Origin of the sequence: Oculatella sp. FACHB-28, assembly GCF_014696015.1 — a bacterium.
In the GTDB taxonomy this organism is placed as follows: domain Bacteria; phylum Cyanobacteriota; class Cyanobacteriia; order Elainellales; family Elainellaceae; genus JAAUTN01.
On record NZ_JACJPJ010000101.1, the window covers coordinates 57,672 to 152,117 of the forward strand.

A 94,446-nucleotide genomic window follows, 5' to 3' on the forward strand; every position below is an offset into this window, starting at 1 on the left:
TCATGGGCTGGAGTGACTACAGATGCAGGTTGGTCATCCAGGCGATCGCCAGTTCCAGATCCTGAATAAATTACCGGATCGGGAGCTAAAGTTTCTTCCTCTACTACCGCAGGTTCATTAATAACCGCAGGCTCATTTACAAGCGGAGATTCCTCTAAGTCCGCAAGGTCTTCTACAACTACAGGCTCAACTGTTGCACGGGGTTCTACAGGGGCTGCTCCGTTGCCAATGCGGTCAGCCGCAACGGGAGGTGGAGATACAGGTTCCGCTGGTGGCACGCGGCGGGGTGGGGGTGGAGGTGGGGGTGCCGCAGGTCGCCTGGAGACAGGAGGCTGAATTGAAGTCGTAGGGACAGAAGCAGACTCCAGGTCTGGTGGAACGGGTGTAGTGGGTGGCTTCAGAAAAATTTCTTCAGTCCAGACGGGGGAAGGGTTCCCAACTTGCCGACTGGCAATTTCAATCGATTGAATAGATTGGAGTCCCAGACTGGTGATCCCGTTTCGGACAAACGCAATCATGGCTTGTCGATTCGGAATTTGAGCAGACTCCAGCAAAACCTTTAAGCGATCGCCCTGCAAACCCACCGAAGCAGTCATCCCTTTCGGCTGAAGTGAGCGATTCATCAGGGTGGCGATCGCCTGGGGATCACCCTGCTTTGCCAGTTCTAGAAGATTCGACTGTGTCATAACTGATCCAATCTATCAATCGTTTTGTTTATCTTTTGCTCTACAATCTTGGCAACGGCTCAACCCGTCCAGCTTGCCTAGTTCCGTCTCCAGCTTGTCATTTTCCCGTATCTTTCAGCCATATGAGTATTGGATATCTTGCCCTCGTCCTCCACGCCCATTTGCCTTTTGTTCGCCATCCTGAAAGTGACTATGTTTTAGAAGAAGAATGGCTGTTTGAAGCCATTACCGAAACCTATATTCCCTTACTCCTGGCATTTGAAGGGCTGAAACGAGACGGGGTCGATTTCAAAATGACCATGAGCATGACTCCGCCACTGATTTCCATGCTCCGCGATCCCCTGCTGCAAGAACGTTATGACGCGCATCTGACTCAACTGGAAGAGCTGGCAGAGATGGAAGTTGAGCGTAATGTTCATAACGGGCATCTCCGCTATCTGGCAGAACATTATGCCAGTGAGTTTAACAAGGTGCGAGAGGTATGGGAGCGTTACGACCATGACCTAGTTACTGCCTTTAAACAGTTTCTAGATAGTAATAACCTGGAGATTATCACCTGTGGGGCAACTCATGGCTATTTGCCCCTGATGAAAATGTATCCGCAGGCGGTCTGGGCGCAGATTGAGGTTGCCTGTGAACACTACGAACAGAACTTTGGTCGCCCGCCTAAAGGCATTTGGTTGCCCGAATGTGCTTACTTTGAAGGGTTAGAGCGAATGCTGGCAGACGCGGGTCTGCGCTACTTCCTCACTGACGGACATGGAATTCTCTATGCCCGTCCTCGCCCTCGATTTGGCACCTATGCACCTATCTTTACTGAAGCGGGTGTTGCGGCCTTTGGACGGGACCACGAATCTTCTCAGCAAGTATGGTCTTCTGAAGTTGGCTACCCAGGGGCAGCCGAATATCGAGAATTTTACCGAGATTTGGGCTGGGACGCCGAATACGAATACATTAAGCCCTACATCATGCCCAATGGTCAACGTAAAAATACGGGCATCAAATACCACAAGATTACGGGCAAAGGCTTAGGGCTGGGTGATAAGACCTGGTATGACCCTTACTGGGCGCGAGAAAAAGCTGCGGAACATGCCAGCAACTTCGTCTTCAATCGGGAGCGTCAGGTTGAGCATCTTTATGGGATCATGCAGCGTCCGCCAATTATTGTTTCACCCTACGATGCAGAACTGTTTGGGCACTGGTGGTACGAAGGTCCCTGGTTTATCGACTACCTGTTCCGCAAAGCCTGGTTTGACCAGGGCACGTTTGAGATGACGCACCTGGCAGACTATCTGCGAATGCACCCAACACAGCAGGTGTGTCGCCCTTCTCAGTCAAGTTGGGGGTTCCGTGGTTTCCATGAATATTGGCTGAACGAAACCAACGCCTGGATTTATCCACACCTGCACAAAGCAGCAGAGCGAATGATTGACTTATCAAAGCGTGAACCTGTTGATGAGCTAGAGTGGCGGGCGCTCAATCAGGCAGCCAGGGAATTGCTGCTGGCACAGTCATCAGACTGGGCATTTATCATGCGTACTGGAACGATGGTTCCCTATGCGGTACGTCGGACGCGATCGCACCTGATGCGCTTCAACAAACTGCGCGACGACATTCTTCAGGAAAAGATTGACTCTGGCTGGCTAGAAAAAGTCGAAAAAATCGACAATATCTTCCCCCAAATCAACTATCGAGTTTATCGACCGCTCTAGAGAGAATTGGTGTAAGGCTAGAACTTTAGAAGAACTTTGAAGACTATAAAAGTCCCGTGAACTCGCGAAGAAAAGTTGGCATCCTCCTAAAGGAGTATGTGATATTTTATGTATTCCTACGGAATCGTTTCTCATACTTCATCAGGCGAACATCTCTAACTCCTTACCGTAGATTTTCTCAAGCTGCTGACCCAGACAATCAGTTGAACTTAGAGAGATCTACGGTTTTTCAATGGAGTTATGTTTGAGGACTAGTAAAATAGCCTGCGGCAACATCATCTTTAAACTGTTGCAGTCTTTCTTCCAATTGGACAGTTCGTTGTTCAATCAGGTTGTCAGTACTAAGGATGGGGCGCGATCGCAGCGCTAGCTGCTTCAGCCGTGATGCCGCAGATTTCACCCTTAGCCAGTGTCGAACAGTGGATACAGGTGTTAGCAAGTCTGTCTTCTTGCGAGGATCAAAGACACGCTGGGTTTGCACGGGCTGATATTCAACGCCGACTGACGCACACCAGTCTTGCCACTTGAAAGACAAAATAGTTGGGCTGGTGACAACTGGCACCCAGGGAACCCGCAAAGCATCCGCTACGATCGCCCCATGCATTGCCTCTGCTAGCACAACTTCGGTTTGCCCAATTGCAGTAATCACGGCTTCGGTTGTCCAACGTGGGTCAATATGGCCAAACCCGATTGCCTCACAGACCGATTTCCAGCCTTCTCCTGCCAGTTCATAGTGAGGCATGAAGGCAAATTTATAGCGTTTGCGATCGCCAGGTTTAACCAATCGTCTGAGCAGCACTGCTCCGTCTGTCACAGCCAACTCGTCTGCCAGACCTAAAGCTTTGGTTGAAAGCGGCCCACGTAGACAATAAATTTTGTAGGAATCGTCAACCGCCGGAACGCCTTTGGCATAGCCTACCCCTGTTCCAAATACAGCTCTTTTGCGGGCGTGACGAGTTCGGTCAGGCAAAGTGTTATTAAACAAAGTGCCAATTCCTACAAACGCAGTGGTTGGGTCGTCATCCAACACCCCAGGAAGCAACTTTTCCCAGAGCCAGGGGTTTAAGTTGTCACCAAAATTTTGCGCTCCGTTAGGTAACTTGTAGTAGCAAAGCTTCATCGGTTAGGTTTACCAGTAATAAAATTTGAAATTTTCCAGCGTCGTTAACCTGAGACGCAGTAGGCGATAAACCTTCTCCAAGTTTCTGCGCACAAATAGCACACGTTTTTCTGATTTTGAGAGTTTAGGATGTTCGAGTGCTTTTTGCCGATCAAAATAGGCAAGCTTTTCGGTTGGATCAGCTTGCCCTTTAGAGATTCTGATTTTTTCAATCCGATCTTTAAAGAAGGGAAACCGATCCTCCGAATCAAACTGAACGGAGAGTTCAGCTTTTGCAGCAGCAAGCCCTATTGCGTTTCCTTCCCCTAAATAAACGCCGTTTAATTCAAAAAAAGCGGCGATCGCATCCCAATGTTTGAGGAATTCAATTTCGCGTCCAGCAGAGCTTTTAACCGTGAATAAGAACTCGTGGACGAACTTGACGTTTTCTAGATTTAACTCTAGCTTTTCTGCAACTTTTGCAATAACCTCAAAGTCTCGCTTTTTCTCTTGGTTATGCTTAATAATGCCAGAACCTGATCTGGCTGTGATGCCGCTACACCAGTTAATTTCATCTGGTACTTGTCCTAAGATTCGCATATCTGCATCGATAAAAATGCAGGTCTCAAATCGGGCGATCGCCTCTGCAATTACAAACCTCTTATCGTGATAAGGGTAAACTCCCTGTTGCTGATGTTTTATTGCCAAAACGTGAGAACAATGTGCAAAGTCGCTGGGTTTGTCCGTCAGCACAACAAAAGTAGTGCCGGGAGAATATTGCTGAATATCGGCTGCTAAATCTAATGCAAGAGAGCGATATTTCTGTCCTAAAGCTAACGTACCAAAGCAGATATCCTTTACCTCTGACTTCACCATTCAGTCACCTGCTTTTGCACTAAACTTAGTTTTACTTAACTATCCAGAATAATGATTATTACGCCAACTCAGAAGTTCCCCATTAATATATCAACTTTGATTGGTTTGAGACAAATTCAACCTGAACATAAAATAATGAAAGATGATCGAAAAAAGCTATGTTTTATCGTTATTTCAAGCAGCTAAAAATTCCTCCAAAAAGAAAAAATAGAGGGTATCTCGGTTGGAGATGCCCTCTACAAATTAAGAGTTAACGTCAGAAGAAACTAGAAGTTCATTTCGGCTGCCTGAACTTTTTCAACCTGCTTCTTCTTCAGAACTAGCAGAATTTGTGACAGCGTTACAGCTCCCATAAAGGCTAGCAATCCTTTAATCCGGTTAGGGCTTTGCAGCACGATTTCAACATCTTTTTGTCCGAAACCACCCACATTAGGATTAGAAGTTAAGGCACTGCCCGCTGCTACGGTTTCACCCTCAGAGACAACTAGCTCTGGACCAGCAGGAATCGTATCCACCACTGCTTCGCCCTGATCTGGTTGAATCTTGACCTGGTATCCACCATCTTCAGCTTTGGTGACCTGAGCGATTGTGCCAGCAACAGAAGCGTTGTAGACCGCATTGTTGCTCTTTTCACCCGTTGGGTAAACTTGTCCTCGACCACGATTGCCGCCTACATGGATTTGATATTTACCAAAGTAAACGGACTTGTCAGAACCAGGATCAGGGGCAAGGACAGGGAAAACAATTTCCTGATATTGCTCACCCGGAAGTGGCCCTACCAAAACAATATTCTCTTGAGTCTCACTGTAAGGCTGGAACAGATAGCTCTCTCCAACCTCTTCCTTCATCTCTTCAGGAATTCTTTCAGGTGGAGCAATCTTGAAGCCTTCTGGCAGCATTAGAACTGCGCCGACGTTTAACGGACCTTTCTCACCATTGCCCTGAACTTGCTGGACGCTGGTGTCGTAGGGGATCTTTACGACGGCTTTGAAAACCGAATCGGGTAGAACGGATTGCGGTACCTCAACCTCGGTAGGTTTCGCTCCCAGGTGACAGTTGGCACAGACAATTCGCCCTGTTGCTTCGCGAGGGTTGTCGTAGTTTTGCTGTGCCCAGAAGGGATAAGCAGCAGCAGTTTGAGGGAAAGCAAAGTCACTCGTGACTAGAAGAGCTAGCGTGGCGATCGCCACCAGCATACTTTTAGCAATTGCTCTGCCGCTCTGCGGCAAGATCGACCAGAAAATGGATTTCATGGGTTAAAGGGCATCAGTAAATGTCAAAGGATCGGGAAGGGGATTGGCTTAAGCCCACCAGGGGTCTTCTCCGGTACGGAAGTCAGTCTCCGTCCAGGGAGTCAGAGCAATTTTGCCATCTTCACTCACGTCAGCATGAACGAGCGCCAGCGACAGGGGCGCAGGTCCACGCACAACTTTGCCTTCGTTGTTGTATTGAGAGCCGTGGCAGGGGCACATGAACTTGTTTTCAGCCGCGTTCCAGGGAACGACGCAACCCAAGTGGGTGCAAACTGCGTTTAGCCCAAAACTTGCAATCTCGCTATCACTTTCAACAACCACATAGGTCGGATCGCCCTTCAAACCCTGGGTTAAGACGCGATCGCCCACCGCATGACTATTCAAGAAATCGCTGACAATCACATCGTTGCCGAGTGCGTCTTTGGCAGTTACTCCACCGCCACCTGCGCTGCTAGAAGGAGGAAGAAAATACTTCACGACTGGGTAGAGAGCGCCTAAGGCGGTGCCTGTGATCGTCCCAAACGTGAGCAAATTCATGAATTGACGACGACCCATATCGGGTACGTCCGGGTTTCCAGAGAGTTGAGCCATGAGTTGATCTGAAGTTATGCGTCAGGAATGAGCTTAAGTGAACGGTTCTATACGTGATCTAGGCGTGAAATTGTAACTTTTTAAGCCTGCTTTTTAAGCTAAAGCATTGCAGAGGATAGCATGATTGCGAATCAAATCGCCGCCCGTCAATGCAACACGTCCAGCAAGTCGATGACGAATTGCTATGAGTGGCGCAACAACGGCAGTTCACGTTTTTCTAAAAGTATTATTACATCTCTAGAATCAGTATCATAGCTTTAAGCAAAGGAGCCGTTTCTTTGTAAAGAAAGGTAAATAGATAGTCCTAAAAGCGTCGCTTTTGCAACGAATTGTGAAGCATTTAACCTGAAGGGAGCTATGACCGGACAAGACCTACACCAGCTATTGCTGAGCAAATGGGGACGCTCTTACGACATTCAACTGCGGCGGACGCAAGGCAAAATTTTTGTCCAGGTCATGTGGAAGTACCTGGAGCAAGCTTCTTTCCCAATGACGGAGCCCGACTACTTGGCGCACCTGAACACGGTGGCAGATTATCTAAATGCCTGGGGTAGCACTGAACAAGTGCAGGATTTTATTAAGCAAACCCGCGATCGCCCTCGCCTGGGAAAAGCGGTGAATATCCCAGTTGACTTGGGCGATCGCGCCTCCGAGTGGATTCTGGAAGAATTTTAAACGGGTTAATATCCTGTCGGTCAACGTCCAGTCAGCATCACCATTCCAGCACCGCCAAAATATAGCCCCAGCACCGCGCCAGCCAGCAAGCTCTGCGTAACTGGGTCGGTTGATGGAGTCAGCACTGCGCCAAGAACAACCGCTCCCAACAGCACATAGCGCCAGCCCGATAGCATCTGCTTGGACGAAACCACTCCAACCAAACCCAGCAGTAGCTGAATCACCGGAATTTGAAAGGCTAACCCCGTACTGAATAGCAACAGCAACACAAACTCAAAGTAGCGATCGATTGACCAAAGCTGTTCGACCACCCCTTCCCCATAATTGATGAAGAAATTCAGCGCGGCTGGAATCAGGGCTAGATAGGCAAATGCCAAACCTGCCACAAACAAAATTGTGGAGCCGAAGACGATCGGTCCAATAAACCGTCGCTCTCGTCGAGTTAACCCTGGTAGCACAAACTGGACAATCTGGTAAAGCACAAACGGACTGGCGACCAGCAAGCCGCTGTATCCGGCTACCTTGATCGAGACAAAGAAATATTCGCCTGGGGAAAGCTGCAAGAATTTAGCGCCTTGCGCAGGAACCTCCAGCAGTTGAACAATTTTGTTCACCACTGTAAAGCAGCCGATTACACCCAACACCACTGCAACCAGAGCATAAAAAATCCGCTGCCGCAGTTCTTCCAGATGGTCAAATAGCGACATCTCAACGTCGTCTGGAACTTCGTCGGAGAAATCGTCATCGTCCGAAGCAGCCATAGCTTTACGAGCTTGAGCCGTTTTAGCGGTAGAACCGTTCGTGTTCAACTCTTCTGAGGATGAAGTCTCTAGTTCTGAAGGGGCAGTCATAGATTAACGTAAGTCAGACCTTTGCTAATCATTGTATCTGCCTTACCGAGGAATCCATTCTTCTAGAAGACATCCTATTGACCAATCTGTCTGAATCTTCTGCGGCAAGAAGAGCTATAGAGGCGCAAAATTCCTTCGCCCTTTTACCCCAAGCGTGGGAAAGCTACATTTTTGCCGAACCAGGAAGTGTTCACCGCTTTATAAGGATTGCAACGAAGGAAATATAAAGCTGAGTATTTACATCGTATTTACATCGCTCTTAACGCAGTTCTAAGTAGCCAGCACTATATATTCAAAATTCTCGCTGCACAGATCAGGAACTAGGGCGACTAGAGTTTTACTTTTCTCTGAAGGTAAGCAATGTAAAAAGTAGGTGAAGCCACGTAGGTGCTTCTAAAAAGAAAGCTTTAAGATCCAAGCTTCTAGAGCGTTTAGCGGTTGTCCTTTTACTCTGTTTGAGGATAGCATTTCAGGTGGCATTCACGGCTCCTTCTCTCTTGCTCTATCTAAATGCAGTCTTGGATTCTGCAACAGAATGCTCAAATTTTCGTCAGAGTTATGTGAATTCGTTGAAGGTTTTTAGAATCACAAAGGCTAGCTATTAGACAGGATATGAGCATTAGAACCGTAGGCATGATTACTGGATACCAAAGCGTCACTCAGAGTGATTGGCTGTGGCAGCAGACTCCAAACCCCTTTGGAATTTGGGGCAATATCCAAATGCTCGCGAAAGAGCCGCAGCCTGATTTTTTGCTGATGTATCAGTTTGACTTTAAACGTAGAGTTTCTGCTAAACAATCCTGGTTATCTAGATTTCAAAATAAGCAGGTTGAAACGGTAAATGTTGAACCGGATCTTAGAGGTGTCCCAAAAGGAAGAGTCATTTATTTGATGCGAGAACCACCCTTAGAAGAGGTGGTCAAGAGCAACCAGAAAAATTACAAAGCAGCTCAAAACTATTGTGGGTATATTTCAGGACCAGATGATTTTGCTCCTGTGCCCGATTATATGCCAGCTATCTGGTACCACTCCAACTCCTTTCGTGACCTGAATGAAATGCCTCCTCCGGTCAAGGTCAGCTCTTGTAGTTGGATTACTTCAGGAATCAACCGCACTGCTAATCACCGAAAGCGCTTAGATTTCTTACAGAATTTGCGCTCCAATGAGATTGACTTTGATCTCTATGGGCGTAATTTGCCAGCGACAAGTAATAGCTCGGGGGAGCTAAAGAACAAATGGTACGGAATGGCACCCTACTATTACAACCTGGCGATCGAAAACTATGCTGATAACGATTGGTACGTCAGTGAAAAACTGTGGGACTCTCTTCTAGCCTGGTGTCTGCCAATTTACTATGGTGGGCCTGCGGCTGATCGGCTTTTACCAGAAGGAAGTTTTCTACGATTGCCGAGTTTGGACGAAAAAGGAATAGCTTATATCCAAGAAGTTACCTCTACTCCAGATGCTTGGTATGCCGCCAAACCAGCGATCGCAGAAGCTCGGCAGATCATTCTACACAAGCTGAATCTGCTGAACTGGCTATCTGAATTTGTCGAAAAATTTGACTAACTGCAATGAGTTGTTCTTGTTAATTCTCGTTCAAATTATTCTCGTTCAAAAGAAATTGAGAGCCTAACATCATGGACGGAATTTGTACTCTCGCTAATGATTATGTGTATGACCAGTTAGTCGCTTTGCTAAATAGCATTGAGGCAATTGCAGGTTCAGAGATGCCCGTCTGTGTTTACCCTTATGACGATAAAACTGAACGAATAGCGGCAGAGATTGCTCGTCGTCCTAATGTGCAGCTTTATGATGATCAAGATTCAATCCAGCATTGGGATCAGTACGTCTGCAAGATTTGGGATGCTCACCCTACGGCTCGCGATCGCTGGCAAAAAGCGGGTTATGAACCCTACCATCGTGTCGGTACTCATCGTCGCTTTTGTGCTTTTGACGGACCGTTTGACCGATTCTTGTACATGGATGCAGACACGTTGCTAATGAGTCCGGTCAAGCCAATTTTCGAGCAACTAAACAATGCTGATTGGGTTGTTTACGACTTCCAACACAAAGATCCAAGCCATGTCTACGATCTGTCCTCAAAGAAACTGAAGCAGATATTTCCACAAGAGCGTATCAAGTCTGAAATTTTTTGTTCTGGATTTTATGCTTCCAAAAGAAACGTTTTTAGTCCAGAAATGCAGAGCTGGCTACTCACAAAATTACGCGATGGAGAAGCAGAAGTTCTCTATGATATGGCTCCTGACCAAACCATTCTTAACTATATGGTGATGCGTTCAGGCATTTCAAGCTACAACTTTTCACTCCGTTTACCTGCTGAAGCTAGAACAGGTTGCTGTGTAACCTCACAAAATTTTAGTGAGCAAGATCATCTCCTTTATGATCGGGAAAATCGATTAACCTATATTCACTACATTGGGCTTAAATCCAAACATTTTGCTCGATTGTGTCAGGGTGAAAATGTTAATTTTCCTTATCAAGATCTTTTTCTTCACTATCGTTTTCTGCACGAGCCAGAGAAAAAACCAGTGTTGGTTGATGTCCCCAGACCTCAAAAGTCTTCTCCCAACTTAAAGCAACGAGTTTTACGCAAGCTTGGACTATCTTACTGAGGATTGCCTAATGAGTCGCGGCATATATATCACGGCTAATGACCGAGTGACCGAACAGGCGATCGCCCTGCTCAACAGCATTCGATTTTACGATCCTGAAACGCCCGTTGTACTGATTCCTTATGACGATCAGTATCATGCTGTTGCTAATACTTTAAATCAGTTTTATGGGGTACAAGTCTATGAAGATCTAGAGTTCATAGATCGGCTGTCCAAGAAACTTCATCAGTGTTTTGGCGAGAAGTTTTTTGCTCGTCCCAATCAGTTTCGTAAACAGGCTTGCTGGTTTGGACCCTTTGATGAATTTGTCTATATCGATACTGATGTCGTTGTCTTTGAAAAGATTATTGACAACACCAACTATCTAGCTGAGTACGACTTCATTTGCTCTGATTATCAGCACGCTGGTGGCATTACTAATGTCTTTACGTCTAGGGTAATCGAGGATCAGATTTTCACTGAAGATGAGCTGACAGGCATTTTTAATGGTGGATTTTGGGGATCAAAGAAAAATCTAATTTCTGAGGAAGATTTGTATAAAACTTTCGCAGAGTGTGCGGCTCATCCCGAATACTTTGATTTTTCTCAAAAAACGTCAGATCAGCCAATCATCAACTACATGATTCTGAAGCGCTTGCCTCGGCGCTTTAATATCGTTCGCAAACCTGGTAAAGGTCCAGGCAATTGGGCAGGAAGCCATCACTTTGTCCGTCAGGGAGATATTTTAGTTGATCCAAATTTGAACCAGCCGTTGCAATATTTGCATTGGGCGGGCATTCGAATGGAGCCAGGCTGCCCCTACTGGGATATTTGGGAACATTACCGCCACTTGGATGGGCCTGAACCAGCCCAACCGTTTGTCAGGAAGCCTGAGGACCCGCTCTGGCGGAAGGTTGTCAATCAAGTTAAGCGTGCTCTTTAGTGCATCTACCCGATTGTTTCAAGGTTTGTGCTTTTGTCGTACTTGTAAATCGCAAAAATTATGACAACTAGTATTGTGACAGGTGTTGCAGGATTTATCGGTTCTCACCTTACAGAAGCCCTGCTAAATCGGGGGGAGAAGGTGATAGGAATTGACCAATTTAACGATTATTACGACCCAGCCTTGAAGCGGAAGAATGTCCACTCTTTCGCAGCTAATCCTAACTTCCAGTTGATTGAGGACGACATTCAGTTAATCGATTGGTCAACACTGCTGACAGATGTTGAGTTTGTCTATCACCAAGCGGCTCAGGCTGGCGTGAGAGCGAGTTGGGGAGGTGGATTTCGCGCTTACACCGAACGCAACATTAACGCAACGCAAATTCTTCTGGAAGCCGCCAAAGAAGCCAAGCATTTGAAGCGATTAGTATTTGCTTCTACCTCTTCGGTCTATGGTAATGCTGAAACCCTCCCTACCGCAGAAACGATTTGTCCCCAGCCTGTCTCGCCCTATGGAATTACTAAGCTAGCGGCTGAGCGGTTGTGCTGGCTCTATCATCAAAATTTTGATTTGCCTGTAACGGCTCTGCGCTACTTTACGGTTTATGGTCCTCGGCAGCGTCCAGATATGGCATTTCACAAATTTTTTAAAGCCGTGCTGGAAGATCAGTCGATTCCAATTTACGGTGACGGGCAGCAAACGCGAGATTTTACCTTTGTCAGCGATGCTGTCGCTGCCAACCTTGCTGCAGCGACAGTTCCAGAGGCGATCGGAGAGGTGTTTAATATCGGAGGTGGTAGCCGAGTTGTGCTGACCGAGGTGATTGATACGATGGAGGCGATCGCCGGTCAACCGATTCGCCGTAACCACATCGGTTTAGCGATGGGAGATGCCCGCCATACAGCCGCTGACGTTTCCAAAGCAAAGAGAATCCTGGGCTACCAGCCCCAGATTTCCTTGAAGGAAGGTCTGACTCAAGAATGGCAGTGGATTAAATCGCTGTACGCCTAGAATCAAGCTTGCTGTTTTCGAAGCAACCATGTTAGGTAGCGTGACCGAGAACCTTTCAACAAAAAAGCGCACCTCTGAATAGAGGCGCGCTTTTTCATTCCAGAAGAATTAGCCCAGCAAAGACTTAGCTTGAGCCACTACGTTTTCAACAGTGTAGCCAAACTTCTCAAGACAAACTTCTCCAGGAGCCGATGCACCAAAGCGATCGATGCTAATCGAGCTACCCTCACTACCCAGATAGCGGCACCAGCCAAAGCTGGAACCTGCTTCTACTGCCAATCGCTTCGTTACAGCCTTGGGCAGGACAGACTCGCGATAAGCTTCATCTTGAGCATCAAACAGTTCCCAACAAGGCATGGAAACAACTCGCACTTTCTTACCTTCGCCACGAAGCTGCTCTGCTGCATCAACACACAGGTGCAGTTCGCCGCCCGTACCGATCAAGATCAGGTCAGGCGTACCGTCACTGTCTGAGAGGATGTAAGCCCCTTTAGCAGTGTTTTCTATTGAACTACCCGCCAAGTTAGGTAGATTTTGACGAGATAAAGCAATGAGGGTAGGCGTTTCACGGCTTTCTACCGCAACTTTGTAAGCACCAGAGGTTTCGTTGCCGTCCGCAGGACGCATCACGTTTAGGTTAGGAATCACCCGCAGAGCCGCAACGTGTTCGACGGGTTGATGAGTTGGCCCATCCTCGCCCAGCGCAACGGAGTCGTGGGTCATGACGTAAATCACGCCAGCACGCGACAGAGCCGAAAGTCGGATTGCTGCGCGCATATAGTCGGTGAAGACCAGGAAGGTTGCACAGTAAGGAATTAAGCCTGAATTGTGCAGCGCGATGCCGTTGCAGATTGCGCCCATGCCATGCTCACGGACCCCAAAGCGCAAGTTGCGATTTGCATATTGTCCTGCCTGGAAGTCGCCGGATGACTTCAACAATGTTTTGTTAGAAGGAGCCAGGTCAGCAGAACCGCCAATTAGCTCAGGTAAAGCGCCTGCGATCGCATTTAAGGTTTTACCCGACTGGTTACGGGTCGCATCCGCTTTGTCATCGGGAGTGTAGGTGGGTAAGCTCTTTGCCCAATCTTCGGGTAGCTTGCCACTAAGCATCCGCTCTAGTTCAGCCGCTTCTTCTGGATACTCGGACTTGTAGTGGGTGAAGAGTTGATTCCACTCGGCTTCCAGATCTGCACCTCGCTGTACCGCTTTGCGGAAATGATTCAAGGCATCTTCTGGAATCACGAAAGGTTCGTATTCCCAGCCCAAATTTTCACGGGTGGCCTGCACTTCTGCGCTGCCTAATGCAGAACCGTGAACATCGTGGCTGTTGGCTTTGTTGGGTGAACCGTAGCCAATGGTGGTCGTAACTTTGATGAAGGAAGGCTTATCTGTAACCGCTTTTGCCGCTTCGATCGCCGTTTTCACTGCATCTAAATCGGTGTTTCCACCCTCGACGTGCTGCACATGCCAACCGTATGCTTCAAACCGCTTGGCTACATCTTCTGTAAACGAGAGGTTTGTGGAACCGTCAATAGAGATATGGTTGTCGTCGTAGAGCGCAATCAGTTTACCTAAGCCAAGGTGCCCTGCCAGGGAGCAAGCTTCGCCGGAAACTCCTTCCATGTTGCAGCCATCACCTAAGATCGCGTAGGTGTAGTGGTCAACGATGGTGGCATCGGGCTTGTTGAAACGGGCAGCTAAGTGAGCTTCTGCCATTGCCAAACCGACTGCGTTAGAGATTCCCTGACCAAGTGGACCAGTGGTCACTTCTACCCCAGGAGTCATGAAGTTTTCGGGGTGCCCTGGCGTGCGAGATTCCCACTGGCGGAATTGCTGAATGTCGTCAATGGTGACACTGTCATAACCCGTCAAATAGAGCAAGGCATACTGCAACATGCAGCCATGACCAGCAGACAAGACAAAGCGATCGCGGTTAAACCAATATGGATTTTTAGGATTGAACCGCAGGAATTGATCCCACAGCACAAAGGCCATTGGCGCTGCGCCCATAGGTAGCCCTGGATGACCAGATTTAGCTTTTTCTACAGCGTCAATTGCCAAAAAGCGAATTGAATTAATGCAAAGTTCTTGGAGGGATTGAGTTGCGACAGCCATGATCTCTTTTACTCAACGACGGGTTATCACTTGGATCAGAATGAGCTAAAACTGGGTACTCTGGATCGCCTTAAAGCTGTATGTCCATCATCCCACTAGCCGGATCGACGGGCAAGAATCTCTCAAAATAGAAGCAATGTACAGGGGAAGGCAAATACGAAGCAATATAAACAGTTATGAGCAATAAGCAATTCTACTTACTGCTCATAATCTCAAGTCTATAGCTTACTGGGCAATTGATCTAGGGATTTTTCGAAGCCCTAACTCCAAAGCTTGCAGCTTTTTGCTACTGTCTGAATTTCTTAAATGCTAGCGTTACATTGTGTCCACCGAACCCAAAAGAGTTAGAAAGAGCAACTTCTACTGCCTGTGCCCGACTGTGGTTTGGCACATAGTCCAAATCGCACTTAGGATCAGGGTTTTCCAGGTTGATAGTGGGAGGAAGTTGGTCATTGGCAACTGCCAGAACGGCCGCAACAGACTCAATTCCACCGGAGCCACCCAGTAGGTGTCCGGTCATGGATTTGGTTGAGCTAACAGCAATTTTGTATGCGTGTTCGCCCAGCACAGTTTTAATCGCAGACGTTTCATTCGGATCGTTGACAGGTGTACTGGTGCCGTGAGCATTGATGTAGCTCACCTGGTCAGGAGTCAAGCCTGCATCTTTCAAACAGAGGGAAATTGCTCTGGCGGCTCCTTCTCCTTCTGGGGCAATGTTGGTCATGTGGTAAGCATCGCAAGTCATACCATAGCCAACAATCTCGGCGTAGATGCGGGCATTGCGGCTAAGCGCGTGTTCGAGTTCTTCAATCAGAAGGATGCCTGAACCTTCACCCATGACAAAGCCATCGCGATCGCGATCAAAGGGACGGCAAGCGTGAGCCGGATCATCATTTCGGGTCGAGAGGGCCCTAGCTGCAGCAAACCCTGCTAACGACAGGGGCGTAACCGCCGCCTCAGTGCCGCCGCAGATCATAGCCTGAGCATAGCCTCGCTGCACTAAACGAAAGGCATCACCGACAGCATTAGAGCCAGAAGCACAGGCTGTCACTGGGCAGGAGTTTGGCCCTTTTGCACCTACATGAATAGCAGTCAGCCCAGCTGCCATGTTCGCGATCATCATCGGGATCATGAACGGGCTACAGCGGTCAGGTCCGCGAGTCAGGTAGACCTCCTGCTGGTCTTCCAAGACTTTTAGACCGCCAATTCCAGTGCCGATAATGACGCCAACCTGCTCGGCATTGAGATCGTTGATTGCAAATTTGGCATCGGCGATCGCCTGCTTGCTGGCAGCCAGACCAAACTGGGAAAACCGATCCATCCGCTTTGCATCTTTACGATCCATGTAGTCATGCGGATCGAAGCCCCTAACTTCTCCTGCAATTCGGCAATCATGCCGCGAGGGGTCAAACAGGGTAATCGGACCGATGCCGTTGCGTCCGCTTAGCAACCCCTCCCAGTACTCGGCTAGGGTGTTGCCAATTGGCGTAACTGCACCTAAACCCGTTACGACAACACGCTTAAACTCAGAATCAGAACTACTCATGACACCAGCTTCAAGGGTTCAAGTACCCAGGCACAAAATGACGAATAAAGATTGGAAGTAGGGGGCTTGGAGCGTTCACCCTGCTACTTAATAAACACAGATCTATGCCGCAGCCTTGCTGTTGATGTAGTCTACCGCAGCCTGAACCGTCGCAATTCCTTCTGCGGCTTCATCAGGAATTTCAATATCAAACTCTTCTTCCAGCGCCATTACCAACTCAACGGTGTCTAAAGAATCGGCACCCAGGTCATTTGCAAAGCTAGCTTCTGGCTTGACTTCGGTTTCTTCAACACCAAGCTGCTCAGACACGATCTTCTTAACTTTCTGAAAGATTTCTTCTTGACTCATAACAATTTCCTACTTGTTCCTAGTTAAGTATGGCGAACACACACAGATTGTTGACCCAAATCCTCTGGTGCTGCAAGCAAACTTTTACTCACTCCAAGCCAGCCTACAGGGTCATTACTTAGCAGCAAACAGTTTCTAGTAGAAGCGGGTACGAAACTATCGTGACCTGATCTACAGATTCACCAGATTTTTGAGCATCTCTTCATCTTATCTGAAAGCGTCACCGGGTTAGCGGCATGCAACAGATGATTGTTGGCGATCGCTCTCTACCCCCTTACTTCTATCTCAAGGCAAGCAGTTTATGTCGCTTCTATGGACAGGTCTGAAACCTGCCTAAACCTGCCCATCGCTTTTAAGAAAAGCTTTGATACAAAGTCAGCCCCCCAGTGCCAGGTAAATAAGCGATGATAAATTTAGGGCGACACTCAAATCCATCGAGTGTGTCAATTTAACCCCTGTCCGTTATCCATGACGCTTAAATACGCTTACTTTCCGGGTTGCGTGGCTCAAGGTGCCTGCCGCGAACTATACCTTTCAACTGCGGCGCTGACTCAAGCTTTAGGAATTGAGTTGGTGGAGCTGAAAAAGGCCGCCTGCTGCGGTTCTGGCACCTTCAAAGAAGATTCTCAGCTTTTAGAAGATACGGTCAATGCCCGCAACATTGCTTTGGCAGAAGAATTAGACCTACCGCTCTTGACTCATTGCAGCACCTGTCAGGGCGTAATTGGGCGGGTCGATGAACGGCTCAAAGCGGCCCAGCAGCATGATCCTGGTTACATCCATCAAGTCAATGGACTGCTTGAGCATGAGGGATGTTCTCCTTACAAAGGCAGCACAGAAGTCAGACATTTACTCTGGGCATTGGTCGGTGACTATGGACTAGAGGCGCTTCAGCAGCGAGTCACCCGTAAACTATCGGGTCTGAAGTGTGCTGCCTTTTACGGCTGCTATTTATTGAGAACGCAGAAGCACTTACCCTACGACGATCCCTATAGCCCGGAGTCAATGGAGAATGTATTTCGGGCTGTTGGGGCAACGCCAATCTACTATCGAGGGCGGACTCAATGCTGTGGTTGGCCGCTCTCTAGCTACGCTACTACTCAAGCTTTTGAAATGGCGGGAGGGCATATTCAAGAGGCGATCGCTGCGGGTGCTGACTGTATCGTGACACCCTGTCCCCTCTGCCATCTCAATCTAGACTCTCGCCAACCCGAAGTTGAGCAAGTCATTGGCAAGAAGTTAGGTTTACCCATTTTGCATCTACCGCAGCTCGTTGCGCTTGCTTTGGGAATCAGCCCTAAGCAGCTTGGGTTAGATCGTCATATCGTCTCGACTCAACCCGTTCTACAAAAGATCGAGAAGGCAGGAGTTACTTAGGTAAAGCGTGGCTAGCTGTGTATTAATTCAATCGTACTAGCTACTCCTCTAGTGCCCATTTCAAAATTTGTCTGTCTGTAACTTGTAAAGAGCGGTAGGGAGTTAGTTTCAATTCAATATTTCTTGATCTAGCCTAACCAACAAGTTTTAATGCCGATTTAAGCAAAATTTGCGACAAATCGAACTTTACAACGAGGGCAGCATTGCTAGGTCAGCATGGGAACCTGCTGCAACTTCAATTTTACTTGGTTTGAAGTTCCTGATTTGAGAAGCATTAAGTCCCCTTTTTCTGCAGAGCTCTACAAAAAAGGGGGACTCAATCTCTTTTTAGGGAAATTTTGTCCTAGTGCAAGCTCAGATCAAATTGGTATAAGCTAGTAAAAATTATTACTAGTCAGCTATGGTTCCTCAGTCAACCAACCCAGAGATTAGCCAAAAATCTTTGAGGCAGTGGCAGCATGTAATGGCTCCTTATGGTTTAGGCTACCGCATCAAGCTGCTCTCCCAACTGATGGCACGAAAATTTCAAGAGCGCCTAGATCCATTCGGGCTGACTCCATTCCACTGGGTAGTATTGTGTTGCTTATGGGAGGAGAATGGTCTAGCGACCTCTAGCATTGGTGAAAAATTGCAGCAGGTTGGTGGAACTCTGACAGGCGTTCTAGACCGCATGGAAGAACGAGGTCTGGTACGACGAGAGCGCGATCGCCAAGACCGTCGAATCTGGCGAATCTGGCTAACTGAAGCCGGAGATCAACTCAAGCAAGAGCTACTGCCGATCGCCCAAGACATTCGAGAAGAAACTCTAGAAGGAATGTCTGAAACAGAGCGCCAAGTGCTATCAGGGCTAGTTGATCAGGCGATCGCGAATTTATCAAAGACTCACTAGAGTACCGTTGATGATTGCGCGGTTGACAGCTTCGGTGTCATTAAAATCAACCCAAAAATCAGCCTTTTCCAGCTAGGTGAGCAAGCTGCTTCATGTTGACTAGATGAAGCGCATCGCGATGCGGATCAGTCGCAATCCACCCCTTACTTTCCAGCTTTTCCATGATTTTGGTTGCTTCTTCAACGCTGACATCTGTTACCTCCGCCAAATCTTTAAGCGGAACGTTGAAGATCTCGGTGCCCTGCTCAGAAGGATGACCATAGTCTTCGCCGAATGCAACCAACGTATTGGCCAGCTTGATAGCGGGTGGCTGATGCCGTAGCTGAAACCGAAGATTGTTTTGCCGCAGCCGCTTCACCATCAGTTGCAGCATTCGATGATGGAGCTGCGAATCTTTGAAAAGAGTTTGAATAAACCGTTGAGCGGAAATACTCAGCAACTTGACTTGAGAAAGCGCCACAACATCGGTTGAGCGAGGCGACTCGTCTAAAATTGCCATTTCGCCAAAAAAATCGCCCTGACCCAAGATTGCCAGCGTTACGACCTCTTCACCTGCATGACGACGAACCTTAACCCAGCCCGACTCAACAAAATAAACTGCATTTCCCCAGGCATCTTCCATGAGAACGGCTCTGTCTGCTGGGTAGTCGTGCTCAACAGCAATAGACAGCAGCCATTCTAAAGTTTCTGGGCTAGCGGCGTTAAAGAGCGGGAAAAGCTCACTAAAAGCTTCGGTCTGCATGAAAGGCGCTTAGGTAAAACTGACCGGACATTGATTATCTGACTATGCTACCCAAAAACATCTAAAAACTTCTAGCTCTTGAGGATCATAGATACCCGTAAGCTGTCAACTAGATGTTACAGATTGCCTGCACCACTAGAATATCACGGGGTTGATGTGTCGCCACCTTTACGGTTGGCTCAGCAAGACGGCTTTTTGTAGCCGCGATCGCAGCGCTTCTACATAAGAAGCCCAACCCACGACGATTGATTGTCCATGCGTCAGTGTTTCTGGCTCGATTGCATCAGGAGTGAAATGCAGTGGATTACCTGCCAAGTCGCAGCAAACTAAGCCTGCAGCTCTTGCTAGAGCAATCGGTCCAACCGTATCCCAAAGCTTGACTCGCCCACTTAGATAGACATAAAGTCCTGCTCTGCCACAAACAACTTCCATCACTTTCAGTCCAAAGCTGCCAATGGAGGTAAACTGGGCTTCTGGAATCAGGTGAGTCATCGCTTCCCCATAGCGTCGGCGATCGGTGCTGCCAATCAGTACCGGACAAAACGTTTGAGAAGGAGGAGTTGGCTCCTTAAGAATTAAAGGGTTTTGAGTGATTTGATCAATTGAAGTAACTGCATCTGAAGTAACTGCATCAGTCGGAGTACGCCCCGTACTCTGAAACAGCCCCAAACCCAATCCACCCCAATACATTTGGTCTAAAGCGGGAGCGTAAATCCAACCGGCTGTAGGTTGGTTTGCTTCTAAAAGTCCTACCATAACGGCATAGTGAGGCTTGCCGTGAATGAAGTCGCTGGTTCCGTCAATTGGATCAATAAACCAAAACCGAGAATATTCTGACCGAAAGGATTGTCTCGAGTGAGCGTTTTCCTCTGTGATGATGCCATCTTGGGGAAATAAGTTGGCAATTCCTTTAGAAAGCTGCTGGTCTAGCAGGCGATCGACGTTGGTTACGTAGTCGTGGCGGCTTTTCTCAAATACCTGCAGGGGTTGAGTCGCCATTTGTTTTGCTTGCTGTCCACAACCTTGCACCAAGTGGTGAATTTTGAGAAGTCGCTCAGCATCCATCGTTATAGTCACGGTTGATCCAGTCTGGTGAACAGGTAAACATCATCTTGCTGGTAGCTAAGCTGAAACAATTCTAAACTTTTGAGCTGGCTTAGCAGGTTAGCAGAAAATTCTCGATTTTCTCGCTTGCGCCTACCTCCAGGGTGGCGCAAGTTTAGCAAGATGGACTTGAACTCTGTCAGATCCGCTGTAATGGTAGGGGTGTTAATTCGTTCAATTAAGACACGGTGGGTAAGGTGAGGGGCGATCGCCGCTGTCCTCCAGTTGGCTGCACCTGCGCGATCGCTGTCCGCATAGATCCAGTAGGACAACGCCAACGGGTACAAAACCCAGGCTGCATGATCGCCCAGGATATGAAACCCGATTAGTGTACAAATCAGCGGCTCACCCTGGCTGATCAGGTAAATCCCCTGGTCAAGATGCCCAGGTCAAAGGCGTTGGACTAAAACAGGGTAGGTTGAATGCTGCTACCGATAAAAAAGACTAAGCTGCTGAGTGCGATCGCCCAACCGCTGGCACTAACGCTCACTCCAAACTTGTCATCAGAAACATCCCGATAATCCGAGCGATCTACCTTTGACCGACGATGAAACATCTAGGCTCTAGTCCAATGACTGCATTAAAGTGTTGTCTGACTTCGGTTTGAGCAAACTCTTTGACTGATTAAAGAGACACTGTCGCTGTGCCAAGTCGTCATCAGGAGGAATGATAAAGAGCTTAAACACATCAGAAACGTAAGTAGGCTGATAGTCGCTTAAATCAAGATTTGCCCGTTGCATCTCCTCATCCGTTGTCACCAGCAGCAACCGTTGGTCACGCTTAAGCTGTATCTGTGTCTCACAGGGTTTCTTAAACCGTTCAATTCGATCAATTTGGCTATAAAAATTGAGGCTGGGCCAGGTGACACCAAGGGCCGCAGGCAAATCGCGATCGCACTCCTCACAGATTTCTTGCTGCAAGGCCTGAGCAACTGGAATCAGCCGTCCCCCTAAAACCTGCCCGTCTAGCGTTGGTAGCAGCGGATCAACTACCGTTAGTGCAAACAGGCTAAAAGTTCCAACGCCAACCAACCACGCCCAAAGGGGCTGCACTCGGATTAGGCTAATAGCGGTCGCCACTGTCGCTAATGAGTAAAGCAAAAACCATTGCCAAATGATTTGAGTAATCTCAGCAGTTTGTAGGAAGGGCTGATCGACCAGATGCGGAACGAGCGTGAACCCGACAGCTAGCAGAGCATAGACCAGACTGATAAATCCTAAACAGAATTTAAGCGATCGCTTCGGTTCCGAGATCTGCTGTTCCCAGGCTTGAGCGCACAGATAAGCCAGCGCTGGAATGCCGGGATAGACGTACCACAGCAGTTTCGTTGCAGCGGCACTCATAAACACCAGCACCATCACAAACCAGATCCCCATAAATAAACCAACCTGCTGGTTAGAGTCCTGTTGTCGCCAGTAGTCTAACCGCAGCCACTGTCGCAAAGATTGCCAATTAATTGCACTAGGAATAAGAACTAGCCAGGGGAAAAAGCCAATTGCTACACAGAGTAAGTAGTAGTACCACGGCCCTGCCTGATTTTGATTGACGCTGACAAACCGAGTCACATTGCTGAACACAAAGAAGCTGTTGATGAAATACCAGCCGTTTGCCTGAAATGCTAATAGGTGCCAAGGCAGCGTAATTCCAGCAAAAATTAAGATTCCCCAGCCCCAAGGCACACTAGATAGCTGTTTTTGCCAACGATTAACCCAAACTAGGAAAATTCCGATAATCAAACCGCTTAAAATCAGAGCCAGCGGCCCTTTTGCTAAGACCGCAAAGGCAAGCAGCCCAAAAAAAAGCAAATAGCCAACCTTTTGACGGGTGCTATAGGCCCAGTACCAGCAGTAGAGCGCAGCCGTCATGAAAAAAACCAGCAACATATCGTGCTGTCCAGTTCGCCCCAACGCAAAGGTAAAAGGATTGGCCGCGATCATAGTAGCTGCTAAAAGCGCCATTCGCTGAGTAGCAAAGCGAACCGTAAACAGCCAAGTGCTAAGAACTAGGGCGATCGCCGAAATCGCAGAAGGTAGCCGAACTGCCCATTCCCCTACCCCAAAAATAGGGAAGCCAAGTGCAATTAGCCAGTGCAGCAGAATAGGTTTGTCAAAGTAAAACTTACCATTGTAAACAGGGGTAACCCAATCTTGACGGACCCAAATCTGGCGGGCAACTTCTGCCTGCCTTGCCTCTGTAACGTTGAATAAGCTGTAGCTGCCAAGTCGCCAAAGGAAAAGGAAAACGCACAAGATAACCAAACCCATCACCGCGAATAGTGTACGCCTCAATAGGAGGTTTGAGCGATTTGCGGTAGTCATCGGTTAACTAAACTTATCTACAAACTTCAAGCCTAACAGTTCCACAAAAAAACACATGAAAAAACGGGTTAACCCGCCTTGGATTAACCCGCCTATTTGGGAACGCTTAAGGAAACTACTTTTGCAGCACCAATTTGACGTTGGCATTTTGCAGACCGGGGCGCTTGACTTCTGCCAGGGTCTTGTTCACAGCGTACTTCTGGTTGATTGAGTTGATCAGCTCGGTCTGGTTGTGCTTTTTAGCAACGCCCCAGAGGTCAGCGATCAGGTCAAAGGAACCATCAGCATTGCGAGACCAGCCCAAGTCATACTCACCTTCGAGAACAGCTACGATGTCAGAACGAACGCGCTGACCATTGTAGCCACGCACATCAGCTTCGGTCTTAACTGAGATACCCAGGTCACGCAGAGAAGCCTTGAGGATTTCTGCATCGGTGATCTTGGTGCGCAGAGTGCTAAAGTGAGACATTTGGATTTCCTCCTGTAGAGAAATTGAGAGAAACGACAACGTTTGGGTATAGAAAGCGCCGCACGGCTTAGCGTTTGGAAGGCAAACTGTTACGGCTGTTTTGTCAAACTGCTAGCTTATCGCTAGCCTTTCCTCCTGTTGGGAGCAGGAGTGAAAGCCTGTTAGAACTCAAGTCGCTGATATTCAGCAACTGAGGACGCAGCAGGTCGCGCGCGCTGCCTAGCCCAATCTCTCAGGGCTGTGACCTGCTCACTCATCGTCTTAGAAAGCGGTAGAGTAGCTCGAATTGCAGCAATAATGTCCAATTGGGTAAATTCCCGTTCTTGGGCAAACGCTTCGTACATCGCAGCAATGAGAGCTTGCTCAATTTCTGCTCCAGAGAATCCATCGCACGTCATCACGAGCTGGTCTAGATCAAACCGGGCAATTTCCCGACGACGCTTGGAAAGATGAATTCTGAAAATTTCTTTACGCTCTTCAGCATTAGGCAGATCGACAAAGAAGATTTCGTCAAATCGTCCTTTTCTGAGGAACTCACCAGGCAGACGCTCAACGCGGTTGGCGGTTGCCATGACAAACACCGGAGACGATTTTTCCTGCATCCAGGTGAGGAAGGAGCCGAAGATCCGGCTGGAAGTACCACCATCTGAATCAGCAGATCCTGTACTACCCGCAAAGGCTTTATCAATCTCATCGATAAACAAGATAGTGGGAGAGATTGATTCTGCCGTTTTGAGGGCATTGCGGAGGTTCGCTTCGGAGCGACCCACCATAGAACCGTCGTAGACCCGTCCCATGTCTAACCGCAGTAGAGGCAAACCCCAAAGGCGGGAGGTCGTTTTGGCAATCAGGGACTTACCGCAACCTGGAACACCTAGAATTAGCATTCCTTTTGGTTGGGGGAGACCATATTCTCTGGCGCGTTCGGTGAAGGCGTTAGAGCGCTGCTTGAGCCAGTGCTTGAGTTCCTCCAAGCCACCGACAGAATCGAGGGTTTCGTCTTCTTCGATGTACTCCAGAATGCCGTTGCGCCGGATGAGCTGCTTCTTTTCAGAGAGAACTACATCTACTTCAGCTTCCGTTAAACGGCCCGCTGTGACCTGAGCCTTACGGTAGACTTTTTCAGCTTCATCACGAGTTAGCCCCAAGGCTGCCTTCAGCAACTTCTCACGAGTTTCGGTAGTGGTGCGACGGGCGCGAAGCTGCTCTAACTGCTGAGACAAAACTTGATTTAGCTCTGCCATGTCGGGCAGCGGGAAATCTAATACTGCAACTTCTTTTTCCAACTCGATTGGAATTTGCTGAACGGGAGACATCAGAATTATAGTTTTCTGAGTTCCCTTAAATTCTGCGATCGCATCCCTCAAGCAGCGGGTTACCTCGGCGCTATCAGAGAAAGGATGCAGATCTTTGAAGATGAAGATACTTGGCTCTCGCTGCCGAATCGCGTGTTCGATAGCAATCTGAGGGGAAAGCGTATTGTGCTGTGATGCGTTTCTAGCTCCAGCCCCGTACTCAATCAGACCTCGTGTCATCGTCCAGACAAACACTCGTTGCTGAGGTTTGGACTGTTGGGCGATCGCTGCAATCGTCTGTTCAGCCCGCTCTTCTTCAGAAGTCACGAGATAGATCAGAGGATATTGAGCCTGGATGAGTATATTTAGCTCTTCTTTCATGATCATCGACCTTGTAGAGACAGTGCGGACATAGTAAGCAGACAATCAACTTAAGCTTGGAGTTGAAGACCTGAGAGTTTAGCTACTCAAAAGAGCAAACATTCAAGCTCAGGTAACACTCACTAGCATGGAACCAACTCTTCCTCACCCTGCTGGCTAGAACCAGAACGTTGCCCTTGAATGGCTGGTGAGAGCCCTTCTTCAACTAGAATGCTGGGCTGCTCCTTTAGGGAGATCATTTTGCCTTCCTGCAGAACGACCGAGCTTGAGCACTCAGGGCAGTCATAGACTTGATAGACCTGTCCGTGAGACATTTCTACCTCATCCACCACATCTGAATGTGTCAGATAGAAAACAATTGCTCGTTCTGCAATTGCTGACATCGGCTCGGCATCGACTGCGGAACGAATCTTGAGCTGACGATGAAGCTCTGGTGGAAGGTAAAGCGTAACTTTGTGCTTGTCTTGCATAGAACGACTACATGGTTAATACCCGGGTATGGTTGTCAGAATAATTGCCGCAGTCGTGTCCTGTCAAGACAGCAAGACGCTATGACGGCATTATTGTTACATTCCTTTACAAGCAAGCGAGGTCCTACCCTAATGCATCTATCTCTGGTGCGATTATTTGGAGCGATCGCGTCTCTTAAGTTCTACCGCTTTGCTTTGCTATCGGTTGGGGTGGTTTCAACAGCATTGCTTTTAGGGTGCGATCGCCTGCTTGTCCCTGAAAGTGGTTGGGAAACATACCGAAATTCACGTTACGGTTTTGAGTTTCTCTATCCCAAAGACTGGATTGCTGAACCGCCACCCGACAACCAGGATGGGCAAGTTTTTCGTGCACCTGACCGCCCTGGTGTGAAGGTTGCAGGCTGGGCCAGCCAAATTCCGGCTGATTTAGGTGAAGGGACTGAGGATGAAGCGACAGAACCAAATAGCGTTTTGCTCGATCCCATTAAGGAGAATTTTGTCACTGAGCAAGGATTGTCTGGAGAGCTAGAGGTGCAAATCGCCGCAGAAACTAGCTCACTCAATCTGACGCTGGAGCACGAAGGCGTGATCTATCGCTGGCAGGGGCGATCGCCCAGTCAGCAATTTGAGGATTACTACAAATTTTTTAGCTATGTTGCCAGCCATTATCGTGTTTTGTCTGCAACAGAGCCTTGATTTGTTCATGTTTTTGAGAATTAGGATGGAAGTAGTGATACGGCTAGCCATTCATGGGCTAGTTGCAAATCAATTCAGCAGGTATTGAAACACATGAGTAAATCGCGACGACACCAGGACACCTTAAAGGGGCGACTGCTTCAGTACATCTGGCTGGCTATCCCATTAGGAGTCGTCGGGTTAGTAGCCGTTTTTGCTCTGATGCAAGGGCGAAACATGCAGCAGAGCCAGGAAGAGCCAGCTGGACTCGTTGATGAATTTGTGGTGGATACGCCTGGTGCAACTTTGCCGCCTCTTCCTGAAGGAATTGCCTTGCCAGGCACCGCAATTCCCGATTTAGGACAAGAACACGTCCCGGCTGACCAGCAGGTTGAATACAACTCAAATCCACCAACCTCTGGCCCACACCATGAAGAGTGGGCCCGCTGGGGAATTTATAACGAAGCTCCTTCAGATGAACAGCTTGTTCACAACCTGGAACACGGTGGCATCATCATCAGCTATAACCCTGCCCTGGTTGAGGCGGAAGATCTGGAGCAGATTAGACAACAGGCAGAGGAGTTAAGCGCGATTAATCCTCGAATTATTGTCACACCACGCTCAGAAATGCCAAAGGCGATCGCCCTGACTGCTTGGGGCTACCTGCAAGAGCTAGAAGCTTATGACGCTGCTGTAGTTGATGAGTTTTACAACGCTCACATTGCTCGTGGCCCAGAATGCCAGGACGGGCAGTGCCCTAATTAGCCTTGAGAGATACCGGGGAAAGTCATTTCTTGTGGGGCGAACAGCGGTCCGCCCCTACTTAACGTGAGTTCGGGTTAAGCTAAACGCTGCAAGGTTTGGTATAAAAGGCTTTAGGCAAAGGGTATTGCTGTAGGCTCTTCTCAATAAGGTTGTTTATTGAGAAAAATTGCATCTGTGGACCTTGCTGACAATAGCTTGATTCACTGCAACGAAATGAGGTACGAAAAATCAGGGGTTCTGACGATTTCTTATCCCGAACTCACGTTACTTAAGGTATTGACTAAAGGCATTGACCAACGGTAGCTACGACGGATTGTGCTAGAGAATCAAAGTCATATCCGCCCTCCAAGCCAAAGACAGTGCGTCGGGTGATTTGCAGACAGAGTCTTGTGAATACGCCATAATCCTCTGGTTGGAGTGCAATTTCTGCTAGCGGATCGGCTTGGGTCGCATCATATCCAGCGCTGACAATCAGCAAGTCAGGTTGGAAGGTACTAAGAAACGGAATTACTTTTTGCTCAAACAAGGGCTGGTAGTCTGCCAGGGTGCTACCCCGTTGCATCGGCAAATTCAGCACGTTATTAAAAGCGCCCCGTTCGTCCGCATCGCCAGTACCGGGGTAGAAAGGAGATTGGTGCAGTGAGCAGTAGGCTATCTGGGCATGGTTTTCGGCGATCGCTTGAGTGCCATTGCCGTGATGCACATCCCAGTCAAGGATTGTGACGCGATTTACCCCCGGTTGCTGAAGGGCGTAGTGAGCGGCGATCGCTGCATTTGCAAAGATGCAAAACCCCATGCCTCGCTGGGGCATCGCGTGATGTCCGGGTGGACGCGCCAGCACAAAGGCAGGTTCTCCGGTTGCCAGTGTTTGATCAATGCCGTCCAGCCAAGCGCTAGCCGCAAGCAGAGCAACATCATAGCTGCGGGGGGAAACAATCGTGTCTTGATCGATATAGCCACCGCCTCGGTTAGCTAGCTGTTGCACCGCAGCGATGTACTGCTGGGGATGAATTGCCTCTAAAGCAGCCATGAGCCGATCGCTTTGAGCGTGGATAGGTGTGGGCGATCGCCAATCCAACTGATCAGCCCAGGGTGCAGCTTTGAGAGCTTTTGTGATGGCAGTTAAGCGACCTGGTTTCTCAGGATGATAAACGCCAGTATCATGATCCAAAAATTCATCGGAATAAAAAATAGGCAGCATAGCCTCAGTCCAAAAGTTTAATTTTAGAGCCTACTTAAAGGGAGGGTCGTTTGGGCGATCGCCTGACTAGCAAAGGGTTAATGGAGGTTTGGGCAGGTTAATCTGAATTGCCAAAAGTTAAATATTTAAAGATGCATCATAGAGACTTTATAGATTTTGTCCTCGTTCTAGCAACACAATTTAGATTATTGAAGTCGTTAGAATTGACGGGAATGCATCTTCTTCGAGTACTGAGGGTTTTAAATACAGGTATTTCTCTGAGTTAGTTTTACCTGACCTAAGTGGTTCCATCAGTGGTTCCATCAACCGACCAGCCACCCATCGACGATGAGCCAAATTCCACAGACCCATCCTGCTACCACTTTAGGGGGACGCTACAAAGTCATCAGCCAACTGGGTGCTGGTGGGTTTGGTCAAACTTTTTTGGCGCAAGACCTCCATTTACCAGGGCATCCTCGCTGCGTCGTTAAGCGCTTGCTGCCACAGACGAGTGACGACAAAAGCCTGCAAATGGCGAGACGCTTGTTTGACACCGAAGCCCGAGCGCTCTACCAGTTGGGCAGCCACAACCAGATTCCGACTTTGTTTGCTCACTTTGAGGAAAATCAAGAGTTTTATCTGGCTCAAGAATTTATTGAAGGTGAATCGCTCACCCACCCGCTGAGGAAAGGAAAAACCTGGCCCGAAGATCAGGTAATTGCCTTATTGCGAGATATTCTTCAGGTTTTGGTGTTTGTGCATGAGCAGCAGGTGATTCACCGGGATATCAAGCCCTCTAACCTGATGCGGCGGCGCAAAGACGGACGAATTGTGCTGATCGACTTTGGTGCAGTGAAGCAGGTCAGCACTCAAAGCGCCAATCCTGACACAGGCATCACTGATTTGACGGTTTCGATTGGGACTCAGGGCTACATCCCAAATGAACAATTAGCCGGCAAGCCGCGCTTTAGCAGTGACGTTTACGCAGTTGGAGTGATTGGAATTCAGGCTTTAACTGGCATTCACCCAAAACGCCTGGGAGACCATCCTGAAACTGGAGAAATAGACTGGCGCGATCGCGTCCCCGAAGTCAGTTCTGAACTTGCAGAAATTTTGGAATGCATGGTGCGCTATGACTTCCGCGATCGCTACCCGACTGCCGTAGAAGCCCTGGAAGCCTTTCAAGAACTCCCAGTTGGGGTGACCGAGTTTTTACCGCCCCTACCTGAATTTGTCGACACACCACTGGAATCTTCCTTTTCAGGTACAGAGACGACCGCGTCAGAGCTGATATCCGCCTCCACGAGCGTGTTTAATCCTTCCGACACGACCGTTCAAATTTCAATGCTATCTCTAGAGTCAGAGACGGCTCCCTGCCAGATTCAATCGGATGAACTGAATGGAAATGGGCTTGAGAACCCTGAGCCAGCATCCACTCCACTCCAGGCTTCACAGAAGAAAGAACGGTCGTTCGGCTATAAGCGGCGATTGGCAAAGCTTGGCTTTGGGTTAGGACTGGCTGGGCTCGCCACCGCAGGTACAACGTTCGTCGCGATGCAGACGGATGCTTTTTTGCAGCCTGTTAGCCCTCCGATTGAAACGGTTGGTTCTCATGCGGGCACTCCCGCTATGCCAATGATTCGCTCCCTTGCGGCTCCAAACCTGCCTGCACCAGAAGAATGGGCAGCAAAAATGCAAAGCCGTGCCGATCGCCTGCTACAGAGTGGGCAGTTTCAACAAGCGCTAGAAGCATACAACGGACTACTTGCCCTTGAGCCAGCGAATGCTAAGGCGTACTGGGGACGTTGTCACAGCCTTACCTATTTGCAGCAACCTGCCGAAGCTGCTGTCGCCTGTGATGATGCCTTGGCGATCAACCCCAATTATGCTGAAGCTTACTGGAGTAAAGGACGAGCTTACCGAGAGCAGGGGCGATCGCTCCAGTCGCTCAGGCTATTTGAACGGGCAACCCAACTAAAGCCAGACCTAGTTGGGGCGTGGGTTGATATGGGCATCACGTTACAAAGCTTTGGACGATCGGTGGAGGCAATTTCGGCGCTAGACCGAGCGATCGCCCTTGATCGCAATTCTGTAGAAGCTTGGGCTACTAGAGGGCAAGCGCTGTGGAACTTGGGTCGCTTTGACCAGGCGATCGCATCTCTCGATAAAGCTTTGCAAATGCAGCCCGACCATCCCCAAGCTGGCCCTTTACGTCAGCAAGCACGAGAACGATTGGGTTATTAATAGCCGTTAGTAATTAGTAGAAAGTAGTCACCTGTCTTTTTAGGCAGGTTGTTGAGGGCGATCGCTGCTAATCTACTTTGCCACCCCTTCAATATTGCCTGTACTTACCAACAGAACCCTACTTTTCGTTACTAATTATACAAGAATAAGTGAGTCAAGCTCTTAACCTGCAATCAACAGCCGAATTAGATTGCAGACAAGCGCAACGAAATGGATCTCGGATCAAGCATTTGTCTCAATCTCAGCAGATATTTGGATTCTTAACTCAGGTTAGTTAAGAGACTGTTGGATCTGACCCACTTTTCAGGAGACAACTATGCCTTCAGTTGAAATTCCCGCGCATCAAGCAGGTGACTTTTTTGTTGATTACGAAGAGAAAGTATTTCCCGATGTGCAGGCAGAACCGGGTGAAAAAGCTCTCGTAACATTCCACACTGTTGCATTTGAAGGATCAATTGGTCTGGTCAATTTACTGCAATCGCTGCGTCTGCTGCGTAAAGGGTTTGAGACTTCAATTTTGCTGTACGGTCCAGGAGTTACCTTGGGCGTTCAGCGAGGTTTCCCAAAAATTGGAGATGAAGCGTTTCCTGGACACCAAAACTTCAACAATCAGCTCAGCAAGTTTATGGCTGAAGGGGGAAAGGTTTATGCGTGCCGCTTTGCCCTGCAAGCGCTGTATGGTCATGGTGAACCGTCTCTGATCGCCGGAATTCGTCCGATTAGCCCCCTAGATGTGTTGGACTTGGTGCTGATGCACCGCAAGGAGGGAGCCTTCATTTTAGACACCTGGACACTGTAGGGAAGAGTTATTGGTCATCGGTCATTAGTGATTGGTCATTTATCATTGCTTGTTTATCATTTGTGACTTGCCATTCTTCATTGGCTCCTACACTTGCAAACAACTAATAACAAGTGACCGATGACCCAACTTAACATCACTCACTATCTCCCCCGTCAAGGAAAATCTATGGATTACTCACGAACTGTTAGGGCGGCTGCGGTGCAGATTAGTCCAGTGCTGTTTAGCCGTGAGGGAACGGTTGAGAAAGTGTTAGAGGCGATCGCCCAAGCCGCCAAAGCAGGGGCAAATCTGGTTGTATTTCCAGAAACTTTTGTTCCCTACTATCCTTATTTCTCATTCATTCAACCACCCGTGTTGATGGGTAAGGAACACATGCGGCTTTATGAGGAAGCTGTAGAGGTGCCGGGAGCAGTGACAGAGGCAGTGAGTCAGGCTGCTCGGGCTGCCAACATCGTTGTAGTTTTAGGGGTAAATGAGCGGGAGAATGGTTCCATCTACAACGCTCAACTCATCTTTGATGCAGATGGAACACTTGTGTTGAAGCGGCGCAAAATTACGCCAACTTATCATGAGCGGATGGTATGGGGGCAAGGAGATGGGTCGGGGCTAAAAGTGGTGAACACTGCGGTGGGAATGGTTGGTGCTCTTGCCTGCTGGGAACATTACAATCCGCTTGCCCGCTATGCTTTGATGGCACAACATGAACAAATTCACTGTGCTCAGTTTCCTGGCTCAATGGTGGGACAAATCTTTGCTGACCAGATGGAAGTCACCATTCGCCATCATGCTTTAGAGTCGGGCTGTTTTGTGGTGAATGCAACAGGTTGGCTCACACCTGAGCAGATTGCCCAAATCACGCCAGACGAAAAGATGCAGCGGGTGTTAACAGGTGGGTGCCACACTGCAATCATCAGCCCCGAGGGAACTCACCTTTGCCCCCCTGTGACAGAAGGGGAGGGGATGGCGATCGCCGATCTAGATTTCTCTTTTATCACTAAGCGTAAACGAATGATGGATTCGGTCGGTCACTATGCCCGTCCTGACTTACTTCAGCTTCGTCTCAATATCGATGCAAGACCGTTTATGAGCGCAGAGATGCACCATCAGGCAATCCCTGCTGAACAATTGCTGAATGGAGAAGCAGCTAACGAGCATGAACAAACAAAACTTGATTACGGAGTTACAGTCTCACGGTTTGCGATGGATTGACCCAGCCGTTGGTGCATCAGGGCGTAAGGGTGGTGCAGGGCCTTCAGACCATAAAGCAATAACTATTGATGACACGACGGTGATGGTACCCATTTTCACCGATGGAGCGGCTGAATCACCCTATGCGATTGAAGTTGGGGATGCTCAAGTGCTGCCAATGTTGAAGCTAGACGGGGAGGCGATCGCCCCCATCTCATTTCCTACACAGCCAAAGTTTTATAGTCTCACTACTGCTGACGGCATTCCTTATTGGAAGATTGCTTTGCTCCATTCTCATGATGTGCTGGCAACTACCGTACTGCAAACCTGTATGCGTTACGGCGATCGCGCCACAGCCTGCCAGTTTTGCGCCATTGGTCAATCTTTGGCAGCAGAACGCACGATCGCCCGTAAATCACCTCAACAGTTGGCAGAAGTGGCAGAAGCCGCTGTGCGTCTGGATGGGGTGAAACACATGGTGATGACGACAGGAACGCCAAATACGAGCGATCGCGGTGCTGCTTATCTAACTGAGTGCGCCAAAGTGATTAAATCTAGGGTAAATCTCCCAATTCAGGCACAGTGTGAACCACCCGATGACTTTATCTGGTTCGAGCGAATGCAAGCAGCAGGGGTAGACAGCCTAGGCATGCACCTGGAGGCGGCTGACCCACAGGTTCGAGCCAAAATTATGCCAGGTAAAGCAGAAGTACCGCTTGAGTATTATTTTGAGGCATTTGAGGCGGCTGTGAAAGTGTTTGGTCGGGGACAGGTGAGTACTTACCTGTTAGCAGGATTGGGCGACTCACTTTACACATTGTTAGAAATCTCGCAGAAGCTAATTGATGTCGGTGTTTATCCTTTTGTAGTGCCGTTTGTGCCGATCAGCGGTACTCCTTTAGCAAATCACAGACCACCCAATAGTGAGTTTATGTTTGCGCTCTATCAGCAAATTGGAGCAATGCTGCAACGATCGGGGCTGGCTTCTACGGAAGTCAAAGCAGGTTGCGCCAAATGTGGTGCTTGTTCTGCTCTTTCAACCTTTGAAACGTCTGCCTAGTCACCTATAATCACACACTGCAATATCATTCATGACTACCTCATCCTACACTTACAAATTAGCGGCTTCAGCTTCTGAATATGAGGCGTATTGCGAATTGCGGCAAATGATTTTTGCAGAAGAACAAGGCTTGTTTGAACGTGATGATGAGGATCAATGGGACGCGATCGCCTATCCTATTGTCGCTCTCAACGCATCAAAACACGTGGTTGGTGTAGTGCGAATTTATGAGACAGAGCCACAAGTCTGGTATGGCGGCAGGCTTGGTGTTCATCCTGACTACCGTCGTGTTGGGCAAATTGGGCGTGGTTTGATTTACAAAGCTGTAACTACTGCAAACACCTGGGGCTGTCGTCAATTTCTGGCAACTGTGCAGCTTCAAAACGTGAAATTCTTTCGGCGGCAGCATTGGCACTCACTTGAAGAAATAGTGATTTGCGATCGCCCCCACCACATGATGCAAGCAGACCTGGAATACTATCCTCCCAGCAGCGAACCTCGTCCCGCCATTGGGTATTGGAGATTAGGAATGAGAGAACTAGAAGCCTCATAACAATCAATTGTGAAACTCATTGAACTGGTAACAACCCTACGCCAATCCATCGGAGTGCTACAAAAGCAAGATATCCAGCTTGCCGCTAAATACCTAAAGCAATTTTCCCCTTCACTCCCAATCCCTAATCCCCAATCCCCGAACTCCCTTATTGGTGATGACTGTGCTGCCATCCCCGACCAGGACGGCTACCTTCTCCTAGCAGCAGAAGGGATGTGGGATGTACTGGTGGAGTCAGAACCTTGGTTTGCGGGTTGGTGCGCCGTGATGGTAAACGTCAGCGATATTTACGCAATGGGAGGTCGCCCGATCGCCGTTGTAGATACCCTATGGGGCACATCTGCAACAGTTATAGAAGCAGTCTGGTCAGGTATGACGGCTGCTTCAAAAGCTTACAGCGTGCCAATTGTGGGTGGGCACAGTAACTATCACAGCCCCTACAATGCACTGTCAGTGGCGATTTTAGGACGAGCAACTCACTTGCTCAGTAGCTTTAATGCTAAGCCGGGAGATACATTGCTGCTGGCGATCGACCTCCGGGGTAAGGCACATCCCAAACATCCGTTTTGGAATGCTGCTACCTCTGGTGCTTCCAGTCGTCTTAGAGAAAACTTGGAGCTATTGCCAAAATTAGCAGAGACAGGACTTTGTGATGCAGCTAAAGATGTCAGTATGGGCGGCATGATTGGCACTCTTTTAATGCTGCTGGAAACTTCTAGGTGTGGTGCTGTAGTTGACCTGGAAGCGATCGCTCCTCCCCCAGACTTGACCCTAGAAAAGTGGTTACTCTGTTTCCCCAGCTATGGCTTTCTGCTCAGCGTTCGCCCCGAACATGTTGCAGCCGTTCAAACCTGTTTTCGGGAAAAAGAATTAAGCTGTGAGGCGATCGCCCAAATTACAGATTCTCAACAATTAATCTTGACCTACAAAAGTGAAACAGAGATCTTTTGGGATCTTACACAAGAGAATTTGACAGGGTTCGCACCAATCTAAATTTATCTATTAGTCAATGGTGAACTCACTTCGGATTGCTTTTTTTACCTATTCGACAAAACCCCGGGGTAGCGTGGTTCATACGTTGGAAGTTGCAGAGGCTTTACAGGAATTGGGGCACTCTGTTTGTGTTTATGCTTTGGATAAAGACGGCACAGGATTTTATCGATCGCTCCAGTGTGATCACGTTTTGGTACCTGCAAAAGAGGTGACAGGCGGAATCGATCAGTTAATCAAACAAAGAATTCAGGAGTTTGTAGACTATCTGAGCCAGGAAAAACCAGTTTATGACTACTATCACGCGCAGGATTGCTTAAGTGCAAATGCTTTGTCGGAGCTGCGATCGCGCCATCACATTCCTCACTTTGTGCGAACGGTGCATCACATTGATGCGTTTAATAGTCCTTACCTACAAACCTGCCAGGACCGCTCAATTCGGGAACCTGATTTGTGCCTTTGTGTAAGCGATCGCTGGCAAACTGCCCTACAGGAGCAACACCAAATTCATGCCCCCAAAGTAACTAATGGTGTGAATACGACTTACTTTTCCCCTGATTATGATGGTTCTGAAGCCGATGTGAAAAAGCTGGGACTGAGCGGTCAGCCAATTTACCTCACCGTCGGTGGCATTGAGCCTCGCAAAAACTCGATCACTCTCCTGCGAGCCTTTGCTCAAGTGTTAACCCATTATCCTAATGCTCAACTGGTGATTGCAGGAGGGGCAACGCTGTTCGACTATCAGCCTTATCGCGATGAGTTTTTTCAACTTGCTGAAAGGTTAGGAGTGGCGATCGCCAAGTCACTCATCTTACCGGGAGTCATCTCCACCGCTGAATTGCCTGCTCTTTATCGCATTGCTGATGCTTTTGTTTTTCCTTCCCTCAAGGAGGGATGGGGACTGGTGGTGCTGGAAGCAATGGCTTCTGGTATTCCCGTAGTTACTTCAAATATTGCTCCATTTACTGAGTTTTTGTCTGAGCGAGAAGCACTTTTGGTTGATCCGGAGAGTGAGGAGGCGATCGCCCAAGCCATGCAAACCATCGTTCAACCTCAGATAGCCCAGTCTTTTAAGGAGCAAGGCATTCAGGTGGCTAAGCGCTACACCTGGAAACAGTCTGCCAAGCTCCACTTAACTCACTATCAACAGCTTTCAACTTCTCCAGTCCCTAACCCTCAATCTCACCATGCCAGAAATCCGCTTTCAAATTGAACTACCCGACGGTTCTCAGGAAGTTTGTTACTCGCCTTCTCTAGTTGTGCGTCAATATTTTGAGGAAGGAAGTGAGTATCCGTTAACAGATTTTGTTGAGCGATCGCGCACTGCTTTGAATATCGCTAGCGATCGCGTCAAAGCAAAATATGGCTTTTCGTGCAGTCTGGCGATCGGGCAACTGCGCCAGATTGAAACAATGGCAACAAAATATGCAGAGTTACCTGACCCGAAAGTGCGACTGATCAAATTTATCGAGAATTAGAAAAATCTTTCAACGAAATACTGTCACACTTGGAACAATTGAGCCATCGCTAAACTCGTGCAGTCCGTGGTCATTCCGTTAAAAATGAGGCTGTTTGTTATACATTAAGCTGAGTGGATGGAGCAAAGGGATTGCCCTTCAGGTAAAGCACATGACAGATAGCGGCAGGAGCAATAGCCCCTTCAGGCTGATGTTGGTTGATGACAACCGGGCTTTTCGGGCGGGGCTACGGATCTGGCTAGAGCAATTCTCAGACCTGGAAGTGATTGCTGAAGCAGGAGATGGAACTGCTGCTCTGCAAGCGTTAGCAACTCACAGCACGGCTTCTGCATCCTCAATCGCAATTGATTTAGTCATCCTGGATTTGGGATTGGGCAGTGCTAATCCTGAGCAGATTCAAGGGCTAGATTTGTGTCGGCAGATTTCCTCTCAGTATCCGGCGATCGCCATCCTCCTGCTCAGTTCCATGACGGAACCTGTGATGCTAGCAGCAGCGCGGCGATCGGGCGCGAGAGGATATTGCCCTAAACATACTGAAGCAACAGAACTGGCAGCAATCATTCGGCAAGTTGCAAGAGGTGGACCTCGCTGGGTTCAGCCTACAGCAGAAGAACTTGCGGTGGTTGTCACTCCCCCTGTTTCGGGCTCGATTAGATCTCAGCCGATAGTAAAGTTACCGGCTCCATTTGCCATTTTTCGGCGAAACTTACGTCTGTCAGGGCTACAGCAGATTGAGTCAGCACTGTCTGACGTAACCAATCAACTGCAAAACTTAGATCTGTCGCTGCTGGATCGGGCAGTTTTAGCAGGGCAACAGCGCGAACTGCGGGCTTCTCGTTGGCTGGTGCAACGGTTATTGGCAACTCCGACCGTACTAGAACCGCCAAATGCAGTGACGCCGCAGTCAGATGCAGCACCGTCGGATCGCCCTGCTCAACAACTTGAGCAAACCAACGCAACTCAGCCTTCTGGGGACACAGAACTCACGGTGATAACGCCATCAGAAAATGGATTAGCTAATGCCCGTAATTTGCAGGCAGCGCTGTTTGATGCGATCGCCGCAAAACTGCAAAGCAGTCTGCAAAACCAGACCAAGACACCCCTAGAAATTGATATCTTGCGAGAAGAAAAAAAGCGGGAATTGCTCTATTTAATCTTGCGGCAGTTAGAGGAGATTTTGGATGAACTGCGCTTTTCGCAGGTACAGCCTGGACAGTTAGAGGAGAAGCGATCGCTGATTTTGCAAGATCTCTGGAGAGCGGTTGTCACAGATTTTTTCGGCAAATATTACACTATTTCGATAGGCAACGCCGAAATAGAAGTACCTAGCACGTTGCTTCAAGATATTGAAGTTGTGCAGAGCGCCATTCTGGATAAAATTCCATTTTTTGACGATTTGCTGTCTCATTTGCTCTTTCAGACGCCACTAATTCTTGAGGGGATTCCCTATGTACCTGGCTCACCCGAAGCAATGCGACGAGCGGAATCTATTCTTGAAAATCTGATTATTCAGGTTGCCAATGCTGTGGTGCAGCCGCTACTCAACCGCTTTGCCAACATAGAAACAATCAAGCAAAACTTTTATGAATATCGCTTACTTTCAATTCGGGAAGTAGAACGATTTAGAAATAACTTGTCCTGGAAATATCGCTTAGAAAAATACCTTGGCGAACCTAAAGCAATCTTTGAAAGTCAGTATCCCCTGTTTATTCTTTATGGTCGTGGCATTCAGAGAGTAGCGGTTTATGCGCCTCGTGCCCAAGAGCTAGAGCAATTATCAGGGCTTCAGTTTACGGTGACGTTAGCGCTAGAAACCCGTGATGCGATCGCCCCTCGCTTCCGTTCCGCTATTTCTTTTGTCGGCACTGGGCTAATTTATGTACTGACCGAAGTAATTGGTCGCGGCATCGGGCTGATCGGTCGCGGCATTCTTAAAGGGGTTGGCACCGCCTGGCAAGACGGCAAATATAACCGCAACGAACGCCAAAAGTAATAATGGTCTTCTGAAAAGGGTCAAAGATAGAAGGGCGTCCCACGGAGTGGGACGCCCTTCTATCTTTGACCCTAATTTTTAATTTGCTGTCCTCTGATAGTCTGCCTTTCAGACTGAGCAGTGACCAAAATCAGTGGGTTGCGTGAAGGACATCACCCATTTAGGGTATTCTCCATCACCTAAAGCTCTCTGAACAATCACAGGCGATCGAGTAGCTGCGTCACTCGACCGTTGAGAAGAATGCTCGATAGTGAGAGTCAACAACCCGGAGTCCTGTTTCGTCGAGAAAAACCGTTTTTAGCACTTTTAGAGGTTATTCATGAAATCTTCGCAAGATTCCCAAACTATTACGCTTTTCTCCAAACCAGAAGCAGGTAAGGTCGAGCAAACCATCACCTCTACTGAGTCGGGACGGGTGAAGTTTCAAGGAAGCTATTGGCCCGCTCAGTTTTATTATCCAGATTCTCACTTGTCTGCAAATCCTGAAGAAGTTGTAACCATTGTGGGGCGGCAGGGAATCACTCTACTCGTTGTGCCAAAGGGTAGCCCACTGCCCGGTGAGTTTTCCTCTAATGCCCCTATTCAATCCGACAAAGACGATCTTCGCAGCTCTGAATGGAGCCAGAGGCTCAGTTCTAGACTGTCTGTTTTGCTGAAACTCAAGCGAAGTGATGATGGCGATCGCTACCTCTTTCAAGCGTAATCGTTAGTTAGCTGTATGTTAGCTGTATAACCGTAGAATGGGTTAGCGCAGTGTAACCCATACAGAAGTTGGGTTTCGCTACTCCGCCAACCTACACGATTCCTTGCTCTAAACGTCACGATTCAGCAGCAAATTCGTGTAGTGCCTGAATAATCTGTACGTTTGCTTTGGGAAAAGGAAATTGTTCGATTTCAGCTAGTGTTACCCAGCGGATTTCGTCACACTCAATCGGTTGGGGTTCGCCGCTCAGGTGACGGCAGTGATGTACATTCAACGTGACGCGAAAGTGAGTGTAGGTGTGGTCGATAGTAATGAGGCGATCGCCCACTTCCACCTCAATTCCCAGTTCTTCCTGAATTTCTCGTTTAATGCAGGCTTCTACCGTTTCTTCTGGCTCAATTTTGCCACCAGGAAATTCCCAGAGTCCGCCGAGCAGCCCTTCTTGACGACGGCGATCAATCAAAATTTTGCCCTGATCATCCCAAATGACGGCGACGCCAATCTTTTTGTGGGGCAGGGGAGCGCGACTTTCAGAGAGAGGCAATTCGTTTTGCATGTTCAGATTGTGAGCCAGACAGGGTTCTTTCCAGGGACAAAGCAAACAGGCTGGATTTTTGGGTGTACAAACTGTTGCTCCCAAATCCATCAATGCTTGATTAAAGTCACGCGGCTGCTGTAAATCCAGCAGATCTGTAGATAGCTGCCATAGTAGCTTAAGCGCTTTACTGGGCGATCGCTCTAGTGCAATCAATCGGGCTAAAACTCGTTTGACGTTGCCATCCAAAATCGACACGGGTTGGTTGAATGCTGCGCTGAGAATGCCCCCGGCAGTGGTGCGTCCAATTCCTGGGAGGGCGATCGCCTCTTCTAAATTTGGGGGAAACTGTCCGCCAAACTTTTCCACGACTTCCTGGGCTGCTTTGTGCAAATTTCGCGCACGAGCATAGTAGCCAAGCCCCTGCCAAACTTTCAAGACCTGCTGCTGGTCTGCCTGCGCTAGCGCCTCGACTGTAGGAAACTGCTCTATCCATCGCTGATAGTAGGGAATTACAGTTTTTACCTGAGTCTGTTGCAGCATGGTTTCGGAAACCCAGATTTGGTAGGGGTCTCGGGTTTCCCGCCAGGGCAGACTGCGTCCAGAGGTGGCGTACCAGGTAAGGAGCGATCGTCGCAAACTCATCAACGGCAACTGCTGCAAAGTCTCCATAGCAGAACTCGACAGGTCTGCACTCAAGCCTGCCGAGTCTGGGTTAATATCTACAGATGAATTTTGATTTACCGAAGCCACCAGAATGACGCACCGCTAAATAAATTACCTGCTAACTATTCAGCGTCGGAAACTGCTTCGCTCGCTTGTAGAGACCGCTCAAACACCATCCGCTGCTCTGCGTTGCGGAGGAAGTAGCCGCTGACCATTGCCGAAGCCAGCAAACGTCCTAAATGCTCACGACTGGTTGTAATGGCAACACCAAAGTGCTCCGGTGGGAGGTTTCCCAACAGCCCCATGATGTTCCGTTCCATGACCTGAAAGACTTCAGAAGAACTTGGCTTAGAAAGCTGAGCAATCGTTTCTGGATTCATCGACTGGACATACTGCCAAAACTGGCTACCAGATTCAGCTTCGTTACCAAAAAACTCTGAGACTTGATTTGATGCGTTGTTCACGTTAGGAACCTCACTCAATCGGATTTATCACCTACACCTAATCTACCAATCCCCCCCTCAGGCATGAAGTGGGCGGAACCGAACTAGCAGTGACGGATTTGCCTACCTAGGTCAGCTACCTGCTGGTGCAGCAGGGCTAGGAATCGGGGTGGCTGGAGGGCTAGCTGGGATGCGTGTAGTTGATGCGGTTGGTGGGGCGCATTCTCCTCGTTGAGCAGCAGTTAGTCCGTTTTGCGGTTGGACATGGGAGGCAATCGCCGCTTCCTGAATCCAGCCTTCTGCCCCAGGTTGAAGCAGCGGTGTAGCCGGTTCCGGTTCCGGTGCCGTTGGTTCAATCGGGACAGGCGATCGGTTGCCTGCATCGGGGCTAACTGTCGAACTAGATATTGGGCTTGCTGTCGGACTGTCAGCAGTACCCTCTTCAGAGGGCTGCCCAATCGACCCTTCAGCCGTTGGGACAGAACAAACCCGCAGCCTTACCCATCGCTCTTGTCCAGACGCACCTTGCCGGCTCAAAACCTGAAGGACACTGCCTGAAGGAATCTCCCCGGTTGCAGTAGATGGTGGGGCAGGAAAGTCATCAGCGGTGCCACCCGGAGCGGCACTCCCAGGGTCAGCAGTAGAAGATGCAAGCTGAGGCAGCAGCACCAATGGCTCGTTGCCACTTAGAGAACCCGGTGAGGGCGATCGCTCCACTCGAATGTAAGAACCAACCTCCAGAGAGGCGATCGCTACTGTAGTTTGGTCAAGAGGTTCGTCTGGAACAATTGCGGGTTCAGATGAGGGTTGAACAGGCTCAGAGTTTGAGCCTAAGCCAACTAAAGGAGCGATGCGATTGCCAATCGATGGCACCAGTAGCGCCAGTAGCGTTCCCCCCAACCCTAACAGCACCAAGATGCCTAACAGCAAGGGGAAGATGCTGGGACGCCGTCGCTTAGATGGTTCCAACACTTGAGTCTTCAGGGTTGAAGTGGTTGCATCAGATTGAGTTGGCTGAATCCGCGCTCCCCGACCTGTCTGCAGAACGGTTTTAGCAGGCATGGGTTGGCGTGGCGGCTGCACCGCTGACATCAATGCACCCGGAGCAATGTTTAACCCCTGCTCGCTCAGCCGACAGTACACTAGCCCAATTGTTACGTTGTCGTGTCCGTTGCGGGTGTTGGCAATCTCAACTAGCTGCTGACTCACCGCAGCCAGGTCAAACTTACCGTCTAGCACCGGCAAAATAGTTGTATCCCAGCATTCCTCAACGCGATCGCCATCACTTAAGCCATCAGAACAGAGCAAGAAAATGCAGTCTTCATCCAACACAAACCGCTGCACTGTCGGATGCAGACTATTAGAAGACCCCATGCCCAAAGCCTGCACCAGCGAACCAGAACTCGGCTGCTGCAAAGCTTCCCGATAAAATCCGTAGCCTAGGCGCACTTCCCGCGAAGCAATGTCATCGTCCAAGGTGATTTGGTGACAGCCCCAGCGAGTAATCAGATAGGCGCGACTGTCACCTACGTGAGCAGTATAAAGTTCGTGGTTTCTAACCAAACTCATGACCAGCGTTGTACCCATACGCTGGCGATCGAGCCGTTTTTCACTGTCATTGCGCTGGCTGATCAGGTCATTCGCAGCGCAGGCAGCTTTTTCAATTTCAACCGACAGAGCAGCAGGTGATAGGGCTTCTGGGCGCAGCGGCTGCATTCGTTCCCAAATTGCCTCGATCGCCAGGTTCGAGGCGACATCTCCCCCTTGATGACCACCAATTCCGTCACAGACAATCACCAACGAAGAATCAGGAGCCGCTGTTCCAGCAGTCAGGGTAATAGTCTTGAAGGTGCCACCGGGCGGGTAGCAGGCATCCTCGTTGCGCTGGCGGCTTGGTCCCTGGTCTGTGCGAGTCGCAACTTGAATTTGCCTCGACTGATGCTGTCCTGCCAGTGACAAGCCTTCATCTAGCCGATCAACAAGCTGTTCGCCGCTGCGAATAGTTCCTTGAATTAGATCTTGGCAGAGTTGCCGGAGGAAAGGGCCGATCGCTGCTTGAGCCGTCTCAGCCCATCCTGCCCAGAGATGACCCAACTGAGGCAACGTTGGCGGATTACTTCCATGCTCGGGGTGTAGCTCTAGCAATCGAATTAGGGGTCCTTCCATTCGCAGCAGATCAGGCTCCAGCAAACTGGTTCCAACCTGCTCTAGCGTTAAGGGTTGCCAGAGTTGAGCGATCTGCCACAGCCAATTGATTTGGCGCAACCCCGTTGCCTGTTGCCACACTTCGGTCAGGGCAGGTAACAAGGAGGGAATGGTTGCTTCAGTACCAGCCTGAGTAGAGAGAGGCGGCACAAACAGGGCTGCCTGTTCCAACAGCAGAATGTCTGCTCCAGACTGATCTGCCTGCACCAGCCCGTAGACCTGAGGAACGTGGAGCCGATAGGGGGAAAGTCGCAGATAAGCCGATATCGATTGAGGAATTTCCGTCGGAGCCTGGGAAACTATGCCCGGTTTTGCATCCAGGAAGATCCGAGGACTCTTACAGATATAACGATTTGCCAGCACCTCTCCAGGTTGATAGGCATCGGCATCGTGTCCCACCGCCCAGAGATAATGCCTCGGCAAAAAGGTACGGCATTTCTGGCAGAACCGATGACCCTCCGGATTGGGAGCCTGACAACTATAGTTGGGGCAATAGATTGTTGCTGTGGCGTTTTGCATGAAGCCAGGAATACAGCGGTCTTCTCAGGATATCTCAGACTTCCGCCAACAGACCATCTTACACGTGTTACACAAACGGGTATAACCAGGTTTGGCTTAATTCTTGCGAGCAGGATGTGCTATCAAAAATCAATTACATCCCTAGATAGACTCGTCAACAGACACTTTTGGTAAGCCCATGCTGTAGTTGCGGACGCGGCTTTTGAGGTTATAGGAAATCTTGCCTGCTTGCAGTAGCGATCGCACAAAATGCTCCAGATCAGAGCCAATTCGACGCAGATTGTAATCAGTCAGGTCTGCCCCGGCAGAAGCAGCAACTAACTCATCAAACTTGCGATAAACCTCCTGGAGTGCCTCATCATTCCAGAGCAATTCGTTATCTGGGTCAACATCTAATGTCAGCTTATCCTCGCTGGGTAGAAGCTCATCGTTAGCAGTGTCAACTTCAGCCGTAAAGATGCGGATGTGCCGGGTAGTGGACTTAAGCAGCATAAGAAATTAGGGTGTTCACACGGATGCGGCAGGATTCTGATTCATTCTAAAGCGTCAACGGGGCGATCGCAGCCCTTTAACCCAATCTCTCTCATCACCATTTCTGAACTCTTCAATCAAAATCAGCGAATTTTGCAAACTTTGCTCAGCAGACCGAACAAATTTCTCCGTAGAATCCGCCTTCTCGAAGCAAAGAAAGCTACTTAAAATATCAAAATACGGGTCAACCTTTGCGGAAACTCCGTCATTCGCACTGTGTCTAACTCTGGTCAAAAAATTACAGAAAATTAATACCTCATGTTTTTAAGCTGCCTGCTTCTGTTTGCGATCGCCTTCTGCTTTGGCCGCCTCTTCATGCAAACCACCGAAGAAATTCCAGCCCTTGTTGTTGGAATGCTGGCAATTACTTTCCTCGTCGCAGGAATCATCATTGCCCCCACACTTATTCAGGTCGGTTGCCTAGTAGTGGCTATAAGCTTAAAAAAATTCATGCTCAAACAGCAGCAAGCTTAGGGATGAGGAGTTGAGGTTTAGGGACTGGCGGACAGGTGGGAAGCCTTCATCCTTCATTCCTACCCCAGTCTCTAACCCCTGCTCCCCACTTCCAATTCCCAACCCCTTCATCCTTCCCCCCATCCCTATCTCTCGCCTTTAACAGTAGACTGGAAACGGCCGTGTTCGGTTTGCCAGCAGAGGGAGCGATCGCATGGGCAGCTACGAGTCTCAAAAGCGACAGAGGCTTAATATGGGTGCCGTATTCAGAAACCTGTCCTTGATGGCGACGGGTGGCACTGTTTTGCTGGCGTTATTTACGGTCGTGGGCGTTTGGCGTAGTGGCGAACGATTTTTTGAGAATGTGCAGGCAATGTTTACCGCACCGCAACCCCCTCCCCAAGTAGACGTGCGATCGCTCGTCGTGCAACAAGTGCGCGGAGTCAGCGAGTTGACCACGGCAATTTTTGCGATGGAGGCGGTTGTACCTGCGAGTCGCGATCGCACCCTTGGTGGCTACACAATCGGCAAGACGACTCTGCTTTACATCGCTTACGGAGAAGTTCGGGCTGGAGTTGACCTGGCTGAGCTAGACGAAAATGATATTCAGGTTACGGGTGACGCTATTCGCCTGCAGTTGCCATCACCCGAAATTCTGGACAGCAAAATTGATGTAAACCGCTCGAAAGTCTATGACTATGACCGAGGCTTTTTGGGTTTAGGTCCGGATGCTGCCCCTGATCTTCAGCAGCTTGCCCAGCAGGAAACGCTGCAAAAGGTAATAGAAGCGGCTTGCGCTCAAGGCATTCTTGAAGAAGCCAACGTCAAAGCAGAATTAGCGGTTAGTCAACTGCTGACCACCGCAGGCTATGCCAACTCTTCTGTTGAAACCCAAGCGCCCGCTGCTGATGCTTGTGCAAAGCAGTAATTTTCTGCTCAAACACGGTGCTAATGCTGCGCTTTTAAGATGTTTGAAGCCATGTTGCAAAACCGTATTTTTACCTGAAAGTTGAGATAAGTTTTAGGTGAGGCTTGAAGCGGACGTGAGACGGGTGGGTGAGGGCGATCGCCATTAGTTAAAAGCGCTTTGGTTGAGTTACGTATCGCTTGAGCCGTCTTCCAACCCACGGGCTGTCTCAAGGAGATGTTATGAGCTTCAAAAGAATTTTGGTTGCTGTTGATCACGCTGCACTGAGCCAACCAGTATTTGAGCAAGCGCTGGAGTTGGCTCAAACTAATCGGTCCAAGCTACTGCTGTGTCATTGCCTGACAGCAGATGTTGTGACCACATCCCCCACTTTTGCGGCCGGTGAATTGGGTTTGTCGGCTCATTTTGTCAGCCAAACTCATCAGGCACAATACACGTATCTAGAGCAACAGATCGAGGCAGCAAAGGCGTTACTCAGTCACTACGGTGAAACTGCTACTCGCCAAGGCATTGCGACTGAAATCAACTACCGAGTCGCCGATCCGGGGCAGGGGCTGTGCGAAATCGCAAAAAACTGGAATGCTGACCTGATAGTAGTTGGACGACGAGGACGAAAAGGGCTGACAGAGGCAATTTTAGGCAGCGTCAGTAACTACGTGCTGCACCATGCTTCCTGTGCGGTGCTGATCATTCAAGCTCCAACTGCTCAAGCTTCTCTGACTGAAATGCGAGTGGAAGGGAGCGATCGCCAACCGGCATAAATTCAATCACCTGATCAACGCTAGTTTTGACCGTATCGCAAATCGAGTCTAGCGGCAGATCATTTGCATCACACCCAAACGGGTTTTCAATGTCATCGCCAATCTGATCTACCCCAAACAGAATGAAGCTGACAATCACTAGACTGATGCCAGTTAGCCAGCCGATATCGTCAACCAGGTGAAACGGCAAACCCACACAGTAGATTAAAATTAAGCGCTTTAAATAAATTGCATAGGCGATCGGAATGGGGGTCCGTAGAATCCGTTCGCAACTGGTCAACCCTTCAACCATATTGCTGAGCATTCCGTTAAGTGCCACCAGCCGCATCGAATCCAGATGATTATGCTGAAACTGCTTCTGAAGATAATCACCCAGCCACAGAGTGATTTCTAATGGAGAATTGCGAGAACCTTCTAGCATTGAATTTTGTGTCTCAGGAATCAGGTCGGAGACTTCACGACCGACAGGCTCTTGCCGAAGATGATGTTTTGTCGTCAGGGCAAACGTTACCAATAGACGCAGTGCTATTTGTTTTTCTGTTTCGTCGGCTGGCTCTGAGGCTGCGATCCCCAATTTAATTTCTCTAGCTAAGTTCCGAATGTTAAAAACCAATTGCCCCCAGGCTTTGCGTCCTTCCCAGTAACGGTCATAGGCTGAATTAGTGCGAAAGACCAGCAGCAAACCCAGTACTAGATTAAAAACGACATTGGTGGTTAAATCTCCCAGTACTTTCAGTGAAAGCAGCGGGTAGAAGTAGTGCAGAAGTGAAACAAGGAAGCCAAACATCCCAAATAGCAGCGATCGCGGCAGCACCGTCAGTGCTACTGAGCCTTTCAAGCGGAACGCTTGGGCAAACCAGTTGAGGGTCATAGAAGGTTACAAGACAAGCAATGCTTCATTCCTTCAACCTACCGTATAACAGTGTTTCAAATCTGACCCCTGCTGATTGAGCAGATATAGCGATAGAGTAGATCTGCTATCTTCTCGGATTTTGCATGAGTGGTTCATTTGAAGGCGATCGATCTGACCCAATTCGGAAACAGGGATCTTCACCTGAATCTTCCTCTGATCCGAAAAGCGATCCCGCCTTTGAATCAGACAAATCTGCTCAAGCTAAAGCTGAAGAAAACTTTTTAGACGATCCCTTCGCAGTGGTGGCTGATTCAGCAAAAGATCAGCAGACAGGACAGCCTGAATTGGTCGTTCCCGAAGTCAAGGCTGCTTTACCGCCTCTTGCGATGGTAGAGACAGCGTTTCTTGCTAGCACGGCTAGCTTGCTCTGGCTCGTCAGCTATTACCTTAGTATTGGTGCCTGGATGCGGATTTTATTTCCCGCTCCAATTGCCTTAGTCTACCTGCGCTGGGGTCACCGAGCTGCTTGGATGTCAGCGCTAGTAACAGGTTTGCTGTTATCCGTGCTGATGGGTCCCTACCTGAGCCTGTTATTTTTCGTCCCTTATGGGCTGTTGGGCGTACAACTTGGGGCATTGTGGAAACGACAGGCTGGCTGGACGATGTCAATCGGCACTGGAACGCTAATTTCTACCTTTGGCTTTTTCTTCCGAATTTGGCTATTGTCGACCTTTTTGGGTGAAGACCTCTGGATCTACTTAACCAACCGCATTACAGATTTTACTGAATGGATCTTAACCAAGCTAGTCGATTGGGGGCTGCTTGGAATTAGCGCCTTGGGGCAACCAGATCTGACGGTGATTCAGCTTGTGACGATTGGGGCAATCATCTGTAGTGATCTGGTTTACCTGTTCACGGTTCATTTGGCGGCATGGCTCCTCTTGGAGCGGTTAGGCAACCCAATTCCAGAGCCTCCAAGCTGGGTGCAGGTGTTGCTGGAAGAGGAAGGATAAAGGATGAGGGATGAAGAATGATTCGGGTTTACTCCCAGCTTGAGTGGGGGCGGGAGTGGCTGCAACAGTTTGAGGGGCGATCGCCTCTCTTTGCTTGCGTGCTGGGCTTTACAGAAACGGGATTGATCCCTGGGATTTCAGCAGCGGGGGCGACTCCGGCAGATCGGGAATACACGGCGATCGCAGATGCTGAGTTTCTCTACAATGGGCCTCAACCTGCTCCTCAATATCCACTGCCACCGCTACACGCAGGTGCTTCTCCTGTTCTGATCTCTCGTGCTGTTGTCGCAGCCCAAAAAATTCCCCTATACCTATTTAGTGCTGGGTTGCCGCACCTACCTTCAGTTCCCTGTATTGATCTAGGAGGAACTCCGGCTCGCTGTTTAACCCAAGGGAAAGCGTTAGATCGCGCAACCGTGCAGCACTTGCTGCAGCAAGGACTAATTTGGGGTGAAAAGTTGGCAGCGCAAAACCCCCAAGGATATCTAATCTTGGGAGAATGTGTGGTTGGAGGAACAACCACGGCTCTATCTGTGCTGACAGCTCTAGGTTGGGATGCTGCGGGTAAAGTCAACAGCAGTCACCCAACCTGCAATCATGACCAAAAGCTAGCAGTTGTCACGGCTGGGCTAGCTCAATCAGGTTTTCTTCGAGAGGCGCATCGGTTAGATAACTCTCCTGATCCCCTGGCTGTCGTAGCGGCAGTGGGCGATCCGATGCAGGTGGTGGTGGCAGGCATGGCAATTGCAGCCAGCCGCACCTGTGGCGTTTTACTGGCAGGCGGCACTCAAATGCTGGCAGTTTACACGTTAGCAGAAGCCATTAGCCAAACGCGTACTCATCCCTGGAACCCTCAACAAGTTGTAGTGGGTACAACACGCTGGGTGGCTGAAGACCCAACTGGCGACACCGTGGAATTGGCAAAACTTCTAAATGTACCCCTGATGGCGACACAGCTTAATTTTGCGAATTCTCGGTATGCTCAACTGCGGGCCTATGAGCAGGGGTATGTCAAAGAAGGCGTTGGCGCAGGCGGATGTGCAATCGCCGCTCACCTCTACCAGCAATGGGATCAAGTTAGGCTGATGCAAGCGATCGAGGCTTTAGCAGAACGTCTCGAATGCGTTCAAAGTGAGTGAGTATTCAGATTGAGTATTCAGAGTTAGTGAATACGCTGAGACAGCAATTGCTCTTCTAATGCCGCAATCCGGTTGTAGGCTGCGGTCAATTGAGCCGTTAGACGCTGAATTTGAATCTCTGGAGCGAGGGCGCGATCGCCTGTTTGGCTGTCAGATTCGGGGTAATTAGAGTCGACCAGCACATCTTTGTGTTCCATTGAGCTATCCACCGTCCGACTACGTTGGTAATAGCTGCGCCCTATGCTAATTCCAGATGCAGCCAGAAAGCTGCTATCTGATGTCGTTTTTGTGTCAGACAGAGCTGTTGAAATTTTGTTGCCGAGCTGCTCAATAGTCTGGTGCAGTGCGTCAACTTTCAAACTTAAGCCCGTAACTTGTTCCTGAAGGGAATCCATGCAATGCCCCATTTTTTGAATTGCTTACAGTCCATACTAAAAAAGCATTGGGCATATCCAGGTTTATTCCTGAATCATTTAACGTTTAGCCCACGCTTGGGATGAAGAAATTAGAAGTCAGCCGTCAGAGTACCATTTGGGTTTTTCAGAAAGCTGTTGCAAAGAATCTAAGTATTCCTAACTAGGAGGTAACTTGAAAACCCTAAATTTCATCTTCATCAGATTACTCATCTATCTTACCTGCATGATTGCTAAAATCCGTCTTCTTCACGAAAGAACATAAATACTGAAGTACCGTCCAGATATTGGTTTCAGGCCATCGCTAAGTATAGAAATTAAAAGTTTTAAATTGAAATACTTGGATTCTAAAAATAGCCGTCGAAAATATCTGTAAAACTTCTATTTTTGACCGTTTAGTCGAGTTATTTCGATCTGCTATGAAGTTGTTAATCGCGCGTAAAGCGATCTCCATCAACAATTTATTGCCGCTCAAAATTATTCCAACAGAGTCATCCTTTCTAAGGGATTGAGTATTTATGCATACTAGAGTTCGTTTATCCGTTTCAATGGAGAGAGCAGTGTACTGATGTAAGTTTTAGAATGCTTTGGACAGATGAGAGGGGCAAGAAATTAGAGAGGGCTGCATCAGAAAATGTTAAGTTTTCAGGATTTTTACAGCCTGATGCAACCCCAGAATTGGCGATCGCCTTTGATACCCGCTCTGAAACTGAGCAAGAAGTATCGATGAGTTGAAAGGTGCTGTTTCTGCCTAATACCTACTTGCAGGTTGTGCCACTGCCGTTCCTTTTGCCGCCTAGATCGAGGTTGCGCCTGACAGTGAACTGGTTCAGGGCTATTACTGGCGAGACAAGGGCTATCCTGAAACAGGGACGATCGTCAGACGTTTTGAACAACGCTAACGGTGATTGACCCGATTAGCTTTGGTGTAGAACGCAAACAGTAGAAAAAACAGTAGGAACAGGAAGGCATGATCAAGCGGCGATCGCTTTTGGCAGGCGCAGGGGCACTGGCACTCGCTCAACTCCTGGCAGGATGCAATAGTCGCAGCAATGCGGCCCTGCGGGTGCGGTTGCTCGATGGCTCCGTTCCGGTGCAACTGTTGCGAGCCTTTCAGCGTGACCTGGAGCAACAGCTTGCTCTAGATTTTTTGCCTCAGCCCCAACTTTCTGACTTATATGATCTGCTGCAAACCTGGAAGCAGGCTGAAGCCGAACCCGTTCGCTCAGGCTGGAGGGAAAGAATTCCTTTCCTCAACTCAAACCGCCAACCTGATAATGTGGCGGATTTGGTGACTTTGGGGGATTACTGGCTAGCTTCGGCAATTCGACAGGAGCTAATTCAGCCGCTTGAGTTGGAGACTTTGCCGGAATGGGAAAAGCTGCCGGATCGCTGGCAGGCACTCGTTCGACGCGATCGCCAGGGACAGCTTAACCCTGAAGGAGAACTTTGGGCTGCTCCCTATCGCTGGGGCAGTGCTGTAATTGCCTATCGGATTGAGGAATTTGAGGAACTGGGCTGGACACCTACCGACTGGCAAGACCTGTGGCGACCAGAGCTAAAAGGACATGTGTCACTGCTGGATAGCCCCACAGCCGTGATCGGAGTGACCTCTAAGAAGTTAGGACAGTCCTTCAACCCAACGGATTTGGGTGAACAATTGCAAGCTGAACTGCAAGCGCTCCACCAGCAGTCCAAGTTTTACAGTTCTGACAACTATCTACAACCGCTGTTGCTAGGAGACACCTGGATAGCGCTGGGCTGGTCTACGGATGTGTTGCCTGTGCTGGAGCGCGATCGCCGTATTGCCGCCATCGTGCCTGAATCGGGCACCATTCTCACTGCTGATGCCTGGGTGCGTCCGGCAGCAGCAGAACCTGTTACCCGCCCGGGGGATGAACTTACGCTGGTTGAGCAATGGATGAACTTTTGCTGGCAGCGCCAAAATGCAGTCAACCTCTCGCTACTAGGTACAGCCGTTTCCCCAGTGTTGACCACACTAAATCGCACCGATCTGCCTGCTCCGATTCAGCAGAATAGTGTGTTGTTACCCTCCACCGAAGTGCTGGAGCGCAGCGAATTTCTTGAACCGCTATCAGAGGAGGCGATCGCTCAATACCATCGCCTTTGGACAGAAGTGAGAGAGAAAGTTGAGGGATAAGGGAATGCAGGATGAGGAGATACCTCCTTCCCCTAGCCCCCAGTCCCTAACCCCTCCATCCCATCAGCCATAATTGAACAAGTCGGATTAAACAAAACTGCTATGGCTGAATATCGCAAAATTGAGTACCGCATTGGCAAAGACGGCAAGATTGTTGAAACCGTACTCAACGCCTCTGGTGCAGACTGCATTGAGACGACTTCAGCGATAGAGCAAGCATTAGGTGAAGTGGAATCTCAAGAACTTTTGCCGCAGTACTACGAGACTGAGATTGATCTTGAAACAGATGAAACTCAATCTTTAACTCAAATGTAGGTTGGGTGAAGCAAGGCGCAACCCAACGAAAGGCCTTTGGCAATTGCAAGTGTTGGGGTTCGCTGCGCTTCACCCAACCTACTAGTTAGCTTTTGAGCCTTAGAGTTTGTCTGAGTACTTCACGATTGAGCTTGAAGCACATTATGGGAGATGACTCTAGCCTTGTAGGATTTGGCTATGTCTTAACGTTAGGTACTATTGCGTTGGTTCTGGGCTTTGTTGGGTCGAGGAAACAACCTGCAAAGAACAATGCTCAGAGACAGGAAATTGCCACCCCTGCTCCTCCTGCTCACACTCAGGAAATGGCAGATGAAATGGCTGCATTGCAGCAGCAATGTTTGCGACTGAGAGAACAACTTCAGCAGCAAAAAACTCAACTCACAGCCGACTTTCAGGAGGCGACGTTCGAGCAAATCCAAACGCTGCTAACAAACTACCCCAGCGCTCAAAAAATGGCTCAAGCAAAGCCCGATCTGCCTGCCAAAAACTTGATTGCACTGTTCACACCATTAGAAAATTTGCTGCAAGGTTGGGGTGTTGAGTTGATTGGTTCTGCTTGGGAGCAGGTTGCTTATGATCCCCAGATTCACCAGCCCGATGAGGATGACGTTACGGTCGGGGAACAGGTTTACGTTCGATTTGTGGGCTATCGGCAGGGCGATCGCATTCTTTGTCCTGCGAAAGTCAGCCGCACGTTGCCAGGAGGGGCACAGTGATTGCGATCGCGGTTGATTTTGGTACCAGCAATACGGTCGTCAGCATCCTAGAGCCAGATACGCAAACGCCTAAATCCCTTAGATTCAGTGATATTTCCCGATTGTTTCGCCTAAGAACATCTAAGGGGGAGCAAGAAATTCCGGTTGTGCCAACGCTGGTATTTGTCAAATCTCAAGAACAGTGGGTGATTGGCGAACAAGTGCGATCGCAACGATTGGGGCTGACCCAACCCGATCGCCTGTTCAAAGCCTTTAAGCGCGATCTTGCCGCTGACTTTCAGCCGCCACCCCGTCAGATTGATGGGGTAAGCTACTCAGCCGCCACAGTATCCGAGCAGTTTTTGCAGCAAATCTGGCAGCAAGTTTTGCACCAAATTCAGCCTGATCAAGTCATTTTTACCGTTCCGATTGGAGCTTTTGAGCGTTACCTGGGCTGGTTTCGTGAAGTCGGGTCACGCTTGGGCGTAGCTGAAGTGCATCTGGTAGATGAATCGACTGCTGCGGCGCTAGGTTATGCGGTGCAGCGACCTGGTTCGCTCGTGCTAGTCATTGACTTTGGGGGTGGCACGCTTGACCTGAGTTTAGTTCGCACGGCAACCCAAGGAGATGCGATCGCAGGCAAAGAACAGGCAGCTATTCGGGCGGAGGTGCTGGCAAAATCGGATGCTTATGTGGGTGGTGAGGACATTGACCAGTGGATTGTGGAAGATTACCTGCGTCAAGTTGGCTCGTCGCGACAATTAATCGGGGAAGTTGGCTGGCAGAATTTGCTGGCGATCGCCGAACGCTTAAAAATCCGCCTATCTGGAACCGAAGTCGCCAAAGAAAGCTGGCTCGACGAGGAAAGTTTTACGTCCTACGAGCTACAGCTTAGCCGCAGCCAGCTTGAGGAAATTTTAGAAGCCCGTCAGTTTTTAGAACAGCTGCGGCAGGCACTCGACGAAACGCTGGCGATCGCCCTTAGCAAAGGCATTGCCAAATCAGACATCGAGCAAGTGCTGCTGGTCGGCGGCAGTTGCCTGATTCCGGCTGTGCAGCAACTGATCGTTTCCTACTTTGGGCGGCCGCGGGTCAAAATGGACAAACCCTTTGAAGCCGTTGCCCATGGTGCTTTGGCGCTTAGCCAACTGTCTAGCATAGAGGACTACCTGCACCACAGCTACGCCATTCGCCTCTGGGAACCTTACGGCAAAACCTATTCCTACTTTCCGTTGTTTGCTCAGGGGGCAAAATATCCCTGCCAGCGTCCAGAATCCCTCACGCTTCAGGTGGCTATTGACGGACAGCGAGAAATTCGTCTAGATATTGGCGAAGTGGCAGAAGTCGCCCAGGCAGAAGTTGCCTTCGATGCTCAGGGCAGAATGACCAGTGCTCCTCTCCGTAAACAGGAAACCTATCGCTCGCTCGACACGCAGCACGACCAGGTTTGCGTTGCTCACCTCAACCCGCCTGGGCAAGTGGGCATCGATCGCGTCTCAGTTCAATTTGAAGTGAATGAACAGCGGGTATTGGTCGCAACGGTGGAAGACTTGCTGACGGGTGAGGTGTTGGTCAATAAGGGAGCGATCGCCAAACTGCAATAGCTGAATAACAGCCCCTAAAGTACTCATACCAAATCCGTCTGTGGAGTAGCGATATCGGTTGGGGCGAAGCATTCGGTCACAATTCCTGCCACTGAAGCACAGTTCTTTTGCCGAAAGCTTCGCCCGTACACCAAAGAGTTCTTCTTTACGAAATGGATTCCGTATCAGTCACAACTTTGCAGTGATTTGCAGCGATTCGCGGTAATTCTATAGTGCTCCTCAGTCATTGCGCAATGCTCCTGAATAGTTTTGCAGTGCTCCTGAATAGTTCCGCAGTGCTCCTCAGTCATTGCGCAATGCTCCTGAATAGTTCCGCAGTGCTTCTCAGCCATTGCGCAATGCTCCTCATTGATTCTGTAGCGCTTCTCAATAATTCCGCAGCGCTCCTCAAGAATTTTGAGGTGGAGCGCAATTGAATTGCGGTGAGCAGCAGTTGTCGATTGAGCGTTAATTGCCTCAAATCTACATATCTTCTGACTTTCTCAAAGTACCAAAGCTGACTTTTTCAGGCTGCCAAACCTGAGTTAGCTAAATAGAGTGTTCTTAGGTGAGTGCAACAGAGAAATGTTAGCTCATCTGTAGTTCATTCACCCGTTTTTTCTATTGAACGAGTGCCCTATGAAAGACAACAACTACTCGCCTCGTTTGCTCCAGCCCATCAGTACAGTCCTTCTGATTGCAGGCACTCTCCTGCTTCAAAACCTGAATGGAAGTGCCTCATCGCTAACAGAATTCACCTCACCAGTGGTGCAGCATTCTACACCGCAGCCTATTCCACTGCCACAACCTAATGCAGCACCTCAATCAATTTCGCAAAGAGTACAGCAAGAGTTATCACAGCAACTCAATATCGATCGCAGCGAGGTGCAAATTGTCAGAATTGAGCCAACTACGTGGGCAGATGATTGTCTTGGCATACCCGTTTCAGGGGAATTCTGCACTCAGGAAATAGTTCAGGGCTGGCACGTTACTGCATCAGCCAATGATCAAACTTGGGGATACCGCACAAACGCTGATGTCTCTCAGGTGAAGTTTGAATACTCCACAACAGAAATTAGCCATCTGCTGCAAACCGCTCTTGATCGAGTCCTTCACGATACTGCACGACAATCTAACATTCCAGTTGGGCAACTACGCGTTGCCCAAATCGAAGAACGGGAATGGGATGGCTGTATGGGCATCAATGAACCAGAAGAGGTTGGATGTGCTGCAATTGGAATTACGGGCTGGCGCATCGTTGTCACGGACGGCGGACAGCGGTGGGTTTATCACACTGATTTTGATGCAAGAATAATGGCTTTCAACGCGAGGGAAAGCCAGGTGAATCAGTACCATCTGCCATAGTGCTGTGTACCTGGAGCAGAAAACACCGCCTAACTCAGTTGTCCTGATTTGAAAGACCTGCCATGATCAGGAATTATGCTGAGATTTTTGCTTGCACTGCTGCTGCTGATTATGACCTGGACAGGAAGCCCTCTTCCTGCTCAAGCTCAGGCGATGGAAATCCCCTCTGCTGCTGAGATAGAAACGGTTGAAACGCTCCGCGATCAGGCGTTTACCGCAACTAATGAAGGAAAGTTTGCGATCGCAGAAGAGTCTTGGACGAAGCTGATCAAACAGCTACCCGATAACCCTGCTCTTTGGAGCAATCGAGGAAATTCCAGGGTCAGCCAAAACAAGCTAGAGGAAGCGATCGCCGACTACAACAAAGCGATTGAACTGGCACCGAATGCACCCGACCCGTATCTGAATCGCGGTACTGCCCTGGAAGGATTGGGTCGCTGGGAAGAAGCGATCGCCGACTACAATCGCGTTCTGGAACTGGAACCCCAAGACCCAGCTGCTTACAACAATCGCGGCAACGCCGAAGCCGGATTAGGGCAGTGGGAAGAGGCGATCGTCGACTACAGAACGGCGGCTGACATGGCTCCTCAGTATGCATTTGCGCGGGCGAATTATGCGATCGCCCTCTACCAGGTTGGCGAGACCGAAGAAGCAATCCGCACCATGCGAAACCTGGTCCGCAAATATCCCCGCTTTGCCGACATGCGGGCGGCTCTCACGGCAGCCCTCTGGGTCAACGGGCAGCAGGGCGAAGCCGAAAGCAACTGGGTCGCGACCATTGGGTTAGACTCGCGCTACAAAAACCTTGACTGGGTAGCTCATACGCGCCGCTGGTCGCCCGCCTTGGTAGATGCACTAGAGAAATTTTTGACACTGAGCTAAGTCTAAACAGGAATTAATCCCCGAATACCGAGCGTTTAGTTGTAGTGACGTTTCCTGCCTCATCAAACTGAACCTCGAAGCCGACCCAGGCTAAATCACACATGCCGTGGCATCCGCCATCGTTTCCATAGAACCAATATGGCTCTTGCCACTGGGTACTGCTAGATTCGGGTGAGCCAGGCAAAACGGCTGCAACTTCTGCTTTGCTCATTCCGGGTGTGATTTGCTTAAACTTCTGCTCCGAAAAGCCCTGCGGTAGTCGAGTGTCAATCAGTGGATAGAGCGGAAAATAACTCTCTGTGCGAGACCACAATAAAGCCAACAGCAGCAAAAAACACGTTCCAAAAACGGTTAGGACTTTCACAACTTCCTCCTTTTCACACCACTTAAAAACCAATTACTTCTTGAATCAGCGATCGCCCTATTAAGTAGTCGCGCTAATTCAGCAATTTTTTGGAATTAGTTGTTGCAATTGGTTTTGCAGAAAAGCTTGGTGAAACCGAAAACGGCGTTCTAGAGCAACGGTCAGTAGGGCGAGGCTGAAAGCAATTCGTTGCGGCTGTTGGATTAGATTCACGTTATAAGCATCTAGATTAGGTTGCTGCCCATAACCCTTTGCTGATTGCTTGCCCTAGTTGAGCTGCTGGAGAAGTTTTTGACGCTAAGTTACTCCTTTTTCACTGAAAGATCAGGGAGTACCCCTGCGAAGCGGAGATACGTCCCTGATCTTTTAGAACCTAATCTTCAATTAGAAAGGGAGTAAGCTTTAGCAGAGCTAATCCATGTACACTACACGCTCAGTTTTGATAACTTCTCCTGCTTCATTGAAGTAAATTCCAAAGCCAATCCACGCCAGATCACACCAGCCATTACATCTACCATCGCACCCGTAATTCCAGTACGAGTTTTGCCAGTAGGAGCTTCCTGCTTCGGGTGAACCGGGCAAAATGGCTGCAACCTCTGTTCTGGTCATGCCCTGCGTGATCTGCTCGAATTTTTGTTGTGAAAAGCCTTCTGGCAGTGTTGTATCAATAAATGGATAGAGTGGGAAATAGCTCTCCGTGCGGGCCCACAACAAAGCTAAGAGCATGATAAAACACGTCCCAAAAACAGTCAAAATTTTCACCGTTTTTCTCCTGTCGCACCGTTTGAAAATTAATCCTTCCAGGCAATTTTAGGGTTTGTACAGATGCGATTGACTGTCGCCCCTATTAACCCATCGTGCCAATTCAGCATTTTTGGGACTTGTTTCGGAGAAAGGTTGCAACGACTTTTAGTTGCACATCGCGTGACAGAGCTGACGGAAGTGATCGCCACGCTGCTCAAAATTTTCGTATTGGTCAAAGCTGGCGCAAGCAGGAGAGAGGAGAACGACTTCAGCGCTGTACTGTTTGGCGAGTTCTGCACTGCGTTTTACAGCACGATCCATTGTTTCAACCGTTTCATGCGACGAGTAACCAATTTGGTTGAGGCGTTGAGCAAAGGCGGGGGCAGCATTGCCAATTAGCAATACGGCAGCAGCTTTGGATTGAATTGTGGCAAGCCAAGCGTGATCGTCTCCGGCTTTTGCCTCACCACCCGCAATCAAGATCGCAGGACTTTTGACTGAAGTAAGCCCAACTTGGGCTGCGTCGTAGTTGGTGGCTTTGCTGTCATTGATAAAGTCGATGCCTTGCCAGGTGCAAATATGTTCGAGGCGATGGGCAACTCCAGGAAAATCACGAACAGCTTGGGCGATCGCTTCTTTCTCAATTCCCGCCAACTTCGCTGCCGTGATTGCCATCAGCAAATTTTGGCGATTGTGATCCCCGACCATTCGCAGTGCCGAGACTTCGACAATCGGTTCTCCTTGAGCGATCGCCCAGCCATTCTCGATGTAGGTGCCCTGCTCAGAATTGGTAACCAGATCAGCTTTGCCCGTTACGCTTGTCCAGTAGGCGTTTTGCCAGCGATCGCCTCCCGTTTTCCGCAGGTAGGGGTCGTCTCCATTTAACACCTGGTAGTGAGACTGGTTTAACAAATGCGCTTTGATGTTGAAGTAATTCTCTAAGGTATAGTGACGGCTCAGGTGATCGGGCGTGAAGGTTGTCCAAACGCCGATTCGGGGCGCAACTGAAGCGGAAGATTCGATTTGGTAGCTGCTGAGTTCGGCGATCACCCAGTCGGGGGGATTAGGAATTGGGGATTGAGGGTTGGGGGGAAGGGTGGTGAGGGCAAGGTCGCAGGCGGCATAGCCGATATTGCCACAGGCAGGAGCGTTGAGTCCGGCAGATTGAAAGATGGCGGAGATTAGGGCAGTGGTAGTGGTTTTGCCGTTGGTGCCGGTGATGCCGACCCAGGGAATGGAGTGGAGCGATCGCCAAGCCAGTTCCATCTCGCCGATGGTTTCAATCCCGAGTTTTCTGGCTTCGACCAGATCGGGCAAGTCCCAGGGTACGCCTGGGCTGACGACAATTTGCTGCATCTCGGTCGGGTTGGGTTGAAGGGAGTCTCCCAGTCTGACCGTAATTCCTTCTGCCTCCAGGTCTTGCTGCGTCTGGCGTAATGCCTCAGAAGTTTTAGAATCGCTGACTGTGACTTGCCAACCTTGACGTTTTGCTAGCTTTGCAGCAGCGATTCCCGACTTTCCGATTCCGATGACGTAGACGTGAGGCATAACAAGGAGCGACCCTAATTTGGCATCCCCCATGTTACCGTTTGAGGGACACCGGATGAATAAATTGACAGCGAAACGATGCGTAGCCTCTACGATACAGATTTCTACGCTTGGACTCAGAAACAAGCTGAGCTATTGCAAATGCAGCAATGGAGCAGTTTGGATTTGCCCAATCTGATTGAGGAGATCGAATCGTTGGGCAAGCAGCAGCGTCGGGAACTTCGCAATCGTCTGAGTGTTTTGATCGGGCACTTGTTGAAATGGCAATATCAACCAGAACAGCGTAGCCGAAGCTGGTTGGCGACAATTCGAGTTCAGCGGCGTGAAGTTTTGCAGCTATTGCAAGAGAACCCTAGCCTCAAACCCTACTTGCAAGAGGCTTTACAACAAGCTTTTGAGACTGGCAAGGATCTAGCAGTCAGCGAAACGAATTTACCCTACAAAACTTTTCCTTCAGAGTGCGACTATTCGCTGGAACAGATTTTGAGCGATCGCTTCTACCCCGGTGAGTCCAGTTTTTTGGCAGAAGAGGAGTTTTAGGGCGATCGCTCCTAACTCCCTCAGATGAAGCACACCCTGTAGGGTATAGCATTCGGGCAAAAGCTGCGTTTGAGACGATGAGATAGCTGCCGAATGCTATGCCCCTACCCGATGAAATGCACTGGTTTGAGGATGTTCTGCTAACCTTTCACGATTGCTCCAAAGTCCGCTAAAACTCGCGCATGGTTACGCAGAAGTCCCAGTAGATTCAGTCGATTACGCTTGATGTCGGGATTAGAATCCATCACCAGAACGCTCTGCGGACCATCAAAGAAGTTGCTGACAATAGGAGCAATTTGCTTCAGCCCATTGACCAGCTTCTGATAATCATGCTCTGCTTGAGCAGCCTTAGTTTGTGGCACAAGCTGCACCAGTGCATCGTAAAATGCTTGCTCTGAGGGCTGCTGGAACAGTTTCGGCTGAACGACCACTTCAGGATTAAGCTGAATGGTGTCTAAGTTGCCCTGTTGCGCCAGTCGAGAGGCTCGGTTGACCGTTTCGTAGATTGTATCCAGATCCTTGTTTTGGCGAATGGTTTGAAGGAATTGGGCGCGATCGCGCACATCTAGCAAATCCTTCAATGCCCGTTCCGTGTATTCGGGGTCGTTCTCACCGAGAACTGCATTTACCAGGTCATAGTCGATCTGGTCTTCCTGCAACAGACTCCGAATCCTCTGTAGAAAGAAGTCTTGAAGTTGAGTGAGCAATTCGGCTGGGCTAGAGCAATGTGCCGCAAAATCTGCAACGACCTGCTCTAGTAAAAGATCCAGGTTTAAGGGCAGTTTGGCTGACCAAGTGATGTTGATAATCGCATTAGCGGCTCGTCGCAGCGCAAACGGGTCGGATGAGCCAGAGGGCAGCATTCCCAGGCTGAAAATGCCGACTAGTGTGTCCAAGCGATCGGCAATACCAACTACTTGACCTGGTAGCGTTTGAGGAAGCTGGTCTCCGGCTCCACGTGGTAGGTAGTGCTCAAAAATAGCAGTGGCGATCGCCTCCGGTTCTCCACTCGTCAGCGCATATTTTTGTCCCATAATTCCCTGAAGTTCAGGGAATTCGCCGACCATTTGTGTCACCAGGTCGGCTTTACAAAGCAGTGCTGCTCGTTGAATCAATTCCTGCTGTGCGTCATTGACCTGAAGCTGACCGGCAACCCGATTGGCAATTTTGCTGAAGCGATCGACCTTATCGCGCACCGATCCCAAGTCTTCCTGGAAGGTGACTTTCTCTAATCGCGGCAGATAATCCTCTAGGGGAATGGTGCGGTCTGCATCGAAAAAGAACTTACCATCAGAAAGTCGAGCGCGAATTACTCGTTCGTTTCCAGCAGCGATCAAATCTGACTTTGCTGGCTCGCCATTCGAGATGGTGATGAAATAGGGTAAAAGTTCCGTGGAATCTTCCTGCTTGAGAACAGGAAAATAGCGCTGGTGGCTTTCCATCTCAGTGATGATCACTTCGGCAGGCAATTCCAGGAAGTCAGGATCAAACTTGCCGACGACGGCAGTGGGCCATTCCACTAAGTTGGTGACTTCTTGCAACAGGTTGGGCGAAACTGATGCAGAACCGCCTAATTCTTTTGCTGCTACCTGCACCTGACTCTGAATTTTAGTTTTGCGCTGTTCTGGGTCGGCTTCGACAAAGCCAGAACGCAAATTGGCAAGATAGTCTGACGCAGCAGAAATGTTGATTGGCTGTGGATGGAGAACGCGGTGAACCTGGGAAGTGCGATCGCTCGTACAGCTTTCCGAACCGTTTACCAGCGTGATTGGTAAAACTGTGTCGTCTAGCAGCGTCACTAGCCAGCGAATCGGGCGAGGAAACCTCAGATCTCCGTCGCCCCAGCGCATGAACCGTCGTCCTTCCAGGCTAAAGATCCAGTTAGGAATTAGTTCTGTGAGAATTTCGGCAGTGGGACGACCGGGAATTTTTTGCTGGACGAAGACAAACTCGCCTTTATCAGTCGCACGAACCTGCAAATCGCTCAATTCGACATTACGCGAACGAGCAAAGCCTTCTGCCGCTTTGGTGGGTTGTCCATTTTTGAAAGCCGCTTGAGCAGGTGGCCCTTTTACCTCTTCTTCGCGGTCGGGTTGCTGAGCAGGCAACCCTTTAATCAGCACTGCCAAACGTCGTGGCGTGCCGTATAGCTCGATCGCTTCTGAGGTCAAGAAACGTTCGGACAGGCTAGCCGGAATGCGCGATCGCCACTGTGCCAGCGCTTCGTCCACAAAGCTCGCTGGCAATTCTTCAGCCCCAACTTCCAACAAAAACGTCGCCATATTTGCAATGATTCAGCAATTCACACTAGCCAGTTCCAACAGTTTAACGTGCAGTGTCTCATGCAATAAACTCTTGCATGAGACAGTAGCCCCGTAGGTTGGGTGAAGCAAAGCGGAACCCAACAGGATTTATGCAAACGTTAGGTTTTACGGTGTTCTACCCAACTGACATCTACTGACGCATTCCTTACTCAAACAATTAGGTGCTTGCACCCAGGCTGGCAGAATCTCGGATATGTTCTAAGGTCAAAACTCCAACGGCTGAGCCATTATCCAAAACAGTTAGCTTTTGTGCCCCGGTTCTCAAAATTAGAGAAAGTGCATGGCGCAAGCTTTCATCACGGGCGATCGTGGGTTCACCATTTTGACTGAATCCTTCTGGCGCATTCACCATCGCCGTTTCGACGCGCAGCAAGCTTAGCTGACGCACCATATCATCAGCTCCCATTAGGTTATACACAAAGTCGTTGACGGGCTTGGTGAGAATGTTGAACGGCGTATCGTACTGAATGATGTGCCCTGCTTGCATGATCAGAATTTTGTCAGCCAGCCTCAACGCTTCTTCCACGTCATGGGAGACAAACAGAATGGTCTTCTTGAGCTGCCGCTGAAGCCGCAAAATTTCGTCCTGAAGACTGGCGCGAGTAATCGCATCGATCGCCCCAAAGGGTTCATCCATCAGCATTACATTCGGGTCGCCAGCTAGCGCTCTGGCTAGTCCAACTCGTTGCTGCTGTCCCCCTGAAAGTTGGGCAGGATAGCGATCGCGATATTCCTGGGGAGGCAACTCAATCAACGTCAATAGCTCGTCAATTCGCAGTTGAGTTTTTGATCTCGACCAGCCCAGTAGCTTTGGCACCACCGCAATATTTTGCGCCACCGTCATGTGCGGAAACAATCCCGACTGCTGAATTACATAGCCAATCTGCTGACGCAGCTTTGTCACCTTTAGCTGCCGCACATCTGCATCATCCAGGTAAATTCTGCCTGACGTTGGCTCGTACAGCCGATTTACCATCTTCAACAGTGTTGTCTTGCCACAGCCTGACGGCCCGAGAATCACAACCAGCTTGCCTGACTCAATTTCGCAGTCACAATGATCTACAGCGGGTCGAGCCGCACCCGGAAATCGCAGGGTTACTTGATCAAAACGAATAGCGCTCACAGGCATCTCCCGCTTAAAGGGCGTGGGGTTCAGGGGCTAGGGAAAGAAGGCGTTTTCGCATTCTTCATCCTTCAATTAACCCTTCTTGAGTTAAGAACTCTTTGGCAACTTCCGCAGGTTCGCGCTGGTTGCCGCTGACTTCATAGTTGAGTTGCTGCATTACCTCATCCGTTAGTAAGGGGGCAAGCGCATTCAGCGCATCGGCGATGCCAGGATTTGCGTCTAGAGCTTCCTGACGAACGACGGGTGCAACTTGATAGGGCGGAAATAGCTGTTTGTCATCTTCGAGCAACACCAGGTCAAAAGCGGCAATTTCGCCATCAGTGCCGAATGCAACTGCGACATCGGCTTCGCCATCCACCAAAGCTTGATATCTCAGTCCTGGATCGACAGCCTTGTATTCAGCAAGCTCAAAATCACCGTATGCTTCCTTGATTCCTGGCAAACCGTCTTCGCGCGCCTCAAATTCTGGTGGTCCAATCATGACCAGTTCGCCTGCCTTAGCTGCCATGTCAGAAATTGTCTTGACCCCTAAAGAGTCGGAGGCTTCCTGGGTCATAGCGAGTGCCTGAGTGTTATTCATGGGGGAAGGCTCTAGCCAGACCAGGTCGAACTGTTCTTTGTAGCCCTCGGAAACGGACTGATAAACGGCTTCCTGGTCGCTGTTGACGGGCAATTTTAGGACTGTTAATAAACCTGTGCCTGTGTATTCTGGGTAGAGGTCAATCTGATTGCTCTCAAGGGCGGCTTGGGCGACGGGTGTTCCCCCTAGATTTAACTTACGTTCGACTTGAAGTCCAGCATTTTCTAGCACCAGAGCATACATTTCACCGATGATGAACTGCTCGGTAAAGTCCTTGGAACCCACTCTAATCGTTGCGGCATCGCCACCTTCTGCATCACCCCCTCCTCTACCTGTACAGGAGACGATGACGAATGCTGTGAACAGTGCCAGCAGGGGAAGTACCAGCAGACGACGAGTGAATTTCATAGCAGATCCCTCACCGAGGTAGGGCGATAGACAGTTAACCGCAACATAATCTCACCCCGACATCATACCGAACTCCACCTAAAGTTAATAAGTCGTGAAAAGCACAATACATTTGTCACTTATTCAAATGTCTTTAGTACATACGTCTTAAGGTGAAAATTGAGAATTTTTGGAAACAAAATTCAATATCTCGTTAGGATTGAATTACAAAAGTAAACATTTGCGATCGCCATGAATACCTCCTCCTCTCTAATCTTGCGGCGACTGGCTACAATTCTTGCGGTTATTACCCTCACCCTAACGCTGCTGGCTGCTGTAACTGGCGTACTTTTAGCGTTTTACTACACTCCCACTGCGGGCGGCGCTTACAACTCTTTGGATGCGATCGCCACCGAGATTCCCAATGGCACTCTAATTCGCAGCCTGCACGACATCGGCGGCAATGGGCTAATTGGGGTAGCGCTGATTGAGTTGATTGTGCTGTTTTTGGGTCGGCGATCGCAGCCGAGCTGGTTCACTGCCTGGGTCAGCGGTATTGTACTGATTCTCACAGGAATTGGTCTGGGCTGGACGGCGATGATTCTAGACTGGTCGCAGGTTGGCTACTGGCGCTTTCAAATCGAGCTAGGCGCAATTGAGGCAATTCCCCGCATTGGCGGTCGGCTTAGAGATGTGTTGACGGGCGGCGGTGCGGTGAACACGACGACGGTACAGCACCTTTACACATTGCATAGCTACATTTTGGCGATCGCTGCCGTTATCCTGGCGATCGTTCATCTGGTCTCGCTGCTGTATGCTTCTAAACCTCGTCAACCCCTGGAAGAATCGTCTGATTCAGATTCTCTAGAAAATCTAGAAGTTTTGGGCAACGAATAATTGACGCCAAATGACAACGCTAGATGGCAAAGTGAATACACACGGTTGATTTGCAGCCAATATACTTGAACGATACTCAATAGGATTGGTTGGAAACCTTCAGATTTACGTTGCTCTACTAGGCTCCAATGCACCCCAAGTCGCTGAAGGTTACATTCGCTCTGGAGGCGGAAACAGTCGAAGAGGCAGTCGTTGTCCTCGGTGAGCGTTTCCTGCGTTCGACCAAGACGGGATGCCGGATTGTCAAGCAGGCAACCCACTTTAGCTTGGCTGAACTTTGCAAATCGCTGATCGGAGATTGGAAAAACGCCAAAATTGCCTACACCAAGGGTGAAGTGACGCTGGTTTTTAGTGGCGGTGAGCTAGACACCGAAGCAGATTTGCTGGTCTATTCTCCTGAGCAGGGCGATCGCTTCCTCTATTCCAAGCGCATTGCTTCATCTACTGCGACCTTAGAGCAAACTGTTGAACCGCAGATTATTAATACCCTCAGCCAGCATTTGCAAACGGTAAGCGCTGCCCTGGCTGAACTGGCGGCAAATCAGCGCTCCGTAGAAAGCAGGATGCAAGACCTGTCTGAACAGGTTGCCAACAATCAATCTGCTGCGGATGTTTCTGCTGAGGCTGCTCCTGCTGTAGGTATTAGTGAAATTCGGGAAGCGATCGCCCAAGCGCTCAAGGCTCAGACCAGGCAGCCTAAACCATTGGATGCGGGTGAGATTCAGAAGGCGATCGCCCAAGCGTTTCAAGCTCAGACTGACCAGCTAAAACCCGTAAATATTGGCGAGATTCAGGAAGCGATCGCTCAGGTACTCAAAACTCAGACTAATCAGTTTAACCCTGTCGGGGTTGGTGAGATTCAGGAAGTGATCGCCCAAGCGCTTCAAGCTCAGACTGACCAGCTAAAACCCGTAAATATCGGCGAGATTCGGGAGGCGATCGCACAGTCCCTCAAAATCCACGCTGCTCTGTCTAAACAGCAGCTTGAAGAGGCGATCGCTCAATCGCTCAAAGCCCAAACCGATCAGTTTAAGCAGCAGCTTCAGGTGGCTCTAGACGCGCAGGCAGCCTATTTTGTCAAAATTCTCTCTAGCCAACTAAGCTCAACGGCTCTGCACTTTAGCGAGCGGGTAGACAGCTTGCAAAACCAATTAACTGAATTGGCGGCTCAAGTTGCGGAATTAAGGACATCGGGGCAGGCTGAACTCCCTCCTCCGCCCCAGACCAAAGCCGAATGGCTAAAGCGCTTTAAGGAAACTTGGGGAACGGTGGGTGACTACGAGCAATATAGCTCTAGCCATCGTGAAGCCAATGCAGAAACGCCGCTCTACTATATCCCTGACTGGATTGCACTATGTGAACTAGATTGGGCCTGTCAGCTCAACCCAACCTTGGCTCGTCTGCAAACTTTGATCTACGGTGAAAACGGTATCGGTTATGAAGTGGCAGATATTTTGCAGCAGTTTGGCTGTCACGTCGATCCTCAAACGGGTGAACGTTATTACATCTACCATCAAGGCGGTTTTAATGCTTCCGAAGCGCTGTGGCAGTTTGTCAACAACCCGCAGTACTCCTGGTTGCCAGAATTAAAACGGCTGTGGCAAGGATTGGGCGATCGCCAACACGAAATTTTCAGGCTGTTTGGTTGGGAGCAAGAGGCGATCGCAGCCCTGGAGAGTATTAGCGATCGCACCTACCAGGAGCAGCAGGCTTACGACCCTTGGACTTCCCAGAAGAAAACTAGGGATACGCTAAGCGACTACCTAACCCTGCTGAATCTCGGCCCATTTACACCCATTACCTTTGAGTCAATCAAGAGAGCTTACAAACAGGCAATGAAAGTTGCCCATCCGGACGCTGGCGGCAGCAAAGAGCAAGCCCAGCGGGTAAACGAGGCCTACGCCGCTATCCTGGCTCACTATTTCCCAGAAGCAACCTGATTCCGGGCTCTCTCGTTTTTGACTTCGAGCTTATTTACTCGCTTTACTAGTTCCATTAGATACAGTAGGTGTAGGGCTAGAATCTGCTGAAGACAAAGCTTTGTCTAGCACTGTACGGGCTTCCTCAGCCTGGGTACGAGCTTCACGGTAGCGCACATTGGCTTGAGCAAAGGTTTTGAGAACCTTAAAGCCTTCCTTGAGGCTCTCTAGCTCCGCTTCATCAACTGCCTCATCGGTAAATAAGGTGTCAATTTGGGCGCGCACCTTCATTGCCTCAGAGCGAGAGGTTTGCACCTTGAGTTTGAGAGTTGCGAGGTTACTAAGAACTTGCACTGCCTGAGTTACGGCATCTTCATCATCAGTCGTCACGGGTTTTTGCTCTTTAACTTCAATAAACTGTTGTGGACTAAATCCATCTGACAAATCAGTTGGCAGTTCACCCGACTCCATCAATTCCAGCAGTTGATCCATCGCTTTATCACGAGCTTTAGATGAATCTTTACCAGGAACGGTCAAAATTACTTCAGGACTCTGGGCTAACGTGTATTGAACCATAATTTTGAGATAGTACTTTTGTACTGATTCTAATCCCTGGCGCGTTGAAAAAGCAGCAAAATAGCGAACTTTTTTGTCCAGACCCTAACGGTTGCTTAATATAGCAGTTCTCAACTGCTTAAAGCGCAATTCCCAAATTTTTGTCGTTTGTCCGGGGTTTACGGACAAGACCGGTGAGCGAAATAAATTAAGCTTTGCCGCTTCCCATGAGATACAGCAATGCCATCCGAACGGCAACGCCACTTGTGACCTGTTGGGGAATCAGGCTGATTTTGGGGTCATCCATTAGCTCAGAGCTGATTTCTACGCCCCGGTTAGTCGGTCCGGGGTGTAGCACTTTGACGTTGGGTTTACAGAGTTTGAGGCGATCGCTGGTAACCCCAAACTGCTGATGATATTCCCGCAGGCTGGGCAACAGATGTTGGGTCATGCGCTCTTTTTGCAGCCGTAGGGTCATGACGAAATCTGCATCTTCCAAAGCGGGATCGAGATCCCAGTGGAGGAAGAGCTTGCCGGGGTAAGGATGAGGAATGAGGGATGGGGAATGAGACGTTGGGGGTTGGCGATCGCGGGATGCGGTGTACTGTTCAAATAACTTAGGCAGCAGGGTGGGTGGGCCAGCCAGGTGAACTTCAGCTCCGCTGGCAGTGAGGCTCCAGATGTTGGAACGAGCTACGCGGGAGTGCAAAATGTCGCCCACGATCGCCACTTTTTTCCCTTCCAGCAGCGAAAAACTGGGATAGTCCGGGTCGAGGGTAGAGCAGATGGTAAACAGGTCAAGCAGCGCTTGGGAAGGATGTTCGTGCTGACCGTCTCCGGCATTGAGAACGCCGACGTTGGAGTTGAGCCGATCCATTTCGGTGGCGATCGCCTGGGGTACGCCTGCTTCGCGATGCCGGATCACCATCAGGTCAGTGCCCATTGCCAAATAGGTTTTGGCAGTGTCCAGGATCGTTTCCCCTTTCGTTAATGAAGAGCTACCAGGGGTAAAGTTGAGGGTATCGGCTGAAAGCCTTTTAGCAGCAAGTTCAAAGCTGCTGCGGGTGCGGGTTGAAGGCTCAAAAAATAGATTGGCTACGACCTGTCCTTGTAGAGTGGGTACTTTCTTGGTGCGGCGCGATAGCACCTCCCGAAAGCTAGCAGCAGTCCGCAAGACAGTGTCGTATTCCTCGGTGGTGAAGTCAGCCAGGGAGATAATGTGGCGACGAGTCCAGGTGGTGGTAGACATGAGGGGCACTTCGTCTGAAGTGGAGAGGGTCTGAAGTAGGGAAGTCACAGCAGAAAAGCTCATCGAAAGGACTGCTGGGCTGCCAAATGTTATGGTGCCTCAAATAACGGTCTTCGGTACAGATTCTCAAAAATCCGCATACTTGCTGTTAAGAGTTTCTAAAACCCAAAGAACCTTCACACTTCCCAAGGAAAGTATGAAGGTTCTTGGTTCTTATTTCCTCGTTACAAGGCTCCGCCTTGTAATGCCAGGTCAGAGGTTCTGCCTCTTTTGGCTGTCACGGGGCAGAGCCTCGGTGTGGGCATTCCCAGGCGGAGCCTGGGAACAAGGTTAACGAGGTTACTTGTAGGGTTACAGAACTCCGACTGGGTTCTGAACTGCTTGGTGCTGAGGTTGAATTTGGATTTGACCGTCATCGTCGATGTCGGCGATCGCCACATCTCCATCTCCAATCCGTCCTGCCAACATCGCTTCTGCCAGATTGTCTTCAAGCAATCGGGCGATCGCTCGCCGCAGTGGACGTGCCCCATATGCAGGGCTGTAGCCTTCAGCCACTAAGCGCTCCTTAAGAGCTTCTGTCACTTCTAGAGCGATTCCCTGTTCGCCCAGACGAGTCGAAACTTCGCGCAGCATGATGTCTGAAATCTGCTTCACTTCCTCGCGGTTAAGCTGACGGAAGACGATGATTTCATCCAAGCGGTTGAGCAATTCAGGGCGGAAGTATTGCTTTAGCTCTTCGTTGACGAGCGATCGCACCCGGTTGTACTGAGATGCAGCCGCTGTATCGCCAGAGAACTCAAAGCCCAGACCACCACCGCCTTTCTCGATCACTCTAGAGCCAATGTTGGAAGTCATGATCAGCAGCGTATTCTTGAAGCTGACTGTGCGACCTTTAGCATCGGTCAGGCGACCATCTTCTAACAGTTGCAGCAGCATGTTGAAGACATCGGGGTGCGCCTTCTCAATTTCGTCAAGCAGAATGACGGTGTAAGGCTTGCGACGCACTGCTTCGGTCAACTGTCCGCCTTCGTCATAGCCAACGTAGCCAGGAGGCGAACCAATCAGCTTGGAGACGGTGTGTGACTCCATGTACTCCGACATATCCAGGCGAATCATTGCCTCTTCAGAGCCAAATACGCTGGCTGCTAGAGCTTTAGCCAATTCAGTTTTACCAACGCCGGTCGGCCCGGAGAAGATTAAGCTGGCAATTGGACGGTCGGGGCTGCTTAGCCTGACGCGCGATCGCCGCACCGCACGAGCTACTGCCGTCACGGCTTCCTCTTGACCCACGACTCGCTCATGCAAAGTTGCTTCTAAATGCATCAGCGAAGCAGATTCCGACTCAGTCAGTTTACTCACTGGAATGCTTGTCCAGGAAGCTACGATCTGAGCAATATCCTCTTCAGTGACAGAAGGCTTCTGTTGAACAACTGAGCCTTGCTGCTCTGCATCCCGAAGCTGCTTGATTTGAGCCTCAAGTGCCATCTCGCGATCGCGCAGTTTTCCAGCCTGGTCAAAGTCCTGATCTGTGACGGCGATCTTTTTCTCCTCAGTCACCTGACTCAATTCCCGCTTCAGATCCCGAATCGGAGACTGACGTGAATGTCTCAGGTGAATCATCGAACCCGCTTCGTCGATCAGGTCGATCGCCTTATCAGGTAAGAAGCGATCGGAGATGTAGCGGTCAGCTAGCTTAGCTGCTGCTTCCAGGGCTTCATCTGTGATCGTCAAACGGTGGTGTTGCTCATACTGTGGACGCAATCCTCGCAGAATGGCGATCGCCTCATCGACACTCGGCTCACCCACCATCACAGGCTGAAAGCGTCGCTCTAGCGCTGCATCTCGCTCAATGTGCTTGCGGTATTCGTCTAATGTGGTCGCACCGATACACTGCATCTCGCCCCTTGCCAGAGCAGGTTTGAGCATATTAGCAGCATCCATGCCGCCTTCATTGGAGCCCGCGCCCACTAGAGTATGAATCTCGTCAATCACGAGAATCACATCATCGGACTCGCGTACTTCGCTGATGATTTGCGTCATCCGCTCCTCAAAGTCACCGCGAAAACGAGTTCCGGCTAATAGCGAACCCATATCCAGGCTGATCACCTGCTTGTCGTACAGCGTTGGGGGAACGTTCTGATCCGCGATGCGCTGGGCAAGTCCTTCGGCGAGCGCCGTCTTGCCCACGCCCGGTTCACCTACCAGCACCGGATTATTCTTTGTGCGGCGACCCAAAATCTGGATCACCCGCTCCAGTTCACGCTCACGACCGACCATCGGGTCAAGCTTGCCCTCAACCGCCATTTGCGTCAGGTTTGTACCAAACTCTTCCAGCGCTCCTGACTTGCGGTTAGAGTGGTTAGCTGCCGAACGACCTTGAACTCCGGCTGCGACGGGCGAAACTTCACTCAGCACCCGAATAATTTGAGTACGAATCTTGTCCAGGTCAAGCCCCAGATTTTGCAGCACTTTAGCGGCCACATTGTCTTTGTCCTGCACTAGACTCAACAGCATGTGGGCTGGCCCAACCGAGGGGTTACCCATCTGTCGCGCTTGCTGCACGGCTCCTTCCAAAATCTGCTTGGTCTTAGGCGTAAATGGCAACTCTGCTGGAATAAAGCCAGAACCACGACCAATCAGTTTCTCGACTTCAGTATGAGCATCTTCATAGGTAACGCCCATTTCAATTAAAACGGTTGCGCCTGCGCTGGTCGCTTCTTTAATCACGCCCAGCAAAATTTGCTCTGTGCCGACAAAGTTGTGTCCCATGCGTCGCGCTTCTTCCTGGGACAACATGATGACGGCGATCGCCTTGTCATTGAAATATTCAAACATTTGCGTAAAGCCTCACTAAAAATAATTGCACTAGCCACAAACACGCTGAGTCAGTCGAGCCAGATAGCGGTCTTGGTCATAGCTAGAAACCCGCTCAGCGTAGTTAACCTGCTGACCCATCAGCAACTCAGCCAGTGCATGAAACTTGGGGAACCAGTTACGGGAATGAATCGGTTTAGACGGTTCCAAAAAATAAGCTTGAGTCTTGAGAAGGGCTGCAACCACACAACCCGCAATGAATCGGTAAATAGAACATCGCAGCCACCTCACTCTATAAACATTTGTGTAGCTCATGTCTACTAATGTATCGCTGCAAGCAGGTTTTGCCGGGATGGAAAACCGAAGTAAAACAGGTGTAGATTCAGTACTATGAGGTTTTTTGCAGAGGCAAAAACTCAACCTGCAAACCGTCCTTTGGACGTGGAGTAGGAATTGTAGCCATGTCTAGGTCTTGATCGGGCAACAATTTCCAGCTATAGTGCCGCGCTAAGTGAACTGCAAATAGCTTCATCTCCAGTCGCGCAAATTCTTTGCCGATGCACTCTCGAATGCCGCCACCAAAAGGCACGTAGCCATATTTCTGTTCTTCCAGAGAAGCAGTGCGCTCTGGGTTGAAGCGCTCTGGGTCAAATCGATCAGGGTCAGGATAAGCTGCTTCGTCCTTGTGGGTTGGGCCAATTTGATACAGCACATTCCACCCACTGGGAATGCAGAAGCCATTATATTCACAGGTTTGCAGCACTTCCCGAAAACCACCGCCTACAGGAGAAATCAGGCGCAAAACCTCTTTGAGGACTTGTTCCAGATAGCTCATTTGCTTTAACTGCTCCAGCGTGATCGGTGCATCCCAGGGAAACTGCTGCTGTTCTTGCCGCACTCGCTCAAAGATTTGAGGATGCTGTGCCATCAGCAGGCAAAAGGAGGCGATCGCCGAAGTCAAAGTCTCGTGTCCGGCAAACAGCAGCAGCAAGATCTGGTCTTTCAGTTCTTCCAAAGTGAGGCGATCGCCCCCTTCATCTCGCGCCTGAATCAGCAGTCCCAACGCATCATCACCCGGATCGGGGGACTGCTGGCGATCGCGAATGATCGACTCTAGCTCCTGTAGCATCTGATCTCTTGCCCGCAGCGCCCGCCCAAATCGCGTCCAGGGAAAGTTTAGCGGCAGCGAAAACAGCCCCTCACACCACACCTCAAACAAATGACCCAATCGAGTTTCAGAACCTGCATCGAAGCCAACTAGCAGCTTACAGGCAATATCAAATGTGTAGCTTCGCAGTTCTGGATACCAGGTCAGCGATCGCTGCTCTTCCCAGCTTCTCAAGTAGCGTTGAGTGATGTCTTCCATCGCCGCAATGTATCCCGACAGCGCTCTGGGTAGAAAAGCTTGAGCCAAAAGTTTGCGCCGTGACTGATGGGTACCCCCCGTTTGTAGTGCTAGAGAAAGCGGACCTAAAAGCGCCTTCGTGCTCGGCGGCCAGGTCACAACAAAATACTGATTCTCATGAGTCAGAACAAACCGATTTGCCTCTGACCCACGCATAAAGATGGTCGGTTTTCCCAGCAGGCGAGTTTTGAAGACTGCCCCGTATTGCTGATGTCGCTTTTGAGCGAAGTTGCGATCGCCAAAAAAACTCAACGTTTCGCCCAATATAGGCAAACCATAGCGCCCCGGAGGCAAAGTGGTTGAACCCTTAGTCATTGTTATTCGTCATCATCAGCACTACAAGCAGGCATTTCTGCTTTCTTTAGCTTGACTGATGGATTAGACAAAAGCTACTGCCCCCTTACCTCTGCTGCAAAAATAAAAAACCTCTGGCGCGAAGCCAGAGGTTAAATCAGGGTGCATCTACCATTCCTCTATTCCAGTTGGTCCCCTGCGATCAGGAAAATTCCCAAAAGAATTTTTCGCCAAAGTTTTCAACCACCACTTCAACTCGGCTTTATCCAAATTTTGTTTGCTAAACCCACCTATTACAGTGTTGCGCTTATCTAACAAGCTCCGGCTTTATTTCAGTACCACTTAGGCATTTAATTTGCTTGAATAATTCTTTGGCAAGGTAGTAGATATACGGCTATTTAGCGATTTTTTAATTCATTGACTACATAGCAATTAAGCAAAAAAATAATTTCTCACTCGTACTTAAACTTATGTGTAGAGAAAGTCCGTGAACATACGGAGCGGCAAATTTTGACAGTTGAGCAAAGTCATTTAGCGGGACACCTTAAGAATCTCGGCAGAAAACTGCGTCTAAATCTCAGAAACTATCATCTGGATTAAATTCTTTATCCTGCTTAACCTTTGGAAACTTAAAGATAGCTAAATAAATAAACAATGCATTTGTTGCTATTCCTCTGCTTTCAACCGTTTCAGCAATTCCGCAATCAACCGGAAACCTGGGCTAAACATTTAGCCATAGTTGTTTATATTGCTTAAGTAAATTCAAAGCTGGTTAAGCTCTAAGTTTGACAGTTTGATTCTGCTCAAAACCGTTTAAAGAATAGAATTCCTTAACTTTTGAACGTGAGATCAGGCATTGAGCTGATAAATTTCGCTTTTTTGGAATTAATCGAAAAGTAGGTATTCACCCCGTCCCCCTACTAAGTCCTAGTTGCTAAAAAGATGCTGATGAACGACATCACTTCCACCTCGATTAAGGAGCTTAGCGTTATGGCTTTAGAGCCACATGCATTCATGAACAAAATGTCCACTCGGATTGGCTTCACCCCTGAAGACAGGGCGCTGCTTCAAGCTAATTCAGAGTGGGGTCTGAAAGTTGCACCCGAGATGGCTGACCATTTCTATGCCTACTTGGGTCGTGACCCAGAAATGGAGACCATTCTGAATGCGTCTGAAGGCAGAATTCATCGTTTGCGTGAAACTTTTGTGCAGTGGTTCCACGAAATGTTTACAGGGATGGATGAGTGGGGGAATGCTTATGCCGATCGCCGCTGGCGGATTGGCTTAGTTCACGTTCAAATCGGCATTGGACCTCAGCACGTTGTTCCGGCAATGGCAACCGTTGTTCAGGAATTCGGTAAGCGGCGCGTAGCAGACGGAATGTCTGATGCAGTGCAAGAATCCCTCGGTCGTATTTGCATGATTGACCTGGCATTTATCGAACAGGCTTACGTCGAAGTCTCCTCTGCTGCCGTTCTCAAAGAAACAGGCTGGACTGAAGGGCTGTTTAAGCGACTCATTGCTACGGGTGCTCATGCAATGTAGTTTTGCCCGTTCCAAAACCGACTTCCCTAGCTAATTTCACCTGTTTGAATCTGACCACCTACCAAAGAATTGAAAAGGATTTCATCATGGCTATCAGTACTGAAAAACTCAGCGGCATTCTGCAAAATTTTGTCACTTCTACCAATGACGTTCAGGGCGCAGCAGTGGTTACACCGGATGGTTTGCCCCTAGCAACCAGCCTGCCCGGAGCAATGGACGAAGAACGCGTATCGGCAATGTCTGCTGCGATGTTGTCTCTGGGCGAACGCATTGGTAATGAGTTGGCTAGAGGCACGATTGATCGCATTTACGTAGAGGGCAACCAGGGCTATGGCGTTCTAACGAGTTGCGGTGAAGATGCAGTTTTCTTGGTGTTGGCAAATCAGTCTGCTAAGCAAGGTTTGCTGATGCTTGAAATCAAGCGCGCCCTGACAGAGCTAAAGCTGGTTCTGATGTAATGGTCTCTCGGTTCATTTTCCCGTTCACCCTTCTACCGAGTGAGGCTTAATGGAAATCATGCGCCTGGTAGTAACCGGACCTGTGGGGGCCGGAAAGTCTACCTTCATTCGTTCGGTCAGCGAGATCGAGGTTGTTGACACTGACCGTCGAGCTACGGACGAAACTTTAATGCTAAAGAAAAGGACAACCGTTGCCTTCGACTTTGGGCGATTACAGTTTGGGCCGGAAATGGCGCTGCATCTTTACGGAACACCAGGGCAGTCCCGCTTTGACTTCATGTGGGACATTCTAATCCGCAAGGCCCACGCCTACATCCTGCTGGTGGCGGCTCACCGACCTCACGAGTTTCGGTCAGCCCGCCGCATCCTGGGGTTCATGAAGCAGCGATCGCAAGTTCCTATGATCATTGGTCTTACCCACACAGACTGTCCAGGAGCATGGGATGCAGAAAATATTGCCATTGCTTTGGGATATTTAGATGCAAACAGATGCCCTCCCATCATCACGGTGAACCCTAACCAATCTGCCTCGGTTGCTGAAGCTGTGATTGCGCTGGTACAGCATTCGATGCAAGGTTGCTTGGTTTAGCCTTGCCAAATTTAGCAGTCATATCAGCAGGAGTAGGGTGGGTACGACCCACCCTCACCGACTGTTAAACGGTTAGGCATGAATAGATTGGTTCACGATTCTGACAATTTTTAGGGCTTATTGAGAGGTAAGCAGGCAGTATGGCAATTACCGGATACCTGGCAGAGTTTTCTCTTGCAGAAATGTTTCAATTTTTGGAGCAGGGATGTAAGACAGGTTTGTTAAACATTTGTGCCTTGACTGGTTCTGGTGTAGAAGGACAGAAAAATCACTACATCTGGTTTAACCAGGGGCGAATTGTGGCGGCGGCTAGCTCCCTCAATCAGCAAGGATTAGTGACGATGATTGGACAGCGGGGATGGTTAGGCGATCGCGCCGCCTCTCGGTTGTCCCAAACTTGCACAATTGGCACCCCAATGGGGCTTTGCCTCAAAGCTCAGGGGGCGTTGACGGCTGAACAGCTAAAGCTGCTGTTTTATTCTCAAGTCATGCGTCAGGTTTGCGCGTTGTTTGAGTTGGGGGACGGTTGGTTTCAGTTTGACCCCAAAGTTCCTTTGCCCGCAGCAGAGATGACTGGACTGAGCGCTCCTGCAACTGAGGTAACACTGGCAGGCTTGCGGGCACTGAAAGACTGGTCAGCATTAGCAGATAAACTACCTGACTCTACTTCAGCTTTGATCAGCATTATTGACGGCAAACCTCAACTGCGGCTAAATCAGGTGGAATGGCAGGTTTGGGAATTTACGAGTGGCTCTGTCTCGCTAAGTGCGATCGCCAGTCAGCTCCGGCTGCCGGTCGAGAAGATTCAGCAAGTTGCCTTCCGATTAGTTGTGTCTGCTCTGGCAGAAGAAATTCCGCTGATCGCAGAACCTATCTCGCTTACCCCGGAGACAGAACCTGCAGAACTCAGCGTCGCTCCCACAGAGGCATCTGCTGTGAGCCAATCCTTTCTACAAAACCTGGTCGGATTCCTCAGAGGCAAGGTTTAGCGCTGAAACTGACTGATTTCTAGCAAAATTAACTTCAGCACCCCAAAGAGTACCCAAGAAGGTAATGCGGAAGACTGAAGAATAGGTATTACTTAATTCATGCTGACAGTGAGTAAGTTACACTCCTTACTTCTTAAGCTGAAGAAAATCTGTAGTGCCCTATAAACTTGTCTACTGATCCGTGTTAAGCATTTATCACCCCTGGATAAGCCCATGAGAGGAGAAACAATGATGGGATTGCTGTTAGCCATTTTGGAATTTCTGGAGTTCTTAGCTTCGCCAGTTGGTTTAACAGTCAGCCTTTGGATCAGTTTTTACTTTGTGCTCGTGCAAGTTTTAAGTTTTAATGTCCTGCTGGCTGTATTGGTGCCCGCAATTCCGATGATTGATTTGTATTTTTTATTGAAGCGATTAGAGTATTAATGAGTGTTGCTAAACATCACGTCGTCTTAAGTGATAAATAGAATTCCAAGCAAAATTAGTAAAACATATACTAGCTGACTAAATATTGCTTTCGGAATTTTTTTGCTAATTATTTCACCTGCCCAAGCACCTACCAAAATAGCCGGAAGAGAGTAAGCATAAAGTTGCAAAACTTGCGATGTCCATAGTCCTGCTAATCCATGACTTGCAACAATAACCCAGTTCGTTAACAGGAAGTAGCCTTGCAGATTGATTCGAAAATAATCGGGTTCCCATCTTTGCAAGGTTCCGTAAATGACGATGATTGCTCCACTCGTGTTGTATGCACTGCCAAATGCTCCTGCAATAAAGCCAAAAATAACTGCTAATGCTGGATGGCGTGTCTGAGGTAGAGATAATCCCAGTAGTTGGTAGAGCCCATAGAGAATTAACAGAATTCCTAATAGCGATTTAGCCAAGTCCTCTGAAGCAAAACGTAGCAGGACTAAGCCAAACGGAATGCCGAGAAATGTCGAAAGAATGAGCTGCCACAGTCGGCGTAAATCTAATGTGCGCCATTCATTGATCAGAAGAACTAGCGAGATAGTTGAACCCATCAGAGCGACGAGCGGTGTTGCAGTTTTTAGTCCAACCAGAAGAATCAGAAAAGGCATTGCAATCAGCGCATCGCCAAAACCAATTGCAGACCGAGTAAATGTTGCAAGAAAGAGGATGCTAGCAATAGTTAAGAGTGAGAGCATTTTAGTAAAAATGCTCTCACTTTGCTAATAAATCACAAACTGCTTGAGCCGTTGCGGGAGCAAGCAACACGCCATTGCGATAGTGCCCTGTCGCAAGTAGAACGTTAGTGTATTCTGGTAGCGGTTCGATGATTGGTGCAGGACGACCGTATGGACGAGGACGTAACCCCGACCAGGTTTTGAGAATTTTGGCTTGAGCTAAAGCCGGACAGAGGGCGATCGCCCCCTCTAACACCACATCCAGTTGGGCAGAATCAGCACTAACTTCCCCCGCATTATTAGGAAATTCAACCGTTGCGCCAACCCAATACTGTTCGTTGCCGAGCGGCACGAGGTGAATGTCATCGCCTGTAATCACGGGTTGAAAGTTGCGATCGCCCAGCGGATTCTCTAGCTGCAACTGTAAAGCCTGTCCTAAAACGGGTCGAATATCAACGGGTTGAATCCCAGCTTGGGTAAGCAGCGTTGAGCCTAACCCAGCCGCAATCACAACCCAGTCGGCGGAGAAATTTCCTGCTGTTGTCTGAACCTGTTGACAAGTTTGTGAGTCATCTGCCGTAGATTTCAATCCCAGCACTTGAGCGTCAAAGTGAAAGGTAACGCCCTTCGTCTGTGCCGCCTTGACCAAGGCTAACGTTAGTGCAGTGGGATCAACCTGCCGATCCTGGGGAGAATAAATCGCTGCTAGTACTTTCTCTGGATTAATTTGGGGACAGCGACGGAGTTCTTCTCTATCCCAAATTTCTAGTTGCCAACCTTGCGTTTGGCGGGTTTCAGCTAATTGCTGCCACCGGGGCAAGGCTTCGACATCAAAGCAGAGCATCAAAATGCCCTGCCGATTGTAAGGAATAGGTTGTTGGGCGATCGCCTCCAGTTCAGGAATCAGCGTCTCATAGCGCTGAATGCTGAACTGACGCATTCTCCAGGCATTTCCCTTAACTTTTTGGCTGATCGCACCCATGAGGACGCCCAATGCTGCACCTGTAGCGGCTTGAGCCGGGGGCTGACGATCTAACACGGTGATAGACAGATCGGGAATTTGGCTTAGCTCATAGGCGATCGCCGCCCCCACGACTCCACAGCCAACTACTACAACATGGGTCATTGAACTGTGTTAACAAAAGCCGATGGCACAAAGGCTACGGGCTGCTCAGACGCTGGAACAAGCTTCAGAAAAGTCTCAAAATCTGCCAGTGCCCCGTTGTAATTACTCAAAGCTTTGCGGTTATCTCGCGCTTTGGCTGCTTCGTCGATCGCGATCAGGTGTTCAAACACTTCCTGGGCTGCAGCACGAGCTTCTGGCTGCACTTTGGGATCTAAGCTACGGGCTAGATTACCCATTCTGAAACGCAACTCACCCAAGGGTCCGTGGATGAAGGTTTCAACATCTCGCCAGCGTTGAGCCTGAACCAGGGGTGGAATTTCCAAGAGGCGATCGCGCAACTCCTGCACGTCAGCAGAATATCGCTCAATCTGAGCAAGTTGAGCCTCGGTGTAGGTCGGCGCTGCTGTTGTTGCGGGACTGCTGCAACTGACGAGGAAAGCGGCAATGCCTGCCAAAACAAAAGCCAGAATAGATCGGTAACGTATCATAGCTTCCTAATTTTTAACATTAAACAACCAAGCCACCATTCTTTTGTAAGTCGATAGCTTGCTGCCTTTGTGAAGAAATATATCTCAAAATAATGAATAGTTTATAGCTCAGAAGTCAGAGGTTAGCAATCATTGATGAACTTACGAGCCTAAACTACCCTCCAAACTACCCCCTGTGAGCAGCAAGATGCCTACTTAATTTGAATAGACAACACGCCCATATCACAGCAGATTGAGAAGAAGTTGTGCCTCTAAACAACCTGCCTTCGTAGGAAGGGGAGCAATACTTCACTCACTTTTTCATGCCAATCTTCTTGGGGATAGTGTCCCACTTCTTCAAGTTGTACCAGGTCGGCAGAGGGAACGATTTTTGTAAAGGCTTCGGCAATGCTTAATGGCAACCAGGGGTCTTTGATGCCCCAGGCAAGCAAGGTAGGCTGCTTCCAGTTGGAGAAACCGGACTGAATTTCGGCTGTTGCTTGCTGAAGTTTGAGGTTTTGGACGACAGCGAAGAGTGATCGCCCCGCATCAGAGCTTTTCAAGAACGGACGGCGATAAACATCCAGGTCTTCATCCTCAACTCGATAGCCGCCACCGCCTTCTAGAGTTCGATCGACCAGGAGCGGATCTTGAGTCAGCATTTCACCTGCTAAAGGCAGTCCCAATTGCTTGATTTTCCAGGGTAGTTTGGCGGTAGTTGTGATAGGAGCATTCAAAATCGCCAATCGCTCAATCTGGTCAGGATGGCGCAGTGCATATTGCAAACCAACAGATCCTAAAAATCCTTGAACGACAAGAGAAAATCGCTCAATTTCTAAAGCCTTGAAGAATTCTCCCAGTGCTTCGATGTAGGTATCAGAAGTGTAGGCAAATTTGCGCCTGTCGGGCTTGGCAGACAAGCCAAAGCCAATCCAGTCAGGGGCGATCGCCTGAAACCCATAATCTGCCAGAGCCGGTAAAATGTGTCGCCAACCATAGCTCTGCGAGGGCAATCCATGCAGCAGCACAACAGGAACCTGTTTGGTTGAATTTACAGGGTCAGATGCACGGTAAAACCACTCCAGGTTTCCTGCTTCAATTCGATTCTCTGTCGTCTCCGCCATTTGCTTTAACTAACCCAGACTATTTAACCTGAGAATCTCGTTTCAGGTGTTGTCTGAGCTTACTGCTGAGGGGGGCTTTGATCAAGCAAACCAGGAGGAGCGTTACGCAAAGTGCCTCATCAGATTTGTAGCTTTGATTAGCAATGCCTGAAAGTATTGATTTTTTGACATAACATACATTTTGTAGTCTTTGTTACAGAAAATTGTGTTATAGTTCTCATGTACAGAATTTTTAGATACTAAATTACAGAGGTTTTTATATGACTGCACAAGATCGAGCTCGTGCCTTAATGATGCGCCACCATCATCTGGTCAAGCAGCGTCAACAGTCTATGCTTGGACGGACGGCGGCTGAAGTGGGCCTACCGCCTGAATCAGCTGAATATTGGAACCACATTCAAGGGCAACCTCATCCCACATTCCGAGCCAACTATGATCGCAGCCATGCTTCCTTTAGCTGAGGCTGTTAGACGCTAGGTCAGTTAGGTTAGGTATCGTTTCAGTTTAATTAATTTAAAATGAGTGAGTTTGGGCGTAGGAGCATTGCTTCTGCGCCCAAGTTTATTGAGTAAGGGTTGAGCAGAGTTGACCTCGCTGTGTCAAACTGCAAACCTCCCTAGCTCCTAAACCGCAGACTGACGTAAACTAGGCTGCACGTTTATCGTGTGAGTTGAATTTTCGATTCCCGAACATCCTTAGTAGATACAGGAGAAACTATGACTCGCGCAATTATGGAAACTGACAAGGGCACTATCCATCTCAACCTGTTCGACCAGGATGCGCCCAACACAGTTCAAAATTTTGTTGACCTGGCAGAAAAAGGGTTTTATGACGGACTGACATTCCATCGCGTCATTCCCAACTTTATGGTTCAGGGGGGGTGCCCTCAGGGAACCGGGACAGGCGGCCCCGGATACAAAATTAAATGCGAAATCAATCAAAATAAGCATTTAGCCGGAACGTTGTCGATGGCTCATGCAGGACGAGATACGGGCGGCAGTCAATTCTTTATTTGCCACTCGCCTCAGCCTCACCTCGATGGAGTTCACACCACTTTTGGACAAACTGAGGACATGGATGTTGTAAATGCGATTCGTAAAGGCGACAAGATTTTGTCGCTCAAGATCGAGAAATAAGTTTAGGAGAGGGATTTTTGCAGTTAGAAAACTAGTTTTCTAACTGCAAAAATCCCTCTCCATCCAGCAACGCCTAACTAACAGGGAGACTAGCGATGGCTGATTGGCATGAAATTTCGGGGGGGGTGACGGCTCCGAAAGGCTTTCGGGCGGCGGGAATTGCGGCTGGGCTGAAGCCGTCTGGCGCGGCGGATTTAGCGCTGATCTTGTCGGATGTGGAGGCGATCGCCGCCGGAGTATTCACCACCAGTCAGGTCAGAGCAGCTTGTGTCGATTATTGCCGTCATCGCCTCCAGACCAAGGGCAGCGCTCGTGCCATTCTCTGTAATGCGGGTCAGGCAAATGCAGCAACGGGAGCGCAGGGCTGGTCTGATGCTCAGGAAAGTGCTCAACTGTTAGCTGAGGCATTGGGGATCGCACCGGAAGCGGTGCTGATTGCTTCAACGGGGGTGATTGGTCAGCGAATTAAGATGGATGGGCTACGGGCAGGCGTTCCTAAGCTGGTGGCAACGGCTTCAGAGGACGGATCAGATCAGGCTGCTAAAGCGATCATGACTACCGATTTGGTGCCAAAGACCATTGCTTTAGAGACGATGTTGGGCGATCGCCCCGTCCGCATTGGCGGCATCTGTAAAGGGTCTGGGATGATTCACCCCAACATGGCGACGCTGTTGGCGTTTGTTACCTGTGATGCAGCGATCGCCCCTCCTTTGTGGCAAGACATGCTCAGCCGCGCTGCTGACAAAAGTTTTAACCAGATCACCGTAGATGGTGATACCAGCACCAACGATACGCTGCTGGCATTAGCGAACGGGCAATCTCGTACCCCTGCAATTACCGAAATGGGGGCGGATGCCGAAAAGCTAGAAGCAATGCTGACTGAGGTGTGTGTGCATTTGGCGAAGGCGATCGCCCGTGATGGGGAAGGAGCGACCTGTTTGGTTGAAGTGCGGGTTGAGGGGGCAAGCGATGATCAGTCTGCTCGCCAAATTGCTCGAACGATTTGCGGTTCTTCGCTAGTCAAATCTGCCATTTTTGGACGCGATCCCAACTGGGGCAGAATTGCTGCTGCTGCTGGACGGGCGGGTGTTCCGTTCGAGCAGGATGATCTGAAGGTGCGGCTAGGTAACTTCTTACTTATGGAGCATGGTCAACCGCTCGAATTTGATCGCGCTGCTGCTAGCGCTTACCTGAAACAGGCAGCAGCAGGGGAATACTTAAAGACAGATACAGTTCTAATTTCAGTTAGTGTAGGGCCTGGGCACGGATCGGGAGTAGCTTGGGGCTGCGATCTTAGCTACGACTACGTCAAAATCAACGCTGAATATACAACCTGAACTTGAACCAAGTTAGGTGATGGGCAACAGACCTGAATGGGTGATGGGCAACAACTATCTTTCGGTAGAAAATAAGCGAAGAGTAACAGGCACAGCCCTGAACATGCGTTAATTTTCTACAAAGTATTGCGGAAGCTCTACTTAAGGTAGAAGGCAGGTTTTGTCTCGGTACACTAAAGCTATTTCTCGCCTTTTAGCTAACTTTCTTTTCAAATATGGATCTACAAGCGATCGCCAGGGGACAAGCAACTTACCCGATCAACAGCGTTCAACAAGACCGTGCTCTTGTTCAGTCTCTCCAACTGTCGCTCAACAAAATGGGTTTTTCAGCCGGAAGTGCTGACGGCATCTGGGGAGCACAAACGGGTTCAGCCTACCGATCTTTTGCCGATTATTATGGGTTTCGAGCAGATGAGCTTTCGCCCAAAGCGGCTTATTTCATCGTCAGTTCCGTAGGAGTACAGGTATCCACTCCCACCCCTACACCTGCGCCCCCGCGTCCTTCCCCTACTCCTACCCCGTCCCGTCCTGCCCCCACGCCTACACCTGCTCCACAAACAGGCAATATCTTTAGTGAAGGGCTACGCTTTTCACTGCGCTGGGAAGGTGGGTATGTAAATAATCCGTCTGACTATGGGGGAGAAACGAATAAAGGCGTGACAACAGCGACCTATCAGTCTTATCGCAGACGCAAAGGACTTGGGGCTCAGAGCGTTCGACACATTACGGATGCTGAAGTCCATGAAATCTATCGGGATATGTACTGGAAACCTGCTCAGTGTGAGCTAATGGTACGTCCCTTGGCAATCGTGCATTTGGATACGGCAATTAACTTTGGCGTGGGTGGCGCAACGGAGTTTCTTCAAGAAACCTTAGGGATCGGGGTGGATGGTTCCTTTGGTCCAGCCACCAGAAACGCTTTGTCACGGGGCAACACGGCAACGACTGCCAGACGCTATTGTCAGGCAAGAATTGATTACCGTTACCGCCGAGTCAGCCAAGATCCAAGCCAGCGAGTTTTTCTGCAGGGTTGGCTCAATCGAGACAATGATCTCTTGAGATATATCTCAAATATGACTTAATTGTTTCATCTCGAAATCAACTGCCAGTCAGCAACACCGATTCCTGCTTTACTGAAAGAAAGGCAACAGGTTTTTGGGGATGTACACCTACGCTTTTCTTCCTCGTTCTGAGATGCCGCCGGAGCTGCCGGAGGGTATTTTGGGCGACCTTGCTCTAGTCAATGGGGCATATTTGTCGGCTGTGGTAGAGCCTAAGCTTCAGGTTGAGCAACTGCAAAACAGTGATGAACAGCTGATGCAAGCTGTTTTGGTACATGATCGAGTAATCCAAGAATTATTTCGTCAGACCGTTGTTTTGCCTTTGCGGTTTGGTACTTATTTTGTTTCTCGTGAAGGGTTGTTGGAGCATTTAGCAACTCGAAACTCTGAATATTTGCAAAAGCTAGCTAAATTACAGGGCAAGGCCGAGTATGTGTTGAAGTTAACGCCTGTGGAGCGATCGCAACCTTCCATTGAATCCGATCTAAAGGGGAAAGATTATTTTCTGGCGAAAAAGCAGCGCTATCAAAGTCAGGCAGAGCAACAGCAGCAGCAGCAAAGCGAATTGGAACAGTTGATGCAGGCGATCGCCCAGCATTACCCTGATTTAGTCCGGTCTGAACCCAAGGATGGAGTGGAGCGAATTTATCTCTTGGCAAGTTTTTTGGCTAGCTTCACGCCTCACCAGAGCTTACCGAGTTGGCAGTCTCAGTGTCCTCACTGGCAGTTGAGTCTGGGAGAAGCCCTGCCACCTTATCATTTCGTATAGCCGAAAGACTAATAAAGACTAATTAACGTGAGTTCGGGATAAGAAATCGTCAGAACCCCTGATTTTTCGTACCTCATTTCGTTGCAGTGAATCAAGCTATTGTCAGCAAGGTCCACAGATGCAATTTTTCTCAATAAACAACCTTATTGAGAAGAGCCTACAGCAATACCCTTTGCCTAAAGCCTTTTATACCAAACCTTGCAGCGTTTAGCTTAACCCGAACTCACGTTAATTAATACCAAATTTGTCTATAGAGTAGCGGTATAGGTAGGGGCGAAGCATTCGGCAAAAGAATTGTGCTTCAATTGCAAGGATTGTAACCGAATGCTTCGCCCCCTACACCAAATCGTGCTTTTTTAAGAAACGGATTCCGCATAAAACGAAAGCGCAGCAACGCCGCGCTTTCACTCAAAAATTTCAGTTGATCTAGGGCAACCAGTGTGGTCTTAACCCTGCCAGCGGCAAAGGCTGTGCCTCGACTGGTGCAGGAGTGCCATCTGCTGCAAGGACAACAGGAAGAAACCAGAGTTTGCTGGAGGCGATCGCTTTGCCTTCCTGACTGCGAAGCATTCCTGGTTCAGCCCCTTCCTCCGTTTCAGCGATAACCTGGTCAAACAAGACGCCTAGCCCATCAGGTGCAAGGCTCATTTGAATGTCGCGCTGAATGGGCAACAGCAGTAAATTAGTTCGCTGCTTTGTTTCCAGGTCTACCGCAATTAAGTAGGGTTGCTCCAGGTAAGCCTCGGTGGGCAGTAGCTCTGTCATCAGACAGTAAAGGACTCGCTTAGCAGGGTCAAATTCGGCTGAGAGGATTGAGCCGTTTGTACGAAACAACTCTTCCTCAGTGCCCTGATTTGTCACCAGGAAAAGTGATCGCGTTGGGTTTTGGGGTTCTACATTAAACCGCACCATTGCGGCAGCGGTGCCATCTCGGCTAAAGCTCATCACCATGCCAAACTGGGGCAAAAAGTCGAGCGGGTCTGCCTGGTCGTCCAGCGGCAGAATGGCCATGCCTTGTCCCTGAGCGATTGCCACAGAACTGCTGTCTGGGGCGATCAAAAAGTCGCCTCCTGGCTCAGTCTCTAGCGGCCGGGGTTCAGCGTTGGGCTGCAAAATCCATAGCCCAAAATCGGCTCCAGGGTTTTCTCGGCTGACACGCTGCACAATCACAGTTTGACCATCGGGGGAAAGGTCAAATTTGAGGTTCTGATAATCCTGGCTGTCTAACAACTGTTGAATTACACCAGCGGACTGCGGCTCAGTGGAAGTTGAAGCAGGGTCTTGTCCCCCCAGGCTGTCCGGCGATCGCACCTGAATTCCAGTGGTGACAGTGTAGATGCGCTGGTCAAGGCTGCCTTGCTGCTGGGCAGTGCGATCGGTCGCGGAAAAGAGAATGCGATCGCCATCGGGATACGGCTCAAAATCCATTACCACGAGGCTTTCTGGCGTTAACACCTGCTCTTGCTGATGCGTCAGGTTGTACATCACCAATCGTCCCTCTTGTTCGCCCTCCACGCCCAGATACACAAAAGCGCGATCGCGGGTCTGAAATTTCCCTAGAAATGGCTCAATAGCCGTTCGCTCGTCGTCTGAGTTGTCAAAGCGATCGCGGGCACCCTGGAGCCGTACTTCAAACTGAGTGCCGTAAGGCGCAGGTTTTTCGAGCGTGTAGGCCATTCGCCGACCCGACCAGCTAAATTTCCCAGGGAGCGGTGGCTCCAGGCGCAAATTTTCTTCCACACTGGTGCGATCCATCGGGCGGCTGAAGGTCAGCAGAAAAGCGGTGTCTTCTGCCCCAACGTGAGCATTTTGCCAGCTAAAGTCGCGCACATGGGGGGCAGTGCGATCGCCTTTGAGAACCAGCAAGGCGATCGCCAAACCCAGCACCAGCATCAAAACCAGTGCAGTTCGGTCAAGTGGTTGTAAAAGCTTAGGACGAGCCGTGGAATCAGTCATCTAAAGGAGGATTGTTTAACTTGAGCGAATTGCTTAGGTTGAACTAGAAACGCTACTGTAATCATCGCCCGACCAATATAGGAAGATGCCCGATTACTCCACTTTAACAGCGACATTGGTACAGGCGGTTGCAGCAGCCGAGGATGACTTGTCTTTGATGGATGAAAACTGTCGTTCTCGATTTTTGCTTCACCCTAACCCGACGGACAAGGTATTTTTATTCTTTCATGGGTTTACGGCTGCACCTGCTCAGTTTGTCCCAATTGGCAAAACTTTTTTTGAGGCAGGCTACAACGTCTTGATTCCTTTGCTGCCAGGGCATGGCGTAGCTGGAAAGTGGGACAGTGACTCTCCGCCACCCCTGCCGGAAGATCGGCAAATCTATCAGCAGTTTGGGCAAGATTGGCTGCACTGGGTTCAAGATTTGGGGCAAGAGGTGGTTTTGGGTGGACTGTCAGGTGGGGCAACCCTGGCGATTTGGCTAGCGCTAGAACATCCTGAACGGGTCGATCAAACCTTGCTGTTTGCCCCTTACCTTCGCAACAGCAACGTTGTGCTGGACTGGGTGATTCGTGCTCTCAACATCTACTTTGAGTGGAAAAGCGAACCAGGAACGGCTCACTTTGGCTACCCCGGATTCCGAATGCCAGCCCTGCGCGTCTTTTTGGAAATGGGGCAGGAAATCTTCGATCGCGTTGAAACGCACCCCACTGCACGATCGCTCATTGTGTCAAGCGGTAGCGATGCAGCAGTTAGCAATAAAGACTTGCGGATATTGTTTGAATCTATTCGCAAACTCCATCCAAAGTCCTGGTATCACTGCTTTGACAAAGAATTTGACATTCCCCATACGATGATGACCGAGGCTGAAGGCAACGAGTGTGTGGACCTACTGATTGCCGTTGCCAAAGCTTTCATTGAAAGCGATCTGACATGGAGTGAGGTAAAGGAAATTAGCGATCGCATCACTCAGGGGCGATCGTTCGATGCCGCTGTTGCGGAACTTCGTCTGAGTCAAAGGGTGTCACCTGATCTAATCACGCTGGTTACGCTCAAGGCAGATTGACGGTGTGAGGTGGGAAGATCCTTCAAATCTTTACCAGATCATTAAAAAACTAAGAGATTAAGTAGAAAAAATTAAATAAAATGTAACGCAAGGGTTCGGCAACTCGTTTGTCCAGACAGGTGAGGTATTCGCCTTAGATTTGCATATCTACGAACTCGACTATTTAGGGGCAGTCTTCCAGGTCTACAACAGTCAACCTATATCGGTTAAGTCGGAAGATGATGTTAAAAAAATCCTACAAATCCCGCCCTCGCACTGTGTTGTTAGCGCTGGCAGTCTCTTTGCTGGCGGTAGGCTTGAGCAGTTGCAGTCAAGCAGACGAACCCGACTTTGAGCCAGTCTCACCGCCACCGCTAGAAATTCCTCCCGTTGACCCGCCTCCAGTGCCCGATAGCGGGGCTGACGTAACTTCCCCTGCTCCTGATGCTTACAACCCGATCCCAACTGCACCCACGACGAGTGACGCAAACCCTTCTCCCTACGGTTCTTTTGGGGTGACTCCGGCAACCCCAGCTCCAAACTCAAGCCCCAATTCAACGATTCCATTTTCTACGGGTGAGCCTGTGATCCCGCCACCGAGCAGCGGTATTCAGGTTACACCTCAATCGCCAATGATTCAGTCTGCTCCGGTGGCTCCGGCTCCTGCTGCTCCGGTGCCGTCCGTGCCCAGTGCAGTACCCAACGTGGCTCCGTCCATACCCAGTGCAGCACCAGGAATGCCAAATGCGACACCGGGAGCGCCAAATGTTACGGGCAATCCTGGAATGTACGTGCCACCTGCTTCCACCTTTTGAAGTTGGGGCGATCGCCAACTCTCACCGCTCACTAAGACTCCTGTGACAATCACTGTTTCAAGGGTGAATGGTAGCTGGCAGAACCGCGCTACCATCGCAGGATGTCTAATTTAGATCCACACTTGCACACGCAACCGCTAATCTATAAAGACGGGATACGACGGGATACAAACAGGCTTCACTGAGTCAGCCATGAGCCTGAACGAAGCCCGAAAGCTATCCACAGCAGATTGCTCTGGAATAACAGAACCGACAGCGGGAGTGTGTCAGTCTGTTGCGTATTCTAATTACATATAGGTTGAGCAACGGTGAGTTATGACTTTTTGTGAATATAAACCCGGCTTGGAGGGAATTCCTGCCACTCAATCGAGTATCAGCTACGTCGATGGGCAGAAAGGCATCCTGGAATACCGGGGCATCAACATTGATGAACTGGCAAAGTCAAGCAATTTTTTAGAAACTTCCTATTTGTTGATCTGGGGTGGGTTGCCTACCAAAGATGAGCTAGCAGAATTCGAGCATGAGATCCGCTACCATCGGCGACTCAAGTATCGCATTCGCGACATGATGAAGTGCTTTCCTGAGAGCGGTCATCCGATGGACGCGCTGCAAGCTTGTGCAGCAGCATTGGGGCTATTCTACTCCCGCCGCGCTTTGGATGATCCGGCTTACATCCGGGCGGCTGTGGTACGGCTGCTAGCTAAAATTCCGACAATGGTGGCAGCCTTCCAACTAATGCGGAAGGGAAATGACCCTGTGCAGCCCCGCGATGATTTAGATTATTCTGCCAACTTCTTGTACATGCTCAACGAGCAAGAACCTGACGAGTTGGCGGCACACATTTTTGATGTGTGTCTGACCCTGCACGCCGAACACACCATCAACGCTTCGACTTTTTCGGCAATGGTGACCGCTTCAACGCTGACTGACCCCTATGCCGTTATCGCCTCGGCAGTGGGGACGCTGGCCGGCCCACTGCACGGCGGCGCAAACGAAGAAGTGATCACAATGCTTGAAGAAATTGGCTCAGTAGAAAATGTGCGCCCTTATCTAGACGGTTGTTTGCAGCGCAAAGCCAAAATTATGGGATTCGGGCATCGGGTGTACAAGGTTAAAGACCCTCGCGCCATTATTTTGCAAAACCTGGCAGAGCAGCTTTTTGAGAAATTTGGGCGAGATGACTACTACGACATCGCAGTTGAGCTAGAAACGGCTGTGGAGGAAAGACTAGGGCACAAGGGCATTTACCCGAATGTGGACTTCTATTCGGGCTTGGTGTACCGCAAGTTAGGCATTCCAACGGACTTGTTTACGCCTGTGTTTGCGATCGCCCGTGTCTCAGGTTGGCTCGCTCACTGGAAGGAGCAGCTAGCTGAAAACCGCATCTTCCGCCCCACTCAAATCTATACTGGTGCTCGAAATGCATCCTACGTTCCGATTGAGCAACGTCAATCGACTCACGATCGCGCACTCTTAGCCAGCCTGATTGCGGAATAGCTTTTGACCCTGCCACCCTGTATGGTGGGTCACGCCCCTCTTGTGGATTTTACCGAGGGTTGCAAGAATGCCTTCAGTGACGATTTTCAGGAACTCCAGCCCTCGGACACCCCAGTTTGAGGGTTTTTATTATTTTAAATCTCACTCAGCTTTTTCTCTGAACCAACGCGACTAAGGGGCTTCACCCCTCACTTAACTCAGTGTTTATACAGAGAGTTATTACAGTTCCCTTAAATCCTCCTTGGGGAAGAATTGGCGCAGTGTAGAAGCTTTCCCTCGTTTAGCTAATGGACTGAACCGCCATTTCCATAAAAATGTCTTGCGAACTTTGTTCTCCCCCTGACTGTGGTCGTCGTTGACTGTAGTGCCCATCAGGTTGTAATTCCCAGGCGTGGCGGTTGTCTGCTAGCATGACCCCTAAAATTTCCTGCAAATCTTTAGAGAGGTCAGGATCTTCGATAGAGACAACTGCCTCTACTCGTCGATCTAGATTTCGCGGCATCCAGTCTGCACTGCCAATAAAAACTTCTTCGTTGCCCTGATTGTGAAAGTAGAAAATTCGCGAGTGTTCGAGGAAACGACCGACAATGCTGATCACGCGAATATTTTCGCTTATGCCTTCTACACCGGGACGCAAACAGCAAATTCCCCTCACGATCAGATCAATTTTTACACCTGCCCGGGATGCTTCATACAGAGCGGCAATTAGTTTTGAGTCAACCAGGGCGTTCGTCTTGGCAACAATGCGTCCCTGATGTCCATTCTTGGCATGGTCAGCTTCACGCTGGATCAGCGTCAGGAAGCGATCGCGCAAATTCACTGGTGCAACCAGCAGCTTTCGGTAAGACTGCTGCCGCGAATATCCTGTTAAATAGTTGAACAAGTCGGTCAGATCAGCACCCAATTCCTCTCGACAGCTGAGTAGCCCCATATCTGTATAGATGCGAGCCGTTTTGGGATTGTAATTGCCCGTGCCAATGTGAACATAGCGACGAATCCGCTCTTCCTCCTGCCGCACGACCAAAACGACCTTGGTGTGAGTTTTGAGTCCTACTAACCCATACACAACGTGAACGCCTGCTTTTTCTAGCTTCCGTGCCCAGTTGATATTGTTTTCTTCATCAAAACGCGCCTTTAGCTCAACCAACACAGCGACCTGCTTACCATTCTCAGCCGCGCTAATCAGCGCCTTGACTATTGGCGAGTCACCTGACGTGCGATAAAGCGTCATCTTGATAGTTAGCACGTTCGGGTCGTGAGCAGCCTGCGTGATGAACCGCTGCACCGTTGCTGGAAAAGAATAGTAAGGATGGTGAACGAGTAAATCGCCCCGACGCAGCACTGAGAAAAAATCTTCTCCATCTTCGATGTCCACGGAACTGCCATCGGCATCTGTCTCACTGATTCGGCGCAGCCGAGGTGGAACTACGGGTATCCAAGGGTCATCTTTGAGTTTAGGAGCAGATAGCTTCATGAAAGACATCAAGTCCTTCATGCCCAGCAACCCCTCGATATTGTAGACATCGTTCTCGACTAGACCCATTTCACGCATCAGTGTTTCTCTCACTGATTCGGGTGTGGAAGCCTGAATCTCCATTCTCACGACCGATCCACCTAATCGCTGCCGTCGCAGCTCTTGCTCGATCGCCTGGAGCAAATCATCTGCTTCATCCTCCTCTACATCCAGGTCGGCGTTACGGGTGATGCGAAATGGATAGTACTCCTGGATATTCATTCCTGGAAAGAGAAACTCCAGGTTGTGAGCAATCACCTGCTCCAGAGCAACACCCGTCCACAAGGCGGGTCGCCCCTTTTGGTGCAGTTGTAGATCAGATGGCAAAGAGACAAATCGAGGCAACACATTAGGCACTTTGACTCTGGCAAAGTGTTCTTCCTGCGTTTCTGAATCTTTTACTACCACTGCCAAGTTGAGGCTGAGATTAGAAATGTAGGGAAAGGGATGCCCTGGATCAACTGCTAATGGAGTCAAAACCGGAAAAATTTGCTCCTCAAAAAAGCGCTGCATGTAAAGGCGCTGTTCCTGGGTTAATTCCATGTAGTCCAGCAGGTAAATGCCTTCTGCTGCAAGCTGAGGACGCAACGCCTGCTCAAAGTGACGATGCTGCTGAGTCACCATGGGTCGCAGGCGCAGGCTAATCAGGTCAAGCTGCTCTTGAGGCGTGCGTCCGTCTGGAGGAAGTTTGCTCACGTTCGCTTCGACCTGTTCTTTTAAGGCAGCAACCCGCACCATGAAGTACTCGTCTAGATTGCTGCCAAAGATCGCCATAAATTTCAGCCGTTCTAGCAATGGCGTTCTGGGGTCAAAGGCTTCGTGTAGCACCCGATTGTTGAACTCTAGCCAGCTCAACTCACGGTTGAAATAGTACTGTGGGTCACTCAGATCTACAGGTGATGGGGTCTTTTTGAGTTTAGGCATAGCGTTGCACATCGGTCTATTGATGACAGCCTACCATTCACCTAAATCAGAGTAGTCAGTCGTCAGCCAGACGTTAATGACAAATCAGCTAATCCTAAATTGGTAAAGCTTGTTACCGCTGGTTAAACATCTCGTCTTCTCTACCGTGCCACCATTCGCCCAAGTTCATGACGCTCTGATGAATGTCGGCTAGTTCACTAGCGTATTCTTCAGGCGAAATATCAGCCCGTCGTTCCTCTAGTTTCTTAAGACGAAGCTGAGCGAGCAGCCAAGGCTTAAATGTGCTGTCCGTTGCTTCCAAGTAACGAGCTAATTCTTCGCTGTTCATTCAATCTTTTTTCGGAATGTTTTCTTATTACTGACGCAATGTGTCGGGAGAAACTTAGCGATCGCCATCAACAAATTACTATAAGCAAGATGGGTACTACCTATTTAGTTTACTGAGTTTGCTTCTGCTTTGCAGTTTAAGTCCAATTTGTTAGGTTGTTTATGGCACATATCCTTCACATTGATGTAAGTCCTCGTGGCGATCGCTCAATCTCACGCACCCTTTCTAAAGAGTTCGTTAACGATTGGAAGGCGACTCACCCAGACGATACGGTGACCTATCGAGATTTGGGACATAACCCTGTTCCCTTGGTGACGGAACCCTGGATTGCTGCGGCTTATTCATCTCCTGAACAACATACACCTGAACAAGCTGAGGCAATTCGGATCTCAGATGAGTTGGTAGATGAATTTTTGGCTGCTGATCGTTTTGTCTTTGCCTTGCCGATGTATAACTTCAGCATTTCAGCTAGTTTCAAAGCCTACATTGACCAAATCGTACGGGTGGGTCGTACCTTTGCGGTTGATGAGAATGGCTATAAGGGACTGGTTCATGGCAAGAAAGCACTGGTTGTTGCAGCTCAGGGAGGGAGTTATCCAGAAGGTAGCCCTGCTCATTCCTACGATATGCAAACCCCATATTTGCAACTCATTTTGGGATTCATGGGCATCACCGATTTGCAATTCATTCATGCAGATAATTTGATGGGGGGAGAAGAGGGACGTAAGCAAGCGATCGCTAACGCCCAATCTGCACTAAAAGCTGCTGTATCTAACTGGTAATTTTACAGCCAGTCTCTAAACTAAAAATCTCCAACGGCAATACAGGGTCATGTTTTTGTGAGTACGAACTGTATCTATCGCTCTCAAAAACATGACATCAGCGTATCTGTTAAGCCAAAGTGAGCAATGGCTGCCCGGATCGTGATAAACCACACCGCAAGCGTGGCAAATAGGTAGAGATAAAATCGCAACATAACCCGATTGAACGTGCAATGAACAACGCTGTGTAGTGCGCGAAAGATAACAAAAATCCATGCAGCGTTCACATACACAGCATCAACCTGATTAGTGACGAAAAGGTATAGCGCGATCGCATAGAAAAGGACTGGTATTTCAAATAGGTTTTTTAGGTTATCTGATGGGTTAGATACGGCTGCTGGTGAGATTTGCGCTAATTTGCCCGGTACAGCAAGCTGATTGAAGTTGGTTTTAATGCGGCCAATAAAATGAATGCGACGGATGTACATATACACCCACACGATAAGTGTTATTAACCCGGCAATCGAAGAGCCTACAGGACGAGAGGTAAAATCGGTAGAATCGGAGTATGAATAAGCCAGACGCTCGATTACTCAATCCCACTACCCAAGACTACTTGCGCCAACAAGCAATTCGTCTGCGAGAACAAGGCAAGCGAGCA

94 protein-coding genes (1 of these 94 cut by a window edge) are annotated in these 94,446 nt (G+C 49.3%); 49 read left to right on the plus strand and 45 right to left on the minus strand.

All coding sequences use genetic code 11. The features are described from left to right. Window positions 1-686, minus strand: the start of a protein-coding gene (locus H6F88_RS29600) for a hypothetical protein (RefSeq protein ID WP_190646409.1). The gene continues 1,189 nt to the left of window position 1, outside the view; the window shows 686 of its 1,875 coding nt (coding positions 1-686); its start codon is at window positions 684-686; its stop codon lies beyond the left edge, outside the window. 122 nt (window positions 687-808) lie between these two features. Between H6F88_RS29600 and H6F88_RS29605 the strand changes: the two genes are divergently transcribed. Then, window positions 809-2,398: a glycoside hydrolase family 57 protein gene (locus H6F88_RS29605; RefSeq protein ID WP_190646410.1), complete on the plus strand. Its 1,590-nt coding sequence runs from the start codon at window positions 809-811 to the stop codon at window positions 2,396-2,398. A 238-nt stretch (window positions 2,399-2,636) separates the two neighbouring features. Here H6F88_RS29605 and H6F88_RS29610 read toward each other — a convergent pair whose 3' ends face one another. From H6F88_RS29610 to petC, 4 genes are all read right to left on the minus strand, one after another. Beyond that, a complete protein-coding gene (locus tag H6F88_RS29610) occupies window positions 2,637-3,518 on the minus strand; it encodes a polysaccharide pyruvyl transferase family protein (protein ID WP_190646411.1) in 882 nt (293 codons plus the stop codon). A 9-nt stretch (window positions 3,519-3,527) separates the two neighbouring features. After that, window positions 3,528-4,373, minus strand: a complete 846-nt coding sequence (locus H6F88_RS29615; RefSeq protein WP_190646412.1) for a hypothetical protein — start codon at window positions 4,371-4,373, stop codon at window positions 3,528-3,530. Window positions 4,374-4,639: 266 nt separating this feature from the next. Next, window positions 4,640-5,626 (minus strand): cytochrome f, encoded by a 987-nt coding sequence (gene petA, locus H6F88_RS29620; RefSeq protein WP_190646413.1) that lies wholly within the window; start codon window positions 5,624-5,626, stop codon window positions 4,640-4,642. A gap of 48 nt (window positions 5,627-5,674) precedes the next feature. Then, window positions 5,675-6,217, minus strand: coding sequence for a cytochrome b6-f complex iron-sulfur subunit (petC, locus tag H6F88_RS29625; protein WP_190646414.1), 543 nt, complete (start codon window positions 6,215-6,217; stop codon window positions 5,675-5,677). A gap of 357 nt (window positions 6,218-6,574) precedes the next feature. On the opposite strand from petC, the gene H6F88_RS29630 reads away from it, so the two are divergent. Then, entirely contained in the window at window positions 6,575-6,892 is a 318-nt protein-coding gene (locus H6F88_RS29630) for a DUF3067 family protein (RefSeq protein ID WP_190646415.1), read from the plus strand. Between the two features lie 20 nt (window positions 6,893-6,912). Here the strand turns inward: H6F88_RS29630 and tatC are convergent, their stop codons facing one another. Further along, the gene (tatC, locus tag H6F88_RS29635; RefSeq protein ID WP_190646416.1) at window positions 6,913-7,743 is read right to left on the minus strand and encodes a twin-arginine translocase subunit TatC; all 831 of its coding nucleotides are present in this window, start codon (window positions 7,741-7,743) and stop codon (window positions 6,913-6,915) included. A 612-nt stretch (window positions 7,744-8,355) separates the two neighbouring features. Here tatC and H6F88_RS29640 point away from each other — a divergent pair. The 4 genes from H6F88_RS29640 to H6F88_RS29655 all read left to right on the plus strand — a co-directional run bounded on the left by H6F88_RS29640 (window position 8,356) and on the right by H6F88_RS29655 (window position 12,312). Then, complete coding sequence (locus H6F88_RS29640; protein WP_190646417.1) at window positions 8,356-9,312, plus strand: glycosyltransferase family 10; 957 nt, start codon at window positions 8,356-8,358, stop codon at window positions 9,310-9,312. Window positions 9,313-9,383: 71 nt separating this feature from the next. Then, window positions 9,384-10,379 (plus strand): Npun_R2821/Npun_R2822 family protein, encoded by a 996-nt coding sequence (locus H6F88_RS29645; RefSeq protein WP_190646418.1) that lies wholly within the window; start codon window positions 9,384-9,386, stop codon window positions 10,377-10,379. Window positions 10,380-10,389: 10 nt separating this feature from the next. After that, window positions 10,390-11,301, plus strand: a complete 912-nt coding sequence (locus H6F88_RS29650) for an Npun_R2821/Npun_R2822 family protein (RefSeq protein WP_190646419.1) — start codon at window positions 10,390-10,392, stop codon at window positions 11,299-11,301. 60 nt (window positions 11,302-11,361) lie between these two features. Beyond that, on the plus strand, window positions 11,362-12,312 hold the full coding sequence (locus H6F88_RS29655) for an NAD-dependent epimerase/dehydratase family protein (RefSeq protein WP_190646420.1): 951 nt from the start codon (window positions 11,362-11,364) through the stop codon (window positions 12,310-12,312). 108 nt (window positions 12,313-12,420) lie between these two features. Here the strand turns inward: H6F88_RS29655 and tkt are convergent, their stop codons facing one another. The 3 genes from tkt to acpP form a co-directional block, all read right to left on the minus strand. After that, window positions 12,421-14,427, minus strand: a complete 2,007-nt coding sequence (gene tkt / locus H6F88_RS29660; RefSeq protein WP_190646421.1) for a transketolase — start codon at window positions 14,425-14,427, stop codon at window positions 12,421-12,423. A 286-nt stretch (window positions 14,428-14,713) separates the two neighbouring features. Further along, window positions 14,714-15,973 (minus strand): beta-ketoacyl-ACP synthase II, encoded by a 1,260-nt coding sequence (gene fabF / locus H6F88_RS29665; RefSeq protein ID WP_190646422.1) that lies wholly within the window; start codon window positions 15,971-15,973, stop codon window positions 14,714-14,716. A 102-nt stretch (window positions 15,974-16,075) separates the two neighbouring features. Continuing rightward, window positions 16,076-16,321 carry an acyl carrier protein gene (gene acpP / locus H6F88_RS29670; RefSeq protein WP_190646423.1) on the minus strand — a complete coding sequence of 82 codons (246 nt, stop codon included), beginning with the start codon at window positions 16,319-16,321 and terminating at the stop codon, window positions 16,076-16,078. Between the two features lie 468 nt (window positions 16,322-16,789). On the opposite strand from acpP, the gene H6F88_RS29675 reads away from it, so the two are divergent. Both H6F88_RS29675 and H6F88_RS29680 read left to right on the plus strand, forming a co-directional pair. Next, a complete protein-coding gene (locus H6F88_RS29675) occupies window positions 16,790-17,698 on the plus strand; it encodes a CoB--CoM heterodisulfide reductase iron-sulfur subunit B family protein (RefSeq protein ID WP_190646424.1) in 909 nt (302 codons plus the stop codon). 400 nt (window positions 17,699-18,098) lie between these two features. Next, a complete protein-coding gene (locus tag H6F88_RS29680; protein ID WP_190646425.1) occupies window positions 18,099-18,587 on the plus strand; it encodes a MarR family transcriptional regulator in 489 nt (162 codons plus the stop codon). 58 nt (window positions 18,588-18,645) lie between these two features. On the opposite strand, the gene H6F88_RS29685 is transcribed toward H6F88_RS29680, so the two are convergent. The 8 genes from H6F88_RS29685 to H6F88_RS29720 all read right to left on the minus strand — a co-directional run bounded on the left by H6F88_RS29685 (window position 18,646) and on the right by H6F88_RS29720 (window position 25,366). Continuing rightward, on the minus strand, window positions 18,646-19,329 hold the full coding sequence (locus H6F88_RS29685; RefSeq protein ID WP_190646426.1) for a Crp/Fnr family transcriptional regulator: 684 nt from the start codon (window positions 19,327-19,329) through the stop codon (window positions 18,646-18,648). Between the two features lie 168 nt (window positions 19,330-19,497). After that, window positions 19,498-20,406: an inositol monophosphatase family protein gene (locus H6F88_RS29690; RefSeq protein WP_347277762.1), complete on the minus strand. Its 909-nt coding sequence runs from the start codon at window positions 20,404-20,406 to the stop codon at window positions 19,498-19,500. Beyond that, window positions 20,403-20,705 carry a hypothetical protein gene (locus H6F88_RS29695; RefSeq protein WP_242050768.1) on the minus strand — a complete coding sequence of 101 codons (303 nt, stop codon included), beginning with the start codon at window positions 20,703-20,705 and terminating at the stop codon, window positions 20,403-20,405. The genes H6F88_RS29690 and H6F88_RS29695 overlap by 4 nt, the downstream gene beginning before the upstream one ends. Before the next feature lie 131 nt (window positions 20,706-20,836). Further along, window positions 20,837-20,989, minus strand: coding sequence for a hypothetical protein (locus tag H6F88_RS29700; protein WP_190646427.1), 153 nt, complete (start codon window positions 20,987-20,989; stop codon window positions 20,837-20,839). Between the two features lie 7 nt (window positions 20,990-20,996). Next, window positions 20,997-22,751 carry a glycosyltransferase family 39 protein gene (locus tag H6F88_RS29705; protein ID WP_190646428.1) on the minus strand — a complete coding sequence of 585 codons (1,755 nt, stop codon included), beginning with the start codon at window positions 22,749-22,751 and terminating at the stop codon, window positions 20,997-20,999. Window positions 22,752-22,866: 115 nt separating this feature from the next. After that, entirely contained in the window at window positions 22,867-23,220 is a 354-nt protein-coding gene (locus H6F88_RS29710) for a DUF1257 domain-containing protein (RefSeq protein WP_190646429.1), read from the minus strand. 161 nt (window positions 23,221-23,381) lie between these two features. Continuing rightward, window positions 23,382-24,896, minus strand: coding sequence for an AAA family ATPase (locus tag H6F88_RS29715; protein WP_190646430.1), 1,515 nt, complete (start codon window positions 24,894-24,896; stop codon window positions 23,382-23,384). Between the two features lie 122 nt (window positions 24,897-25,018). Next, window positions 25,019-25,366 (minus strand): hypothetical protein, encoded by a 348-nt coding sequence (locus tag H6F88_RS29720; RefSeq protein WP_190646431.1) that lies wholly within the window; start codon window positions 25,364-25,366, stop codon window positions 25,019-25,021. Between the two features lie 132 nt (window positions 25,367-25,498). Here H6F88_RS29720 and H6F88_RS29725 point away from each other — a divergent pair, with 132 nt between their 5' ends. After that, window positions 25,499-26,062, plus strand: coding sequence for a hypothetical protein (locus H6F88_RS29725; protein WP_199318763.1), 564 nt, complete (start codon window positions 25,499-25,501; stop codon window positions 26,060-26,062). 93 nt (window positions 26,063-26,155) lie between these two features. Then, a complete protein-coding gene (locus H6F88_RS29730) occupies window positions 26,156-26,806 on the plus strand; it encodes a DUF3105 domain-containing protein (RefSeq protein WP_190646432.1) in 651 nt (216 codons plus the stop codon). Window positions 26,807-27,086: 280 nt separating this feature from the next. On the opposite strand, the gene H6F88_RS29735 is transcribed toward H6F88_RS29730, so the two are convergent. Beyond that, on the minus strand, window positions 27,087-28,007 hold the full coding sequence (locus H6F88_RS29735) for a histone deacetylase (RefSeq protein ID WP_190646433.1): 921 nt from the start codon (window positions 28,005-28,007) through the stop codon (window positions 27,087-27,089). 327 nt (window positions 28,008-28,334) lie between these two features. On the opposite strand from H6F88_RS29735, the gene H6F88_RS29740 reads away from it, so the two are divergent. The 9 genes from H6F88_RS29740 to H6F88_RS29780 all read left to right on the plus strand — a co-directional run bounded on the left by H6F88_RS29740 (window position 28,335) and on the right by H6F88_RS29780 (window position 38,294). Further along, window positions 28,335-30,230 carry a serine/threonine-protein kinase gene (locus tag H6F88_RS29740; protein WP_190646434.1) on the plus strand — a complete coding sequence of 632 codons (1,896 nt, stop codon included), beginning with the start codon at window positions 28,335-28,337 and terminating at the stop codon, window positions 30,228-30,230. A 316-nt stretch (window positions 30,231-30,546) separates the two neighbouring features. Further along, window positions 30,547-31,029 carry an MSMEG_0572/Sll0783 family nitrogen starvation response protein gene (locus H6F88_RS29745; protein ID WP_190646435.1) on the plus strand — a complete coding sequence of 161 codons (483 nt, stop codon included), beginning with the start codon at window positions 30,547-30,549 and terminating at the stop codon, window positions 31,027-31,029. Between the two features lie 168 nt (window positions 31,030-31,197). After that, window positions 31,198-32,241: a Nit6803 family nitrilase gene (locus H6F88_RS29750; RefSeq protein WP_190646436.1), complete on the plus strand. Its 1,044-nt coding sequence runs from the start codon at window positions 31,198-31,200 to the stop codon at window positions 32,239-32,241. Continuing rightward, entirely contained in the window at window positions 32,186-33,280 is a 1,095-nt protein-coding gene (locus tag H6F88_RS29755) for an MSMEG_0568 family radical SAM protein (RefSeq protein WP_190646437.1), read from the plus strand. The genes H6F88_RS29750 and H6F88_RS29755 overlap by 56 nt, the downstream gene beginning before the upstream one ends. Before the next feature lie 31 nt (window positions 33,281-33,311). After that, the gene (locus H6F88_RS29760; protein ID WP_190646438.1) at window positions 33,312-33,833 is read left to right on the plus strand and encodes an MSMEG_0567/Sll0786 family nitrogen starvation N-acetyltransferase; all 522 of its coding nucleotides are present in this window, start codon (window positions 33,312-33,314) and stop codon (window positions 33,831-33,833) included. 9 nt (window positions 33,834-33,842) lie between these two features. Beyond that, window positions 33,843-34,826: a sll0787 family AIR synthase-like protein gene (locus H6F88_RS29765; RefSeq protein ID WP_190646439.1), complete on the plus strand. Its 984-nt coding sequence runs from the start codon at window positions 33,843-33,845 to the stop codon at window positions 34,824-34,826. A gap of 16 nt (window positions 34,827-34,842) precedes the next feature. Continuing rightward, the gene (locus H6F88_RS29770; protein WP_190646440.1) at window positions 34,843-36,036 is read left to right on the plus strand and encodes an MSMEG_0565 family glycosyltransferase; all 1,194 of its coding nucleotides are present in this window, start codon (window positions 34,843-34,845) and stop codon (window positions 36,034-36,036) included. Next, window positions 36,011-36,301, plus strand: coding sequence for an MSMEG_0570 family nitrogen starvation response protein (locus H6F88_RS29775; RefSeq protein ID WP_190646441.1), 291 nt, complete (start codon window positions 36,011-36,013; stop codon window positions 36,299-36,301). The genes H6F88_RS29770 and H6F88_RS29775 overlap by 26 nt, the downstream gene beginning before the upstream one ends. Window positions 36,302-36,452: 151 nt before the next feature. Then, a complete protein-coding gene (locus H6F88_RS29780; RefSeq protein WP_190646442.1) occupies window positions 36,453-38,294 on the plus strand; it encodes a DUF3685 domain-containing protein in 1,842 nt (613 codons plus the stop codon). Between the two features lie 108 nt (window positions 38,295-38,402). On the opposite strand, the gene H6F88_RS32950 is transcribed toward H6F88_RS29780, so the two are convergent. Beyond that, entirely contained in the window at window positions 38,403-38,558 is a 156-nt protein-coding gene (locus H6F88_RS32950) for a hypothetical protein (protein ID WP_190679502.1), read from the minus strand. Window positions 38,559-38,613: 55 nt separating this feature from the next. Between H6F88_RS32950 and H6F88_RS29785 the strand changes: the two genes are divergently transcribed. Next, window positions 38,614-38,997 (plus strand): NfeD family protein, encoded by a 384-nt coding sequence (locus tag H6F88_RS29785; RefSeq protein ID WP_190646443.1) that lies wholly within the window; start codon window positions 38,614-38,616, stop codon window positions 38,995-38,997. A gap of 115 nt (window positions 38,998-39,112) precedes the next feature. Here H6F88_RS29785 and mutY read toward each other — a convergent pair whose 3' ends face one another. The 4 genes from mutY to H6F88_RS29805 form a co-directional block, all read right to left on the minus strand. Beyond that, on the minus strand, window positions 39,113-40,204 hold the full coding sequence (gene mutY / locus H6F88_RS29790) for an A/G-specific adenine glycosylase (protein WP_190646503.1): 1,092 nt from the start codon (window positions 40,202-40,204) through the stop codon (window positions 39,113-39,115). Between the two features lie 116 nt (window positions 40,205-40,320). Continuing rightward, on the minus strand, window positions 40,321-40,662 hold the full coding sequence (locus H6F88_RS29795) for a DUF760 domain-containing protein (RefSeq protein ID WP_190646444.1): 342 nt from the start codon (window positions 40,660-40,662) through the stop codon (window positions 40,321-40,323). Between the two features lie 111 nt (window positions 40,663-40,773). After that, window positions 40,774-43,365 carry a protein phosphatase 2C domain-containing protein gene (locus H6F88_RS29800; protein WP_190646445.1) on the minus strand — a complete coding sequence of 864 codons (2,592 nt, stop codon included), beginning with the start codon at window positions 43,363-43,365 and terminating at the stop codon, window positions 40,774-40,776. 141 nt (window positions 43,366-43,506) lie between these two features. Then, entirely contained in the window at window positions 43,507-43,857 is a 351-nt protein-coding gene (locus H6F88_RS29805; protein ID WP_190646446.1) for an NAD(P)H-quinone oxidoreductase subunit M, read from the minus strand. Between the two features lie 297 nt (window positions 43,858-44,154). Between H6F88_RS29805 and H6F88_RS29810 the strand changes: the two genes are divergently transcribed. Together H6F88_RS29810 and H6F88_RS29815 are read left to right on the plus strand one after the other, a co-directional pair. Next, window positions 44,155-44,370 carry a hypothetical protein gene (locus tag H6F88_RS29810; protein WP_190646447.1) on the plus strand — a complete coding sequence of 72 codons (216 nt, stop codon included), beginning with the start codon at window positions 44,155-44,157 and terminating at the stop codon, window positions 44,368-44,370. A 193-nt stretch (window positions 44,371-44,563) separates the two neighbouring features. Further along, entirely contained in the window at window positions 44,564-45,277 is a 714-nt protein-coding gene (locus H6F88_RS29815) for a DUF4230 domain-containing protein (RefSeq protein WP_190646448.1), read from the plus strand. A gap of 20 nt (window positions 45,278-45,297) precedes the next feature. Here H6F88_RS29815 and H6F88_RS29820 read toward each other — a convergent pair whose 3' ends face one another. Further along, entirely contained in the window at window positions 45,298-45,477 is a 180-nt protein-coding gene (locus tag H6F88_RS29820) for a hypothetical protein (RefSeq protein ID WP_190646449.1), read from the minus strand. 21 nt (window positions 45,478-45,498) lie between these two features. Between H6F88_RS29820 and H6F88_RS29825 the strand changes: the two genes are divergently transcribed. Continuing rightward, the gene (locus tag H6F88_RS29825) at window positions 45,499-46,038 is read left to right on the plus strand and encodes a universal stress protein (RefSeq protein WP_190646450.1); all 540 of its coding nucleotides are present in this window, start codon (window positions 45,499-45,501) and stop codon (window positions 46,036-46,038) included. On the opposite strand, the gene H6F88_RS29830 is transcribed toward H6F88_RS29825, so the two are convergent. Continuing rightward, window positions 45,965-46,909, minus strand: coding sequence for a bestrophin family ion channel (locus H6F88_RS29830; RefSeq protein WP_190646451.1), 945 nt, complete (start codon window positions 46,907-46,909; stop codon window positions 45,965-45,967). The genes H6F88_RS29825 and H6F88_RS29830 overlap by 74 nt on opposite strands. A gap of 125 nt (window positions 46,910-47,034) precedes the next feature. Between H6F88_RS29830 and H6F88_RS29835 the strand changes: the two genes are divergently transcribed. Further along, window positions 47,035-47,904 carry a DUF2232 domain-containing protein gene (locus H6F88_RS29835; RefSeq protein ID WP_190646452.1) on the plus strand — a complete coding sequence of 290 codons (870 nt, stop codon included), beginning with the start codon at window positions 47,035-47,037 and terminating at the stop codon, window positions 47,902-47,904. Window positions 47,905-47,921: 17 nt separating this feature from the next. Beyond that, window positions 47,922-49,043, plus strand: coding sequence for a nicotinate mononucleotide-dependent phosphoribosyltransferase CobT (cobT, locus tag H6F88_RS29840; protein WP_190646453.1), 1,122 nt, complete (start codon window positions 47,922-47,924; stop codon window positions 49,041-49,043). Window positions 49,044-49,066: 23 nt separating this feature from the next. Here cobT and H6F88_RS29845 read toward each other — a convergent pair whose 3' ends face one another. After that, window positions 49,067-49,438, minus strand: coding sequence for a hypothetical protein (locus H6F88_RS29845; protein WP_190646454.1), 372 nt, complete (start codon window positions 49,436-49,438; stop codon window positions 49,067-49,069). Between the two features lie 600 nt (window positions 49,439-50,038). On the opposite strand from H6F88_RS29845, the gene H6F88_RS29850 reads away from it, so the two are divergent. The 7 genes from H6F88_RS29850 (at window position 50,039) to H6F88_RS29880 (ending at window position 56,457) form a co-directional block, all read left to right on the plus strand. Beyond that, window positions 50,039-50,191 carry a hypothetical protein gene (locus H6F88_RS29850; protein ID WP_190646455.1) on the plus strand — a complete coding sequence of 51 codons (153 nt, stop codon included), beginning with the start codon at window positions 50,039-50,041 and terminating at the stop codon, window positions 50,189-50,191. 235 nt (window positions 50,192-50,426) lie between these two features. After that, window positions 50,427-51,617: an extracellular solute-binding protein gene (locus H6F88_RS29855; protein ID WP_190646456.1), complete on the plus strand. Its 1,191-nt coding sequence runs from the start codon at window positions 50,427-50,429 to the stop codon at window positions 51,615-51,617. 102 nt (window positions 51,618-51,719) lie between these two features. After that, on the plus strand, window positions 51,720-51,932 hold the full coding sequence (locus H6F88_RS29860) for a DUF2997 domain-containing protein (protein WP_190646457.1): 213 nt from the start codon (window positions 51,720-51,722) through the stop codon (window positions 51,930-51,932). Window positions 51,933-52,075: 143 nt separating this feature from the next. Next, a complete protein-coding gene (locus H6F88_RS29865; protein ID WP_190646458.1) occupies window positions 52,076-52,648 on the plus strand; it encodes a molecular chaperone GrpE in 573 nt (190 codons plus the stop codon). Continuing rightward, the gene (locus H6F88_RS29870) at window positions 52,645-54,231 is read left to right on the plus strand and encodes an Hsp70 family protein (protein ID WP_190646459.1); all 1,587 of its coding nucleotides are present in this window, start codon (window positions 52,645-52,647) and stop codon (window positions 54,229-54,231) included. The genes H6F88_RS29865 and H6F88_RS29870 overlap by 4 nt, the downstream gene beginning before the upstream one ends. Window positions 54,232-54,849: 618 nt before the next feature. Further along, window positions 54,850-55,575, plus strand: coding sequence for a hypothetical protein (locus H6F88_RS29875; protein WP_190646460.1), 726 nt, complete (start codon window positions 54,850-54,852; stop codon window positions 55,573-55,575). Between the two features lie 75 nt (window positions 55,576-55,650). Further along, window positions 55,651-56,457, plus strand: a complete 807-nt coding sequence (locus tag H6F88_RS29880) for a tetratricopeptide repeat protein (RefSeq protein ID WP_190646461.1) — start codon at window positions 55,651-55,653, stop codon at window positions 56,455-56,457. A 13-nt stretch (window positions 56,458-56,470) separates the two neighbouring features. Here the strand turns inward: H6F88_RS29880 and H6F88_RS29885 are convergent, their stop codons facing one another. The 3 genes from H6F88_RS29885 to murD form a co-directional block, all read right to left on the minus strand. Continuing rightward, window positions 56,471-56,821, minus strand: coding sequence for a hypothetical protein (locus H6F88_RS29885; protein WP_190646462.1), 351 nt, complete (start codon window positions 56,819-56,821; stop codon window positions 56,471-56,473). A gap of 411 nt (window positions 56,822-57,232) precedes the next feature. After that, window positions 57,233-57,583 carry a hypothetical protein gene (locus H6F88_RS29890; RefSeq protein ID WP_190646463.1) on the minus strand — a complete coding sequence of 117 codons (351 nt, stop codon included), beginning with the start codon at window positions 57,581-57,583 and terminating at the stop codon, window positions 57,233-57,235. 147 nt (window positions 57,584-57,730) lie between these two features. Further along, complete coding sequence (gene murD / locus H6F88_RS29895) at window positions 57,731-59,113, minus strand: UDP-N-acetylmuramoyl-L-alanine--D-glutamate ligase (protein WP_190646464.1); 1,383 nt, start codon at window positions 59,111-59,113, stop codon at window positions 57,731-57,733. Between the two features lie 78 nt (window positions 59,114-59,191). Here murD and H6F88_RS29900 point away from each other — a divergent pair, with 78 nt between their 5' ends. Continuing rightward, the gene (locus tag H6F88_RS29900) at window positions 59,192-59,653 is read left to right on the plus strand and encodes a DUF29 domain-containing protein (RefSeq protein ID WP_190646465.1); all 462 of its coding nucleotides are present in this window, start codon (window positions 59,192-59,194) and stop codon (window positions 59,651-59,653) included. A 140-nt stretch (window positions 59,654-59,793) separates the two neighbouring features. On the opposite strand, the gene glyS is transcribed toward H6F88_RS29900, so the two are convergent. The 3 genes from glyS to H6F88_RS29915 form a co-directional block, all read right to left on the minus strand. Continuing rightward, a complete protein-coding gene (glyS, locus tag H6F88_RS29905) occupies window positions 59,794-61,935 on the minus strand; it encodes a glycine--tRNA ligase subunit beta (protein WP_190646466.1) in 2,142 nt (713 codons plus the stop codon). 199 nt (window positions 61,936-62,134) lie between these two features. Beyond that, complete coding sequence (locus H6F88_RS29910) at window positions 62,135-63,100, minus strand: ATP-binding cassette domain-containing protein (protein WP_190646467.1); 966 nt, start codon at window positions 63,098-63,100, stop codon at window positions 62,135-62,137. Between the two features lie 64 nt (window positions 63,101-63,164). Then, on the minus strand, window positions 63,165-64,091 hold the full coding sequence (locus H6F88_RS29915; protein WP_190646468.1) for a glycine betaine ABC transporter substrate-binding protein: 927 nt from the start codon (window positions 64,089-64,091) through the stop codon (window positions 63,165-63,167). Window positions 64,092-64,322: 231 nt separating this feature from the next. On the opposite strand from H6F88_RS29915, the gene H6F88_RS29920 reads away from it, so the two are divergent. Beyond that, on the plus strand, window positions 64,323-64,967 hold the full coding sequence (locus H6F88_RS29920) for a cytochrome b N-terminal domain-containing protein (RefSeq protein WP_190646469.1): 645 nt from the start codon (window positions 64,323-64,325) through the stop codon (window positions 64,965-64,967). Window positions 64,968-65,095: 128 nt separating this feature from the next. Further along, window positions 65,096-66,907 carry a hypothetical protein gene (locus H6F88_RS29925; RefSeq protein ID WP_190646470.1) on the plus strand — a complete coding sequence of 604 codons (1,812 nt, stop codon included), beginning with the start codon at window positions 65,096-65,098 and terminating at the stop codon, window positions 66,905-66,907. A gap of 30 nt (window positions 66,908-66,937) precedes the next feature. Here H6F88_RS29925 and H6F88_RS29930 read toward each other — a convergent pair whose 3' ends face one another. The 5 genes from H6F88_RS29930 to H6F88_RS29950 all read right to left on the minus strand — a co-directional run bounded on the left by H6F88_RS29930 (window position 66,938) and on the right by H6F88_RS29950 (window position 73,224). Beyond that, window positions 66,938-67,462: a hypothetical protein gene (locus tag H6F88_RS29930; RefSeq protein ID WP_190646471.1), complete on the minus strand. Its 525-nt coding sequence runs from the start codon at window positions 67,460-67,462 to the stop codon at window positions 66,938-66,940. A 187-nt stretch (window positions 67,463-67,649) separates the two neighbouring features. Beyond that, complete coding sequence (locus tag H6F88_RS29935; RefSeq protein ID WP_190646504.1) at window positions 67,650-68,690, minus strand: aspartate carbamoyltransferase catalytic subunit; 1,041 nt, start codon at window positions 68,688-68,690, stop codon at window positions 67,650-67,652. 351 nt (window positions 68,691-69,041) lie between these two features. After that, entirely contained in the window at window positions 69,042-71,525 is a 2,484-nt protein-coding gene (locus tag H6F88_RS29940) for an ATP-dependent Clp protease ATP-binding subunit (protein ID WP_190646472.1), read from the minus strand. Window positions 71,526-71,555: 30 nt separating this feature from the next. Continuing rightward, entirely contained in the window at window positions 71,556-71,819 is a 264-nt protein-coding gene (locus H6F88_RS29945) for a hypothetical protein (protein ID WP_190646473.1), read from the minus strand. A 73-nt stretch (window positions 71,820-71,892) separates the two neighbouring features. After that, complete coding sequence (locus H6F88_RS29950; protein WP_190646474.1) at window positions 71,893-73,224, minus strand: cytochrome P450; 1,332 nt, start codon at window positions 73,222-73,224, stop codon at window positions 71,893-71,895. A gap of 969 nt (window positions 73,225-74,193) precedes the next feature. Here H6F88_RS29950 and H6F88_RS29955 point away from each other — a divergent pair. The 5 genes from H6F88_RS29955 to H6F88_RS29975 all read left to right on the plus strand — a co-directional run bounded on the left by H6F88_RS29955 (window position 74,194) and on the right by H6F88_RS29975 (window position 77,207). Beyond that, on the plus strand, window positions 74,194-74,748 hold the full coding sequence (locus H6F88_RS29955) for a protoglobin domain-containing protein (protein ID WP_190646475.1): 555 nt from the start codon (window positions 74,194-74,196) through the stop codon (window positions 74,746-74,748). Window positions 74,749-74,834: 86 nt separating this feature from the next. Next, complete coding sequence (locus H6F88_RS29960) at window positions 74,835-75,206, plus strand: roadblock/LC7 domain-containing protein (protein ID WP_190646476.1); 372 nt, start codon at window positions 74,835-74,837, stop codon at window positions 75,204-75,206. Window positions 75,207-75,255: 49 nt separating this feature from the next. Beyond that, on the plus strand, window positions 75,256-75,795 hold the full coding sequence (locus tag H6F88_RS29965) for an ATP/GTP-binding protein (protein ID WP_190646477.1): 540 nt from the start codon (window positions 75,256-75,258) through the stop codon (window positions 75,793-75,795). A 140-nt stretch (window positions 75,796-75,935) separates the two neighbouring features. Then, the gene (locus H6F88_RS29970; RefSeq protein ID WP_190646478.1) at window positions 75,936-76,784 is read left to right on the plus strand and encodes a DUF4388 domain-containing protein; all 849 of its coding nucleotides are present in this window, start codon (window positions 75,936-75,938) and stop codon (window positions 76,782-76,784) included. Window positions 76,785-76,997: 213 nt separating this feature from the next. Further along, entirely contained in the window at window positions 76,998-77,207 is a 210-nt protein-coding gene (locus H6F88_RS29975; RefSeq protein ID WP_190646479.1) for a hypothetical protein, read from the plus strand. Window positions 77,208-77,233: 26 nt separating this feature from the next. On the opposite strand, the gene H6F88_RS29980 is transcribed toward H6F88_RS29975, so the two are convergent. The 4 genes from H6F88_RS29980 to H6F88_RS29995 form a co-directional block, all read right to left on the minus strand. Then, complete coding sequence (locus tag H6F88_RS29980; protein WP_190646480.1) at window positions 77,234-77,947, minus strand: sulfite exporter TauE/SafE family protein; 714 nt, start codon at window positions 77,945-77,947, stop codon at window positions 77,234-77,236. 16 nt (window positions 77,948-77,963) lie between these two features. After that, window positions 77,964-79,052 carry an FAD-dependent oxidoreductase gene (locus H6F88_RS29985; protein WP_190646481.1) on the minus strand — a complete coding sequence of 363 codons (1,089 nt, stop codon included), beginning with the start codon at window positions 79,050-79,052 and terminating at the stop codon, window positions 77,964-77,966. After that, window positions 79,049-79,540: a photosystem II protein PsbQ gene (gene psbQ, locus H6F88_RS29990; protein WP_190646482.1), complete on the minus strand. Its 492-nt coding sequence runs from the start codon at window positions 79,538-79,540 to the stop codon at window positions 79,049-79,051. Before psbQ ends, H6F88_RS29985 begins: the two co-directional genes overlap by 4 nt. 251 nt (window positions 79,541-79,791) lie before the next feature. Further along, window positions 79,792-80,643 carry an alpha/beta fold hydrolase gene (locus H6F88_RS29995; protein ID WP_190646483.1) on the minus strand — a complete coding sequence of 284 codons (852 nt, stop codon included), beginning with the start codon at window positions 80,641-80,643 and terminating at the stop codon, window positions 79,792-79,794. 260 nt (window positions 80,644-80,903) lie between these two features. Here H6F88_RS29995 and H6F88_RS30000 point away from each other — a divergent pair, with 260 nt between their 5' ends. The 5 genes from H6F88_RS30000 (at window position 80,904) to H6F88_RS30020 (ending at window position 84,946) form a co-directional block, all read left to right on the plus strand. Continuing rightward, window positions 80,904-81,104 carry a hypothetical protein gene (locus H6F88_RS30000; RefSeq protein WP_190646484.1) on the plus strand — a complete coding sequence of 67 codons (201 nt, stop codon included), beginning with the start codon at window positions 80,904-80,906 and terminating at the stop codon, window positions 81,102-81,104. A gap of 255 nt (window positions 81,105-81,359) precedes the next feature. Next, window positions 81,360-81,779 (plus strand): peptidylprolyl isomerase, encoded by a 420-nt coding sequence (locus H6F88_RS30005; RefSeq protein WP_190646485.1) that lies wholly within the window; start codon window positions 81,360-81,362, stop codon window positions 81,777-81,779. Between the two features lie 95 nt (window positions 81,780-81,874). Then, entirely contained in the window at window positions 81,875-83,116 is a 1,242-nt protein-coding gene (gene argJ, locus H6F88_RS30010) for a bifunctional ornithine acetyltransferase/N-acetylglutamate synthase (RefSeq protein WP_190646486.1), read from the plus strand. 215 nt (window positions 83,117-83,331) lie between these two features. Beyond that, window positions 83,332-84,198 (plus strand): glycosyl hydrolase 108 family protein, encoded by an 867-nt coding sequence (locus H6F88_RS30015; RefSeq protein ID WP_190646487.1) that lies wholly within the window; start codon window positions 83,332-83,334, stop codon window positions 84,196-84,198. A gap of 79 nt (window positions 84,199-84,277) precedes the next feature. Then, window positions 84,278-84,946 carry a GvpL/GvpF family gas vesicle protein gene (locus H6F88_RS30020; protein WP_190646488.1) on the plus strand — a complete coding sequence of 223 codons (669 nt, stop codon included), beginning with the start codon at window positions 84,278-84,280 and terminating at the stop codon, window positions 84,944-84,946. A 426-nt stretch (window positions 84,947-85,372) separates the two neighbouring features. On the opposite strand, the gene H6F88_RS30025 is transcribed toward H6F88_RS30020, so the two are convergent. Next, window positions 85,373-86,902 carry a hypothetical protein gene (locus H6F88_RS30025; RefSeq protein WP_190646489.1) on the minus strand — a complete coding sequence of 510 codons (1,530 nt, stop codon included), beginning with the start codon at window positions 86,900-86,902 and terminating at the stop codon, window positions 85,373-85,375. An 85-nt stretch (window positions 86,903-86,987) separates the two neighbouring features. Between H6F88_RS30025 and H6F88_RS30030 the strand changes: the two genes are divergently transcribed. The 3 genes from H6F88_RS30030 (at window position 86,988) to H6F88_RS30040 (ending at window position 90,259) form a co-directional block, all read left to right on the plus strand. Beyond that, window positions 86,988-87,968 (plus strand): alpha/beta fold hydrolase, encoded by a 981-nt coding sequence (locus tag H6F88_RS30030; RefSeq protein WP_190646490.1) that lies wholly within the window; start codon window positions 86,988-86,990, stop codon window positions 87,966-87,968. 218 nt (window positions 87,969-88,186) lie between these two features. Next, a complete protein-coding gene (locus H6F88_RS30035; RefSeq protein ID WP_190646491.1) occupies window positions 88,187-88,762 on the plus strand; it encodes a hypothetical protein in 576 nt (191 codons plus the stop codon). A 315-nt stretch (window positions 88,763-89,077) separates the two neighbouring features. Continuing rightward, the gene (locus H6F88_RS30040) at window positions 89,078-90,259 is read left to right on the plus strand and encodes a citrate synthase (protein WP_190646492.1); all 1,182 of its coding nucleotides are present in this window, start codon (window positions 89,078-89,080) and stop codon (window positions 90,257-90,259) included. A 280-nt stretch (window positions 90,260-90,539) separates the two neighbouring features. Here H6F88_RS30040 and ppk1 read toward each other — a convergent pair whose 3' ends face one another. Both ppk1 and H6F88_RS30050 read right to left on the minus strand, forming a co-directional pair. Then, the gene (gene ppk1, locus H6F88_RS30045) at window positions 90,540-92,696 is read right to left on the minus strand and encodes a polyphosphate kinase 1 (protein ID WP_190646493.1); all 2,157 of its coding nucleotides are present in this window, start codon (window positions 92,694-92,696) and stop codon (window positions 90,540-90,542) included. A gap of 112 nt (window positions 92,697-92,808) precedes the next feature. Continuing rightward, the gene (locus H6F88_RS30050; RefSeq protein ID WP_190646494.1) at window positions 92,809-93,024 is read right to left on the minus strand and encodes a hypothetical protein; all 216 of its coding nucleotides are present in this window, start codon (window positions 93,022-93,024) and stop codon (window positions 92,809-92,811) included. A 161-nt stretch (window positions 93,025-93,185) separates the two neighbouring features. On the opposite strand from H6F88_RS30050, the gene H6F88_RS30055 reads away from it, so the two are divergent. Next, window positions 93,186-93,806, plus strand: a complete 621-nt coding sequence (locus H6F88_RS30055) for an FMN-dependent NADH-azoreductase (RefSeq protein WP_190646495.1) — start codon at window positions 93,186-93,188, stop codon at window positions 93,804-93,806. A gap of 83 nt (window positions 93,807-93,889) precedes the next feature. Here the strand turns inward: H6F88_RS30055 and H6F88_RS30060 are convergent, their stop codons facing one another. After that, a complete protein-coding gene (locus H6F88_RS30060) occupies window positions 93,890-94,375 on the minus strand; it encodes an MAPEG family protein (protein WP_347277763.1) in 486 nt (161 codons plus the stop codon). Window positions 94,376-94,446 lie beyond the last annotated feature (71 nt).

Excerpts from the sequence above, each read along its gene's own strand:
- H6F88_RS29605 (WP_190646410.1), top strand. The coding sequence starts at position 809 with ATGAGTATTGGATATCTTGCCCTCGTCCTCCACGCCCATTTGCCTTTT.
- H6F88_RS29610 (WP_190646411.1), bottom strand. The coding sequence starts at position 3,518 with ATGAAGCTTTGCTACTACAAGTTACCTAACGGAGCGCAAAATTTTGGT.
- H6F88_RS29615 (WP_190646412.1), bottom strand. The coding sequence starts at position 4,373 with ATGGTGAAGTCAGAGGTAAAGGATATCTGCTTTGGTACGTTAGCTTTA.
- petA (WP_190646413.1), bottom strand. The coding sequence starts at position 5,626 with ATGAAATCCATTTTCTGGTCGATCTTGCCGCAGAGCGGCAGAGCAATT.
- petC (WP_190646414.1), bottom strand. The coding sequence starts at position 6,217 with ATGGCTCAACTCTCTGGAAACCCGGACGTACCCGATATGGGTCGTCGT.
- H6F88_RS29630 (WP_190646415.1), top strand. The coding sequence starts at position 6,575 with ATGACCGGACAAGACCTACACCAGCTATTGCTGAGCAAATGGGGACGC.
- tatC (WP_190646416.1), bottom strand. The coding sequence starts at position 7,743 with ATGACTGCCCCTTCAGAACTAGAGACTTCATCCTCAGAAGAGTTGAAC.
- H6F88_RS29640 (WP_190646417.1), top strand. The coding sequence starts at position 8,356 with ATGAGCATTAGAACCGTAGGCATGATTACTGGATACCAAAGCGTCACT.
- H6F88_RS29645 (WP_190646418.1), top strand. The coding sequence starts at position 9,384 with ATGGACGGAATTTGTACTCTCGCTAATGATTATGTGTATGACCAGTTA.
- H6F88_RS29650 (WP_190646419.1), top strand. The coding sequence starts at position 10,390 with ATGAGTCGCGGCATATATATCACGGCTAATGACCGAGTGACCGAACAG.
- H6F88_RS29655 (WP_190646420.1), top strand. The coding sequence starts at position 11,362 with ATGACAACTAGTATTGTGACAGGTGTTGCAGGATTTATCGGTTCTCAC.
- tkt (WP_190646421.1), bottom strand. The coding sequence starts at position 14,427 with ATGGCTGTCGCAACTCAATCCCTCCAAGAACTTTGCATTAATTCAATT.
- fabF (WP_190646422.1), bottom strand. The coding sequence starts at position 15,973 with ATGAGTAGTTCTGATTCTGAGTTTAAGCGTGTTGTCGTAACGGGTTTA.
- acpP (WP_190646423.1), bottom strand. The coding sequence starts at position 16,321 with ATGAGTCAAGAAGAAATCTTTCAGAAAGTTAAGAAGATCGTGTCTGAG.
- H6F88_RS29675 (WP_190646424.1), top strand. The coding sequence starts at position 16,790 with ATGACGCTTAAATACGCTTACTTTCCGGGTTGCGTGGCTCAAGGTGCC.
- H6F88_RS29680 (WP_190646425.1), top strand. The coding sequence starts at position 18,099 with ATGGTTCCTCAGTCAACCAACCCAGAGATTAGCCAAAAATCTTTGAGG.
- H6F88_RS29685 (WP_190646426.1), bottom strand. The coding sequence starts at position 19,329 with ATGCAGACCGAAGCTTTTAGTGAGCTTTTCCCGCTCTTTAACGCCGCT.
- H6F88_RS29700 (WP_190646427.1), bottom strand. The coding sequence starts at position 20,989 with ATGTTTCATCGTCGGTCAAAGGTAGATCGCTCGGATTATCGGGATGTT.
- H6F88_RS29705 (WP_190646428.1), bottom strand. The coding sequence starts at position 22,751 with ATGACTACCGCAAATCGCTCAAACCTCCTATTGAGGCGTACACTATTC.
- H6F88_RS29710 (WP_190646429.1), bottom strand. The coding sequence starts at position 23,220 with ATGTCTCACTTTAGCACTCTGCGCACCAAGATCACCGATGCAGAAATC.
- H6F88_RS29715 (WP_190646430.1), bottom strand. The coding sequence starts at position 24,896 with ATGAAAGAAGAGCTAAATATACTCATCCAGGCTCAATATCCTCTGATC.
- H6F88_RS29720 (WP_190646431.1), bottom strand. The coding sequence starts at position 25,366 with ATGCAAGACAAGCACAAAGTTACGCTTTACCTTCCACCAGAGCTTCAT.
- H6F88_RS29725 (WP_199318763.1), top strand. The coding sequence starts at position 25,499 with ATGCATCTATCTCTGGTGCGATTATTTGGAGCGATCGCGTCTCTTAAG.
- H6F88_RS29730 (WP_190646432.1), top strand. The coding sequence starts at position 26,156 with ATGAGTAAATCGCGACGACACCAGGACACCTTAAAGGGGCGACTGCTT.
- H6F88_RS29735 (WP_190646433.1), bottom strand. The coding sequence starts at position 28,007 with ATGCTGCCTATTTTTTATTCCGATGAATTTTTGGATCATGATACTGGC.
- H6F88_RS29740 (WP_190646434.1), top strand. The coding sequence starts at position 28,335 with ATGAGCCAAATTCCACAGACCCATCCTGCTACCACTTTAGGGGGACGC.
- H6F88_RS29745 (WP_190646435.1), top strand. The coding sequence starts at position 30,547 with ATGCCTTCAGTTGAAATTCCCGCGCATCAAGCAGGTGACTTTTTTGTT.
- H6F88_RS29750 (WP_190646436.1), top strand. The coding sequence starts at position 31,198 with ATGGATTACTCACGAACTGTTAGGGCGGCTGCGGTGCAGATTAGTCCA.
- H6F88_RS29755 (WP_190646437.1), top strand. The coding sequence starts at position 32,186 with ATGAACAAACAAAACTTGATTACGGAGTTACAGTCTCACGGTTTGCGA.
- H6F88_RS29760 (WP_190646438.1), top strand. The coding sequence starts at position 33,312 with ATGACTACCTCATCCTACACTTACAAATTAGCGGCTTCAGCTTCTGAA.
- H6F88_RS29770 (WP_190646440.1), top strand. The coding sequence starts at position 34,843 with ATGGTGAACTCACTTCGGATTGCTTTTTTTACCTATTCGACAAAACCC.
- H6F88_RS29775 (WP_190646441.1), top strand. The coding sequence starts at position 36,011 with ATGCCAGAAATCCGCTTTCAAATTGAACTACCCGACGGTTCTCAGGAA.
- H6F88_RS29780 (WP_190646442.1), top strand. The coding sequence starts at position 36,453 with ATGACAGATAGCGGCAGGAGCAATAGCCCCTTCAGGCTGATGTTGGTT.
- H6F88_RS29785 (WP_190646443.1), top strand. The coding sequence starts at position 38,614 with ATGAAATCTTCGCAAGATTCCCAAACTATTACGCTTTTCTCCAAACCA.
- mutY (WP_190646503.1), bottom strand. The coding sequence starts at position 40,204 with ATGGAGACTTTGCAGCAGTTGCCGTTGATGAGTTTGCGACGATCGCTC.
- H6F88_RS29800 (WP_190646445.1), bottom strand. The coding sequence starts at position 43,365 with ATGCAAAACGCCACAGCAACAATCTATTGCCCCAACTATAGTTGTCAG.
- H6F88_RS29805 (WP_190646446.1), bottom strand. The coding sequence starts at position 43,857 with ATGCTGCTTAAGTCCACTACCCGGCACATCCGCATCTTTACGGCTGAA.
- H6F88_RS29810 (WP_190646447.1), top strand. The coding sequence starts at position 44,155 with ATGTTTTTAAGCTGCCTGCTTCTGTTTGCGATCGCCTTCTGCTTTGGC.
- H6F88_RS29815 (WP_190646448.1), top strand. The coding sequence starts at position 44,564 with ATGGGCAGCTACGAGTCTCAAAAGCGACAGAGGCTTAATATGGGTGCC.
- H6F88_RS29825 (WP_190646450.1), top strand. The coding sequence starts at position 45,499 with ATGAGCTTCAAAAGAATTTTGGTTGCTGTTGATCACGCTGCACTGAGC.
- H6F88_RS29830 (WP_190646451.1), bottom strand. The coding sequence starts at position 46,909 with ATGACCCTCAACTGGTTTGCCCAAGCGTTCCGCTTGAAAGGCTCAGTA.
- H6F88_RS29835 (WP_190646452.1), top strand. The coding sequence starts at position 47,035 with ATGAGTGGTTCATTTGAAGGCGATCGATCTGACCCAATTCGGAAACAG.
- cobT (WP_190646453.1), top strand. The coding sequence starts at position 47,922 with ATGATTCGGGTTTACTCCCAGCTTGAGTGGGGGCGGGAGTGGCTGCAA.
- H6F88_RS29845 (WP_190646454.1), bottom strand. The coding sequence starts at position 49,438 with ATGGATTCCCTTCAGGAACAAGTTACGGGCTTAAGTTTGAAAGTTGAC.
- H6F88_RS29850 (WP_190646455.1), top strand. The coding sequence starts at position 50,039 with ATGCTTTGGACAGATGAGAGGGGCAAGAAATTAGAGAGGGCTGCATCA.
- H6F88_RS29855 (WP_190646456.1), top strand. The coding sequence starts at position 50,427 with ATGATCAAGCGGCGATCGCTTTTGGCAGGCGCAGGGGCACTGGCACTC.
- H6F88_RS29860 (WP_190646457.1), top strand. The coding sequence starts at position 51,720 with ATGGCTGAATATCGCAAAATTGAGTACCGCATTGGCAAAGACGGCAAG.
- H6F88_RS29865 (WP_190646458.1), top strand. The coding sequence starts at position 52,076 with ATGGGAGATGACTCTAGCCTTGTAGGATTTGGCTATGTCTTAACGTTA.
- H6F88_RS29875 (WP_190646460.1), top strand. The coding sequence starts at position 54,850 with ATGAAAGACAACAACTACTCGCCTCGTTTGCTCCAGCCCATCAGTACA.
- H6F88_RS29880 (WP_190646461.1), top strand. The coding sequence starts at position 55,651 with ATGCTGAGATTTTTGCTTGCACTGCTGCTGCTGATTATGACCTGGACA.
- murD (WP_190646464.1), bottom strand. The coding sequence starts at position 59,113 with ATGCCTCACGTCTACGTCATCGGAATCGGAAAGTCGGGAATCGCTGCT.
- H6F88_RS29900 (WP_190646465.1), top strand. The coding sequence starts at position 59,192 with ATGCGTAGCCTCTACGATACAGATTTCTACGCTTGGACTCAGAAACAA.
- glyS (WP_190646466.1), bottom strand. The coding sequence starts at position 61,935 with ATGGCGACGTTTTTGTTGGAAGTTGGGGCTGAAGAATTGCCAGCGAGC.
- H6F88_RS29915 (WP_190646468.1), bottom strand. The coding sequence starts at position 64,091 with ATGAAATTCACTCGTCGTCTGCTGGTACTTCCCCTGCTGGCACTGTTC.
- H6F88_RS29920 (WP_190646469.1), top strand. The coding sequence starts at position 64,323 with ATGAATACCTCCTCCTCTCTAATCTTGCGGCGACTGGCTACAATTCTT.
- H6F88_RS29925 (WP_190646470.1), top strand. The coding sequence starts at position 65,096 with ATGCACCCCAAGTCGCTGAAGGTTACATTCGCTCTGGAGGCGGAAACA.
- H6F88_RS29930 (WP_190646471.1), bottom strand. The coding sequence starts at position 67,462 with ATGGTTCAATACACGTTAGCCCAGAGTCCTGAAGTAATTTTGACCGTT.
- H6F88_RS29935 (WP_190646504.1), bottom strand. The coding sequence starts at position 68,690 with ATGTCTACCACCACCTGGACTCGTCGCCACATTATCTCCCTGGCTGAC.
- H6F88_RS29940 (WP_190646472.1), bottom strand. The coding sequence starts at position 71,525 with ATGTTTGAATATTTCAATGACAAGGCGATCGCCGTCATCATGTTGTCC.
- H6F88_RS29945 (WP_190646473.1), bottom strand. The coding sequence starts at position 71,819 with ATGAGCTACACAAATGTTTATAGAGTGAGGTGGCTGCGATGTTCTATT.
- H6F88_RS29950 (WP_190646474.1), bottom strand. The coding sequence starts at position 73,224 with ATGACTAAGGGTTCAACCACTTTGCCTCCGGGGCGCTATGGTTTGCCT.
- H6F88_RS29955 (WP_190646475.1), top strand. The coding sequence starts at position 74,194 with ATGGCTTTAGAGCCACATGCATTCATGAACAAAATGTCCACTCGGATT.
- H6F88_RS29960 (WP_190646476.1), top strand. The coding sequence starts at position 74,835 with ATGGCTATCAGTACTGAAAAACTCAGCGGCATTCTGCAAAATTTTGTC.
- H6F88_RS29965 (WP_190646477.1), top strand. The coding sequence starts at position 75,256 with ATGGAAATCATGCGCCTGGTAGTAACCGGACCTGTGGGGGCCGGAAAG.
- H6F88_RS29970 (WP_190646478.1), top strand. The coding sequence starts at position 75,936 with ATGGCAATTACCGGATACCTGGCAGAGTTTTCTCTTGCAGAAATGTTT.
- H6F88_RS29975 (WP_190646479.1), top strand. The coding sequence starts at position 76,998 with ATGAGAGGAGAAACAATGATGGGATTGCTGTTAGCCATTTTGGAATTT.
- H6F88_RS29980 (WP_190646480.1), bottom strand. The coding sequence starts at position 77,947 with ATGCTCTCACTCTTAACTATTGCTAGCATCCTCTTTCTTGCAACATTT.
- H6F88_RS29985 (WP_190646481.1), bottom strand. The coding sequence starts at position 79,052 with ATGACCCATGTTGTAGTAGTTGGCTGTGGAGTCGTGGGGGCGGCGATC.
- psbQ (WP_190646482.1), bottom strand. The coding sequence starts at position 79,540 with ATGATACGTTACCGATCTATTCTGGCTTTTGTTTTGGCAGGCATTGCC.
- H6F88_RS29995 (WP_190646483.1), bottom strand. The coding sequence starts at position 80,643 with ATGGCGGAGACGACAGAGAATCGAATTGAAGCAGGAAACCTGGAGTGG.
- H6F88_RS30000 (WP_190646484.1), top strand. The coding sequence starts at position 80,904 with ATGACTGCACAAGATCGAGCTCGTGCCTTAATGATGCGCCACCATCAT.
- H6F88_RS30005 (WP_190646485.1), top strand. The coding sequence starts at position 81,360 with ATGACTCGCGCAATTATGGAAACTGACAAGGGCACTATCCATCTCAAC.
- argJ (WP_190646486.1), top strand. The coding sequence starts at position 81,875 with ATGGCTGATTGGCATGAAATTTCGGGGGGGGTGACGGCTCCGAAAGGC.
- H6F88_RS30015 (WP_190646487.1), top strand. The coding sequence starts at position 83,332 with ATGGATCTACAAGCGATCGCCAGGGGACAAGCAACTTACCCGATCAAC.
- H6F88_RS30020 (WP_190646488.1), top strand. The coding sequence starts at position 84,278 with ATGTACACCTACGCTTTTCTTCCTCGTTCTGAGATGCCGCCGGAGCTG.
- H6F88_RS30025 (WP_190646489.1), bottom strand. The coding sequence starts at position 86,902 with ATGACTGATTCCACGGCTCGTCCTAAGCTTTTACAACCACTTGACCGA.
- H6F88_RS30030 (WP_190646490.1), top strand. The coding sequence starts at position 86,988 with ATGCCCGATTACTCCACTTTAACAGCGACATTGGTACAGGCGGTTGCA.
- H6F88_RS30035 (WP_190646491.1), top strand. The coding sequence starts at position 88,187 with ATGATGTTAAAAAAATCCTACAAATCCCGCCCTCGCACTGTGTTGTTA.
- H6F88_RS30040 (WP_190646492.1), top strand. The coding sequence starts at position 89,078 with ATGACTTTTTGTGAATATAAACCCGGCTTGGAGGGAATTCCTGCCACT.
- ppk1 (WP_190646493.1), bottom strand. The coding sequence starts at position 92,696 with ATGCCTAAACTCAAAAAGACCCCATCACCTGTAGATCTGAGTGACCCA.
- H6F88_RS30050 (WP_190646494.1), bottom strand. The coding sequence starts at position 93,024 with ATGAACAGCGAAGAATTAGCTCGTTACTTGGAAGCAACGGACAGCACA.
- H6F88_RS30055 (WP_190646495.1), top strand. The coding sequence starts at position 93,186 with ATGGCACATATCCTTCACATTGATGTAAGTCCTCGTGGCGATCGCTCA.